At 68.4% G+C, this 111,495-nt stretch carries 107 protein-coding genes (2 of these 107 cut by a window edge); 36 read left to right on the top strand and 71 right to left on the bottom strand.

Annotated features, from left to right (window positions below; translation table 11 throughout):
- Together EVJ50_RS12070 and purE are read right to left on the bottom strand one after the other, a co-directional pair.
- Positions 1-94, bottom strand: partial view of an AI-2E family transporter gene (locus EVJ50_RS12070; RefSeq protein ID WP_150885014.1) — the start only. The gene continues 977 nt to the left of window position 1, outside the view; 94 of the gene's 1,071 nt are visible here — the first part of the coding sequence; the start codon lies at positions 92-94; the stop codon falls past the left edge of the window.
- 22 nt (positions 95-116) lie between these two features.
- Positions 117-704, bottom strand: coding sequence for a 5-(carboxyamino)imidazole ribonucleotide mutase (gene purE / locus EVJ50_RS12065; protein ID WP_150884278.1), 588 nt, complete (start codon positions 702-704; stop codon positions 117-119).
- Here purE and EVJ50_RS12060 point away from each other — a divergent pair.
- Together EVJ50_RS12060 and bchM are read left to right on the top strand one after the other, a co-directional pair.
- Complete coding sequence (locus EVJ50_RS12060) at positions 703-1,938, top strand: N-acetylglucosamine-6-phosphate deacetylase (RefSeq protein WP_225322928.1); 1,236 nt, start codon at positions 703-705, stop codon at positions 1,936-1,938. The two genes, purE and EVJ50_RS12060, sit on opposite strands and share 2 nt — an antisense overlap.
- 32 nt (positions 1,939-1,970) lie before the next feature.
- Positions 1,971-2,687: a magnesium protoporphyrin IX methyltransferase gene (gene bchM, locus EVJ50_RS12055; RefSeq protein WP_150884277.1), complete on the top strand. Its 717-nt coding sequence runs from the start codon at positions 1,971-1,973 to the stop codon at positions 2,685-2,687.
- Between the two features lie 15 nt (positions 2,688-2,702).
- Here the strand turns inward: bchM and EVJ50_RS12050 are convergent, their stop codons facing one another.
- The 5 genes from EVJ50_RS12050 to EVJ50_RS12030 form a co-directional block, all read right to left on the bottom strand.
- Entirely contained in the window at positions 2,703-2,963 is a 261-nt protein-coding gene (locus EVJ50_RS12050) for a hypothetical protein (RefSeq protein ID WP_150884276.1), read from the bottom strand.
- Between the two features lie 31 nt (positions 2,964-2,994).
- Positions 2,995-3,654 carry a hypothetical protein gene (locus tag EVJ50_RS12045; RefSeq protein ID WP_150884275.1) on the bottom strand — a complete coding sequence of 220 codons (660 nt, stop codon included), beginning with the start codon at positions 3,652-3,654 and terminating at the stop codon, positions 2,995-2,997.
- Positions 3,641-4,669: a pseudouridine synthase gene (locus EVJ50_RS12040; RefSeq protein WP_150884273.1), complete on the bottom strand. Its 1,029-nt coding sequence runs from the start codon at positions 4,667-4,669 to the stop codon at positions 3,641-3,643. Before EVJ50_RS12040 ends, EVJ50_RS12045 begins: the two co-directional genes overlap by 14 nt.
- A gap of 64 nt (positions 4,670-4,733) precedes the next feature.
- The gene (locus EVJ50_RS12035) at positions 4,734-5,477 is read right to left on the bottom strand and encodes a response regulator transcription factor (protein WP_150884271.1); all 744 of its coding nucleotides are present in this window, start codon (positions 5,475-5,477) and stop codon (positions 4,734-4,736) included.
- 44 nt (positions 5,478-5,521) lie between these two features.
- The gene (locus EVJ50_RS12030) at positions 5,522-6,064 is read right to left on the bottom strand and encodes a hypothetical protein (RefSeq protein ID WP_150884269.1); all 543 of its coding nucleotides are present in this window, start codon (positions 6,062-6,064) and stop codon (positions 5,522-5,524) included.
- 48 nt (positions 6,065-6,112) lie between these two features.
- Here EVJ50_RS12030 and EVJ50_RS12025 point away from each other — a divergent pair, with 48 nt between their 5' ends.
- Both EVJ50_RS12025 and EVJ50_RS12020 read left to right on the top strand, forming a co-directional pair.
- On the top strand, positions 6,113-7,267 hold the full coding sequence (locus EVJ50_RS12025; protein ID WP_370455496.1) for a cysteine desulfurase family protein: 1,155 nt from the start codon (positions 6,113-6,115) through the stop codon (positions 7,265-7,267).
- Between the two features lie 118 nt (positions 7,268-7,385).
- Positions 7,386-8,156 (top strand): hypothetical protein, encoded by a 771-nt coding sequence (locus EVJ50_RS12020; protein WP_150884267.1) that lies wholly within the window; start codon positions 7,386-7,388, stop codon positions 8,154-8,156.
- 30 nt (positions 8,157-8,186) lie between these two features.
- On the opposite strand, the gene EVJ50_RS12015 is transcribed toward EVJ50_RS12020, so the two are convergent.
- Both EVJ50_RS12015 and rsmH read right to left on the bottom strand, forming a co-directional pair.
- On the bottom strand, positions 8,187-8,750 hold the full coding sequence (locus EVJ50_RS12015) for a DUF456 family protein (RefSeq protein ID WP_150884265.1): 564 nt from the start codon (positions 8,748-8,750) through the stop codon (positions 8,187-8,189).
- 13 nt (positions 8,751-8,763) lie between these two features.
- Positions 8,764-9,708, bottom strand: coding sequence for a 16S rRNA (cytosine(1402)-N(4))-methyltransferase RsmH (gene rsmH / locus EVJ50_RS12010; RefSeq protein WP_150884263.1), 945 nt, complete (start codon positions 9,706-9,708; stop codon positions 8,764-8,766).
- Here rsmH and EVJ50_RS12005 point away from each other — a divergent pair.
- Positions 9,707-10,891, top strand: a complete 1,185-nt coding sequence (locus tag EVJ50_RS12005) for an NAD(P)H-quinone oxidoreductase subunit H (protein WP_150884261.1) — start codon at positions 9,707-9,709, stop codon at positions 10,889-10,891. The two genes, rsmH and EVJ50_RS12005, sit on opposite strands and share 2 nt — an antisense overlap.
- Positions 10,892-10,956: 65 nt before the next feature.
- Complete coding sequence (locus tag EVJ50_RS12000; protein WP_225322927.1) at positions 10,957-11,292, top strand: DUF2752 domain-containing protein; 336 nt, start codon at positions 10,957-10,959, stop codon at positions 11,290-11,292.
- A gap of 568 nt (positions 11,293-11,860) precedes the next feature.
- On the opposite strand, the gene EVJ50_RS11995 is transcribed toward EVJ50_RS12000, so the two are convergent.
- The 3 genes from EVJ50_RS11995 to EVJ50_RS11985 form a co-directional block, all read right to left on the bottom strand.
- A complete protein-coding gene (locus EVJ50_RS11995) occupies positions 11,861-14,281 on the bottom strand; it encodes a hypothetical protein (protein ID WP_191964772.1) in 2,421 nt (806 codons plus the stop codon).
- A 344-nt stretch (positions 14,282-14,625) separates the two neighbouring features.
- The gene (locus tag EVJ50_RS11990) at positions 14,626-15,105 is read right to left on the bottom strand and encodes a thermonuclease family protein (protein ID WP_150884255.1); all 480 of its coding nucleotides are present in this window, start codon (positions 15,103-15,105) and stop codon (positions 14,626-14,628) included.
- A gap of 222 nt (positions 15,106-15,327) precedes the next feature.
- Positions 15,328-16,023 (bottom strand): hypothetical protein, encoded by a 696-nt coding sequence (locus EVJ50_RS11985; RefSeq protein WP_150884253.1) that lies wholly within the window; start codon positions 16,021-16,023, stop codon positions 15,328-15,330.
- Positions 16,024-16,121: 98 nt separating this feature from the next.
- On the opposite strand from EVJ50_RS11985, the gene EVJ50_RS11980 reads away from it, so the two are divergent.
- The gene (locus EVJ50_RS11980; RefSeq protein WP_150884251.1) at positions 16,122-16,604 is read left to right on the top strand and encodes a thioesterase family protein; all 483 of its coding nucleotides are present in this window, start codon (positions 16,122-16,124) and stop codon (positions 16,602-16,604) included.
- A 13-nt stretch (positions 16,605-16,617) separates the two neighbouring features.
- Positions 16,618-17,334: an SDR family NAD(P)-dependent oxidoreductase gene (locus EVJ50_RS11975; RefSeq protein WP_150884249.1), complete on the top strand. Its 717-nt coding sequence runs from the start codon at positions 16,618-16,620 to the stop codon at positions 17,332-17,334.
- Here the strand turns inward: EVJ50_RS11975 and EVJ50_RS14715 are convergent, their stop codons facing one another.
- The 5 genes from EVJ50_RS14715 to menA all read right to left on the bottom strand — a co-directional run bounded on the left by EVJ50_RS14715 (position 17,335) and on the right by menA (position 21,191).
- Positions 17,335-17,508 (bottom strand): hypothetical protein, encoded by a 174-nt coding sequence (locus EVJ50_RS14715; protein WP_191964771.1) that lies wholly within the window; start codon positions 17,506-17,508, stop codon positions 17,335-17,337.
- A 3-nt stretch (positions 17,509-17,511) separates the two neighbouring features.
- The gene (locus EVJ50_RS11970) at positions 17,512-17,781 is read right to left on the bottom strand and encodes a TM2 domain-containing protein (protein ID WP_150884247.1); all 270 of its coding nucleotides are present in this window, start codon (positions 17,779-17,781) and stop codon (positions 17,512-17,514) included.
- A 130-nt stretch (positions 17,782-17,911) separates the two neighbouring features.
- Positions 17,912-19,198 carry an AMP-binding protein gene (locus EVJ50_RS11965; protein WP_150884246.1) on the bottom strand — a complete coding sequence of 429 codons (1,287 nt, stop codon included), beginning with the start codon at positions 19,196-19,198 and terminating at the stop codon, positions 17,912-17,914.
- Positions 19,195-20,169: an o-succinylbenzoate synthase gene (locus EVJ50_RS11960; RefSeq protein WP_150885011.1), complete on the bottom strand. Its 975-nt coding sequence runs from the start codon at positions 20,167-20,169 to the stop codon at positions 19,195-19,197. Before EVJ50_RS11960 ends, EVJ50_RS11965 begins: the two co-directional genes overlap by 4 nt.
- A 56-nt stretch (positions 20,170-20,225) precedes the next feature.
- Positions 20,226-21,191 carry a 2-carboxy-1,4-naphthoquinone phytyltransferase gene (menA, locus tag EVJ50_RS11955; protein ID WP_150884244.1) on the bottom strand — a complete coding sequence of 322 codons (966 nt, stop codon included), beginning with the start codon at positions 21,189-21,191 and terminating at the stop codon, positions 20,226-20,228.
- A 66-nt stretch (positions 21,192-21,257) separates the two neighbouring features.
- Between menA and EVJ50_RS11950 the strand changes: the two genes are divergently transcribed.
- On the top strand, positions 21,258-22,697 hold the full coding sequence (locus EVJ50_RS11950) for an isochorismate synthase MenF (protein ID WP_150884242.1): 1,440 nt from the start codon (positions 21,258-21,260) through the stop codon (positions 22,695-22,697).
- Here EVJ50_RS11950 and gshB read toward each other — a convergent pair.
- On the bottom strand, positions 22,655-23,626 hold the full coding sequence (gshB, locus tag EVJ50_RS11945) for a glutathione synthase (RefSeq protein ID WP_150884240.1): 972 nt from the start codon (positions 23,624-23,626) through the stop codon (positions 22,655-22,657). The genes EVJ50_RS11950 and gshB overlap by 43 nt on opposite strands.
- A gap of 48 nt (positions 23,627-23,674) precedes the next feature.
- Positions 23,675-23,938, bottom strand: coding sequence for a glutaredoxin 3 (gene grxC, locus EVJ50_RS11940; protein WP_150884239.1), 264 nt, complete (start codon positions 23,936-23,938; stop codon positions 23,675-23,677).
- Between the two features lie 104 nt (positions 23,939-24,042).
- Here grxC and prfB point away from each other — a divergent pair.
- From prfB to EVJ50_RS11910, 6 genes are all read left to right on the top strand, one after another.
- Positions 24,043-25,171, top strand: a protein-coding gene (gene prfB / locus EVJ50_RS11935; RefSeq protein WP_150885010.1) for a peptide chain release factor 2 whose coding sequence is annotated in 2 segments (ribosomal slippage) — positions 24,043-24,117 and positions 24,119-25,171 — 1,128 coding nt in all. Because the reading frame shifts where the segments join, the coding sequence is not laid out codon by codon here.
- Between the two features lie 10 nt (positions 25,172-25,181).
- A complete protein-coding gene (locus EVJ50_RS11930) occupies positions 25,182-25,379 on the top strand; it encodes a DUF3285 domain-containing protein (RefSeq protein WP_225322926.1) in 198 nt (65 codons plus the stop codon).
- A 9-nt stretch (positions 25,380-25,388) separates the two neighbouring features.
- Positions 25,389-25,919, top strand: coding sequence for an rRNA maturation RNase YbeY (gene ybeY / locus EVJ50_RS11925; RefSeq protein WP_150884235.1), 531 nt, complete (start codon positions 25,389-25,391; stop codon positions 25,917-25,919).
- 100 nt (positions 25,920-26,019) lie between these two features.
- Positions 26,020-26,457: a diacylglycerol kinase family protein gene (locus EVJ50_RS11920; protein WP_225323205.1), complete on the top strand. Its 438-nt coding sequence runs from the start codon at positions 26,020-26,022 to the stop codon at positions 26,455-26,457.
- 36 nt (positions 26,458-26,493) lie between these two features.
- The gene (locus EVJ50_RS11915; RefSeq protein WP_150884231.1) at positions 26,494-27,102 is read left to right on the top strand and encodes an aminodeoxychorismate/anthranilate synthase component II; all 609 of its coding nucleotides are present in this window, start codon (positions 26,494-26,496) and stop codon (positions 27,100-27,102) included.
- Between the two features lie 58 nt (positions 27,103-27,160).
- Positions 27,161-27,925 (top strand): MBL fold metallo-hydrolase, encoded by a 765-nt coding sequence (locus tag EVJ50_RS11910; protein WP_150884229.1) that lies wholly within the window; start codon positions 27,161-27,163, stop codon positions 27,923-27,925.
- A gap of 22 nt (positions 27,926-27,947) precedes the next feature.
- Here the strand turns inward: EVJ50_RS11910 and EVJ50_RS11905 are convergent, their stop codons facing one another.
- The 6 genes from EVJ50_RS11905 to mnmE form a co-directional block, all read right to left on the bottom strand.
- On the bottom strand, positions 27,948-29,069 hold the full coding sequence (locus EVJ50_RS11905; RefSeq protein ID WP_150884226.1) for a histidinol-phosphate transaminase: 1,122 nt from the start codon (positions 29,067-29,069) through the stop codon (positions 27,948-27,950).
- A complete protein-coding gene (locus EVJ50_RS11900) occupies positions 29,047-30,600 on the bottom strand; it encodes a glycosyltransferase family 39 protein (protein WP_150884224.1) in 1,554 nt (517 codons plus the stop codon). The genes EVJ50_RS11905 and EVJ50_RS11900 overlap by 23 nt, the downstream gene beginning before the upstream one ends.
- A 74-nt stretch (positions 30,601-30,674) precedes the next feature.
- Positions 30,675-32,474, bottom strand: a complete 1,800-nt coding sequence (argS, locus tag EVJ50_RS11895; RefSeq protein ID WP_150884222.1) for an arginine--tRNA ligase — start codon at positions 32,472-32,474, stop codon at positions 30,675-30,677.
- Between the two features lie 90 nt (positions 32,475-32,564).
- On the bottom strand, positions 32,565-32,786 hold the full coding sequence (locus EVJ50_RS11890; RefSeq protein ID WP_150884220.1) for a DUF1036 domain-containing protein: 222 nt from the start codon (positions 32,784-32,786) through the stop codon (positions 32,565-32,567).
- A gap of 49 nt (positions 32,787-32,835) precedes the next feature.
- The gene (gene nadC / locus EVJ50_RS11885) at positions 32,836-33,741 is read right to left on the bottom strand and encodes a carboxylating nicotinate-nucleotide diphosphorylase (protein ID WP_225322925.1); all 906 of its coding nucleotides are present in this window, start codon (positions 33,739-33,741) and stop codon (positions 32,836-32,838) included.
- A gap of 50 nt (positions 33,742-33,791) precedes the next feature.
- Entirely contained in the window at positions 33,792-35,180 is a 1,389-nt protein-coding gene (gene mnmE / locus EVJ50_RS11880; protein ID WP_150885009.1) for a tRNA uridine-5-carboxymethylaminomethyl(34) synthesis GTPase MnmE, read from the bottom strand.
- On the opposite strand from mnmE, the gene EVJ50_RS11875 reads away from it, so the two are divergent.
- Entirely contained in the window at positions 35,161-35,700 is a 540-nt protein-coding gene (locus EVJ50_RS11875; protein ID WP_150884216.1) for a DUF2062 domain-containing protein, read from the top strand. The two genes, mnmE and EVJ50_RS11875, sit on opposite strands and share 20 nt — an antisense overlap.
- Here EVJ50_RS11875 and EVJ50_RS14710 read toward each other — a convergent pair.
- From EVJ50_RS14710 to EVJ50_RS11865, 3 genes are all read right to left on the bottom strand, one after another.
- Positions 35,670-35,846 carry a hypothetical protein gene (locus EVJ50_RS14710; RefSeq protein WP_191964770.1) on the bottom strand — a complete coding sequence of 59 codons (177 nt, stop codon included), beginning with the start codon at positions 35,844-35,846 and terminating at the stop codon, positions 35,670-35,672. The two genes, EVJ50_RS11875 and EVJ50_RS14710, sit on opposite strands and share 31 nt — an antisense overlap.
- A gap of 239 nt (positions 35,847-36,085) precedes the next feature.
- Entirely contained in the window at positions 36,086-37,327 is a 1,242-nt protein-coding gene (locus EVJ50_RS11870) for a CHAT domain-containing protein (RefSeq protein ID WP_150884214.1), read from the bottom strand.
- Between the two features lie 2 nt (positions 37,328-37,329).
- Positions 37,330-39,675, bottom strand: a complete 2,346-nt coding sequence (locus EVJ50_RS11865) for a bifunctional (p)ppGpp synthetase/guanosine-3',5'-bis(diphosphate) 3'-pyrophosphohydrolase (RefSeq protein WP_150884212.1) — start codon at positions 39,673-39,675, stop codon at positions 37,330-37,332.
- Positions 39,676-39,717: 42 nt separating this feature from the next.
- On the opposite strand from EVJ50_RS11865, the gene nikE reads away from it, so the two are divergent.
- On the top strand, positions 39,718-41,391 hold the full coding sequence (gene nikE, locus EVJ50_RS11860) for an ABC transporter ATP-binding protein (RefSeq protein ID WP_150884210.1): 1,674 nt from the start codon (positions 39,718-39,720) through the stop codon (positions 41,389-41,391).
- Here the strand turns inward: nikE and EVJ50_RS11855 are convergent.
- The 3 genes from EVJ50_RS11855 to EVJ50_RS11845 are packed head-to-tail and all read right to left on the bottom strand — an operon-like array spanning position 41,357 to position 43,646.
- Positions 41,357-42,340 (bottom strand): RluA family pseudouridine synthase, encoded by a 984-nt coding sequence (locus EVJ50_RS11855; protein WP_150885008.1) that lies wholly within the window; start codon positions 42,338-42,340, stop codon positions 41,357-41,359. The two genes, nikE and EVJ50_RS11855, sit on opposite strands and share 35 nt — an antisense overlap.
- A 2-nt stretch (positions 42,341-42,342) precedes the next feature.
- Complete coding sequence (gene ylqF, locus EVJ50_RS11850; RefSeq protein WP_150884208.1) at positions 42,343-43,263, bottom strand: ribosome biogenesis GTPase YlqF; 921 nt, start codon at positions 43,261-43,263, stop codon at positions 42,343-42,345.
- Positions 43,263-43,646, bottom strand: a complete 384-nt coding sequence (locus EVJ50_RS11845; protein WP_150884207.1) for a universal stress protein — start codon at positions 43,644-43,646, stop codon at positions 43,263-43,265. The genes ylqF and EVJ50_RS11845 overlap by 1 nt, the downstream gene beginning before the upstream one ends.
- Before the next feature lie 132 nt (positions 43,647-43,778).
- Between EVJ50_RS11845 and pgk the strand changes: the two genes are divergently transcribed.
- Positions 43,779-44,984: a phosphoglycerate kinase gene (gene pgk, locus EVJ50_RS11840; protein WP_150884205.1), complete on the top strand. Its 1,206-nt coding sequence runs from the start codon at positions 43,779-43,781 to the stop codon at positions 44,982-44,984.
- Between the two features lie 17 nt (positions 44,985-45,001).
- Here pgk and EVJ50_RS11835 read toward each other — a convergent pair whose 3' ends face one another.
- Positions 45,002-45,427 (bottom strand): hypothetical protein, encoded by a 426-nt coding sequence (locus EVJ50_RS11835; RefSeq protein WP_150884203.1) that lies wholly within the window; start codon positions 45,425-45,427, stop codon positions 45,002-45,004.
- 79 nt (positions 45,428-45,506) lie between these two features.
- Between EVJ50_RS11835 and EVJ50_RS11830 the strand changes: the two genes are divergently transcribed.
- Positions 45,507-46,427, top strand: coding sequence for an NAD(P)-dependent oxidoreductase (locus EVJ50_RS11830; RefSeq protein WP_150884201.1), 921 nt, complete (start codon positions 45,507-45,509; stop codon positions 46,425-46,427).
- On the opposite strand, the gene EVJ50_RS11825 is transcribed toward EVJ50_RS11830, so the two are convergent.
- Entirely contained in the window at positions 46,403-47,167 is a 765-nt protein-coding gene (locus EVJ50_RS11825) for a hypothetical protein (protein ID WP_225322924.1), read from the bottom strand. The genes EVJ50_RS11830 and EVJ50_RS11825 overlap by 25 nt on opposite strands.
- 80 nt (positions 47,168-47,247) lie before the next feature.
- Here EVJ50_RS11825 and EVJ50_RS11820 point away from each other — a divergent pair, with 80 nt between their 5' ends.
- Positions 47,248-48,372, top strand: coding sequence for a glycosyltransferase (locus EVJ50_RS11820; protein ID WP_150884199.1), 1,125 nt, complete (start codon positions 47,248-47,250; stop codon positions 48,370-48,372).
- On the opposite strand, the gene EVJ50_RS11815 is transcribed toward EVJ50_RS11820, so the two are convergent.
- On the bottom strand, positions 48,324-49,445 hold the full coding sequence (locus EVJ50_RS11815; RefSeq protein ID WP_150884197.1) for a histidinol-phosphate transaminase: 1,122 nt from the start codon (positions 49,443-49,445) through the stop codon (positions 48,324-48,326). The two genes, EVJ50_RS11820 and EVJ50_RS11815, sit on opposite strands and share 49 nt — an antisense overlap.
- 55 nt (positions 49,446-49,500) lie before the next feature.
- Between EVJ50_RS11815 and EVJ50_RS11810 the strand changes: the two genes are divergently transcribed.
- From EVJ50_RS11810 to EVJ50_RS11790, 5 genes are all read left to right on the top strand, one after another.
- On the top strand, positions 49,501-50,409 hold the full coding sequence (locus tag EVJ50_RS11810) for a MoxR family ATPase (RefSeq protein ID WP_150884195.1): 909 nt from the start codon (positions 49,501-49,503) through the stop codon (positions 50,407-50,409).
- The gene (locus EVJ50_RS11805; RefSeq protein WP_150884193.1) at positions 50,409-51,383 is read left to right on the top strand and encodes a hypothetical protein; all 975 of its coding nucleotides are present in this window, start codon (positions 50,409-50,411) and stop codon (positions 51,381-51,383) included. Before EVJ50_RS11810 ends, EVJ50_RS11805 begins: the two co-directional genes overlap by 1 nt.
- Positions 51,380-53,281: a transglutaminaseTgpA domain-containing protein gene (locus EVJ50_RS11800; RefSeq protein WP_150884191.1), complete on the top strand. Its 1,902-nt coding sequence runs from the start codon at positions 51,380-51,382 to the stop codon at positions 53,279-53,281. Before EVJ50_RS11805 ends, EVJ50_RS11800 begins: the two co-directional genes overlap by 4 nt.
- Before the next feature lie 143 nt (positions 53,282-53,424).
- Positions 53,425-54,777 (top strand): calcium-binding protein, encoded by a 1,353-nt coding sequence (locus tag EVJ50_RS11795; RefSeq protein WP_150884189.1) that lies wholly within the window; start codon positions 53,425-53,427, stop codon positions 54,775-54,777.
- 160 nt (positions 54,778-54,937) lie between these two features.
- Positions 54,938-55,726 (top strand): pentapeptide repeat-containing protein, encoded by a 789-nt coding sequence (locus tag EVJ50_RS11790; RefSeq protein ID WP_225322923.1) that lies wholly within the window; start codon positions 54,938-54,940, stop codon positions 55,724-55,726.
- 19 nt (positions 55,727-55,745) lie between these two features.
- Here the strand turns inward: EVJ50_RS11790 and EVJ50_RS11785 are convergent, their stop codons facing one another.
- The 7 genes from EVJ50_RS11785 to EVJ50_RS11755 all read right to left on the bottom strand — a co-directional run bounded on the left by EVJ50_RS11785 (position 55,746) and on the right by EVJ50_RS11755 (position 63,061).
- On the bottom strand, positions 55,746-56,237 hold the full coding sequence (locus EVJ50_RS11785; RefSeq protein ID WP_255452558.1) for a type II secretion system protein GspD: 492 nt from the start codon (positions 56,235-56,237) through the stop codon (positions 55,746-55,748).
- Between the two features lie 109 nt (positions 56,238-56,346).
- A complete protein-coding gene (locus tag EVJ50_RS11780; RefSeq protein WP_191964768.1) occupies positions 56,347-58,440 on the bottom strand; it encodes a secretin N-terminal domain-containing protein in 2,094 nt (697 codons plus the stop codon).
- Between the two features lie 80 nt (positions 58,441-58,520).
- Positions 58,521-59,294, bottom strand: a complete 774-nt coding sequence (locus EVJ50_RS11775; RefSeq protein WP_150884183.1) for a hypothetical protein — start codon at positions 59,292-59,294, stop codon at positions 58,521-58,523.
- The gene (locus EVJ50_RS11770; protein ID WP_150884181.1) at positions 59,291-59,782 is read right to left on the bottom strand and encodes a hypothetical protein; all 492 of its coding nucleotides are present in this window, start codon (positions 59,780-59,782) and stop codon (positions 59,291-59,293) included. Before EVJ50_RS11770 ends, EVJ50_RS11775 begins: the two co-directional genes overlap by 4 nt.
- A 203-nt stretch (positions 59,783-59,985) precedes the next feature.
- A complete protein-coding gene (locus tag EVJ50_RS11765) occupies positions 59,986-61,050 on the bottom strand; it encodes a hypothetical protein (RefSeq protein ID WP_150884179.1) in 1,065 nt (354 codons plus the stop codon).
- Between the two features lie 39 nt (positions 61,051-61,089).
- Positions 61,090-62,283 carry a quinone-dependent dihydroorotate dehydrogenase gene (locus EVJ50_RS11760; protein ID WP_150884177.1) on the bottom strand — a complete coding sequence of 398 codons (1,194 nt, stop codon included), beginning with the start codon at positions 62,281-62,283 and terminating at the stop codon, positions 61,090-61,092.
- A 13-nt stretch (positions 62,284-62,296) separates the two neighbouring features.
- On the bottom strand, positions 62,297-63,061 hold the full coding sequence (locus EVJ50_RS11755; RefSeq protein ID WP_150884175.1) for a ribonuclease H: 765 nt from the start codon (positions 63,059-63,061) through the stop codon (positions 62,297-62,299).
- Positions 63,062-63,123: 62 nt separating this feature from the next.
- On the opposite strand from EVJ50_RS11755, the gene EVJ50_RS11750 reads away from it, so the two are divergent.
- Positions 63,124-63,861 carry a DUF3747 domain-containing protein gene (locus tag EVJ50_RS11750; RefSeq protein WP_150884173.1) on the top strand — a complete coding sequence of 246 codons (738 nt, stop codon included), beginning with the start codon at positions 63,124-63,126 and terminating at the stop codon, positions 63,859-63,861.
- Between the two features lie 231 nt (positions 63,862-64,092).
- Here the strand turns inward: EVJ50_RS11750 and rplL are convergent, their stop codons facing one another.
- The 8 genes from rplL to gloA form a co-directional block, all read right to left on the bottom strand.
- Positions 64,093-64,485: a 50S ribosomal protein L7/L12 gene (gene rplL, locus EVJ50_RS11745; RefSeq protein WP_150884171.1), complete on the bottom strand. Its 393-nt coding sequence runs from the start codon at positions 64,483-64,485 to the stop codon at positions 64,093-64,095.
- 78 nt (positions 64,486-64,563) lie between these two features.
- Positions 64,564-65,091 (bottom strand): 50S ribosomal protein L10, encoded by a 528-nt coding sequence (gene rplJ / locus EVJ50_RS11740; RefSeq protein WP_150884169.1) that lies wholly within the window; start codon positions 65,089-65,091, stop codon positions 64,564-64,566.
- A gap of 291 nt (positions 65,092-65,382) precedes the next feature.
- The gene (gene rplA / locus EVJ50_RS11735; RefSeq protein ID WP_150884167.1) at positions 65,383-66,090 is read right to left on the bottom strand and encodes a 50S ribosomal protein L1; all 708 of its coding nucleotides are present in this window, start codon (positions 66,088-66,090) and stop codon (positions 65,383-65,385) included.
- Between the two features lie 127 nt (positions 66,091-66,217).
- A complete protein-coding gene (gene rplK, locus EVJ50_RS11730) occupies positions 66,218-66,643 on the bottom strand; it encodes a 50S ribosomal protein L11 (protein ID WP_150884165.1) in 426 nt (141 codons plus the stop codon).
- A 60-nt stretch (positions 66,644-66,703) separates the two neighbouring features.
- The gene (gene nusG, locus EVJ50_RS11725) at positions 66,704-67,321 is read right to left on the bottom strand and encodes a transcription termination/antitermination protein NusG (protein ID WP_225323203.1); all 618 of its coding nucleotides are present in this window, start codon (positions 67,319-67,321) and stop codon (positions 66,704-66,706) included.
- Positions 67,322-67,438: 117 nt separating this feature from the next.
- Positions 67,439-67,711 (bottom strand): preprotein translocase subunit SecE, encoded by a 273-nt coding sequence (secE, locus tag EVJ50_RS15120; RefSeq protein ID WP_225322922.1) that lies wholly within the window; start codon positions 67,709-67,711, stop codon positions 67,439-67,441.
- 76 nt (positions 67,712-67,787) lie between these two features.
- On the bottom strand, positions 67,788-70,691 hold the full coding sequence (locus EVJ50_RS11715) for an ATP-dependent Clp protease ATP-binding subunit (protein ID WP_150884161.1): 2,904 nt from the start codon (positions 70,689-70,691) through the stop codon (positions 67,788-67,790).
- Positions 70,691-71,131: a lactoylglutathione lyase gene (gloA, locus tag EVJ50_RS11710; RefSeq protein ID WP_150884159.1), complete on the bottom strand. Its 441-nt coding sequence runs from the start codon at positions 71,129-71,131 to the stop codon at positions 70,691-70,693. The genes EVJ50_RS11715 and gloA overlap by 1 nt, the downstream gene beginning before the upstream one ends.
- Before the next feature lie 137 nt (positions 71,132-71,268).
- On the opposite strand from gloA, the gene eno reads away from it, so the two are divergent.
- Positions 71,269-72,564: a phosphopyruvate hydratase gene (gene eno / locus EVJ50_RS11705; protein ID WP_150884157.1), complete on the top strand. Its 1,296-nt coding sequence runs from the start codon at positions 71,269-71,271 to the stop codon at positions 72,562-72,564.
- 17 nt (positions 72,565-72,581) lie between these two features.
- Here eno and EVJ50_RS11700 read toward each other — a convergent pair whose 3' ends face one another.
- From EVJ50_RS11700 to argJ, 4 genes are all read right to left on the bottom strand, one after another.
- Positions 72,582-74,249 carry an AarF/ABC1/UbiB kinase family protein gene (locus EVJ50_RS11700; protein ID WP_191964767.1) on the bottom strand — a complete coding sequence of 556 codons (1,668 nt, stop codon included), beginning with the start codon at positions 74,247-74,249 and terminating at the stop codon, positions 72,582-72,584.
- Positions 74,249-74,611, bottom strand: a complete 363-nt coding sequence (locus tag EVJ50_RS11695) for a hypothetical protein (protein ID WP_150884155.1) — start codon at positions 74,609-74,611, stop codon at positions 74,249-74,251. Before EVJ50_RS11695 ends, EVJ50_RS11700 begins: the two co-directional genes overlap by 1 nt.
- Before the next feature lie 218 nt (positions 74,612-74,829).
- The gene (locus EVJ50_RS11685) at positions 74,830-75,435 is read right to left on the bottom strand and encodes a hypothetical protein (RefSeq protein ID WP_150884153.1); all 606 of its coding nucleotides are present in this window, start codon (positions 75,433-75,435) and stop codon (positions 74,830-74,832) included.
- Between the two features lie 52 nt (positions 75,436-75,487).
- Entirely contained in the window at positions 75,488-76,711 is a 1,224-nt protein-coding gene (gene argJ, locus EVJ50_RS11680) for a bifunctional glutamate N-acetyltransferase/amino-acid acetyltransferase ArgJ (protein ID WP_150884151.1), read from the bottom strand.
- A 96-nt stretch (positions 76,712-76,807) separates the two neighbouring features.
- On the opposite strand from argJ, the gene EVJ50_RS11675 reads away from it, so the two are divergent.
- From EVJ50_RS11675 to coaE, 3 genes are read left to right on the top strand one after another with little or no spacing between them, the layout of a single operon-like run.
- Positions 76,808-77,932: an SPFH domain-containing protein gene (locus EVJ50_RS11675; RefSeq protein WP_150884149.1), complete on the top strand. Its 1,125-nt coding sequence runs from the start codon at positions 76,808-76,810 to the stop codon at positions 77,930-77,932.
- Positions 77,929-78,630, top strand: coding sequence for a zf-TFIIB domain-containing protein (locus EVJ50_RS11670; protein WP_150884147.1), 702 nt, complete (start codon positions 77,929-77,931; stop codon positions 78,628-78,630). The genes EVJ50_RS11675 and EVJ50_RS11670 overlap by 4 nt, the downstream gene beginning before the upstream one ends.
- A 1-nt stretch (position 78,631) precedes the next feature.
- Positions 78,632-79,291 (top strand): dephospho-CoA kinase, encoded by a 660-nt coding sequence (gene coaE, locus EVJ50_RS11665; RefSeq protein ID WP_150884145.1) that lies wholly within the window; start codon positions 78,632-78,634, stop codon positions 79,289-79,291.
- Between the two features lie 23 nt (positions 79,292-79,314).
- On the opposite strand, the gene EVJ50_RS11660 is transcribed toward coaE, so the two are convergent.
- From EVJ50_RS11660 to gatB, 3 genes are all read right to left on the bottom strand, one after another.
- Entirely contained in the window at positions 79,315-79,920 is a 606-nt protein-coding gene (locus tag EVJ50_RS11660; RefSeq protein ID WP_225322921.1) for a Crp/Fnr family transcriptional regulator, read from the bottom strand.
- 67 nt (positions 79,921-79,987) lie between these two features.
- The gene (locus EVJ50_RS11655; RefSeq protein ID WP_150884141.1) at positions 79,988-80,863 is read right to left on the bottom strand and encodes a 2OG-Fe(II) oxygenase; all 876 of its coding nucleotides are present in this window, start codon (positions 80,861-80,863) and stop codon (positions 79,988-79,990) included.
- Positions 80,860-82,368, bottom strand: a complete 1,509-nt coding sequence (gene gatB / locus EVJ50_RS11650) for an Asp-tRNA(Asn)/Glu-tRNA(Gln) amidotransferase subunit GatB (protein WP_150884139.1) — start codon at positions 82,366-82,368, stop codon at positions 80,860-80,862. Before gatB ends, EVJ50_RS11655 begins: the two co-directional genes overlap by 4 nt.
- 62 nt (positions 82,369-82,430) lie before the next feature.
- On the opposite strand from gatB, the gene EVJ50_RS11645 reads away from it, so the two are divergent.
- Complete coding sequence (locus tag EVJ50_RS11645; protein ID WP_150884137.1) at positions 82,431-83,612, top strand: FAD-binding oxidoreductase; 1,182 nt, start codon at positions 82,431-82,433, stop codon at positions 83,610-83,612.
- Here the strand turns inward: EVJ50_RS11645 and EVJ50_RS11640 are convergent.
- From EVJ50_RS11640 to EVJ50_RS11620, 5 genes are all read right to left on the bottom strand, one after another.
- Entirely contained in the window at positions 83,588-85,567 is a 1,980-nt protein-coding gene (locus EVJ50_RS11640) for an adenylate/guanylate cyclase domain-containing protein (protein ID WP_150884134.1), read from the bottom strand. The two genes, EVJ50_RS11645 and EVJ50_RS11640, sit on opposite strands and share 25 nt — an antisense overlap.
- Before the next feature lie 40 nt (positions 85,568-85,607).
- Positions 85,608-86,420: a FecR domain-containing protein gene (locus EVJ50_RS11635; RefSeq protein WP_150884131.1), complete on the bottom strand. Its 813-nt coding sequence runs from the start codon at positions 86,418-86,420 to the stop codon at positions 85,608-85,610.
- 38 nt (positions 86,421-86,458) lie between these two features.
- Positions 86,459-86,917, bottom strand: a complete 459-nt coding sequence (ndk, locus tag EVJ50_RS11630) for a nucleoside-diphosphate kinase (protein WP_150884129.1) — start codon at positions 86,915-86,917, stop codon at positions 86,459-86,461.
- A gap of 61 nt (positions 86,918-86,978) precedes the next feature.
- Entirely contained in the window at positions 86,979-88,811 is a 1,833-nt protein-coding gene (locus tag EVJ50_RS11625) for an adenylate/guanylate cyclase domain-containing protein (RefSeq protein WP_150884127.1), read from the bottom strand.
- Positions 88,808-89,434, bottom strand: a complete 627-nt coding sequence (locus tag EVJ50_RS11620) for a FecR family protein (RefSeq protein WP_191964766.1) — start codon at positions 89,432-89,434, stop codon at positions 88,808-88,810. The genes EVJ50_RS11625 and EVJ50_RS11620 overlap by 4 nt, the downstream gene beginning before the upstream one ends.
- 164 nt (positions 89,435-89,598) lie before the next feature.
- Between EVJ50_RS11620 and speA the strand changes: the two genes are divergently transcribed.
- On the top strand, positions 89,599-91,560 hold the full coding sequence (gene speA, locus EVJ50_RS11615; RefSeq protein ID WP_150884122.1) for a biosynthetic arginine decarboxylase: 1,962 nt from the start codon (positions 89,599-89,601) through the stop codon (positions 91,558-91,560).
- 59 nt (positions 91,561-91,619) lie between these two features.
- Here speA and EVJ50_RS11610 read toward each other — a convergent pair whose 3' ends face one another.
- On the bottom strand, positions 91,620-93,455 hold the full coding sequence (locus tag EVJ50_RS11610; RefSeq protein ID WP_150884119.1) for an HD family phosphohydrolase: 1,836 nt from the start codon (positions 93,453-93,455) through the stop codon (positions 91,620-91,622).
- Between the two features lie 103 nt (positions 93,456-93,558).
- Between EVJ50_RS11610 and EVJ50_RS11605 the strand changes: the two genes are divergently transcribed.
- Positions 93,559-95,526 carry a CHASE2 domain-containing protein gene (locus tag EVJ50_RS11605; RefSeq protein ID WP_191964765.1) on the top strand — a complete coding sequence of 656 codons (1,968 nt, stop codon included), beginning with the start codon at positions 93,559-93,561 and terminating at the stop codon, positions 95,524-95,526.
- Here the strand turns inward: EVJ50_RS11605 and EVJ50_RS11600 are convergent.
- The 3 genes from EVJ50_RS11600 to EVJ50_RS11590 all read right to left on the bottom strand — a co-directional run bounded on the left by EVJ50_RS11600 (position 95,465) and on the right by EVJ50_RS11590 (position 97,526).
- Positions 95,465-95,827 carry a hypothetical protein gene (locus EVJ50_RS11600; RefSeq protein WP_191964764.1) on the bottom strand — a complete coding sequence of 121 codons (363 nt, stop codon included), beginning with the start codon at positions 95,825-95,827 and terminating at the stop codon, positions 95,465-95,467. The two genes, EVJ50_RS11605 and EVJ50_RS11600, sit on opposite strands and share 62 nt — an antisense overlap.
- 356 nt (positions 95,828-96,183) lie before the next feature.
- On the bottom strand, positions 96,184-96,834 hold the full coding sequence (locus EVJ50_RS11595) for a hypothetical protein (RefSeq protein ID WP_150884111.1): 651 nt from the start codon (positions 96,832-96,834) through the stop codon (positions 96,184-96,186).
- Between the two features lie 68 nt (positions 96,835-96,902).
- A complete protein-coding gene (locus EVJ50_RS11590; RefSeq protein WP_150884109.1) occupies positions 96,903-97,526 on the bottom strand; it encodes a hypothetical protein in 624 nt (207 codons plus the stop codon).
- A gap of 187 nt (positions 97,527-97,713) precedes the next feature.
- Here EVJ50_RS11590 and EVJ50_RS11585 point away from each other — a divergent pair, with 187 nt between their 5' ends.
- The gene (locus EVJ50_RS11585) at positions 97,714-99,216 is read left to right on the top strand and encodes a mechanosensitive ion channel family protein (RefSeq protein WP_150884107.1); all 1,503 of its coding nucleotides are present in this window, start codon (positions 97,714-97,716) and stop codon (positions 99,214-99,216) included.
- 9 nt (positions 99,217-99,225) lie between these two features.
- Here EVJ50_RS11585 and EVJ50_RS11580 read toward each other — a convergent pair whose 3' ends face one another.
- A complete protein-coding gene (locus EVJ50_RS11580; RefSeq protein WP_191964763.1) occupies positions 99,226-99,852 on the bottom strand; it encodes an SIMPL domain-containing protein in 627 nt (208 codons plus the stop codon).
- A 301-nt stretch (positions 99,853-100,153) separates the two neighbouring features.
- On the opposite strand from EVJ50_RS11580, the gene EVJ50_RS11575 reads away from it, so the two are divergent.
- Positions 100,154-101,806, top strand: a complete 1,653-nt coding sequence (locus tag EVJ50_RS11575) for a ShlB/FhaC/HecB family hemolysin secretion/activation protein (protein ID WP_191964762.1) — start codon at positions 100,154-100,156, stop codon at positions 101,804-101,806.
- A 4-nt stretch (positions 101,807-101,810) separates the two neighbouring features.
- Positions 101,811-102,566: a putative capsular polysaccharide synthesis family protein gene (locus EVJ50_RS11570; RefSeq protein WP_150884101.1), complete on the top strand. Its 756-nt coding sequence runs from the start codon at positions 101,811-101,813 to the stop codon at positions 102,564-102,566.
- 9 nt (positions 102,567-102,575) lie between these two features.
- On the opposite strand, the gene EVJ50_RS11565 is transcribed toward EVJ50_RS11570, so the two are convergent.
- The 5 genes from EVJ50_RS11565 to alaS form a co-directional block, all read right to left on the bottom strand.
- The gene (locus tag EVJ50_RS11565; RefSeq protein ID WP_150884100.1) at positions 102,576-108,479 is read right to left on the bottom strand and encodes an Ig-like domain-containing protein; all 5,904 of its coding nucleotides are present in this window, start codon (positions 108,477-108,479) and stop codon (positions 102,576-102,578) included.
- A 253-nt stretch (positions 108,480-108,732) separates the two neighbouring features.
- On the bottom strand, positions 108,733-109,905 hold the full coding sequence (locus EVJ50_RS11560; protein ID WP_191964761.1) for a CHAT domain-containing protein: 1,173 nt from the start codon (positions 109,903-109,905) through the stop codon (positions 108,733-108,735).
- Positions 109,906-110,112: 207 nt separating this feature from the next.
- On the bottom strand, positions 110,113-110,589 hold the full coding sequence (locus tag EVJ50_RS11555; RefSeq protein WP_150884097.1) for a cyclic nucleotide-binding domain-containing protein: 477 nt from the start codon (positions 110,587-110,589) through the stop codon (positions 110,113-110,115).
- Positions 110,590-110,640: 51 nt separating this feature from the next.
- Entirely contained in the window at positions 110,641-111,099 is a 459-nt protein-coding gene (locus tag EVJ50_RS11550; protein ID WP_225322920.1) for a hypothetical protein, read from the bottom strand.
- 45 nt (positions 111,100-111,144) lie between these two features.
- A protein-coding gene (gene alaS, locus EVJ50_RS11545) for an alanine--tRNA ligase (RefSeq protein WP_225322919.1) crosses the window boundary here: on the bottom strand, positions 111,145-111,495 show its end. Its footprint extends 2,325 nt past the window's final position; only the last 351 of its 2,676 coding nucleotides appear in the window; its start codon lies beyond the right edge, outside the window — the gene reads right to left on this strand; the stop codon is at positions 111,145-111,147.

The raw sequence follows: 111,495 nt of genomic DNA, 5'->3' as shown, positions 1-111,495 counted from the left end.
GGAACAGGGCCGGGAACGGGGCCAGGGGCAGCAACAGCAGCCGCAGCACCACCAGATTCAGCGCCAGCAGGGGCAGGCTGAGCCCCCAGCGCATCCAGCGGGGCAGCACCGGGGCCTCAGCCACCGCCGGAGGTCTCCATGGCGGCGAGATAGGCACTGGCACCGAGGTCCTGCAGCCGCTCGTCCTTGCCCCGCACCTGCTGATGCATCTCCCGCTGATGGCCCGCCAGGGCCTGGGCCAGGTCCGGATCGGACACGGCCAGGATCCGGATCGCCAGCAGGGCGGCGTTGATGGCGTTGCCGATGGCCACGGTGGCGACCGGGATGCCCGCCGGCATCTGCACGATCGAGTGCAGCGAATCCACCCCCGAGAGGGCGCGGCTGCGCACCGGCACGCCGATCACCGGCAGGGTGGTCAGCGAGGCGACCATGCCCGGCAGATGGGCGGCGCCACCGGCTCCGGCCACGATCACCTGCAGGCCGCGGCCGGCGGCGTCCGCGGCGAAGGCCACCATCTCCAGCGGCGTGCGATGGGCCGAGAGCACCCTGACCTCGGTGGCGACCCCGAAGCGCTCGAGCAGGCGCACGCCCGGCTCCAGGGTGGGCAGATCCGAGTCACTGCCCATCACCACCGCCACCCGGGCGGGACCGGACGGTGGAGCGGCAGGCGGATCGGCGGACGGTTCGGCGGCCGATGGCGGCATGACGGCTTCGCTCGGCAAGGATGGGGCCATCCTCTCCCGGAGGCGCCCCGTGCGCTGGCTGAGCAACGTGCGCCTGCCCGGCACCGACCGGTCGGCGGAGGCGATCGATCGCCGCTGGCGCGTCGGCGTTGACGACGACGACAGAATCGTTGCCGTGCAGCGGATCTCCCGCGGCAGCCGCGCCGCCGGCGAGGACTGGCAGGGCGACTGGCTCAGCCCGATGGGCGTCGATCTCCAGATCAACGGCGGTCTGGGTCTCGCCTTCCCGGAACTGAAGGAGTGCGATCGGGATCGCCTCGATGCCCTGCTGCAGCGACTCTGGGAGGACGGTGTGGAAGCGATCGCCCCCACGATCGTGACCTGCCCGCCGGAGGATCTGCGCCGGGCCCTGGCGGTGTTGCGCGAGGCGCGCCAACGGCATCGCCCGGGCCGCTGCCGCCTGCTGGGAGCCCACCTGGAGGGGCCGTTCCTGGCCCCCGTGCGCCGCGGCGCCCATCCCGGCGATCAGATCGTGCCGCCCTCGGCGGATGCCCTGCGCGCCCGCCTGGAGGGGTTCCTCTGCGGCCCCGATGCGGACATCGCCATGGTCACCCTGGCCCCCGAGCGGCCCGGCGGCGAGGCGCTGGTGCGCGACCTGGCGGGTCGGGGCGCCCTGGTCTGCCTGGGCCACAGCGAAGCCGACGAGGGGCAGGCCCGGGCGGCCTTCGCGGCTGGGGTGGCCATGCTGACCCACACCTTCAACGCCATGCCCGGCCTCGGCCACCGCGCCCCCGGCCCGGTGGCGGCCGCCCTGCTGCACGGCGGCATCGCCCTGGGGCTGATCGCCGACGGCGTGCACGTGAGTCCGTCGCTGGCCGTGCTTCTGCAGCGGCTGGCGCCCGCTCAGCTGACCCTGGTGAGCGATGCCCTGGCGCCCTACGGCCTCGGCGACGGGACCCACCGCTGGGACAGCCGGCCCCTGATCGTGCAGGACGGCACCTGCCGTCTGGAGGACGGAACCCTGGCGGGGGTGACCCTGCCACTGCTGGAAGGGGTCCGGCGGCTGGCCGCCTGGAGCGGCGAGCGCTCCGCCGCCATCGCCGCCGCGACGGTGACCCCATGGCGGGCACTCCGCCGTCGACCGCTACAGGCCATCGATCTTCTGCTGCACCGGCCGCTCAGCGCCTGCCTGCGCTGGAGCGAGCACGGCGGCGAGCTGAGCTGGCGCCGCAACGGAGAGGAGCAGCTCCCATAGGATCCGCGCCGTTCGTTGCAGCGCTCCTCCCCATGACCGCGGAACCGCAGGCCAGTGAGAAGGAGCAGGTTGAGGCCTATTTCAACGGCACGGGTTTCGATCGCTGGAACCGCATCTACAGCGACAGCGACGACGTCAACAAGGTCCAGCGCAACATCCGCATCGGCCACCAGAAGACGGTCGATGAGGTGCTGGGCTGGCTGAAGCAGGAGGGGGATCTGAGCGGGCGCAGCATCTGCGATGCCGGCTGCGGGGTGGGGAGCCTGGCTCTGCCGCTGGCCCTGGCCGGAGCCGGCCGGGTGGTGGCGAGCGACCTCTCCGGAGCCATGGTGCTGGAGACCCGGCGACGGGCCGAGCGCGCCGGGATCAGCCCGGAGCAGCTTCAGGTGAGCACCAGCGATCTGGAATCGATCAGCGGCACCTACGACACGGTGGTCTGCCTGGATGTGTTCATCCACTACCCGCAGGAGCAGGCGGAGCAGATGGTGCGGCATCTGGCCGGTCTGGCGCAACGGCAGCTGATCGTGAGCTTCGCCCCCTACAGCCCCTCCCTGGCGCTGCTCAAGCGCGTGGGCCAGCTGTTCCCGGGGCCCAGCAAGACCACCCGCGCCTACCAGTTGCGGGAGGCCGGCATCGTGGCCACTGCCGAGAGCATGGGATTCCAGGCCCGCCGCCGCAGCCTCAACACCGCGCCCTTCTACTTCTCACGCCTGATCGCCTTCGAACGCTTCAGCGGGGCTGCGCTCTGAGCGAGGACCGCGGGGTCAGGCCTCAGCCCCGGTCCGGCCGGTCGACTCCTCCAGAAACCGGTGCGGCAGTTCATCGGACACCGGCAGCATCCGGTCGCAGAAGGTCTGGCCAAAGCGTTGGCGCAGATAGTTGTTCTCGACCTCCAGCTGACCACGTAGCCCATCCAGCTCAGCGGCAGTGAGGAGAAAACGAGCTCCCGCACGGGGCGGCACCTGATACCAGGCGGGATTGATGGCCTCATCCACAATTCTGGGTTCCATGGCGTTCACCAGCATCTGAGCCCTGACCCAGTCGTTGGACGGGCCGTCATTGGCACGAACGATGGAGAATCGGCCGGGATCCAACCCCAGAAAAGACAGCAGGAATGCCACAGGCCCCCCCGCTGGCACAGCAGGCCTCCGCAAACGAAAACCAACGAATCGCCGACCCGAACACCTTCATCAGACGCTCGATTTTCCAGCGCTGCGACAGAAGCGGCCTGGCAGCGTCCATGCGCCTGCCGCCATGCACCACCATCGCGGCGAGAGCGGAGCAATGCAGAGCATAGGGTGAACGGACAAGCGCGAAAGGAATCAAGCGGCGGCAGCGGCCGGAGAGAAACAGCCTGAGATGACGCATGTCCTTTTGGCTGAGGTCGCAAACATCCTCAGCAGAGAGAAGAACGACTCGAGATCCATATAGAGCATCCTTCAGAATCTGCATATTGACGTCGTTGATCTGAGTGCAGTCTGCGATGCCACACTGGATATTGATGTGATGTTGTTCAGGCCTCTCAGCGAAGAGCGAGTGAAGCGGTAAGGAGTGATTCTCCAGGATGCGATCCGGACAGGAAGGATGCCTGAAAGGCGGGTAGCAGATTGCCTGCGTGCGCAGTAGATCGCTGTTCTGCGCACAGGTCGCCTGAAACGAAGAAGAGGCTGCCTTGTGCAGTCCCAGATGCAGGAAAACCGTTTCAGCCATCACCACCCCAGCTCTCGGGGAGCCACCCTGCCGCACAGGCGATCAGCGCCTGCGGCGCAGGGGCTTCCAGCTTCAGCACGCCAGAACCCGACTCCACCAGTGTGAGCCGGTGCGCGTGCAGGTGATAGCCCCCGTCACCGGGCGCATGGTCGGGATCAACGGCCCCACCGACCCGGTAGAGCGGATCCCCGAGCAGGGGAGCACCGAACCAGGCCAGGTGGATGCGGATCTGGTGAGGGCGGCCGGTGCGGATCAGCACCTCCGCCACATCCCCAGCCTCCGCCTTCCCGAGGCGCGTGATCCGGCTCCAGGCCGGCCGGCCACCCGGGGGATCGGCACACCAGATCCGACCGAGCAGAGGGTGGGGCCGCAACCCGATCGGGACCCGGATCACCCGGCTCTCGCCGCACTGCAGCGGCAGCGCGTTGTGAGGGACCAGGGCTCGGTACCTCTTCAGGAGGGGGCCCCACTCCGCAGCTCGCCCCACCTTCGCGGTGCCCTCGCGCGACCCGTCACCCGCCTGCTCACTACAGCCGCGGAACAGGCGGCTGAGCCGCGCCCTGGCCCGGGCGGAGCGAGCGCAGAGCATCACGCCTGACGTGTGGCGACCCAGGCGATGAACCGGAACCGGGACGCCGCGGGGGTCGTCGGCATGGCGGCGCTGCAGCAGCCTCAGCAGAGTGTGCTCCAGGAAGCCGCCACCGGGCATGACAGGCAGGCCGGAGGGTTTGTCCAGAGCCAGCAGATCACCGTCATCGCGCAGCACCTGCCACTGATCGGGAACCGCCGCCTCCAGCCAGGGCGGACGCCTCCACAGGAGCAGATCACCTCGATGCAGCGGCGTCTCCGGCCCGAGCGGGCGGCCGGCGCGCAGCACCTGACCCTGCAGCAGCCGCTGCTGCCAGCAGACGGCATCGGAATGGCGATGGCGAGAGCTGTAGAAGGCCAGCGCGGTCTTGCCCGCATCGGTGGGGCCCACACGGTCCCGGTAGGTCCAGCCCTGGTTGAGCGACGGCTGCATCGGGAAGCGGGGCCGGAAGAGAGCGGGCCCGACGAGGTTGATCCCGCACGGAGGACCGGCGTCCTCAGGTCACCAGACCGTGCTCGAGGGCGTAGCGGACGAGCTCGGTGCGGCTGGAGGTGGAAGTCTTGATGAAGAGGCGGCTCACGTACTTCTCCACATTGCGGATCGAGGTCTCCAGCTGACGGGCGATCTCCTTGTTCATCAGCCCCTCGGCCACCAGCTGGAGCACGCTGGCCTCCCGCGGGGTGAAATCGTGCTGCACGGCATCGGCGGGGCTGCGGCGACCGCCATCGGCCAGCAGGGTGCGGATCTCGGTGATCTGGCGGGCCATCTGGCCGATGTCGGCATCGGCGAAGCGGGCGGCTTCCGCCAGCAGCCGCTCCTGCCGGCGCAGCACGTTGCGCACGCGGGCCACCAGCTCGTCCGGATCGAACGGCTTGGGGATGTAGTCGTCCACCCCCGCCAGGAACCCCTGGGTACGATCGGCCGTCATGCCCTTGGCGGTGAGGAAGATCACCGGCGTGCCGCCCAGCCGCTCGTCGGCCCGGAGGCGCTGGAGCAGGCCATAGCCATCGCAGCGCGGCATCATCACGTCGCTGATGACCACATCGGGATGGAGGGTCTGGGCCCGCTCCCAGCCCTCCTCGCCATCCACGGCGGTGGTCACCTCGAAGCCCTCGTCCTCCAGGTAGGCCTGAACCGCCGCCCTCAGGCCCGGTTCATCGTCCACCAGAAGCAACCGGGGCGCCACCGGCTCGGCTGGCGTCTCGTTCGGGGCTTCAGGGGCAGAGGCCTGATCACTCATCGCAGTGCGGCTCCGGCACGGACTGTGCGGAATCTATCCAGGGTTCAGCGCCCGGCTCCCGGCAGGCGCTGCAGGGTTTCCACCACAAGGCCGGTGTAGCCAAGCTGCCGCGCGGTCTCGGCCAGTCCTGCGGGGTCCTCACCGGCGTGCTCCGGATGACACCCGGCCCACCAGATCAGGTGGTCATCCCGGTTGCTGGGAATGATGCGGCCGCCCGGGTTGAGCTGGCGCACGATCAGGTCCTGGCCGTCGCTGGTCACCCTCAGGGGCTGCTCGGGATCGCAGCGCACGCTTTCGTTGCGCACCAGCAGCTGCTCCGGTTTCTCATCCCACACCTTCAGGCGGCGCAGGGTCGGGTCGCTGCTGACGGGGGCCACATCGAACACACCGAGAGCCTGGACGCCGCCCCAGTACGGACGTTCCCAGAGCAGCACCAGCTCGGCCGGCCGGGCCTGGCTCGGGTCGCCCTTCAGGATCTGGGTCCTGCCGGCCGCCGCAAGCGACAGCAGCGCCGGCAGCAGCGCCAGGGCGATCGGAAGCCGGCGACGGCGGGCAGGAGACCTGGGTCGGAGGAGCGGTTCTGGCATGGGCGACCGCCATGACGGCGTTGCCAGCATGGCGATACCGGATCGCCAGTGCAGCCCCTGCCCGCCCCTCTGATCTACCTCGATCACCAGGCCACCACCCCCTGTGCGGCCGAGGTGGTGGCCGCCATGGAGCCCCACTGGAATGGCGGGTTCGGCAATCCCGCCAGCCGGGCCCACCGCATCGGGCTGGCTGCGGCCGCAGCGGTGGACATCGCGCGCGAGCGGATCGCCTCCCACCTCGATGTGCCGCCGGACTGGGTGGTGTTCACCAGTGGAGCCACCGAAGCCAACAACCTGGCTCTCAAGGGATTGGCGGAGACCGCCGCGGCGCCGGGCCATCTGGTGAGCGTGGTCAGCGAGCACCGGGCCGTGCTCGACCCTCTGGAGGACCTGCGGCGGCGCGGCTGGGAGCTGACCCTGCTGCCGGTGGATCCGGACGGGCGCCTGGACCCCGCACGGCTGGACGCCGCCATCACCCCGGACACCCGGCTGGTGAGCGTGATGGCGGCCAACAACGAGATCGGGGTGATCCAGCCGCTGGAGGCGATCGGGCGCCTCTGCCGCAGCCGCGGCGTGCCCTGGCACTGCGACGCCGCACAGGCCTTCGGCCACATGGCACTCGAGCCGCGCCGGCTGGGGATCGATCTGCTCAGCCTCAGCGGCCACAAGCTGTACGGGCCCAAGGGCATCGGGGCGCTGGTGGTGGCGCCGGAGATCCGACTGCATGCCCAGCTCCACGGGGGCGGCCAGGAGCGGGGACTGCGGGCGGGAACACTGCCCGTGCCCCTGATCGCGGGCCTGGCCGAAGCCTCGGCGCTCGCTCAGGCGGACCGGGTGGAACGGCAGCAGCGCTGCTCCGAACTGCGGCAGCGGTTGCTGACGCCGCTGCTGGAGCTCGGGGATGTGGTGGTGAACGGGTCGATGGAGCACCGCCTCGCCCACAACCTCAGCGTCACGGTGCGGGGGGTGAACGGAGCGGCGCTGCATCGCGAGCTCCGCCGCAGCATCGCCTGCAGCAGCGGCTCCGCCTGCAGCGCCGGCGAACCCTCGCATGTGCTGGCGGCCCTCGGCCGCAGCCGCCGGGAAGCGGAGGCATCGCTGCGGCTGAGCCTGGGGCGGCAGACCAGCGAGGGAGAGGTCGATGCGGCCGGCAGCCGGATCGCTGACGTGGTGCGTCAGCTGCGGCGCGATCGACCGGGCTGAGGCCAGGCAGCGTGGGACCCGCTGGACTCGGCCAGAAGTGCTGCCCGGACGGCCAGAAACCGTTCGCGTCGCTACGTTTCCGTCAGTGCGTCCCGGCGCCCGGCGCCCCCCCGGATCCATGGCCAGCAGCGGCATTTCCCCCAGTTCCGGCTCCGAGCTCAGGGTGATGGAGGCGCTGAAGGACGGCTGGGAGGGCTTCAAGCGCGCGCCCGGCCCGTTCGTGGTGTTCACGCTGATCTGGGGTGTGGTGAACCTGATCGGCTCCGGTCTGCAGCAGGCCAGCACCTTCACCGAAGACACCGGCATGGACCTGATCGGTCTGGTCGTGAGCCTGGTGGGCAGCCTGGTGACCGTTGTGGTGAGCCTCTGGGGCGCCACCGGCATGCTGCGGGGCACCTGGGAGGCCCTGGAAGGTGGACGGCCGGAGCTGGGCAGTTTTCTGCGCTGGGATGGGGGCGCCATGGTGCGGCTGTTCCTGCGCCAGCTCACCCTCGGCATCCTGATGCTGGTGATCCTGGTGCTGATCGGCCTCCTCGGGGCGGGCGCCTACCAGCTGGCCAAACCGCTCGTGATCATCCCCGCTCTGGTGGCCTTCGCCGTGCTCCTGTATCTGGGCATCAACCAGATGTTCCTGGTGCAGATCGCCCTCCTGGAGGGTCCCGGGCCGGTGGCCACGATCGAGCGCGGCCGGCGGACCGTGGACCCCCAGTGGGGTCGTTTCTTTCTGCTGGCGCTCCTGCTGGGGGTGCTGGTGATGGCGGGTGTGGCCCTCTGCGGTGTCGGCCTGCTCGTGGCCACCCCGCTCGTGTCCTGTGTCGCCACAGCCGCCTATCGCCAGGTGTTCGGTACCGAGGATCTGACCGGCCTGATGAGCAGCAGCGGCCTCTGAACCCCACGGGGCCCCTGGGCTGCTGACCCCTCAGCCCGCCCCGGCGGCGACCCCGGATTCGACCAGGGTGAGGGCGACGAAGCCCAGCATGCCCAGCAGCGCCAGCAGCAGCTGAGCCGCCTTGCTCACCAGCAGGCCGGCCACCACGGCCAGCCCCACCGTGGCGCCGCGCCGCAGGGCGGCAGGGCCGCCGAGCGACTGGGGCGGGCGCAGGGCCACCCAGAGCTCCACCAGCGCGGCGCCCAGCCAGGGGCCGACCAGGGCCGCCAGCAGGGGGCCACCCACCGGCAGAGCCGGCAGCAGGCCGAACACCCCCAGCACCAGTCCGATGCCGGCCCCGACGGGGGCCCAGCGGCTGGCCTGAAGCCGAGCGGAGGCGAGACCGAGGGCCAGCAGATCGGCGAGAAGGCCCGCGAGGGTCAGCAGACCCACCAGCAGCAGAGCCCACCATCCCTGCTCCCAGCCGGTGCGCCAGCACCAGAGCAGGGCCCCCAGTGGCAGCAGCACCAGACCCGGCAGCAGCGGGAGCAGGGTTCCGGCAACCGCCAGGGCCTGAATCAGCACCGCCAGCCACCAGACCGGATCGCTGGGCATGGACTCCCTGGGATCAGCCGGGAGCCATCTTCAGGCGACGGGCCGCCCGCAGGCGGGCCGAGCGGCTGCGGGGATTGCGCTCCTGCTCCTCGGGGGAGGCCTGGATCGCCCGCCGGGTCAGCCGCTCCAGGCGCGGGTCGGCCAGGAACGCCTGCTTGACCCGCCGGTCCTCGAGCGAATGGAAGCTGATCACGGCCAGCACGCCCGAGGGGGCCAGCCAGTCAGGGCCTCGTGCCAGCAGGGTCTCCAGAGCCGCGAGTTCATCGTTCACCGCGATCCGCAACGCCTGGAAGGTGCGCGTGGCGGGATGGATGCGGCCGCGCCGGGCCCGGGGGGGATAGCAACCGGCCACCGCATAGGCCAGATCAGCGGTGGTGCGTTCCGGTTCGCTCCAGGGGCGCTGCGCCACCAGACGCCGGGCGATGCGGCGGGAGAGACGCTCCTCGCCGTAGCGGTAGATGAGGTCGGCCAGGTCCTGCTCCGGCAGGGTGTCGAGCAGGTCGGCGGCGGAGGGGCTCCCGGTCGGGTCCATGCGCATGTCGATCGGCCCGGGCTGGCGGAAGCTGAAGCCCCGTTCCGGCACGTCCAGCTGGGGGCTGCTCACCCCCAGATCCGCCAGCACCCCGATCAGGGGCTGGTCGGGCACGTGCTCGGCGAAGCTGCCCGCCAGCACCTGAGCCCGCGCGCCGAAGCACTGCAGGCGCTCCCGAGCCGCGGCCCGGGCTGTGGGATCCCGGTCCAGGCCGATCAGCTGCCAGCCCGGATGGGCCTCGAGCAGGGCGGCGCTGTGGCCGGCCCCTCCGAGCGTCGCGTCCAGCAGCACGCCCCGGGCCGGAGCGTGGGCAAAGAGCTCGAGCACCGGCTCCAGCAGCACGGACGTGTGATCGAAGCGGTCCAGCGGCGGTCGGTCGATCGCGGCCTCCTTCCTAAGATCTGGGCTCCACCGACCCGGATCCATGACGCAGCTGGAAACGCGCACGGAGCCGATGGTGGTGAACTTCGGCCCCCACCACCCCTCGATGCACGGGGTGCTGCGGCTGGTGGTGACCCTCGACGGCGAGGACGTGGTGGACTGCGAGCCGGTGATCGGCTACCTGCACCGCGGCATGGAGAAGATCGCGGAGAACCGCACGAACGTGATGTTCGTGCCCTACGTGAGCCGCTGGGACTACGCGGCCGGAATGTTCAACGAGGCGATCACCGTCAATGCTCCCGAGCAGCTGGCCGATGTGCCGGTGCCGCGCCGCGCCAGCTACATCCGGGTGCTGATGCTCGAGCTGAACCGGATCGCCAATCACCTGCTCTGGCTTGGCCCCTTCCTGGCGGACGTGGGCGCGCAGACGCCCTTCTTCTACATCTTCCGTGAACGGGAGATGATCTACGACCTCTGGGAGGCGGCCACCGGTCAGCGGCTGATCAACAACAACTACTTCCGCATCGGTGGCGTCGCTGCCGATCTGCCCTGGGGCTGGCTGGAGAAGTGCCAGGACTTCTGCAACTGGTTCGGCCCCAAGATCGATGAATACGAAAAGCTGATCACCGACAACCCCATCTTTCGTCGCCGCATCGAGGGCCTCGGCGTGATCAGCCGCGAGCAGGCGATCAACTGGAGCCTGTCCGGCCCGATGCTGCGGGCCTCGGGGGTGCCCTGGGATCTGCGCAAGGTCGACCACTACGAGTGCTACGACGATTTCGACTGGGACGTGGCCTGCGCAACCGAAGGCGACTGCTACGCGCGCTACCGGGTTCGCATCCAGGAGATGCGCCAGTCCCTGCGCATCCTCCAGCAGGCCTGCACGATGATTCCCGGCGGACCGACGGAGAATCTGGAAGCGCGGCGGATGGCCGAAGGCAAGACCAGTGAATTCGCCGGGTTCGATTACCAGTACGTGGCCAAGAAGGTGGCTCCCACCTTCAAGATCCCCGATGGCGAGCTCTACTGCCGCGTCGAATCCGGCAAGGGTGAGCTGGGCGTGTTCATCATCGGCAGCAACGATGTGACGCCCTGGCGCTGGAAGATCCGGGCCGCCGACTTCAACAACCTCCAGATCCTTCCCCACATCCTGCAGGGAGCCAAGGTGGCGGACATCATGGCCATCCTCGGCTCGATCGATGTGATCATGGGCTCGGTGGATCGCTGAGGCACTTCCTGCAGCGGCTGCAGCATGCCGGCCATCTGCTGCCGGCCACCCTCACCACCTATCTGGTGATCAAGGCCTGGCACCCCGGCCTGCCGGGCTGGGAGTGCCCGCTGCGCAGCCTCACCGGAGTCCCCTGTCCCAGCTGCTTCCTCACCCGGGCCACCTCCGCCACCTTTCGGGGCGACCTTGAGAGCGCCGTGAGCCTGCATGCCTTCGGCCCCCTGGTGGCTGTGGGCCTGTTCGCCTGGTCGTTCTGGGCTCTGCGGCAGCGCCGCCTGCTGCCGCCGTCCCTGCAGGGGCGGCATCTGGTGCTGGCCGCAGTGGCACTGCTGGCCTACTGGCTGGCGCGGCTCACCCTGCAGTGGGGGTTCGGGATGCAGGTGTTTCCAGCGGCAGGCTGAACGAGGCGGTGAGACACGGCAGCGATAGGAGCACACGCCCGCCCTGTCATTCGCTTCGTGCGCGGCGTAGAGGCCAGGATTCAGGGCCTGGAGCTGGTGTTCAGTCGGGTTACTTCCGCCCGCTCCCTGTCGCAGCGCCGCTACGGCGTCAGCTGAACGCTGGCAGGCTCCGCAACCAGGCGAAGAAGACGGGCGCTGAGGGCGAGGCCGATCGCCTGGGCTCGGGTGGTCATGACGCTGCGCAGGGGTCCCAATGAATGGGCGAGAGTCCTGGTCAACCGATCGGTCGCCATCAGCAAGCCGGATCGTTCTGCTCGCGCCATGAGCCAAAGGAATGGACCTGCACCAATCCCCAATGCCCGGTACGTACGCCGGGTCACACGGCACCGGGTCGGGTCTCTGGTTGGGCGGCCCGGCCTTTCTTTGGCGCAGCACAGGAACGTGCTCCTGCTCATCTGGACAAGCGCGCGCGACGGAGGGAGTCGATTCGCCACCAGGCTCCGCCCATAAGAACCCCCCCAGACGCGGAGCCCGGGGGCATGTGTGGTCTGAGCCCGGTCGATGGTGGTCAGACGATCACGACCGACTGCTCCGCTACGAGCTGATCAGCAGACACTCCGGTGAAGGTGGTGGTGCCGAAGTCAGTGACCAGCTGAGCATCGGCGCCGGACTGGACGATGGAATAGCTGGTATCAGCCTGGATGTGGAACAGATCGCCGTGCTCGAAGCTGAAGCCTGAGACGACGTCGTTTCCAGCGGACCAGAGGAAGGTGTCAGCGGCACCCGTCCCCATCAGGATGTCGTCACCAGCGGTCCCGGTGATGGGATCGCCGGGCAGCGGATCGGTGCCAGGGAGTTCGGGCTCGGTGGGTGGATCGAGGGGGAGACCAAAGCTGAGGTCGGCATCGATGCTGTTGCGACCTGCGTCGATGACGCGGATGCCGGTGATGGGATCAAAGGAGCTGCCCTGCTGGTTGTTGAGGGTGGCCACCAGTTCTCCGCGGCTGGAGGTGATGGTGCGGTCACCGTTGCGATCGATCTCCGAGATCACAAAGGCGGGTCTATCGGCTCCGTCGATGGCAGGAATAGACGGAGCGTAGGCATCAGCAAGGATCTCGATGCTGTCCGCCCCAGTCGCATCCTCGATTGTGTTGCTGCCGCCGGTCAGCACAAAGGTGTCGGCTCCACCCCTGCCGGCGAGGATATCGTCGCCTGTACCGCTAATCAGGGTGTTGTCGTTGCCATCACCGCGAATGACATCATCAAGCCTGCTTCCTTGGATGTTCTCAACGCTATAAACGTAGTCGCGTTCACGGGATTCGGAAGTTACTTCGGGTGTATCGAACTCACGAATGCCGTTCTGGATATGCCCACGGACCAAATCAGCATCGATCCCCCGAGTGGAGAAGTTGGTCTGATAGTCGTAGGAGATCCAGTCGGATCCTTCACCGCCATAGATGTAGTTTTTTCCGCCACCGGTCATGAACATGTCATCGCCGCCGAAGCCCCAGACTTTCACGTCATCCATGTCGGGCTCGTCCGCGCTATCAGAGGCGAAGGCCACAAATGTATCGCCGAAGTCGCTGCCCAAGAACTTCTTCTCATCGTTGACCCTCATGATTGCCTGGCTGCCGTACGCGCCCATGAGCAATACGCCATTCTGGCCGAGTTGTCTCGTCATCGGGACGTCGTCGCCAGTAAACATTGGATGAATGTTCTCATCCCCGACGTGGTCCAGGCTAAATGACGCACTATTCCCCTCCAGAGCCACCATTGAGTTTTTCATCGTGGCGAAGGCATGATTTACGAAGAGCCGCTCTCCTTGGAGGCCATTCGTGAACGCTTCCATCCCTTGCTCTGAGAGGTATCTGTTCATGGAGTCGAGGTCATAGTCGACATTTGCCAAGATCGTGTAGATCCCGTTCGCCTCCTGCTCCACCATGAACCCGTAGCCAACATCCTTCTGGGTGATCTTCATCGACGTCGCGCCAGGGTCATAGTTGAGGATGAGTGAGTCCTCGAATGGATTAAAGTCCTCGATCACATCAGCATCAGGCCAGTGGAAGTTCAGGCTTGGAGGCGTGCTTGGGCTCGGATTGATGAGATTCACCAATTCGCTGGCTGCCCGCGTGAGATAGCCCAGCGGTCTAGTCACAGGCGTCGACATAAGGATATTGCTGCTAATGCTGAGGCCTTGGGAGACGTCGGAACCAAAGGCGTTTCCACTGCTTCCAGGATCCAGCTGCAACCAGCTATTTCCAGTCATTGGAGCCAGCACGAAGGTGTCGGAACCGGCACCTCCGTTCAGCACGTTCCGATCAGAATCGTTGTAGCGACCACTGACGATGAGCCAGTCATCACCTGATCCACCTCGAAGGGTGTCGTTGCCAAGCCCACTGACGAGGCGATCGTTATCGGCCCCGCCATCAAGCAGATCGTTGCCCGCCCGTCCGATCAACACATCATTGCCGCCATTCCCGAAGAGCTCGTTGTCATGGATATAGGGCATCTGGAACGCGCCATCGCTCAGTGGGACGTAGCCGGCTCCAATGATCACGTTGTCTGCGTCATTGCCCGCAACGCTTGAGTACACCCACCAGGTTGCTTGTCCAACCTGGAGGGCGCTGTTCTCCAGATGGGGGTCAATCCGCGTAAAGAAGTAGTCGTTCTTGAAATCTCCAACATTAGAGATCGAGCCTCTTTTCCGCACAGTCAGCTCCCAAGGACTACTTGGGTTACCCAGACGCTGACCGTCATACACATCAGCCCAGCCATCGAGGTTGACCTGACGGAGATCCTCTTCGGGGATTGTTTGCCAGAACAGGAACTTAGGATCGGCAAACGGGGCGCCGGTGGCTGCACTCTCCAGGCCTACGGGAGCCAGGCCGTGCTGCCCGTCAATCAGGTCAGATGACTCGGGGGCAGTGTCGGAATCCAACGCATGCTTGCTGCTGTAGCCAGTGATTCGGTCGACGTTGATTGGGGTCATGATCATCACCTGGTTTGCGGGTATCGGAGTAGTGATGACAGACCTGCTCAGATGAGATCTGGTGCAGGCCGCTTCCCTTGGCTCCTGATGTCATGGTCTGCCGGCCACCCGACCCGTTCATCCTTCATCTGAAGGATTCGGAGACAGAACCCTACAGATGGAGGGGAATGATGTTCGTTGCATGAGATCCGCCACCTTTAGCCCATGTCTCAAGCCGGGAATCTGTAGCTTCCGACTCCTCTGGGCTGGGGCGATTCATCACCGGGTTGCACTTCCGTGCCCTCAGTCACACATCAGTCGCAATCCTGCTCAACCCGGCACACGACTCTCCCCGCAACGGCGCCTCAACTGGACCAGGCGCACTGATCTCGGTAACGGGGGTGGATCCGCGCCAGCCCCTCCTCCACCAGCCTCTTGCCGACGTTCACCCCGGCCGGTGTCCAGACCTCGGCCACGGTCCGGCCGAAGCGGTCGGTGGTGAGCGGCTCCACCTGGACCCCTCCGGCCGTGAGATGGCGCAGGCGTCGTGTGGTCGCGGCCGCCCCGGGCTGACCTCGTTCCGGGGCATCCATGCAGGCCAGGCGGATCCGCGTCCCACCACGCAGCACCAGGGTGTCACCGTCGATCACCCGTTCCACCACGGCGGCATCACCGGGGGTGCCGCCCACCAGCAGGGTGGCGAGGAGCAGGAGGGGGGTGCGGGTCATTTGTCGCAGGCAGGGAACTTCCGCTCGGAGGCGGTGGAGGTCGGTGGAGACGAGACGGGCCGCGGCCAACACACAGCTGTTGAAGCCCTGATCGCTGATGAAGGGCGTGGCTCCCATCTGGCAGGGGGTTGGGCTGGCAGAGGGCGCCGTGATCATCGTGGTGGGGCCGATCCCGCCGGATCCACCTGAGACGCACCCTTTGACCCGACAACTCGGGACCAAGCTGCACACGATCTGCTCACCATTTCGGAGCGCTCAGATGAGACACCACTCCACCCCTGCGATCTGAGCTGCTGCTCCTTGGCCGGCTGAACAAAGGCACCGGCGGCAGGATGGCTTTCAGCGCAGCACCCCCTGGTGATACGCCGCGTTCTGGATGTAGAACGTCGCCACCGGAACGGCGATCAGGGCACCGACCCCGCAGCTGCAGAGCGTGAAGACGATCACCAGCAGGCCGACAAGCAGCTGAATGCCCACGAAGGTGAGGCCCTTCTCGCTGCTGTACACCGACTGGATGGAGGTGCGCAGGGCATCGACGATCCCCACATCGGTGGTGAAGATGCGGTTCACATAGACCGGCATCACCAGCGACACCGCAAGCCCTGGAAGGATGCAGAGCAGCAACCCCAGGGCCACGCTGAGGGAGAAGAGAACGCCGGCCAGCAAATAGCGCAGCGGCCGGCGCAACAGGGCACTGAACGCCTCAGCGGTGGTGATCGTCTCCCCCTGCTCGTAATAGAGCGCGGGCACGGCCACGAACAGCACCCCCACCAGATTGGAGAGCAGCGTGAACGGCAGCTGGCCCATCTGCGCCAGCACACCGGAAAGGGTGACAACGATCTCGCTGACATCGGTGTCGACATTGCCGCCACTGATGGCCAGGCCGATCAGGGCGATCGCCAGATACACCATCACCCCCAGGCCGCTGATCACCGCGGTGGCCAGCCAGATCAGAAGGATGGTGGGAATGTGGTCGACGAAGGCCCGCCAGGCCCTGTTCAGGCTGGGTTGTTCGGTGGCGAAGGGCGCAGCCAACGGAGCCGGGGAATGGAATGCCCGGAATGTAGGGGCCGCGGCCCGCGGCGCCCACGCACCCCCCAGCTGCTGGAATCAGCCCCTGCCAGGATGCGCCCATGGAGCCGCGGCCCTGGTTGAGCCTTCCGCGAACCGCCCGCTTCGGCGACACCGATGGGGCGGGGGTGATGCACTTCCACCAGCTGCTGCGCTGGTGCCACGAGGCCTATGAGGAGAGTCTCGAACGCTTCGGCATCCCGGCCGCCGCGATCTTTCCCACAGCGGGCCGCCCTCTGGCCGTGGCCCTGCCGATCAGCCACTGCCAGGCCGACTTCCTGGCCCCGGTGCACTGCGGCGAGCCGCTGCGGATCGTGCTCACACCGCGGCGCCTGGATCCCACCGCCTTCGAGGTGGGCTACACGCTGCATCGAGAGGGATCAGGGGGCGAGGCCGCCGAGACGGCGGGAGTGCCCCCTCTGGCCAGGGCCCTGAGCCGGCATGTGGCGATCGATGCGGCCTCGCGCCGGCGCTGCCCCCTGCCCGACCCCATCGCCCGCTGGCTGGAGGCCTCCGGCCTCGGCCGGGGCGTGCAAGCTCTCTGAACCCGACCCCGTTATGACCGCCACGCCTGCAGCACCCCGCACCGTGATGATCAGCGGGGCCACCGGCGGCATCGGCCGGGCCATCGCCGAGCACTTGCTGCAGGAGAAGCACCGCCTGAGCCTCGGCTGCCGGGAGCCGGAGGCGCTGGCGGGCACCCCCCTGGGCGAGGACCCACTGGTGCAGCGGGTCGCCTACGAGGCCACCGATCCGGATGCCGCCGAGCGCTGGGTGGCCCGGGCCGTGGATCGCTTCGGGGGAGTGGACACGGTGGTGAATGTGGCCGGCATCCTGAGCCGGGTGCCATTTCTGTTCGCTGAAGGCGACGAGGCGGAGATCCGTCGCTGCTTCGAGGTGAATGTGCTCGGCCCTTGGTGGCTGACCCGGGCCGCCTGGCCCCAGCTGCTGGCCCATGGTCAGGGCCGGGTGATCAACCTCTCCTCCATGTCGGGCAAGCGGGTGAAGGGCACCATGGCGGCCTACCCGGTGAGCAAGTTCGCGCTCCAGGCCCTCGGCCAGGCCATGCGCAACGAAGGATGGGAGGCCGGCATCCGGGTCACCTCGATCTGCCCGGCCTGGGTGAACACCAGCATGGCCAGCCGGGTGCCGGTCGATCCAACCAGCATGATCCAGCCCGCCCAGATCGCCGAGCTGGTGGCGGGTCTGCTGCGGCTGGGCAACGCGGCGATTCCCCAGGAGCTGGCGCTCAACAGCCAGCTGGAGATCGGCTGATCAGCGGCGCAACCGTCCCAGAGCCCAGATCACGGCCCCGAGCTGCAGCGGCAGCAGGCTGAGCTGGGTGGCCAGGGGGTGAAACCGGTCATGGGGCACCCCCGCCATCATCCCGGCCGTTCCGAGAGCGGCGAGGGCCAGAACGGCGGTGGGGATGCGGGGCAGGCTGGTCATGGTTCAGAACCAGGCCTTGCTGCCCTCGATGTACTGCTCGTTGAATTCGGCATCGCTCTTGGTCAGGTAGATCACCCCCTCGATCAGGCCGATCACACCCATCACGCCGCTGGCGATGCCGCAGGTCACGATACCGCCGGCGATGGTGACCGCCAGCATGATGATGCCGGCGTTCTTGTAGCCGAGAACGAATTTGTGGATGCCGAGCGAGCCGAGAAAGATGCCGAGCAGGCCCGCGGCGAGTTTCTTGTTGCTGATTTCTGAAGCGTCCATTGCGGGTGCTGGCGAGGCAGCGGCTGCCGTGGGGTTCTAGCCGTTCAGGCGCCGGCTGGCAGGGAACCGACAACCAGCTTCTCGATTGCCGCCCCGACACCGAGCAACCACCGAAACGCCCGATGGGCCTTCAGGGGGGCGGCCGATGGCGTTGCCACCACCCCTGCCAGCGGCTGCGCTCCCACTTGCCGCTCTCACTGGGCGCCAGCTCCGGGCACAGAGCCCAGTGCCGGGGTCGCTCCGCGGCCGGCAGGCGCTCACTCAAGTGTCTGAGTCCGTCGAGCAGAGCCTGTCGAGCAATGGAGTCGCCGCAACCATCGGCAGGTCGAACCAGCGCCACCAGCTGTGTCCCCCAGAGCGGATCGGGGGTCGGCAGCAGCAGCAGGTCCGCGAGAGGCAGGGCTACGCAGGCGGCCAGCTCGCGCAGGCGCTGGTCGACGCGACCCGGGAACACGGTCTCCCCACCACTGGTGATGGCGTCATCCAGCCGTCCGAGCACCTCAAGGCCCTCGGGGCCGAGACGGCCGGAATCGCCGCTGCGCCACCAGCCATCCCCGGCCGCCAGGCGATGGAAGCGACCCTGCTGCAGCCAGCCGGGGCTGAGGCGCGCGCAGGCCACCTCGATCGCCCCCGTGCCGGGAGCCAGCCGCAACGCCACGTCGGCGAGCGCCGCACCGCAGCCCGGAGCACCGGCCAGGAAGCGCTCGGGCGGCAGGGCGCAGACCATCGCCGCCGTTTCGGTGGCGCCGTAGCAGGGGGCCAACCGCATCCCATGGCGGCGGGCGGCCTCGGCCTGCCCGGGCAGCAGCGCCGCCCCGCCGACCCAGATCACCGCCATGCCCTGCAGCCAGCGCACCCCGGCCGGATCGGCCAGGAGCCACTGCAGCTGGGTGGGCACCAGCGAGATCAGCCGCGGCCGGTCATCGGCGGGGGGAAGGGCCGGGAGGCCTTCCGCCAGGGCGTCGGGCTGCCGCAGCAGGGCCGGCGGCACCCGCACGCAACGCGCTCCCCAGGAGCGGGCCCGCACCCAGGGCATCAGACCGCTCAGGTGGTGCAGCGGCAGTGGCGTGAGATGGCAGACATCACGTGGATTCAGGCCCTGCAGCCGCAGCCACGCGGCCGTGGCGCCTGCGGAGCCCTCCAGATGCCGCAGGGGCTGCAGGCACCAGCGGCGCGCACCGCGGCTGCCGCCGCTGCCCACCACCACTCCCGGTCCCGCGGGGACACCCGGCCCCTCGGGCAGGCGCTGCAGGGGGTCGAGCTGACCGGGCGGAGTGGCCGCCTGCCGCCACTCCGGCAGCAGGGCCCGGCTCACCAGCGCGGCCCAGTCGCCCCGATCCCAGATCGCGTGGAGCCGGTCGATCGGGAGTTCGGGCGAGCCGGGAGCGTCGCCGATCAGGGTTCTGAGGGCGCTCATGTCTTGGCCTCCCCCGCCGGCGCCTGGCCCGCGCCGGACGGGGGCCCGGCGGCGCGCCAGACGCCGGCGGGATCGACATCGAAGAGCCCTCCCCCATCCGGTGTCCAGCCGGGAGCCAGGCCGGGTGCCGCGGGCGTGGGGCCTTCGGCCTGCCTCCGGGCCAGATGGAGCAGCCAGCGGCGCCCGATGCCGGTCTCCAGATCCGTGCTCAGCATCAGCCGCGGTGCGCCACCTCGAAGCGCCTGCAGCAGGGGTCTGGGATCTCCCTCCCGAGCGGGGCGCCGCACCTGCCAGCCCCGCCAGCGGGAGCGCAACCCTGGGCTGGCCTGCAGGGATTCATCCAGGGCCACCGGCAGGACTCGGTCGAGTGCCTCGAGCCCGGCCAGGTCCCCGGCGGGCAGTGGCTGCTCCAGCCACTGGAGGCGGGGCTCCTCCATCAGGCGGTCCGCCCAGGCGTGGGCGGTGGACCGGTCCCAGCCACCGTTGGCATCCAGGCGGAGGCGCGCCTGCGCCGGCAGGCAGGCCAGCAGCCGCTCCAGCAACCGCCGTTCCTGGTTGTCGGAGCCGGCCGCCACCTTCCATTTCACGGTGGGAGGCCAGGGGAACACATCGACCGCGGGCAACGTCTCCAGCCACTCCTGCAGCGCCGGCAGCATGGCCTCACCGGCCGGCAGCAACGCGGCGGAAGCAGCGACCGGCCCCGCTCGCTCGGGCGCCGGGGCGCTCAGATCCTCACCATCCAGCTCCGCCAGGGCCGCGCCGAGGGCAAAGGCCAGCGGTCCCTCCCGACCGGCCAGCCAGCGGTCCAGCGCCTCGCGGGAGCAGCGTCCATCACCTGGCGGAGCGAGTGGCAGGGGAGCTCCGGCCTCGAGCAGCCAGCCCGCCTCCCCCCAGCCCAGGCGACCGTCGCCTGACGCCACGCGCAGCAACCAGCCGCGGCGCTGAGCCCACACACCACCGGCCGTGCGCATCGGTCGGGACAGAGGCCAGCGAAACGGTCGCCACTGCAGCTCCAGGGCGTCCTCGCTCAAGGCCGCAGCAGCTGGGGACTCCAGGGGGCCAGCGCCAGGCCCAGGCTCAGGGCCAGCCCGTTGAGGGTCTGGAAGCGGAGGGCCAGAAACTTGCTGTCGGTGATGCGCTCGGGCTGACGGTGATGCAGGCGCAGCAACCGGATCAGGCCGCTGCCGGCCGGCAGCGCCACAACGGTGGCCAGAGCGGTGAGGGGCCAGTGGCCCGCCAGCACCGGAGCCCACTCCAGGGCGAGGGTGAGGGCGATGAACCAGGGCACCAGGGCCGCGGCCCGGCCGGTTCCGAGACGCACCACCGGTGAGCGCTTGCCATGGGCGGCGTCGCTCGCCACCTGGTGAAAGTGGGAGCAGAACAGCACCAGGCTGGTGGCCAGGGCCGGGCCGCTGCCCAGCTCCAGCGCCGGCCGCCAGGGGATCGCAGTGCCGTGAGCCTGCGGATCCAGCACCATCAGGCCCGCCGCCGTGGCCAGCGGCCCGAAGGCGAGCCAGCAGAGCGGTTCTCCCAGGCCCCGATAGGCCAGCCGGAACGGGGGGCCCTGATAGAGGTAACCGAGGCCGCAGCAGCCCAGCACCAGCCAGAACACCTGCAGCGAACTGGTGAGGGCGAGCGTCAGCATCAGGGCCAGGCCCAGCAGGAGGCAGGCGTTCGACCAGAGGGCCACGGAGGCGGCAGCACCGGTGAGGGCCACCAGGGAATGGGGCTTGGCCTCCCCGTCGACGCCGGTGCGGGCATCGAACACGTCGTTGGCCAGGTTCTCCCAGGCCAGCAGCAGCACGGCCGCCAGGAGGAATCCGGCCAGATGCACCCTCGACACCGGCAGGCCGGCCCCGAAGCGCCAGCCGGCCGCCAGGAGCACCGGCATCACGGCCACGGCATACATCGGCCACTTGACCGCCGCCCACCAGAGATGGCGACGGGTTGGGGTGCTCTCGTGAAGGCTTGCGACGACCTGGGGGTCAGGCATGGGTCCGGGCCGCGCACGCTGGGATACGGCCCATACATTTGAGCAGCTTCACAGGCGTCGCCAGGGATGCAGGCCGGCCCCAGCTTCCAGGACCTGCTCCAACGTGCCCTCGCTGCCGAGCGTGCCTTGCTGGGCAGTCGTGCCGCCAGCGGCGATCGGGTGCTGAGCCTGGCGCTGCCGGTGCAGGGTCTCGACCCGCTGGCGGCGCTGCCCCGCCTGGCGCCGCAGGAGCCGTTCCGGGTGCTCTGGGATGGGGCTCCGGGACTCAGCCTGGCGGCCGCGGGCCGCGTGCAGCATCTGGAGCTGAGCGGGCCGCGGCGCTTCGAGCTGGCCCAGCGCTTCGCCGATCTGGCCCTGGGCCGGTTGTGCTGGGAGCGGGCCGATCTGCCGCCGCAGGCCCGGCCGCGGGTGCTGCTGGCCTTCGCCTTCTTCTCCGAGCCCGGGACCGGCGAGGGGGTGCCCGGCGTGCAGGCGGTGCTGCCGCGCTGGCAGCTGAGCCGTCAGGGTCGGGCCGGCTGGCTGCGGCTGCAGAGCCCTCTGGACGGGCGGCGTTCGGCCCGGCACCTGGCCGAGGAACTCTGGGAGATGGCGGCCCGGCTGGAGGCCGGCGGACCGGAGGTCGCCGGCAGCAGGGAGGAGAGGGCCTCGGTCATGGCCCCCCAGCGCCTGGGTGGCGCTGATGCGCTCTGGCAGCAGGAGTACCTGCAGGCGGTGAAGCGCGCTCTGGAGCTGGTGGAGGACGGCTCACTGCACAAGCTGGTGCTGGCGGTGCGGCGCAGCCTGACGATTCCCGGTGGCCTGCATCCGCTGGGCCTGCTGGAGCGACTGCGGCGCCAGCAGGCCGGCAGCTGCCGCTTCCTCTGGCAGCGCCACCGCGGCGATGCGTTCTTCGGCGCCTCACCGGAGCGCCTGCTCACGGTGCGCCAGGGTCTGCTGCGCAGCGACGCCCTGGCCGGCACCGCCCGGGCGGGTGACCCGGGCGAGGCCCTGCTGCGCTCGGAGAAGGACCGTCGCGAGCACGCCCTGGTGGTGGACACCATCACCGATCTGCTGCGGCAGCAGCAGTTGCAGCCCCGCTGCCCGCGCCGACCAAGGCTGGCGCGCCACGGATCGCTGGTGCACCTGCACACCCCGATCACCGCCGCCATCAGCGGCCGATCCCCCCTGAGTCTGGCGGAGGTGCTGCATCCCACCCCGGCAGTGGCGGGCCTGCCCCGGCGGGCCGCGATGGACTGGCTGCGCACGCTGGAACCGTTCGAGCGGGGGCATTACGCCGCACCGATCGGCTGGATCGATGGCGAAGGGGACGCCGAACTGCGGGTGGCGATCCGCAGCGGCCACCTCCGGGGGGACCAACTGGAGCTCTGCGCCGGGGCCGGTCTGGTGCGGGGGTCGGTGGTGGAGCGGGAGCTGCAGGAGGTGGCGATGAAGCTGGCCGTCCTGACCCGCGGCGATGAGGGGGCTCAGCCGGCTCCGAGATCCGTCAGCAGCCGAGCGATCACCTGATCGGCCAGGGGCTGGGCGGCCAGCCGTTCCACCTCACGGATGCCGGTGGGGCTGGTGACATTGATCTCACTGAGCCGGCCCCCGATCACGTCGATTCCGACGAAGAACAGCCCCTCGGCCTGAAACGCCGGAGCGAGCTCAGCGCACAGCTCCCGCTCCACCGGGGTGAGGTCGCAGGCCTCCGGCGAGCCGCCCAGGGCGAGATTGCTGCGGAATTCCCCCTGCATCGGCCGGCGGTTCACCGCGCCCAGCGGTTCACCGTTCACCAGCAGGATGCGCTTGTCGCCTTCGGCCACCTGCGGCAGGAAGGCCTGGATCAGCACAGGGAGCTGCTGCTGCTGTGTCACCAGTTCCAGCAGCGCCCGCAGCCCGGGGCTGCTGGCTGAGGTGCGCACCACCCCCTGGCCGGCCCGCCCACCGAGCGGCTTGAGCACCACCTCGCCATGCTCGTCCGCGAAGGCCTTGAGGGTGGGCACGTCGGCGGCGATCAGCGATGGCGCCATCCGCCCGTGAAAGCGCAGTGAGCCCACCTTCTCGTTCCAGGCCCGCAGGGCGGACGGGCGGTTGATCACGCGCACGCCGGCCCGTTCGGCCAGATCGAGCAGATGCGTGGCGTACAGGTAGGCCTCGTTGACAGGCGGATCCTTCCGCATCCAGACACTGCCGAAAGCGGTGAGATCCAGAGCCTCCGGTTCCCCCAGCCGGACCCACGGATCGGGCACCTGCCAGGCCCCCTCCACCAGGGGCATGGGCTGGAGATCCGCCGGACGGGCATGCACCGAGCAGCCGGCACCGCGGCTGAACAGATCTGAGGGTTGCGCCACCCAGACCTGCAGGCCGGCCCTCTGGCCGGCCTGCATCAGGGCCACGCTGGTGTCCTTGGCGGGGTTCAACCGCTCGAGCGGATCGAGCAGGAAAAGGTGGCGCATGACCACGCGGCAGAGCGCCGAATCATGGAGCATGCCCTCCGGCAGAGGTCAGGCTCCCGCGAGCAGGGGGTCCAGACGGCCGCTGCGCTCAAGGGCATGCAGATCGTCACAGCCGCCGATGCCCCGGTCGTCGATGAAGATCTGAGGCACGCTGCGGCGTCCGTCAGCGCGCTCGCTCATGGCCTGCCGGGCCGCCTCGTCTCCATCGATGGCGTACTCCTCGTAAGCCACCCCCTTCTGATCCAGCAGCCCCTTGGCGCGGATGCAGAACGGACAGCTGCGCCAGGTGTAGATCTCCACGCGAGCGGACATACGAGAGAAGCGATCAGGGCCGGAACAGGTCGGCACCCTACCGGCCATGGCCGGCCGGCCTGCGGCTGATACGGTCATTTCACTTGAACGGAATGGGCAGCAGGGTGCTCGATCTCACCGACTTCAAACGCGATCTCTCCGAGCTCACCGAGCGCCTGGGCCATGCCCAGGACTGTCTTTGACGTACCGGCTCTGACCGCACGCCAGCAGGATCTCGAACAGCTGGCCTCCCAGCCGGACTTCTGGAACGACCAGCAGGCGGCCCAGAGGCAGATGCGTCAGCTCGACGATGTGAAGGCGCAGCTCTCGCAGCTGAGTCAGTGGCGTGCCGTGGTGGAGGACGCCCGCGCCGGCCTGGAGCTGGCGGAGCTCGAGCCCGACGACGACCTGCTCGCCGAGGGACAGCAGGGTCTGGACCGGCTGAGGAATGAGCTCGATCGCTGGGAACTGGAACGTCTGCTCAGCGGCCCGCACGACAAGGAGGGTGCCGTGCTGACCATCAACGCCGGCGCCGGCGGCACCGACGCCCAGGACTGGGCCCAGATGCTGCTGCGCATGTACAGCCGCTGGGCCGAGGGGCGCGGCATGAAGGTGAGCGTGGATGAGCTCTCCGAGGGGGAGGAGGCCGGCATCAAGAGCGCCACGATCGAGATCGAGGGCCGCTACGCCTACGGCTACCTGCGCAATGAAAAGGGCACGCACCGCCTGGTGCGAATCTCGCCGTTCAACGCCAACGACAAGCGTCAGACCAGCTTCGCGGGTGTGGAGGTGATGCCGATGCTGGAGGAGGAGGTCGACATCGACATCCCCGACAAGGATCTGGAGGTGACCACCTCACGCTCCGGCGGCGCCGGCGGGCAGAACGTCAACAAGGTAGAGACGGCGGTCCGGATCCTGCACATCCCCACCGGTCTCGCGGTGCGCTGCACCCAGGAGCGGTCCCAGCTCCAGAACAAGGAGAAGGCGATGGCCCTGCTCAAGGCCAAGCTGCTGGTGATCGCCCAGGAGCAGCGGGCCGCCGAAATCGCCGACATCCGAGGCGACATGGTGGAGGCCGCCTGGGGCAACCAGATCCGCAACTACGTGTTTCACCCCTACCAGATGGTGAAGGATCTGCGCACCAGCGAGGAAACCACCGACGTGCAGGCGGTGATGAACGGTGAGCTGGATGCCTTCATCAACGCCCTGCTGCGGCAGGGGGTGGACCGGCCCGGCGAAGATGGCGGCAGCTGACGCTCGCCCTTTGCCGCCTCAGGAATCCGCCGGCACCCCTGTCGCCGAGACGGAGGTCGCCCCCCCGCCCAGCTTCACCAAGCTCGCCATGCGCAACATGGTGCGCAAGGGCCGCCAGAGCCTGCTGCACTTCGGCCTGACCGCCGCCGGCTTCATCGGCTTCATCCTGCTGGTGGCCTGGATCGGCCGGCCCTCCCTGCCGCAGTGAGCCGCTCCGATGCCGCCCATTGAGCTGGATCTGGCCTTCGTCGCCGGGCCCCTGGCCGAGGCGCCGGAGACGCCGGAGAACGGTCCGGCCGGCCCCGATCCGGCGCTGCGCTCGGAGCAGGCCTGGATGGAGCTGCTGAGCCACTGGCTCGAGGCCCTGCAGGGCCGCCTGCCCGCGCCGCTGCGCGCCGGGGGCTACAGCCTCGGCCTGCACCTGGTCGACGACGCGGGCATCGCCGAGCTGAACCACGCCTGGCGCCAGCGAGAAGGCCCCACCGATGTGCTCTCGTTTCCGGCCCAGGACAGCGGTCCGTCCGACTGGTCCGGTCCGGCCGGGTCTCCTCTGGAGCTGGGCGACATTGTGATCTCGGTGCCCACGGCCCAGCGCCAGGCCGGCGACGCCGGCCATGGCCTGGCGCACGAGCTGCGCTGGCTGGCCAGCCATGGTCTGCTGCATCTGCTGGGCTGGGATCACCCGGATGACGCCAGCCTGGAGGCCATGTTGGCGCTGCAGGATGAACTGCTGAGTGCTCCCCCCTGATGCCGCCTGGACACCAGGGGTATGGTGCGGATCGCCACTCCACAGCGGGCGTGTGCCGATGTCGATGAGCGCTCTCCGTCCGACCGATTCCGCCGACGCCATGCCGGCCCCCGCGCCGGTGAAGGAGCGGCCGAAGAGCCCGCGCCGCCGCCACCCCGGTGCCTGGCGGGTGGCCGGAGACCTGCCCTCCTCGTTTCGCTACGCCGCCCAGGGCCTGGTCTACGGCTTCGTGAGCCAGCGGAACTTCCGCATCCATGTGCTCACCGGTCTCCTCACCTTCAGCCTCGGGCTCTGGCTGCGGGTGAGCGCCGATCAGATGGCCGTGCTGGCACTCACCGTGGCCGCGGTGCTGGTGCTGGAGCTGCTCAACACGGCCGTGGAGGCGGTGGTGGATCTGGCCATCGGCCGCCGCTTCCATCCCCTGGCCCGCATCGCCAAGGACTGCGCCGCGGCCGCGGTGCTGGTGGCCGCCATCGCCTCCCTCCTGGTGGCTCTGCTGCTGCTGGTGCCGCCGCTGATGCTGCGTCTGGGAAGCTGAAAGCGGCGCCCTCCCAGCGGAGCCTCGCTGCACCCCATGCTTCTTGTTCTCGACAACTACGACAGCTTCACCTTCAACCTGGTGCAGTACCTCGGCGAGCTGGCCGAGCGCTTCCCGATCGCCCGGGAGCTGCGGGTGGAGCGCAACGATGCGCTCGAGCTGGAGCAGATCCGGGCGCTCGATCCGGCCGCGATCCTGATCTCGCCCGGCCCCGGCGATCCGGATCAGGCCGGCGTCTGCCTGGAGGTGATCCGGCAGCTCTCCCCCCGGGTGCCCACCTTCGGGGTGTGCCTCGGGCACCAGTGCCTGGCCCAGGCCTGCGGCGGCCGAATCGTGCGGGCGGCTGAGCTGATGCACGGCAAGACCTCGCCGGTGCACCACAACGGCCAGGGCGTGTTCGCCGGGTTGCCCGACCCCCTGATCGCCACCCGCTATCACAGCCTGATCGCCGAGCGGGAGAGCCTGCCGGACGCCCTCGAGGTGACCGCCTGGCTGGAGGACGGCACGATCATGGGGTTGCGCCACCGCGAGCACCCACACCTTCAGGGCGTGCAGTTCCACCCGGAAAGCGTGCTCACCGAGAGCGGCCACGCCCTGCTGGCCAACTTTCTGACGGAGGCGGAAGCCCTCGCCCAGCGCTGCTAGGTTCGCGCCCACACGCGGCCGGCGCAGCGTCCGCCGCGGCTCTGCACGAACCCTCCCCATGCCCAGTCCAGCGACCCGCCTCCGCCGGAGGGTTCCGGCCCTGGCGACCACGCTCGGAGTGGCGAGTGGCCTGGGTCTGGCCATGGGGCTGTCGGCGACTCCGGCTGCGCTGGCCGGCAGCGGTGTGACCATCACCAGCTACGGCCACAGCGCTCTGGCGATCCGGGGCGGCGGCGCGACGGTGCTGATCAATCCCTTCAAGGCGGTGGGTTGTGCCGCCGGCCTGGCCGAGCCGCGCATCAGCGCCGATGTGATCCTGGCCAGCAGCCGCCTGCTCGATGAGGGTGCACCGGTGGCAAGCGGCCGCATGCTGGTGGCCCCGGGTTCCTACCGGGTGGCCGGCCTGGAGATCGAGGGCACCGCGACGCCCCACGACCGGATCGGCGGCCGACGCTTCGGGCAGGCCACCATCTGGCGCTGGCGGCAGGGTGGCCTCACCTTCGCCCATCTGGGCGGGACCGCCGCGGCGCTGAAGCCCGAGGACCAGGTGCTGCTGGGCCGACCCGATGTGCTGATCATCGGCGTGGGCGGCGGCGCCAAGGTGTACAACGGCTCCGAAGCGGCCGAGGTGGTGCGCAGCCTCGAACCGAGGCGGGTGATCCCGGTGCAGTACGTGAGCGGCACCACGCCCGCGCAGTGCGATCAGGAGGGCGTCCAGCCCTTCCTCGATGCCATGGCCGGCACAACGATTCAGCGGCCGGGCCGCAGCCTGCGGCTGCCCGGAACCCTGCCCGAGGGAACCGTGATCGAGGTGATGCGCTGAGGGCGGCGCCGCTGGCCTCGGTTCAGCGATCGGCCTCCCGGTAGGCCTGCCAGAAGCGCGCCATCTGTTCGGGCGTGCCGATGCTCACCCGCAGGGAGCCATCGATCAGGGTCTTGCCGGCCATGGACCGCACCAGAACGCCCTGCTGCCGCAGCCGGGCCTCCACCCGGTCGGCCGGCTGCTGCGGCCAGAGCAGCAGGTAGTTGCCGCCAGCTGCATGGTGCCGCACACCGGCAGCCCCGAGCTGCTCCAGCAGCCAGGTGCGGGCCCGGTGCACCTGGTCCACATAGGCCTCGATGAACCCCGGATCGCGCAGCACCGCCAGGGCGGCCTGCACCGCGAAGGCGTTCACGTCGTAGGGGCCGGTGACTCTCTCCAGCCGATCAATCACCGAGGCATGCCCCAGGGCATGGCCCAGACGCAATCCGGCCAGTCCTGCCGTCTTGGAGAAGGAGCGCAGCACCACAAGATTCGGGCATGCGGAGAACCCTTCACGCCGGGAGAGCACCAGCGGCAACACGCTGTCCCCGGTGAACGCCTCGTAGAGCTCATCGACCACCAGAAGGGTGTGGGGTGATCGCTGGGCCAGCGCCCAGACCAGCTCAGGGGCCAGACGGGTACCCGTTGGATTGTTTGGATTGCAGAGCATCGCAATACGAGCCTCGGGCAGGGCCTCTTCAAAGGCCTGCCGGGGAAACACCAGCCCTGGCATCCGATGGGGGATCGCCACCACCGTCATCCCCTGCATGCGGGCGCACGGTGTGTAGTAACCGAAGCTCGGCGCCGTGATCAGCAAGCGATCGCCTGGTCCGCCATAGGCCTGACAGACCGCATGAATGGCGGCATCGGCACCGTTGAAGAGGCCGAGGTTGGAACGTTCGAGGCGACCCGGACCGAGATCCCCCTGCAGTGCCGGGAGGAGCGCGTCCATCAGAGCGTCGTATTCCGGATAGACCGCGTAGTGCTCGAGTGGGATGGCGCGGATGGCCTCCACCACCTTGGGGCTGGGCCCGACCGTGTTCTCGTTGAAATCGAGCCGCAACATCCCCCGTCGCCCCTCCAGTGGCGCGCTGTAGGCCTGGAGGTCCTCCACCTCGGCCCGTGCGGAAGGGGGGACAGGCTCAGGGGAGATCGGAGAGCGCATCAGCGGCGCAGGGGGGCAGGCGGGGCGGCGACAGCAGCTCAGGCTCCTGAGCTGCGAGGCCATCGGCGGTCTCGGTCGAGGACTCTGTCCACAATGGCTGATCCAGAAGCAGGCACTGGGCATAGGGAGATCCGGGCAACCAATCCTGCTCATGACGAACAGGAGTCCTGGGATCACTCACAAGGCGGAAGGCCTGAAGCTGGCTGAAGAAGAGATCCAGCCGCTCCTGTCGTTCCGCGGAGGGATGCAAGCGGGACTGCGACACCGCCACGGCCTGGACCAGCATCACGCCCAACACCGCCAGGACCATGGTCGGCGCCACAGCTCTGCCCAATCGGGGGACCAGCTGCACGGCGAGAAGCTCCAGACGTTCCCCAAGCCCCATGAGGATCACGCTCAGCAGGGGCAACAGCATCATGAGGGCGTAGTCATGAAAGACAACCAGGTTCTTCATCAACACCAGCCAGAGCAACGAGGCGAGGCCGACAACCGGGACGGCCAGGGCGCGGCGGGAGCGAGCCCCGCAGGCCAGGCGTGGTGCACGGCCCTCCAACAGGCTGCGCCAGGGAGCACGCCCTGAGAGCAGCTGAAGCAGAACCAGGAGCAGAAGCAGGAGAAGCACGACAGGAAGGACCGGGCTGATCCAGTCGCGCAGGTTCTCCAGCATTTCCGGAATCGCACCACCAGTCCAGGCGCTGCGCTGGAGATGCTCCTCCGAGAACCCCCGGCCCGTGAAGCCCAGCCGCCGCTGGGAGGACTCAACAATCGACGTGCGGATCCAGGAGGTGCCGTTGGCGCGAGCCTCCTGGATCACGTTGTACGAGGTGGCGATCGCCAGCAGGGACACAGCCAGGCCGACGCCGGACCATGCTGCGCGAGCCCCAGTGCCGCCACCGGCGTGCGGCTCACGCCGTGAGCGCCACGAGAGAACGACGGCCAGAGCCAGGGAGAAGCAGAGCAGGATCGCCGATCGGCCCACGAGCACACCGACACCCAATGCACCGAGGTAGGGCCAGGCCGGGCGACGCGGCGTTGTGAACACAGCGATGGCGGCCAGGATCACCAACACGTAGGCCAGAAGTGCCGGCTGATCGAAATGAAACATCGACTTGTAGTGCAGCGCCGCGGGGGCACAGGCACTGCCAAGCACGGCAACCACCGCCATGGTCCGGCTGCCACCGAGCTGACGCAGAAGGCTGTACAGCGCGGCCAGGGTGAAAAGAAACAGAGCGTTCATCCACTGCCTGGCGGCGTAGAGATAGGCCGCTGGATCCGTCTCCCAGGGAGAGAGCAGCCAGCGGCTCAACAGGGCAAAGCCGATGGGGTAGCGGTTGAAGTAGTCGAAGTGGGAACCGGATGGCCTGATCCATTCGCAGGAGTAGCCCACCCCACCGAAAGCGGGCAGGCTGTGACGGGCGATGGCCAGCGAGTGGACTGAAACCCAGTTGAAGTGCCCCTTTCGGTAGTGATCGACGATCCAGGGTTCGCTGGCGAGAACGGCAATCGCCACCGCTGTGAGAACCAGGGGCAACCAGGGCAGGCAGCGCCGAGCAGGAACGCCCTTTGCCAAGCGGCCATTGATTGGGCTCGGATCCCGGTGGCTGCTCACATCCGCTCCAGGGTGGCGATGCCCAGCAGGCCCAGGCCGAGTCGCAGCGTGTCGGCCGTCAACCGGCAGAGAGCCAGTCGCGAGGTCCGCGCCGGTTCATCCGCCTTGAGCACGGGCACCTGGTCGTAGAAGCGATTGAACACCTGGCACAGTTCGAACAGGAAGGCGCAGAGACGATTTGGAAGCAAGTCGTGCTCAACCTCCTCGATGACCGCGTCCATCTGCAGCAGCTGGCGCGTCAGAGCCCATTCCTGAGGCTCCGTGAACCGCAGCACAGCCGCGCCTGGGTCCGCCCCCAGATCACCGCCCCGGCGGGCGATGCCGGCGATCCGCACCACGGCATAGAGCAGATAGGGCGCCGTGTTGCCCTGCAGGGCCAGCATCCGATCGAAGGAGAACTGGTAGTTGGTGTTGCGGTTCTGGCTGAGGTCGGCGTATTTCACCGCCGCCAGGCCCACGGTGGTGGCCACGTGGCGGATGAAGGCCTCCTCCTCCTGCCGCTCCTCCTCCTGCAGGCGCCGGCGCAGGTCCGCCTCGGCCCGCTCCACCGCCTCATCGAGCAGGTCCCTGAGGCGCACCGTGTCGCCGGAGCGGGTCTTGAGCTTCTTGCCGTCCTCACCCTGCACCAGGCCGAAGGGCACGTGCTCCACGCTGGCCCCCTCGGGAATCCAGCCGGCGCGGCGGGCCACCTGGAACACGGCGGCGAAATGACTGGCCTGGCCGGCATCGGTCACATAGATGACGCGGCGGGCCCCATCCCCCTCAGGGGCCGCCGCGAAGCGATAGCGGATCGCTGCCAGATCGGTGGTGGCGTAGTTGTAACCGCCATCGCTCTTCTGCACGATCAGCGGCAGCGGCTGACCGTCCTTGCCGGTGATGCCCTCCAGGAACACGCACTGGGCCCCCTGGTCTTCCACCAGCAAGCCCGTGGACCGCAGGTCCTCCACCACCGCCTCCAGAAGGGGGTTGTAGAACGACTCGCCCCGTTCCTCCAGCCGGATGTCGAGCCGGTCGTAGAGGCGCTGGAACTCCCGCCGCGACTGCTCACACAGCAGGCCCCAGGCCTTCAGGCTCAGGGCGTCACCGCTCTGGAGCCGCACCACCTCCTCGCGGGAGGCCTCCTGAAAGGCCGGATCGCCATCGAAGCGCTGCTTGGCCTGGCGGTAAAAGACCACCAGATCGCCCAGATCCACGGCATCGGCGGTGGTGAGCGCGTCGGGCGCCACCTGCTTGAGGTGGGTGATGAGCATGCCGAACTGGGTGCCCCAGTCGCCCACGTGGTTGAGCCGCCGGACGGGATGGCCGCGGAATTCGAGCACCCGGGCGAGCGAGTCGCCGATGATCGTGGAGCGCAGATGGCCCACGTGCATCTCCTTGGCGATGTTGGGGCTGGAGAAGTCGAGGACCACCGGCGCTGCCCCTTCCGCCGGGGCCACACCCAGGCGTGGATCCGCCAGCCGGCGCGCCACCTCAGCCGCCAGGGTCGTGGAACGCAGCGTGAGGTTGATGAAGCCGGGTCCGGCGATCTCGGGCGGCTCGCACAAGGCCTGAAACGCCGGGTCCGCCTGCAGCTGCTCGACGATCGCCGTGGCGATCTGCCGCGGCGCCCGCTTGAGCGGCCGGGCCAGAGGCAGGGCACCGTTGGCCTGGAAATCTCCGAACTCGGGCTTGCTGGCGGGAGCCAGCTGAGGACTCAGGGGCGCTCCCGCCTGACGAGCCGCCTCGCACGCCTCAGGGAAAGCGCGCTCCATCGCCGCACGGAGCTGCTGGTCCAGAGCGTGGGCGATCGAGAGCATGCAGAGGGTCGGTGAATGGTGCGCACCCGATCATCCCCCGGCACCCGAAGCGGACCGGAGGAGCCCCAGCCCGCCGGTCCGGGCCAGCCCTCAATCCGTGAGGCGGAGCGTGAAACGGCTGGCCTCACCGGTGTCGATCTCCTTGAACCCCCCAGTGCGATAACCCCGGGATGAGCAATCTTCATCGCCCACGATCGTGCAGGGTTCGGATGCGACGCAGAAGTTGCGATAGCCACTCCAGCCGCCACCGACACCGAGATGCCTGACAAAGCCGTCGCACACCCACAGGCAGAAGCAGTTGGGGCGTTCCATCTCTGTTGTCGTCTTCAAGCCGGAGACCCGAGGCGGTGCCACCGGAGGCTCACCCCGAAGCCTGGGGCAGCGCCCGAACGGTGTAACGCATGCTCAGATCCAGCCAGCGACTCCGGGTGACGGGCGCGCTGCTCGACACCAGATCAATCCCCGTGGCCCCGTAGGCCTTCAGCTGTTCGGGCGACACACCTGACGCCTCCAGCACCACCGGTGCCCCACCCGGCCGTGAGCCAGCCCGCTGGCGCAGCTCCGGCACCAGCCCCTGAAGCGTCTCCGGGCTGAATTCATCCAGCAGCACCCCGTCGGCGCCTGCGGCCACAGCAGCCCGGGCTTCCTCAGCCGTTTCCGCTTCCACGATCACCCGAGCCGGCCAGGGTGCGGCCTGCCGCACGGCGGCGATCGCCTGGGCCACACCACCGGCCCAGGCCAGGTGGTTCTCCTTGAGCATGGCGGCATCGTCCAGACCGAGGCGGTGGTTGCAGCCGCCGCCGCAGCGCACGGCGTACTTCTCCAGCTCGCGCAACCCCGGGGTGGTCTTGCGCGTGTCCGCCAGGCGCACGCCCGTTCCCTCCAGCTCCGCCACCAGGGCCGCCGTGGCTGTGGCGATGCCGGAGAGGCGCATGGCCAGATTCAGGGCCGTGCGCTCCACCGCCACCAGTGCCTCCGCCGGGCCGCTCAGCTCCAGCAGCCGCTGGCCCGCGGCCACGGGCTCGCCCTCGGCCACCAACCGCTTCACGCTCCAGGCCCCATCGGCCTCCGGCAGCAGTTCCCGCAGCAGGGGGTCCAGCAGCACGCCGCCGCAGAACACTCCGGGCGCCTTGGCCACCCACTCGGCCTGCCCCTGCCGGCCACGCACCGCCGGCGCCGAGAGGTCGCCGCGGCCCAGATCCTCCTGCAGCCACTCGGCCAGCTGCAGCCGCAGCCGGGGAGTAATCGCCAGCTGAGGAGACACCACGGGCGACAGGCGAAAAACACTGGAGTCGCATTGTGATGGCGCCGCTTCCATCACTTCCCGATGCAGAAGCGGCTGAAGACCCGCTCCAGCACGGCCTCACTGAGATCGTCCCCCGTCAGCTCACTCAGCAGCGCCAGGGCGGCCCGCAGATCGATGGTCCAGAAATCCCAGGCCAGCTGCTGAGCCGCGGCCTCCAGCGCCCCATCCAGGGCCGCGGCCGCCCTGGAGGCCAGATCCGCCTGGCGGCGGTTCAGGGCCATCTGCAGCCCCGCGCCATCACCGGCACCGCAGCGCTGCAGCAGAGCGGCCACGAAGGCATCGCGCCCGGCACCGCTGAGGGCGCTGATCCGCACATCCGTCTGGACTGGGCCAATTTCGGCAGCTTCAGACAGTGCAGGCGACGTCCCAGTCGCAGCCAGCGCGTCGCACTTGTTGCCCACCACCAGGGGCACCACGCCCTCCGGCAGCTGCTGCAGCAGGGCCTGATCCTCGGGCGTCCAGCCCGCCAGCAGGTCGTAGAGCAGCACCACCACATCGGCCGAGGCCAGGGCGGCATGGCTGCGGGCGATGCCCAGGCGTTCCACCGGATCGCTGGTGGCACGGATGCCGGCGGTGTCGAGCAGGGTGAGGGGCACGCCCTCCAGCACCAGTTCGCTCTCCACCAGATCGCGTGTGGTGCCCGGCAGATCCGTCACGATCGCCCGCTCCTGGCGGGCCAGGGCATTGAGCAGGCTCGACTTGCCCACGTTGGGCCGGCCCACGATCGCCACCGTCAGCCCCTCCCGGTAGCGCTCGGCCCGGCCCGCCTCCTCGGCCATGGCGCGCAGCGCCTGCTGCACCTGCCGCAACGCCGCCACGCAGCCGGGCCCATCGAAGGGAGGCAGATCCTCCTCGAAATCCACCCGCGCCTCCAGCTCCGCCAGCTGATCCAGCAGGCGGGCGCGCTGGGCGTCGATCCGGCGCTGCAGCCCCCCCTCCAGACCCGCCATCGCCAGCTGGGCAGCGCGGCGGCTGCGGGCCGCCACCAGCTGCCCCACGGCTTCGGCGCGGGTGAGGTCCATGCGGCCGTGCAGCACCGCCCGCTGGCTGAACTCCCCCGGGCCCGCCGGCCGGGCGCCGGCCGCCAGCACCAGCTCCAGCACCCGCTGCACGCAGATCAGACCGCCGTGGCAGTGCAGCTCCACCACGTCCTCTCCCGTGAAGCTGCGGGGCGCCCGCATCAGCAGCAGCAGGGCTTCATCGATGCGCTCGCCGCTCTCGGGATGCTCCACATGGCCGTAGAGCACGCGATGGCTGTCCCAGGTCTGGCGCCCCGGGGCGCGGAACAGCCGCCGACCGATCGCCTCCGCCTCCGGTCCGGAGATCCTTACGATCGCCACACTCCCCTGGGCCGGGGCCACCGCCGTGGCGACGGCAGCAATGGTGTCCTCTCCGACCAACCGCAGCACCGGCTCACTCCGGCACCAGTTTCGGCCGCTCCGCCAGGTGCGCCGCTTCACCACCTGGCTGTGGCGGCAGGAGGGCACCCCGGGCCAGCGCGCCCGCGGCCTGGCAGTGGGCGTGTTCAGCGGCTGCTTCCCGTTCTTCGGGCTGCAGACCCTGATCGGCATCGCCCTGGCCAGCCTGGTGCGGGGCAACCACCTGCTGGCCGCGGCCGGCACCTGGATCAGCAATCCCTTCACCTACCTGCCGCTGTACTGGTTCAACTACCGGCTCGGCTGCTGGCTGCTGGGCCCGGGGGCCGGCGGCCTGGACCTGGCGACGCTGCGCAGCGGCGGCCTGGCGGAGGCGGATCTGTGGGAACAGGGCTGGAGCTTCAGCAGCCGTCTGCTGCTCGGATCAAGCCTGGTGGGTCTGGCGGCAGCAGCGGCGGCGGGCGCTCTCTGCTGGTGGCTGCTGGAGCGCCAGGCCGGCCAGGCCGCCGCGGATCAGCAGGGACAGAGCATCAGGTCGATGTGAGAACCGCGGGGGTGGGCCCACTCCCGGAACTCCTCCTCCAGGGCCGAACGGTCGTGGCTCTGGCGGCCCTGCTCCAGCAGGGCGCAGCGCTGTTCCACGTGCTCGAGGGTGTGATCGATCAACTGCGCGGCTTGCTCGGCGGTCATGGCGACATGGGCGAAGGCGGAAGTCCGGACATCCGTGAGATGCGCCGGAGGTGAAAGCAGGGCCTGTTGTCGCAGACGAATGGCCAATCAGCTGTCATGTCTGACACCTGATCCGGGACAAGTCGGGAGAAGCACACCAAAAGGCCGGCAACAGCAGCCCTTGCGATTGACAGCGTGCCAACCAGAAGCCGTCCGGGTTGTATCAAGCAGCGGAGAGGTTTCACCAGAGCCGCATCAGCTCACCAGGGACTGCTCAGCATCGTGAAACCCGCCCAGAAATACGGCAGGGCGGAGTCAGGGCCTGGCGCGTCGTCACCCTTCAGCAGGGAGAGTTGTGCGTCCCGCAGGGCGGCGGCGGTGGTGGGGGCGTCCGGAAGAGCCTGATAGAAGCGGGCCATCAGCCTGGCGGTGGCCACATCCTGCACGGGCCAGAGTGTGCCAATCGCGGCGGGCACCCCCGCCTTGAGAGCCAGGCCGGCGAAGCCGTTCTCCGCGGCTGCATCGCCGACGCTGGTCTGACAGGCCGAGAGAACGAGCAGTTCAGTGCCGGCGGCGTCCCAGGGCAGGGCATCGAACTGATCCAGGCTGAGCCGGGAATCCCAGAGCTGCAGATACGACTCCTGCGGACTGCCGGGCCGGAACTGAGCATGGGACGCGACATGAACGATGGGTCGGCCTCCGGCCACCAGGCGACGCTCGACGTTCGCCCGTGTGAAGGCCTCGTCTCTGAGGATGGTCATGGTCTGGTGTTCCCCGATCGCCTCCAGTTCCCTGGACACGGCCGGCAGCGGCGTGACGTCCGGTGCCTTGAACCGGGACGCCGCCGCCGCCAGGAGACGGGGCGATGCGCGATCGATCGCCCGGGCCTCGATCAGGTTGAACGCCGGAATGCGCGTGAGGGCGTAGCGCTCGATCAGATAGCCCTCGCCGTCGTGCAGGGCCGAGAGCGCCAGGCCCTTGAGGCCGTCGCCCAGGCAGAAGAGCAGCAGGTCGATGTCCATCGCCTCCAGCTCCCCGGCGAAGGGAGCGACGATCCACTCGTGCAGCTGGCGGCCGAGCGAGCGGCTGCTGGCCAGATCGAGCCTGAGAATCGAGGAGTGGAACCGGGCCGCCGTCGGGACGAGCCGTTCATCCGGCACCTCGTACAGGTCGCGCACGATCGGGGTGCCGCCCGGCGGGATCAGCACCAGGTGCAGGTGATCCCCCCGCGGAATGGCATAGAGCAGCGCCGAGCGTTGGCCGCTCTGGCGGCTCATCCGCTCCAGATCGGCGGCGATCCGGTCCGGCTCCTTCTCCACGCTGGCCAGATCCTCCCCGAAGAAGGCTTCGAACTCCTCCTCCCTGTCACGCTCCATCTGCAGGATCTTGGCGCTCAGTCCCGGCGGGGTCTGCGCCCGCACCAGCGGGGGAGCCGGGCCGATCAGGACGGTGCCACCGGCAACCAGCAGCAGGGGGAGCAGACGGTGGCGCACAGCCCGCATGATCAGCCGCCGATACCGGCCCGGCAGAGATCGAGCACATCGGCCATCGAGCGGATCTGGGCCATGGTGGTGCGCAGCTGATCGCCGCTCTCCAGTTCGATGCGGAGGTCGATCCGGGCCGGCTTGCCGGCGGTGGTGCGCACGCGCGCGTCGCTCACGTTGATGCGGCTGTCGGAGAGGCGGGTGAGGATGTCCTTGAGGATGCCGACCCGATCGAGCACATCGATGCGGAGCTGCACCGGGTAGCGATGGCCGGCGGTCGCGGCGCGGGCCGGGTTCCAGCGCACCGGCAGGCGCCGCTCGGCCGGAATCGCCCCGGCATTGCCGCAGTCCTGCCGGTGGATCGTGATGCCGTGGTTGCCCAGGGCCACCGTGCCCACGATCGCTTCCCCGGGCAGGGGCCCGCAGCAGCCGCCCATCCGGTACTCGAGGCCCTCGAGGCCGAGGATCGGGCTGTCGGCGGCGCTGACCGGAGCGGTGCGGGTGGTCTGGCCGGCCGGGGCAGCTCCCTGCTGCAGGCTGCGGGCCAGATCCTCGTTGCTGGGCTGCGGGCTGCTGCTCTCGCTGAGCAGGCGCAGCTCCTCCCGCAGCCGGTTGAGCACCTGATGCAGGGTGACTCCCCCGAAGCCGAGGGCCGCCAGCAGGTCGTCGCTGGCCTGAAGGTTGCAGCGGCGGGCCACGCGCGCCATCGCCTCGCCCTGAAGCAGGCTGTCGAGCCCGCCGCGACCCAGCTCGCGCTCGAGCATGACGCGGCCGCGCTGCATGTTCTCCTCCCGGTGGCTGCGCTTGTACCACTGGCGGATGCGGTTGCGAGCCGTGGGAGTGGCCACGAAATTGAGCCAGTCGAGGCTGGGATGGGCTGATTTGCTGGTGAGGATCTGCACGAAGTCGCCGTTCTCCAGGGCCGTGTCCAGCGGGCAGAGGCGGTCGTTGATGCGTGCGCCCTGGCAGTGGTTGCCCACCTCCGAGTGAATGCGATAGGCGAAGTCCACTGGTGTGGAGTCCTTGCGCAGGCCCACCACATCGCCCTTGGGCGTGAACACGAACACCTCCTCATCGAAGAGGTCCTCCTTGATCGAGGCCAGGTAGTCGCTGTGGTCGTCCTTAGCGCCGTCCTGCTGCCAGTCGAGCAGCTGCCGCAGCCAGTTGAAGCGCTCGGCCTCCGAACCGCCGTTGGCGGGTGAGCCCCCCTCCTTGTACTTCCAGTGGGCGGCAATGCCGAACTCGGCCACCCGGTGCATCTCGGCGGTGCGGATCTGCACCTCGATCGGCCGGTGACGGCCGATCACCGCCGTGTGCAGCGACTGGTAGCCGTTGGGCTTGGGCAGACCGATGTAGTCCTTGAACCGGCCGGGAATCGGGCGGAAGGTGTCGTGCACCACCGCCAGGGCCCGGTAGCAGTTGTCGAGCGAGGGGGTGATGATCCGCACCGCCGCCACGTCGTAGATCTCGTGGAAGGCCTTCTGCTGGCGCTGCATCTTGCTCCAGATGCCATAGAGGTGTTTGGGCCGGCCGCTCACCTCGCACGCATCGAGCCCCGCCGCGCAGAGCCGCTGCCGCAGCAGTTCCACCGTGACTCCCAGACGCTGCTCCCGGTCGCTGCGCTTGCTGGCCACCTCCTGCTGCACCTGGCGGTAGCCCTCGGACTCGAGCACCTTGAAGGCCAGATCCTCCAGTTCCCACTTGAGCCGGCCGATCCCGAGCCGGTTGGCCAGCGGGGCGTAGATCTCGCGGGTCTCCCGGGCGATGCGCTGCTGCTTCTCCGGTCGCAGCGGGCCGATGGTGCGCATGTTGTGGAGGCGGTCCGCCAGCTTCACCAGCACGACGCGGATGTCGCTGGCCATGGCCAGGAACATCTTGCGCAGGTTCTCAGCCTGGGCCTCGGTGCGGTTGGTGAAATGAATGCCGCCCAGCTTGGTGACGCCCTCCACCAGCCCCCGCACCTCGGCCCCGAAGTGGGCCTCGATCTCCTCGGGCGACACGTCGGTGTCCTCCACCACGTCGTGCAGGAAACCGGCGGCGATCACCGAGGGGCCGGCTCCGATCTCCCGCAGCAGATCGGCCACGGCCACCGGATGGGTGATGTAGGGCTCGCCGCTGGCGCGGAACTGGCCCTCGTGCAGCTGGAAGGCGAAATGGAAGGCGGCCGGGAGCAGGGCCTCCGGATCGGTGGGGCAGAACTGGCCCGCCCCCGGCGGCACCTGAATCAGACAGGCCCGCAGCCACTCAGGCAGGGGGATGCCGTAATCGTCCGGAGCGATCTTGCGGCAACCGGCGAGCGGAGCGGCAGGGCGGCCGTCGAGGCCCGCTCCCGCGGCTGTCCGCTCGCTGGCCGCCCCCTCAAGCATCGATCCCTACGGTGAGTTCCATCGTATGCAGCTGGCGCGATCATGCCCACGTCCGCAGGGGCCGCCGCGACGGTCGGCGCGGACACGCCGGTGCTGCAGCTCGAGAACCTGCGGCTCCATTACCCCGGCAGTGCTGACGCCACCCTGAACGGCCTCAGCCTGGAGCTGGGGGCGGGTGATCGCCTGGCCCTGGTGGGCCCGTCCGGCTGCGGCAAGAGCACCGTGGCCAGGGCCGTGATGCAGCTGCTGCCCGCCGGCAGCCGCTGCGAGGGCGGCCTGCTGCTCTGCGGCCGCGATCCGCGCCGGCTGCCCTCGGCCGGGCTTCGGCGGCTGCGGGGGGAAGCAGCCGGACTGGTGTTCCAGGACCCGATGACCCGGCTGAACCCGCTGCTGACGGTGGGCCGGCATCTCAGCGACACCCTCAGCGCCCACCGGCCCGACTGGACGCGCCAGCAGGTGGCCCGGCGCTGCCGCGACCTGCTGGAGCGGGTCGGCATCGGCGCCGCCCGCAGCCGGGCCTACCCGCATGAATTCAGCGGCGGCATGCGCCAGCGGCTGGCCATCGCCCTGGCGATCGCGCTCGAGCCGCCACTGGTGATCGCCGATGAGCCCACCACCAGCCTCGATGTGGCGGTGGCCGGCCAGGTGATGGCCGAGCTGAGCGGCCTGTGCCGGGAGCTGGGCAGTGCCCTGCTGCTGATCAGCCACGACCTGGCCATGGCCGCCCGCTGGTGCGACCGCATGGCGGTGCTCGATCAGGGGCGGGTGGTGGAGATCGGCCCCGCCGCGCGGGTGCTCACGGCCCCCCGGGCGGAGCTGACCCGGCGGCTGGTGGCGGCGGCGCGGCGACGGGAGGGCGAAGGCACCCCCGATCTGCCGGATCGGAGCGAGGCGCCGCGGCCGGTGCTGCAGGTGGAGGATCTGCGCTGCTGGCACAACCTGGCGCCCCTGCCCTGGCAGAGGCAGTGGCTGAAGGCGGTGGACGGGGTGGATCTGGTGGTGCGGGCCGGCGAGACCGTGGGGGTGGTGGGCGCCTCGGGCTGCGGCAAGAGCACCCTCTGCCGGGCCCTGATGGGCCTGGTGCCGATCCGGGGCGGGCGCGTGCGGCTCGATGGGGTGGATCTGGCGGGACTTCCCTCCGGTCGCCGGCGGCTGGCGCGCAGGGGGATGCAGATGGTCTTTCAGGACCCGCTCGCCTGCCTCAACCCCACCATGACGGTGCTGGACGCCGTGGCCGATCCCCTGCGGATCCATGGCCTCGCCGGCCGCAGCGCGGCGCGGGAGCGGGCGCGGCTGCTGCTGGAGCAGGTGGGCCTCAGCCCGGCCGAGCACTTCGGCGAACGGCGGCCGCGTCAGCTCTCCGGCGGCCAGCAGCAGCGGGTGGCGATCGCGCGCGCCCTGATCCTGGAGCCGCGGCTGCTGGTCTGCGACGAGAGCGTGAGCATGCTCGATGCAGAGGTGCAGGCGGAGGTGCTGGCCCTGCTGCGCGGCCTGCAGGAGCGGCTCGGCCTGGCGATGGTGTTCGTGACCCACGATCTGGCCGTGGCCGGCGGCTTCTGCCACCGGCTGATCGTGCTGGAACGGGGCCGGATCGTGGAGCAGGGGCCGGGCGACGCCCTGCTGCAGGCCCCGCAGGCCGCCATCACCCGCACCCTGGTGGAGGCCTGCCCCCGGCTGCCCGTCAGCCCGGCGACCGCCGGCGACGCAGGGCCGTGAGCAGGCGTTCGAAAGCCTCGGGCAGGGGCGCCTCGAAGATCAGCCGCTCCCGGGTCACCGGGTGGTTCAACCCCAGCTGCACGGCGTGCAGCGCCTGGCCCGGCAGGGCCACCGGCAGGCGGCGGCAGCGGCTGTAGGTGGCATCGCCCACCAGGGGATGGCCGATGTGGGCGCAGTGCACCCGGATCTGGTGGGTGCGGCCGGTGTCGAGCCGGAAACGCATCAGGGTGTGATCCCCGAAGCGCTCCAGCACCGTCCAGTGGGTGCGGGCATCGCGGCCCTGCCCCTCCGCCACCACGGCGTACTTCTTGCGGTCCACCGGATGGCGACCGATGGGGCCCTCGATCGTGCCCGCGTCGTCCCGGGGCGATCCGTGCACCACCGCCAGGTACTCCCTGGAGGCCACCCGCCGCTGGATCTGGCCCTGCAGGGCCACCAGGGCCTGCTGGCTCTTGGCCACCACCAGGCAGCCGGTGGTGTCCTTGTCGAGCCGGTGGACGATGCCGGGCCGCAGCTTGCCGCTGATGCCCGGGAGGTCCGGGCAGTGGTGCAGCAGGCCATTCACCAGCGTGCCGTCGCGGTTGCCCGGGGCCGGATGCACCGTGAGACCGGCCGGCTTGTTGAGCACGATGATCGAATCGTCCTCGAACAGCACATCCAGGGGGATCGGCTGAGGCTGCAGGTAGGGCAGCGGCTCCGGCGGCGGCATCCACAACTGCACCGCATCCCCCTCCCGCAGGGGCGTCTTGGCGCGGGCCGCCACCCCGTTGACGCGCACATACCCGGCATCGATGAACTTCTGGATGCGGGCCCGGCTCTGCTCGGGCCGCTGGCTCACCAGCCAGCGGTCGAGACGCATCGGCAGCGGCTTCGGGTAGTGGAGGGTGAGCAGTTCGCCCGGCCCCTCGCCGAAGCCGGTGGCCGGGGGGGTGCTGGCTGTGGGATCCATGCTCACGGCTCTGGATCCGGCGGCGGCCCGGGCTCCGGCTCCCGTTGCGCCGCCGGCTCGGGTGGCCATTCCAGCGCCATCGGCCCCAGCACCAGACGCCGGAAGTCATCGAGCAGGCGCTGGGCCATGCGGGCGGGATCGCCGCTGGTGTGCCGATCGGCGGCCCGTTGCAGCCACTCGGCCCGCTCCCGCGCCGCGGTCGGGCCCGGCAGGCCGTAGCGCTTCTCCAGGAGCGCGGCGGGATCCGGAGCGGCGACGGCGGCCTGCAGCCGATCGAGGCGCGCCAGGAAGGCCAGGGCCACCTGCTCCACGTCGTAGGAGGCCTGGCCGATGTCGTCGCAGAAGGCCAGGCTCAGAGCCGCGTTCTGGTCGTCCAGCCGCGGCGGCAGCACGCCGGGGGCATCGAGCAGGTCGAGGTCCTGCCCGAGGCGCACCCAGCGCAGGCTGCGGGTCACCCCCGCCCGGCGGGCGCTGGCCACCACCCGCTGCCCCACCAGCCGGTTGATCAGGGCCGATTTGCCCACGTTGGGGAAACCCAGCGTGAGCGCCCGCACCGGCCGCGGGCGCATGCCCCTCCTGCTCCGCCGTTCGTTCAGGGCCCGGCCACTGTCGATCGCGGCCTGTTGCAGGGCCTTCACCCCGCCGCCGGCGCGGGCATCACACCAGCAGGGCGGCAGGCCCTGGCCGCGGAACCAGCGGTCCCAGGCCTGCCGGGCGGCCATGGTCACCATGTCGCGCCGGTTGAGCACCAGCAGATGACGCCGGCCCTGCAGCCAGCGCCCGAGGCGGGGGTGGGAGGTGGCGAGCGGGATGCGGGCATCGCGCACCTCGATCACCAGGTCCACCCGGTCGATCTGATCGCGCAGCTGGCGTTCCGCCCTGGCGATGTGCCCCGGATACCACTGGATCGGGGATCCGCTCATCAGGGCACCACCAGCACCGGACACGGGGAGAGCTGGATCACACGGCTGGCGGTGCTGTGTTCGTCCTCCTCGATGCTGACGCCACGGGTGCTCATCACGATCAGATCAGCGTCGATCTCATCGGCCACATCGCAGATCACGAACGCCGGCTTGCCCTCCCGCTCCAGCACCTCGCAGGCAATCGAGGCCGCGGCGAAGGGCTGGCGGGCGCGCTCGAGCAGTTCGGCCACCCGGGCCGGGTCCTGCATCGCTTCGCGCTCGGCCTCCACCACCGCCAGCAGCACCACCCGGCTGCCGTGCTCGCGGGCGAGCTCAAGCGCCCGGGTGCTGGCCTCCGCCGCCTCGCGGCTGCGGTCGATGGGCAGCAGAACCGTGGCGAACATGGCGTTCAGTCACCGACACCTCTCCATTCTTCCTGCTGCTGCCCCGGGGGTCCCCCGGGGCAGGCGCGGGCTGGCGCGCCCGGGGCGGGGGGGTAATGTCGCCCCCGCCCTTAACACAGCACCGCCACCTCCATGACGAAACGATCCCTGGCCAGCCTCAGCGACGACCAACTGCGGGGCAAACGGGTGCTGGTGCGGGTCGATTTCAATGTGCCGCTCAATGAGGCCGGCGCCATCACCGATGACACCCGCATCCGTGCCGCCCTTCCCACCATCCGCGACCTCAGCGGCAAGGGGGCCCGGGTGATCCTGGCCGCCCACTTCGGCCGCCCCAAGGGCAAGGTGAACGAGAGCATGCGGCTGACGCCGGTGGCGGCCCGCCTGGCCGAGCTGCTCGGTCAGCCGGTGACCAAGACGGATGACTGCATCGGCGCCGAAGCGGAGGCTAAGGTGGGCGCCATGGCGGACGGCGATGTGCTGCTGCTGGAGAACGTGCGCTTCCACGCCGCCGAGGAGGCCAACGACGCGGCCTTCGCCGGCAGCCTCGCGGCCCTGGCCGATGTGTACGTCAACGACGCCTTCGGCGCGGCCCACCGTGCCCACGCCTCCACCGAGGGCGTGGCCCGCCTGCTGAGCCAGAGTGTGGCCGGCTATCTGATGGAGAAGGAGCTGCAGTACCTGCAGGGTGCTGTGGATGACCCGAAGCGTCCTCTGGCGGCGATCGTGGGCGGCTCGAAGGTGAGCAGCAAGATCGGCGTGCTCGAGGCCCTGATCGACAAGTGCGACAAGGTGCTGATCGGCGGCGGCATGATCTTCACCTTCTACAAGGCGCGCGGCCTGGCGGTGGGCAAGAGCCTCGTCGAGGAGGACAAGCTGGATCTGGCCCGCGAGCTGGAGGCCAAGGCCAAGGCCAAGGGTGTGGAGCTTCTGCTGCCCAGCGACGTGGTGCTGGCCGACAGCTTCTCGCCCGATGCGGCCAGCCAGGTGAGCGGCATCGACGCCATCCCCGACGGCTGGATGGGGCTGGACATCGGTCCCGACTCGGTGGCCCTGTTCCAGAAGGCCCTGGCCGACTGCAAGACGGTGATCTGGAACGGACCGATGGGTGTGTTCGAGTTCGACCGCTTCGCCAACGGCACCAACGCCATCGCCACCACCCTGGCGGAACTGAGCGGCAGCGGCTGCTGCACGATCATCGGCGGCGGCGACTCGGTGGCCGCTGTGGAGAAGGCGGGTCTGGCCGAGAAGATGAGCCACATCTCCACCGGCGGTGGGGCCAGCCTGGAGCTGCTGGAAGGCAAGGTGCTGCCCGGCGTCGCCGCGCTCGACGACGCCTGAGTCGCAGGCAGGGCCCCTCAGAGGCTCTCCGGACCGGGCCCGCCGCGGCGTCCCCGTCGGCCGGGCCCGGTTCGACCCTCACCCGATCGCTCCGGCAGCCCCAGGCGGCTGCGCACCGCGTTCATCCGTTCACGCCTGTCCAGGGCCAGGTCCCGCATCGCCTCGCCGGAGCTGCGGCGGCAGGCCTTCATGGCCTCGGGAGTCGCAGCATCCTGCACGCATCGCTGCGCGCTGTCGAGGATGCTGCGGCGCCGGTCATGGCTGTCGAGCACCCAGTCGCGGCGGGCCTCGAACAGGGCCTGCTTCTGCTCCTCCGTGAGGCTGGGGCGGCCGCCCCGCTCCTGCTGCGCCATCGCAGCGGGCGAGCAGGCCAGCGCCACCGCCATGGCGACGGGAGCGAGCCAGCTCCGTGGCTGAGGCGGCAAGTGGCGGATGTGGGGCATGGGACCAGCTGAAGGGTGCGTTCAGACCTCAGCTTGCGAGGCTGTTGCGCCTCCCCTCCAACTGAGCGCAGGCGCAGCCATGACCGGATCTGACCGCCTGCCGCTGGCGGGCTTCATCGGCCTCGGTGCCCTCGGAGCTCCAATGGCGCAGCGATGGCTGCAGGCCGGAGTGTCGCTGTGGGTGCACAACCGTTCCCGTGAGCGGGAGCGCCCCCTGGCGGTGGCCGGTGCCCGCCGCGCGGCAAATCCCGCCGAGCTGGCCGCCGGCTGCCGGCTGGTCGGCCTCTGCCTGAGCGACGACGCCGCGGTGGAGACCGTGTTGCAGCAGGCGCGGCCAGCTCTGCAGACCGGCAGCCTGGTGATCGACTTCTCCACCATCGCCCCTGCGACCAGCCGGCGGATGGCGGCGAGCCTGGAGCCACTCGGGGTGCACTACATCGATGCCCCCGTCACCGGCGGCACGGAGGGGGCCGCGGCGGGCACCCTGTCGGTGCTGGTCGGAGGCCGAGCCGAAGACCTGGAGCGGGCCCGACCGCTGCTGGAGATCGTGGGCGGGCGCATCAGCCACCTGGGACCGGTGGGGGCCGGCCAGGAGGCCAAGGCCGTGAACCAGGTGCTGGTGGCCGGCAGCTACGCCGCCGTGGCCGAAGCCATGGCCCTCGGCGAGCGGCTGGGTCTGCCGATGGAACAGGTGATCGCGGCCCTCTCCAGCGGCGCCGCCGGCTCCTGGGCCCTGGATCATCGGGCCAAGGGAATGCTGGCGCGCCGCTTTCCACTCGGCTTCCGGCTGACCCTCCACCACAAGGACCTTGGCATCGCCCTGGCGGCGGCCGGCGATCTGCCGCTGCCGGTGACCCGGCTGGTGGCCCGGCTGGAAGCGGAGCTCATCGCGGCCGGCCATGGCGACGAGGATGTCTCCGCGCTGATGCGGGGGATCGGGGGCGACGGCCCCGAGCGCGGCGGCGACGGTTCCGATCAGAGCTCGAGCCGATCGCGCTGATCCACCACGCGGACCCGCTTGCCCACGGTCACGATTCCCTCCGGGTGCACCAGCAGCGCCGCCCAGTTCTGATGGCCCTCCGTCAGGGGGGCACGCACGCTCTTGAACAATCCGCCTCCGCCCAGGGGACCGAGCTGAATCTCGGGCTGGTCCTGCTGCTGCCACTGGGCATCGGTGAGGGTCACCAGGCCACCGGCCACCAGGGCCCCGTCCAGCGGGGTCTCGAACACCACGTCGACGTCGTAGCGGGAGCCGGTGAGCACCGCATCCGGAATCCGCACGGACACCGGCGGCGGCGTGTCGCCGCTGCGCATCAGCGACTGCTCCTCGATCACCTCCTGCTCCAGCAGACGGCCGCCTTGGCTGCGGATGGCCAGCCGCTGGCTGGCCTGCATCCGGTAGCGGATCGGTCCGTCCTCACGCGTACCCCGCACCGACACCTTCAGGCTGTCGCGCCCGTCGGCCAGCGCCCCGCCAGGGGTGACCTGCCAGCGGGCCTCCGGGAAGCGCTTGAGGAACGCCCTCCGGCGCTCGAGCAGCGAGGCCTGACTGTCCGGGGAGGCGAGAAGGGCCTCCAGAGCGGTGTCGGAGGGGTCGTTCAGGGCCTGCTGGAGAGCCAGCGACAGGCGGGCGATCTCTGCCTGCGATTGCGTCGGGGCCGCCGCCAGGCCAGGCATCGACAGCGACGGCACACCGCCGAGGGCCACACCGAGCAGCAGAGCGGGCAGGAGGCGAGGCACAGGCAAGCCGCTGGGAACGAAAGGCGTAAGTTAGGCGCGCTCTGATTGCGTGCCGCAGCGTCGGCAACACCGGCAGGCTCATGGCCCGGCTTCTGATCGCCGCCAGCGGCACGGGCGGTCACCTGTTTCCCGCCCTCGCGGTCGCCGAGGCCCGCCCCGCCGACTGGGACTGCCAGTGGCTGGGGGTGCCGGACCGGTTGGAGACCAGCCTGGTGCCGGAGCGGTACCCGCTGCACACCATCTCCGTGGGGGGTCTGCAGGGCCGGGGCCTGCGCAAGCTGGTGCAGCTGCTGCGCCTGCTCGGCTCGGCGGTCACGGTGCGGCGGCTGATCCGCCGTCAGCGGATCGATGTGGTCTTCAGCACGGGCGGCTACATCGCCGCGCCCGCGATCCTGGCCGCCCGCTGGTGCGGCAAGCAGGTGGTGCTGCACGAATCCAATGCGATCCCCGGCCGGGTGACGCGGCTGCTGGGGCGCTTCTGTTCGCGCGTGGCGGTGGGCCTGCCCCAGGCCACCGAACGCCTGGAGACGGCCCGCCCGATCGTGACCGGCACACCGGTGCGGCGCGAGTTCCTGAGCGCCCATCCCCTGCCGGACTGGGTGCCGCCTGGTGAGGGTCCGCTGCTGCTGGTGATGGGCGGCAGCCAGGGAGCCGTGGGCCTGAACCGGATGGTGCGACCGCTGCTGCCGGGCCTGCTGGAGGCCGGCTGCCGGGTGGTGCATCTCACCGGCCCGGTGGACCCGGAGCGCGGCCGGCTCAGGCACCCCCTGCTGGCCGAGCGCGACTTCAGCGACGCCATACCGGCCCTGCTGCAGCACGCGGATCTGGCCGTGAGCCGGGCCGGCGCCGGCAGCCTGAGCGAGCTGGCCGTGTGCGGCACGCCCGCGATCCTGGTGCCCTTCCCGCAGGCGGCCGATCGCCATCAGGACGCCAACGCCGCCGCCGCCGCCGCCCTGGGAGCGGCCGTGATCGTCTGGCAGCACGCGGCCGAGGCTTCGGCTCTGGAGCAGGCCCTGCGCCATCTGCTGGCGAGCCGCCTCCCGGCATGGGCCGGTCGGGAGGGACACCGCGCCACAGCGGCCAGCGCGCAGTCAGACCAGGATCCCCTGGAGCGGATGCGGCAGGGCATGGCGGAGCTGGCCGTACGGGACGCCGATCAGCGCCTGGCCGACCTGCTGGCCGACCTGGTGGAAGCGGTCGCCTGACGCAGAGCCCGCAGCAGCCGGCGGTTGCCGGCCCGATCCTGCAGGCTCAGACGCAACCAGCTGGGCCCGAGCCCCGTGAAGGAGCGGCAGCTGCGCAGGAGCACCCGATGCTCCCGCTCGAGCCGGCCGCGCAGCGGCTCCAGCGACTGCGCCCCGCGGAGCAGCAGGAAATTGGCCGAGGTGGGGAGCGGCTCGAGGTCCGGCAACGCCGCCAGCTGCCGCTGCAGCCAGGGGCCTTCGCGGGCCACCCAGGCCTGCACCCGCCGGAGCCAGCGCCCGTCGGCCAGGGCCGGCTGGGCCACCGCCGCGGCCAGACCGTTCACGGGCCAGGGATCCCGCCAGCCCGCCCAGCGCTGCAACCGCGCGGGTGACGCCACCGCATAGCCCAGCCGCAGCCCCGGAACCGCCAGCAGCTTGGTGAGGCTGCGGATCACCACCAGATTCTCGTGCCCGGGCACCAGGGGCACCAGGGAGTGGGCCTCGCCGCCGGGCACCAGGGGCAGAAAGGCCTCGTCGCAGACCACCAGGGCATGGCGCTCGAGCAGTGGCAGCAGCGCTTCCCGCCGCCAGAGGGCGCCGGTGGGGTTGTGGGGGTTGCAGATCCACAGCACGGTGGCGGCCCCATCGGGCGGGGCGGCCCCATCACTGAGACGCTCCGGCGGCAGGGCCGCTCCGGGCATGGCGTTCCAGCGGCACGGGGCCGCACCCCAGCAGGCCAGAGCGCGGTCGTAATCCGCAAAGCCGGGCTGGGGCAGCAGGTTGAGCCCCGCCGCCGCCGCGTCTCGGGCGGCCCAGGTGAACAGCTCGGCGGCGCCGTTGCCGGGCAGCAGCATCTCGGGCGGCAGGCCGTGATGGGCCGCCAGCGCCGCTCGCAGAGCCGTGTGGCCACGGTCCGGGTAGGCCCGGAGGGCGGGCCCGCGCAGGGCGCGGTGCAGCGCGCGGCGCACGGAGGCCGGCGGCCCGAAGGGCACCAGGGAGGCGCTGGCATCGAGCAGCGCCTCCGGCCGGCAGCCCAGTGCCGCGGCCACCTGCCAGCGGTTGCCGCCGTGACGCAGGGGATCGGGGCTGTGCATGGCCGGGCCGGGCGTTGCCCCGTCAGGATGAGGATCAGAATGACCCGCACCGGGGATGGCTGAGCGGATCGCTCCCCTGCTGGAGCAGATCAACGGTGTGCTGCTGGGCAAGGAGCGGCCGGTGCGTCTGGCGGTGACCTGCCTGCTGGCGGGGGGCCATCTGTTGATCGAAGACCTGCCCGGCGTGGGCAAGACCACCCTCGCCGAGGCCCTGGCCCGCAGCTTCGGGCTCGCCTTCCAGCGGGTGCACTTCACCAGCGACCTGCTCCCCGCCGACCTCACCGGACTGCGCCTCTTCGATCAGGGCAAGGGGGCCTTCCGCTTCGAGCCGGGACCGGTGTTCAGCCAGGTGCTGCTGGCCGATGAGATCAACCGGGCCAGCCCCCGCACCCAGAGCGCCCTGCTGGAGGCCATGGCCAGCGGCCGCGTCAGCGTCGACGGCACCAGCCACGACCTGCCCCGGCCCTTCTTCGTGATCGCCACCCAGAACGGTCTGGACCAGGGCGGCACCTCGCCCCTGCCCGAATCCCAGCTCGATCGCTTCGAGATGCGCCTCAGCCTCGGCTTCCCGCCGCGCCGGGCCGAGCGGGAGCTGCTCAGCGGCCAGCAGCACGATCTGAACAGCCTCGGCGAACTGATTCCTGCCGGTGAACTGCGCAGCCTGCAGCAGCAGGTGGGCCGCCAGCACGCCTCGGAGACAGTGATCGACTACCTGCTGGATCTGGTGGCCGTGAGCCGCGAACGGGGCCGGGGCCATGCGCCGCTCTCCCCACGGGCCAGCCAGGCGCTGCTCCGCTGCGCCCGGGCCTGGTCGCTGCTGGAGGAACGGGCCTACGTGACCATCAACGACGTGCAGGAGGTGATGGAAGCGGTGTGCGAACACCGGCTCGATGGCGGTCGGCCCGAGGAGAACGGCGCCCACTGGAGCCCGAAGCTGCTGACCGCGGTGGATGGGCTCCGCTGATGGGGCTGATCGATCGCATCGAGCGGAGCTGGATTCGCCCCCGTCGCGGGCCGGCGTTGACGCTGGGCCGCCGCAATCTGTTCATTCTGCCGAGCCGCTTCGGCTGGCTCTGGCTGCTCACCTGCGTGGTGCTCTATCTGCTGGGGATCAATGGCGGCAGCAGCGGGCCCCTGCTGCTGGCCTACCTGGGGGTGGGGGTGTTCCTCCTGGTGATGCCCCTGACCCAGTTCACCCTTCAGGGTGTGCGCCTGGAAAGCGGCCGGCCGGAACCGGGCTTCGCGGATCAGACCCTGCTCTACCCGCTGGAGATCCACAGCCCCGAGAGCAGGGGGCCGGTGCGGATCCGCCTCACTCCCCCCCCGGGCCGGGCGCCGGCGGAACCGAGCGATACCCCGCTGGATCAGGACCTGATGCTGCCGGCAGGGCGCCTGGCTCTGGCGCTGCCGTGGAATCCGTCTCGCCGCGGCTGGCAGCGGCCGGGACGGCTCCGCATCGCCACCACGGCTCCCCTGGGCCTGTTCTATTGCTGGGGCGTCTGGGAGCCCGATGCCGCCCAGCTGGTGTATCCAGCCCGGCGGCATGGGCCAGTGCGGGAGCTCGGCCGGGAGGGAGCGACGCAGTCCGGCATGGCCGGCCGTGAGATGAGCAGCGGCAGCGAAGAGTTCACGGATCTGGCCCCCCACCGCCTGGAGGAAGGCCTGTCCCGCCTGGCCTGGAAGCAACTGGCCCGCAGCGGAGAGCGCTTCAGCAAACAGTTCGGCGATCCGTTGCCGCCGGCACCGCTTCTGGCCCCCGCATCGGAGCTGTCTCTGGAGAACGGACTCAAGGCGCTGAGCGACCGCATCTGGACGCTCAGTCACGGAGAAGGGGCCTATGGGCTGCAGCTGGGTGGGTCGCACCTGGCTCCATCCCGCGGCCGCGACCATCGCGACCGCTGTCTGCGGGCTCTGGCCCTCTGGGACGGTGGCCGATGAACCGGGCCCTGACCAACGCACCCGACGCCGCCAGCGGAGTGCGCCGCTGCCGCCGGCTGCAGCTGGTGACACTCGCAGCCCTCGCCCTGCAGCTGCTCGCCACGGCTCTCACCCCCCTCACCTGGGGGGGCTGGATGCTGCTTCTGCTGCTGGTGCTCAAGTGGCGTGAGAGCGGCAGGGCGCGCGACCTGCGCCATGGCGCTCTCGCCCAGATGGTGCTGGTGGGGGTGCTGGCGGTTCTGGAGCCGGGCCTGGCCACGAGCCTCCTGCAGGGAGCCACGGCCCTGCTGATCCTGCTGGGCCTGCTGGCGCTGGAAAGCGGCTCCGCACTGCGCTGGCGCCGGCTGCTGGCGCTCGCTCTGCGGCTCCTGGCCGGAACCCTGCCGTTGATGCTGCTGCTGTTCCTGTTCCTGCCGCGGATGGGGCCGCTCTGGTCGGTCCCGTTCGGGGGCATGGGCAGCACGGGCCTGTCGGCGCAGCTGGATCCCGGCTCGATCACCAATCTGGTGCAGGACCCCTCGCCAGCGCTGCGAATCGAACTGCTGCATGGTTCCGTGCCGCCGCCCAACCAGCGGTACTGGCGGGTGATGGCCCTTGATGGGTTCAACGGTCGCCGTTGGAGCCAGCGACGACCGTTGACCTCCTCCCAGCTGATGCAGATTCCCACCACCAACCGTGCCGGAGTGGTGGATCAGCTCTGGACCGTGGAGCCCTCACCCGTCCGCGAGCTCCCCTGGGGAGGCGTGGGGCGCCCGCTCACCCCTGGGGTGGCCGTGAACGGGAACGGTGAGCTGATCAGCCTGCGCCCGGGTCGCGAACGGCGTCGCTACGGCCTGAGCGGGACCTTCGATCCGGATGAACGTCCAGCCGGGAGCTGGTGGCGTGGCGTGCGACCGTCCGTGGCGGACCTGGCGGTGCCGCCCGGGAGCAATCCCCGTCTTGAGGCCCTTGGCAAGGAGTGGGGGCGGACCCTGCCACCAACCGAGCGGGTGGAGGCCGCCGCACGGCTGTTCCGCAGCGAACCCTTCCGCTACACGCTCAAACCACCACCACTTCCGGGGCAGGCTCCTCTTGACGCCTTCCTCTTCCGCACTCGTGCAGGGTTCTGCGAGCACTACGCCTCGGCGTTCACGGTGCTGATGCGCACGGCGGGCCTGCCGGCACGGGTTGTGGTTGGTTATCTGGGCGGGGAGTGGATCCCCGTCGCCGGTGGAACGACCGGCGTCATGGACGTGCGCCAGCGTGACGCCCATGCCTGGAGCGAGGTGTGGATCCCGCGGCAGGGCTGGACCCGAATCGACCCCACAGGCTTCGTGGCGCCCGAACGGGTGGAGCAGGGGCTGCAGGGTGCCCTGGCTGGCTCGAACGACCTGTCGCTGTTGCGCTTCACCCCCGGCTGGCTCCTGGGTGTGGAGCGGGGTTGGTGGAGGCTGGATGGCCTCTGGAGCCGCTGGGTCGTTCAGTTCGACGGCCAGAGCCAGGACGGCCTGCTGAACCGACTGCTGGGGGGATTCCGTTCCTGGCAGGGCGTGATCCTGGTGGCGGGCCTGGCCCTGAGCGCCACCCTGGCCGTGGCCTGGATCCGGGGCCTGGATCCGTCTGGAGGCAGCGATGGACCCCGACGGGATCTGGAGGGGCTGCTGGCACGCCTGCAACCGATCGGACTGCAGCCGGAACCGGGCGAAGGTCTGGAGCACTTCTGTCGCCGCAGCGCGAAGGAGCGGCCGGATCTGGCCCAGCCCCTGATGCTCCTGTCCAGGGATTACATGCGCCTGCGCTGCGCTCCGGGCGGCGTGAACCCGGCCAGCCGCAAACGCTGGCGGCGGAGCTGCCGGCAGATCGCCGCAGCCATGGATCATGCGCTGGCGAAGCGCGGCCATTCGTCGCCCACTGACTGATGAGAACGCGCCAAGGAGCGGGACCCGCTGTGCTCCGAATGAGACGACAGTCCTGCACGGGAGAGTGACATCTGCGCCAGTGGCGACGGCGACTGGCACGGGCCGAAAGCTCTTTCTACGGTTGGGGTCTACGGACGACATCCATGACGGAGACCATCGTGCTCGGCCTCGGCAATCAGGCGATTGAGCTACCCGGTTCCGCCGAGGGGGAACGACGGCGATACAACGTGGAAGGCGACCTCCCCACCCTGGAGCCGGGCGTTGGTGGCGGCAACGACACGATTGTCGGCGGCGCCGGCAACACCGATCGCCTGGTGGGTGACGCGAACATGCTCTATGCGCTGGGCGGCAATGATCGCCTCATCGCCAGGGGCCTGTACACCGAACTGATCGGCGATGCGCAATTTCTCAAACCCTTCGCTCGCGGCGGCAGCGATGTGATCGAGTCGGCCGCTGCAGCCGGAAGTCGCACCATGATCTTCGGTGATGCGGTGAATGCCTATGGCCGGGTGTTCGGCGGCAACGACACGATCGTGAGCGGTGCGAGCGACGATTTCATCTACGGCGACTTCCAATACCTCCTGGAGCCGGATCTGATCGGTGATCCCCTCACGTTCGAGATCTACCGGCAGCAGGTGCAGATCGACCCCACCGTGGCGCCGCAGGGCTTCACCTATGAGCCGGTGACCCTCGATCTGATCAACCAGACGAACGAACAGCTCGCCGGCGGGCCGCCACCTCAGCCGGGCCCGAACGATGTGTCGGTCACCATCGCCACGGAACGAGGCCTGATCGAGGCCTTCAATGCGGTGTATCAGGGCATTCCTGATGCGCTGAGTTATACCCCATTTGAAGGGGAAGATCCGACGATTGAGACGTTCACCAGTTTCGGACCTGTTTTTCTCCTCAACCCGGACGGAACACCCTCAGGTCGCATCGAAATCGACCCCACAACCGGCGCGCCGGTCCAGGCCAGCGCACCACAGTTCGATGCGGCTGGCAATTCCCTGTTTGATCCAGTCGTCACCACTCTGGAAACCAATCCTGGCAAGCCACCGGGGCCACCTCTCACCGAAGCGCTTCTGACTGAATTCGAATCATTGATTCAGTTCCCGGATTTCAACAACAGCACATCGCCCGCCAGCCTCACCTACGTGCTCCCCAACCCCAGCGCAGCGGATCCGCTCGCACCGGTGGGTGGCACCGATCTGTTCATCTACGACAGCTTTGATGAAGGGCGGGACGTGATCTTCGATTTCCGCCCCGATCAGGATGGCGATCGGGTGGTCTTCCAGAACGGGCTGCGCTTCGAGGAGCAGGGCAGCAGTTTCTTCGTCTACGGCAATGGGCGCGACACCCTGATCACCTTCGGCAACAGCTCGATCCTGCTCGCCGGTTTCACCGATCTGCGGGGCGAGCATCTGATCTTCCAGGATCCGCCTCCCCCTGGCGCCATCACCCCGGATGGAGGGTTCGAAGCGATCACCATCCTCTGAAGCCTCCTCCCATGGTGCAGGCAGGCCAGCACCATGTGGGGCCAGTGAACACTCCATCCCAGACACCTCTGGCAGTTGCAGTCAAGCTCCGTACACTGCGCCCAATTCAGGTGTGATCGCGGTGCGCCACCGTCTCTCAGGCTGGTCTGCTTCAAGTAGGGTGATAGCTCCCATCGCCCTCCCCGCCGCGTTGATTCTGGGGGGCGGTGCCGCCCATGCCGGGGGCAATGTCATGGACCTGGTGCAGCTGCTGGAAACTCGCTCCTGCCGGGGCTGCCGCCTGCAGGATGCCGATCTCACGCATGCCAATCTGCAGGACGCCCAGCTGGAGCAGGCTCGCCTGCAACGGGCCGATCTGGGCCGCGCCCAACTCGATGGGGCCAACCTCCAGGGCGCCGATCTGAGCTTCGCCACCTTGCGGCATGCCTCGCTGCGGGGAGCCGATCTGCGTGGTGCCACCCTCTCGGGAACGGATCTGATCGAAGCGGATCTCACCGGCGCGCTGCTCGATGAGAACGCCCTGAGCACGAGCCACTGGAAGGATGCCAAGGGCGTGCAGGCCGAAGCCAGCGATTACGCCTCGCTGCACAATGCCGGTGTGGAACACGCGCTCAAGGGCCGCTTTCCCGACGCCGAAGAGTATTTCAACAAGGCTCTGATCCGCAAACCCGATGCCGCCGTGACCTGGGTGGCCCGCGGCATCACCCGGGCCGAGCAGGCCAAACGGGAACTCGCCTCTCGTGATTTTGCCTATGCCGCTGAACTATTTGAACAGCAGGAGCAGCCTGAGCTGGCCAAGCAGATGCGGGAAGGAGCGGAACGAGTCAAGAAGGACCCGAAGAATCGGGGTGGCAACGGGTGGGGCAGCACAATGTTAAAGGGTGCTGGAGGTATGTTCCAGCAGATCCTGCCGTTGGCGGTGAAATACCTGGCACCTCTTGGGCTCTGAACAGCCGGGTTCAACCCATTCAGGGGCGCCGCTGAGACTGGTTATAGATCAGTTCGCGTGCGGGTGCTGTAGCAGGCCGGTACCCGTAGCCGTAGGTTCCACCGACATCATCGTTGATGACTCGTGGTGTCACCATAATGACCAATTCATTCCTCTGGCGATCGCCAGTGGACGCGCGAAAGAACTGGCCCACCAACGGGATATCACCAAGAACAGGCCATTTGCTCACAACCTGGCGGTCTGATTCAGAAATAACGCCAGTCAGAATGAGTGTTTGCCCATCACGCACTCGCACTGAGCCTGTGTCCAGGCGGCGGAAGTTTAGGATCTCAGTCTCGGGGCAGAAGGCGCCATTCTCAAATGTTTCCCCAGTTGTTGCCGAGATCTGAGGCGAAAGAGAAAAGGAAACGAATCCATTATCATCAATTTTCTGAACCCTGGCTCCAAGCACGAGACCTGCTGTGCTGTATTCAGCTTCACAGGAGATCGCTCCACCATCGGACTCGGACACGGTGACACTTGTAGGCACGTTATCGCCAACCCTCACGACAGCTTCGTTGGCAAATCTACGTCCAATCGGCTCATCAATGTTGAAAGCACTCAGCCCCTGGTCCCCATCCTCAGACACGGGTACCGGAACCGCGAATGATCTCGTTGGATTCAGAAAGAATGATGGTTGGGCTAGCAAGAACCTTAGTGTTCTCCGAAACAATCTGGGCTTGGAGGAAATCATAGAAGGCTTGATCGGGATAATTCAGGGCTGGGTTGCGGCGACGGCTGCTGACTCCCGTAGAGCTGGTGGAGTCGGTTCGAGAACCACTGGCGCTGCGTCGTGAAGTGGAGAGATCGCCACGAAGATCACTTCGGTTGCCAGAAGAGCTATTCCGAGCAAGACTCACCCTTTGGCCGGTACTACTGGAAAGAATTTCATTAATATTCTGAGCCAGAGATGAAGAGAAACCTTGAGAGCTGTTAGCCGTAGGAACAATGCGGTACTCTGTCAGCGTTTCAGTCAGCGTTGAGCCGTCCGGTTGGGTGATCGTGATATCACGGGTGACCTCCTGAAGAGAGGTTCCAGTATCACGCGAGAGGCTGTTATTGATGTCTTCAATCTGACTCTGAGATAGGGAGCGCCCGTTCTCGAAAGTGGCCGTAAGCGCGTCTGACACATCATTGGAGTTGAAGGATGTATCCGTATTCAGGCCCGAGAACTCACGAGATCCGCTGCTTTCGTCGAAACTTGATGTGGACGAGGACTCGGTCTCAAGCGGGGCGGAAGCAAAACTACCTTCATTAGCAGGCAGATTACGCCCGAAAGCAGCAAGAAGCCTCCCTTGATCGTTCACAATCAGGTTGTTGCCAAACCGCAAAGAGAAGCTGTTGTCAATATCATTCGTATTCTCCAAGCTGACATCAAGAATTTTCACAGACAGAGCCACCTGTCGCTCGCGCAAGTCGATCTGCTTCAGATAGCCCTCTGCTGCCTGAACAGTGGTGGGAGTCCCGACCAGGGTGATGGTTCCCAGTCGATCGTCAACGGTTCCCGTCATCCCCAGCAAGGGACCCTTGTTGCTGGAATAGGTGGTGATGGTGGTGCGCGTCGCCGTCTCTGTGGAGACATTGCCCACCGTGGTGCCTGCCGCACCACCACCACCACCACCACCGGCTGTGGTGGTTTCACCGGTGCTCTGGGTCTGAGTGATCTGCTCAGGTACAAAGATCTCAGCACCCAGGCTGGCCAGATACTGAGCCGCGCTCTGGGGGGTGGCCTGATTGAGCCGATACACCTTGGAGAGCTGGGGTCCGAAACCGGCCTGCGCAACCACCTGGGGGCCTGCGAAAATCGTGCTTCCTTGTACTTTCGCCTGAATTCGCGATGCCATCAGAACGGCATTCACAGCCGTGCTGTACGACTCATTGTTGAACAGCATCGTCACCGGCCGCGGATCCTCATTCAGCGTCTGAGTCCGGGTCACACCATCCGCCCCGCGGATGAGCTCCTCCTCATCCCGTAGGTTGTCGGCCCGGTCATCCACATACACGAAGCCGTAGCCCCCCACACGGGCCAGGGAGAGCATGGCCTCCTTCACCGGGGTGTTTCGGAAGTTCAGGGTCACCGGCGGACCCTGCAGGCTCACGTAGCCCTGGTTGCGCATCACCATGGTGCCCACGGCCATGTCGCCCAGGGGCGGTGCCACGGCCCTCGGCTGCAGTGGCGGCACATAACTGGCCTGGGGAACTCGCCCGGGCCGATTCAGATTCAGGCGTGTGGTCTGCGTGAGGCCAGTCGGGGAAGCCGGGAAGCTGAGCACCAGGTTCTGCCCATCGGCACTCAGCACCGGCGGACTGAGGGTGCGCCCCGCGACCGATTCCACCCGCAGCAGGTAATCGCGACCGGAGCCGGTGAGGCTGATCGATTTCAGGCCTTCCGAAGGCAGCCCCGTCTGCTGGGGACCGAGACGCAGGGCATTGGCCGCCTCCAGGGAGATGCGGGCTTCCCAGGAGTCACTGCTGGAGGTCTGTTGCAGGGCGGGAGCGGGGCCGGTGTTTTCCAGCACCACCTCCACCACATCCGGCTGACGGCGCACCTTCAGCTCCAGTGAACCGGAACTCTGGGCCTGGGCGGGAGCCAGGAGAGGGGAAAAGGGCGCTCCTGAGGCCGAGGAGACGAGGAGCCCGCCCACCAGAACAGAACGCAGCAGGCGGCAGCTCAACACCCTGCTCCCCGGAAACTGGGCGGATGGTATCGGGCGCAGGGCGGGTAGGCCAGGCGGCACGGACCAGTCGGCGCACCTCACCCATCCGACTCATCGGCCTCGTCCGCACTCGCGTCGGCCTCCTCCGAAGCAGCCACGCCGGGCTGAGTCTGACCTTCTGGCTCGGATGGAGCCCTGTCGTAGAAGCTCAGCAGAAGCTTGAGTTCGGTCATGCCGCTCAGCTCCGCACCGATGCGCTGGTTCGCCTCATCGACGGAGAGCGCCTCCAACATCAGATCGCTCTGCACCACCAGCAGGCTGAGCCGCTCCATGGCCCGCATGAATCGGAGCAGCGCCGGTGCGTCTGCCCACGCCCGCAGCAGCACGGTTCGTCGCTCGTAGCCCTGGGGAGCGAGGGGATCCTTCTCACGGGAAGGGGGCGGCGCGTCATCAGGGGCCTCACTGCGGCCCGGCTCCGGTTCCGGGGCCGGCTCCTCGCCGGCCAGAGGCTCGAAGAAGGCCAGGGTCACGCCCGTGCGGGCCGCTTCCGCGCTGAGCTGCGCCAGGAAGGTGCGGATGTCGCCGCTGCCAGCGATCACATCCAGCAGCAGCCCCTGTTGTTCCCTCGCTTGTTCGAGCTGTTCACGACTGAGCAGGACCTCGCGCTCCACATTCGGCAGATCCCTCTCCATCTGCTTCAGCTCACGCAACCGATCGCCCCGCCGAGCCATCTCAGCCCACTGGGGCAGCAGCTCCAGGGAGAGGACAGCACCGGCGAGCAGCAGACCCAGAACAATCGGCGCCGCCACTCCGAAGCGGCCGGGAGTGATGATCCGGGACAGCTGGGAAGGGGGTGACTGGAGGTTGGTCATGGCAGCAGGCCGATCTCACTGAGCACGGCCCGTCGCCTTGCCATTCCGTCTGCATCAAGCTCGCGCAACTCTTCGATCGAAGGGATGTAATCGAGCTTGAGAGGAGCCTTCAGGCTGAAGGTCACTTCATTGACAATCGGACTTCCCTCTGGGGGGTCGGGCAGGGGAACGCGCTCCACCTTCTCAATGGCGACCTGCTCTGCCCGAACATCAGGCAGATCGGCCAGCGCCAGCTCGAGCACATTGATGCGGCCGAAAGCATCGGGATCGTTGGCACGGCCCTCAAAGGTCAGAGCCTCATCAATCTCCTGAACAGTCAAGAACTGAACTCCTCTGGGCGCGACGCGGGTCAGTTGGGCCAGCAGCGCGGAACCCGACCGCACTTCCACCAGAGCCCGGGCCAGCCCCTCGCTGCTGGCTCGTAGGCCATCGGTTTGCTCTCGCGTGCGGTTCAGTTCGCCCCGGGCCCGCTTCAGCCGCGCCTCCACAGGGGCCAGATCTTCAACCTGCCAGAAGAGAAGAGCATTGCGGACTCGAAGGCCTCCGGCCGCCATCACCAGCGCCAGAAGACCGACCCCGGCAATCACGCTCCCCTTGATCAGGTTGACGACAAAGCTGCCTTGATCCCTGGGAGCATCAGGCAGGCCCAGTTCGCGTCTGGGCTCCTGGAGCAGGTCTGAAGAACGCCGGGTCATGGACGGGCCTCCTTGGCCATCAGGCCGGCCAGCCGAAGCAGCAGCGGGGCCTGCTCAGGATGTTTCCAGGCCGGATCCGGAATGGCCTCATGGCTCTCAACACGGTCCTCGTCCTCCTCAGGGTCGGCCATCCCCTCCGCGAGCAGACCCGGCCAGTCCCGCTCCGGGGTCCATGGCCACACACTCCAGTCGGGGTGGCGCTGTCTGAGTTCATCCTGCAGCGCCTCGTCTTCGGCCAGGGTGCCGACGAGGCACCAAGTCGTGTCCGGAGAGAGGCGGCGATAGCGCTGAAACCTCCGCACCCGCTCCTCCAGGTCATCCACAAAGGTGAGGCGCTCGCCGGCAGCATCGGCGTCATAGCCGGTGATGACCTGCTCAAACTCCGGCAGCCGACGCTGGAACAACGTGAGGCGATGATCACGACCTTCCGGCACCAGCAGGGCCAGGAGGGCTGAGGGGCGCACGTCGGCCGTCTCATCGAGAGCGGTGAACACGGCACGCCACTGGCACATCTGCGGAGACTCCACTCGTCTCAGCGGCAGATCCGCGAAGTTGGCCACCTCGACCCAGGCGGTCACGAGGTCGCGGGGAGCCGACACCATCAACGAGCAGGGAGCGGCTGAGGCGGAGGCCGGCTCCACATCCTCCGCGGCGATGTACACAGTCTCGATGGGATCGGGAAGAGGCAGGTCGGCCATGCGTTCCCGCAGATCATCGATGGGATCCTCCGGCACGCCCCCCTCCCCCCACTCCAGAAGCCGCCAGCGACAGCTGTTCTCCGCCAGGACCACCGAAAGGATCCCCCCCACCACGCTCTGATCCAGCAGCCAGTCGCTGAGAAGGTCTCCCAGTGCCTCCTTCTGCATTGGAACCCCCTCCTTGCAGGCACCCTTGGGGATCGGCAGCGACCAGAAGCGGGAGGCCGGGCCCTCGCTGCCCCGCTCCACTCTCATCAGCAGCAGGCATTCATCACTGATGGCCAGGTACACGATCTGGGGGATCAACCAGGCCCGCAGCCCTGCCAGACGTTCGGTGATCCCCGCAGTGAGGCCTGAGAACACCGAAACGCACCCGCGAAGCCGGCCAAGGGTACCGGTGTTTCACGCCCAGGGAACCCCGCTGCCGACCGCCTCCCTGAGGGTGGAGAAGCCGTGGCGATCCAGCTGCCGCTGCAGCCCCTCGAGGATGGCGGGCACGAGCGCCGGTCCCTCGTAGATCCAGCCCGTGTAGAGCTGCACCAGGGAGGCGCCGGCCGTGATGCGCTCCCAGGCGGCCTCGGCCGAATCGATGCCGCCCACACCGATCAGGGGCAGGGCCGGACCGGCGGCCGCCCGTAGCCGCCGCAGCACCTGCAGCGCCCGCGGGCGCAGGGGCGCACCGCTCAGCCCGCCGGCCTCCTCGGCCAGGGTGCGGCCGGTCTGGGGCAGGCGGCGCGACTCCAGGCCGAGTCGGTCCAGGCTCGTGTTCACCGCGATCACCCCCGCCAGGCCCTCCTCGAAGGCCAGCCGGGCGATCGTGTCGATGGCGTCGTCCTCCAGGTCGGGGGCGATCTTCACCAGCAGGGGCGGGCAGGCGGGCAACCGCCGCAGGCGCTCCACCAGCCGGCGCAACTGCCCCACCTGCTGCAGATCGCGCAGGCCTGGCGTGTTGGGCGAGCTGACGTTGATCACGGCGTAATCCGCCAGCGGAGACAGCAGCTCCAGCGAGGCGGCGTAATCCTCCGGAGCCCGGTCGAGGTCGGTGACGCGCGACTTGCCGAAGTTGAGGCCAAGCACAGCCGGCCGCTGCGACGGCGGCGGCAGGCGCTGCCGTTGGAGATTGCGCCGCACCCGTTCGGCGCCGCCATTGTTGAATCCCATCCGGTTCAGGGCCGCCCGTTCAGCCGCCAGCCGGAACAGGCGCGGCCTGGGATTGCCGGGCTGGGGATGCCAGGTCACCGTTCCCAGTTCGGCGAAGCCGAAGCCGAAGGCATGCCAGAGGCCGGCCGCCACGCCGTTCTTGTCGAATCCGGCCGCCAGGCCCACCGGATTGGCGAAGCGGCAGCCGAAGAGGGTCTGCTCCAGCCGCAGATCCCGCCGCTGCAGCTCGGCGCTCAGGCCACTCACCACGTCGGCCACCACGGGCCAGTCACGCCGCAGGCTGGCCTGTGCCAGCGCCATCAGGGTCAGCTGACTGAGCTGTTCGGCGTCGGCACCGACATCGCGGCTGAGCAGGGGACCCACCCAGCGGCGGTAGAGAGCCCGCGTTGAGAGGGGGCCATCGCTGGGAGCGGGAGCGTCGGAGGCATCCGTCATGGCAGGGGCGGCATCAAGCCCGTCCGTCCGATCCTGACGCGCAGCGCTCCAGGCGCCAGCCGCTTCCGTCCTGCGGGTGCACCTCCCAGTCGCGCCAGCGCCATGGCCCGCTGCGCTGCTCCAGCTGCCGCATCGGCTGCTCCACCAGCTGGGCCAGCTCCGCGGTGGTGAGGCTGTAGCCACCCCGGGCCAGACGATCGGCGAGTTCGAGCCGCCCCAGCAGGGCCACCAGCGCGGGCGGGGCGGGATCGGCCTGCGGCTGAACGGAGGGCTCCGGGGCGGCGGGCGCGGAGGGCCCGTTGGCCAGGCGCGGCGATCGGCCCTGGGAGAAGGCCACGGCGATCGCATCGACCCGGTCGTTGTCGGGATCGCCGCTGTGCCCCTTCACGTAGCGCAGCGGCACATCCGCCAGGCGTGCGGCATCCAGGGCCTCCCAGAGGTCGCGGTTGAGCACCGGCTTGCGGGCGGCAGTGACCCAGCCCTTGCGCTTCCAGTTGGGCAGCCAGCGCGTGAGGCCGTCGATCACGTATTTGCTGTCGGTCCGGATCGCCAGATCCGGGTGCCGCGGCAGGTCCGCCAGGGCTTCGTAGAGCCGCAGGGTCGCTTCCAGCTCCATCCGGTTGTTGGTGGTGCGCTCGGCGGCGCCTCCCAGCTCCCGCTCCGTTCCATCCTCGAAGCGCAGCAGAGCGCCCCAACCCCCGGGACCGGGATTGCCGCTGCAGGCGCCGTCGCTGGCGGCGGCCACCACCCGGGGTTGCTGCTGTGCCTGCTTCGCCATTGGCCGGAGCGCCCCGATCCGCTACAACACGGGTCCTGTCATAAGGCTGCGGAGGAACGGTCATGGCGCTGTCGATTCAGGCGGGCCGACGTCGGTGGCGATCCGCCCTCGCCGTCGGGGCTCTGGGCCTCGCCTCCGTGGCCACGATCCGGCATCAGGCCCGGGCGGCCGCGGTGTTCGATGGGCAGCCCGTTCAGTCGGACCGGTTCACCGTGCTGGCCCGCCCGCTCAGCCAGGGCCAGTGGACCCTGCTGGTGCTGGAGCAGCTCAAAGCCCGTCCCGCCTGCTGGAGCCAGCGGCCGGACGGCCTTGTGGACCCGAGCCTGAACCGGTTCGACTTCAAGGGCATCTGCAGCCGCTACCTCGACAGCAACGCCTACTCCCTGCGCCTGGGCGACGAGGACCTCGGCAGCCGCTACCGCCTCAAGCTGGTGGCCGGCCCTCGGGAGCTGGAGCTGCGGGCCATGAGCCCCAGCCAGAGCGAAACCATCCTGGTGGCCAGGGCTCCGCGCCCGGCCACCCCCGACAAGGACGCCTTCGTTCAGCTCGAGCTTGAGCCCGAGTGGGCCCTTGAGCGCCGCAGCTACCAGGGCAAGGCGCTGGGCCACCTCTACTTCGCCCACGATGAGGCCCTGCCGGTGCTTCTCTCCCGCGCGAGCGGTAGCCGGCCGGGCGGCGCCACCGGCCTCGCGGCCCCGGGCCCCGTTCAGCTGACCTCCGGCCTGCGGACGACGAGGCTCTCCGGTGCGGCACGGCGCAGCGGACCGATCGCGCTCGAGGTGATCCCCTACCGCCGCTGAACTGGCACGTGCCAGTCGCGGCAGTGCCCCGCCGACGGTGCACAGCCTGGTTGCAGTTCTTACTGTCTGTGCGTGTGAGGAGTGCGGAACGCCCTTCGGGGTCGAAACGAGGACAGACTCCCGCAATCGTTCCTCACCAAAGCCCTGCCCGTTGGCGGGGCTTTTTTCTTGCCCGCGAAGGCCATGAAAAAAGCGGCCCCGCAGGGCCGCAGCATCAGGAGAAACGACGGGTCACTTGACGGTGACCTTGCCGCCCACCTCTTCGATGGACTTCTTGAGGGCTTCGGCCTCGTCCTTGGCGATGCCCTCCTTGATGGCCTTGGGAGCAGCCTCCACAAGGGCCTTGGCATCTCCGAGACCCAGGCCGGTGGCTTCGCGCACCGCCTTGAGGACCTTGATCTTGGCGGAGGCATCGAAGCCCTCCAGGATCACGTCGAACTCGGTCTTCTCCTCTTCCGGTTCAGCGGCACCGCCGCCGGCACCGGGGGCAGCCATCACCACCGCACCGGCGGAGGCAGCGGCGGAGACCCCGAAGGCCTCCTCGATCTGCTTGACCAGCTCGGAGGCTTCAAGCAGGGACAGGGTTTTGAGAGATTCGAGAATCTCGTCGGTCTTGGTGGACATGATGAATGGAACTCAGCAACAGAGTCGGTGGGACAGAAAAACCGCGGCTTCCCGGTGTGGGGGTGAGCGCGGGTGATGTCATTCGGCGTCGCCTTCGGCGTGCTGGCGCAGCGCCCGGGCCAGACCGGAGGGAACTTCGTTGATGCCGACCGCCACCTTGGTGGCCACGGCATTGATCGCACCGGCGATCTGGGCCATGAGCACCTCCTTGGTGGGGAGGTCGCCGATGGCTTTGATCTCGTCCTGAGAGAGCAGCTTGCCTTCAAACAGGCCGCCCTTGGTCTCGGATTTCTTGGTGTCCTTCTGGAAGGCCTGAACGGCCTTCACAGCAGCACCCACATCGCCCTTGACCAGGACGAAGGCGTTTGTGCCGCTCAGAAGCGGATCGAGGTTCGCCCAGGCACTGTCACCGTCGATGGCACGGCGCATCAGGGTGTTCTTGGTCACCTTGCAGACGCCGTTGCTGGCCCGCAGACGATCCCGCAGGTCAGACATCTCCTTGACGGTCAGGCCCTGATAGTCCAGGACCAGTGCCAGTTCGGTCTCACCGAGGAGGCCTTTCAGCTCCTCGACAATCTGTTGCTTGCTCTCCAGCGTGCGGCCCATGGGTGTGGATCGATCAGGGGGGAACAAGCTGGACGCGACCCGAACGCTTCCCGGACCTCAGGGGTCAGGGAAGGAGGAGGTCGCCTCGCCAGCCTCCCCCGCGGGTCGCGGGAGGGCGGATCAAACGTCAACCTCGGCAGGGCTTACGGCGAGTGTCCGGTGAAGGACGCTTCGTCACCTGCTGTCTACGGTCGGGACCGTGCCCACTGGCTGAATGAAGCCAGTCCACGATCTTACAGATCGGTGGGCAGCGCCCCTGCCGTTGGGCAGCCCGACGCGGGCCGCCCCCGATCAGGCCTCCTGCTTGAGGTCCTGGAGCGCGGTCACATCCACGGCCACGGAGGGGCCCATGGTGGAGGTGACGTACAGGCTCTTCCAGTAGCGCCCCTTGGCACCGCTGGGCTTGTTACGGTCGATCGTCTCCTGCAGAGCCTTCAGGTTCTCCAGCAGGTCGTCGGCGCTGAAGCTGGCCTTGCCGAAGCGCACGTGCACGATGCCGGTGCGGTCCGCCCGGAATTCCAGCTTGCCGGCCTTGAACTCGGAGATCGCCCCAGCCAGGTCGGTGGTCACCGTGCCGGCCTTCGGGTTGGGCATCAGCCCCCGTGGGCCCAGCACCCGGCCCAGCCGGGCCACCTTGGGCATCATGTCGGGCGTGGCGATGAGCAGATCGAAGGCCATCTCGCCCTTGGCGATCGTCTCGATCAGCTCGTCATCGCCGGCGAGATCGGCACCGGCGCTCTTGGCCGCGGCCACGTTTTCGCCCCGCGCGATCACGGCGATGCGGATGCTCTGGCCGGTGCCCTTCGGCAGGGCCACCGTGGTGCGCAGTTGCTGGTCGGTGTATTTGGGATCGATGCCGAGGCGCGCATGGGCCTCGATCGTCTCGTCGAAGCGGGCCGTGGCGTTGGCCTTGACCAGTTCAAGGGCCTCGAGGGGGGCGTACTCACGGTCCTCCACCTTGCCGGTGAGGTCGCGCAGACGCTTGGAGAGTGTGGGCATGTCGGGAGCGGGGTGCGAATGACAGGGGCCGTCGGGCCGCTGTCTCCCCCGGAGGAAGGAATGGTTGGAATGGGTCGGCCCGGGGACCGATGCGGCCGAATCGCCTGAGGCGACGGGGCCGGAGGGATCAGTCGCTGACGGCGACGCCCATGTTGCGGGCGGTGCCCTCGATGATGCGCATGGCCGACTCGACGCTGCTGCAGTTGAGATCCGGAAGCTTGGTCTTGGCGATCTCCTCGAGCTGGGACCGGGTGATCGACCCGGCGGTGCCCTTGGCGGACTCGCCGGAGCCCTTCTCGATCCCTGCGGCCTTGGAGATCAGCACCGACGCGGGCGGGGTCTTGGTGATGAAGGTGAAGCTGCGGTCTTCGAAGACCGAGATCTCCACCGGGATCACGAATCCCGCCTTGTCCTGGGTGCGGGCGTTGTACTCCTTGCAGAACGCCATGATGTTGACGCCGTGCTGACCGAGGGCGGGGCCCACGGGCGGAGCGGGGTTGGCTTTGCCGGCCTGCAGGGCCAGCTTGATGACTGCGGTGACTTTCTTGGCCATTGACTGGTCAACGGGAACGGGTCGGCCACACCGCCGGATGGGCGGAGCGGCCGCTGGAGATCAGCCCTGTTTGCTGATCTGGGAGAACTCCAGTTCGACCGGTGTCTCCCGGCCGAAGATGGAGAGTAGGGCCTTGAGCTTGCTGCGCTCGCCCGAGACCTCGATCACCTCGCCGTGGAAGTCCTTGAAGGGACCGGCGGTGACGAGGATCTGATCGCCTTCTGTGAGATCGACCTTGACGACGGCCTTCTTCTCGGCGGCGCGGCGGAAGATCCGGTCCACCTCCTGGCGACTGAGGGGACGGGGCTTGATGTGACCCCGGGCGCGGCCGGTGGCGCGCCGGTCCTCCTGACCGACGAAATTGATGACGTTGGGCGTGCTGCGCACCGCCATCATCGTGTCCTCATCGAGCATCATCCGGACCAGCACATAGCCCGGGAAGACCTTCTCCTCGGTGGACTGGCGGCTGCCGTCCTTCTTGACCTTCACCGCCGGGGTCTGGGGAATCTCGATCTCCAGGATGCGATTGCTGACGCCGAGGGTGGCCGCCCGCTGCTCGAGGGTGGCCTTCACCTTCTTTTCGCAGCTGGAGGCCACCTGGACGGCATACCAGCGCGCCACGGCCGGACGCAGGGGGGCCGAAGGTTCAGCCACCTCGGTGGGCGGCGCCTCCGCCAGAGCCGCATCGGCGACGCTGCCGGCTTCGGTGCTCAGTTCGAGGTCGGACACGGATCGGGCAGGAGGATCAGGGACAGGGGGGGAGGTGGAGCAGCAGAGGGGCGAAGCGCGGGGGATTCAGCGGAACACCAGGCCGGCGCCCCAGCTGTAGAAGCGATCCACCGCCGCGATCGCCGCCGCGGAGAGGCTCACCATCAGGATCACCGCCACCGACTCGCTGAACAGCTGCTGGCGACTGGGCCAGACCACCATGCGCAGCTCGGCCATGGTCTTGGCCGCGAAGCTCTCGTCGGCGGCCGGGACCGGGGGTGCCCCCGGTGCGTCAGCGGCCGGAGCGGCGGACCGCGTCGGTTCGACCGTTGTGTCTTCGGGGGAAGCGGATGGGCTCACGGGACCTGGGGAATGCTCCGGCGGACCCGGAGAATCCCACTGGCGCGTCCGGGCAAACGCTGATCGTAACTGACGCCTAGGACGTCCCCGGGGCGGCCACTGGGAGGAAGCGGAGGGTCTCCAGCGACCGGGTGTCCTCACCGGGTTCCACCCGAACGGCCACCGCACCGTGGAAGGTGTCCTCCAGCAGGGCGGTGGCGAGGGGGTTCTCCAGGCGACGCCGCAGCAGGCGGCGCAACGGGCGGGCGCCGTACTCGGGCTCGTAGGCCTCCTCGGCCAGGGCTGTGACGACGGGATCCACCACCTCCAGCCTGAGGCCCTGCTCCTGCAGCAGGCGATCGAGATCGGCGAGCTGCAGCCGCACGATCCGCTCCAGATCCTGCGGCTGGAGGGGCCGGAAGCGGATCACCTCATCAATGCGGTTGAGGAATTCGGGGCGGAAGTGGGAGGCGAGGGCCTGATCCACCGCTGCCTCGAGAGCCGCGTCCTGCTCCGCTCCCCCCGGCTGCCGGGCCCGCTCGAGAATCGCGCGGCTGGCCAGGTTGCTGGTCATCACCACCACGGTGTTGCGGCAATCCACGGTGCGTCCCTGGGAGTCGGTGAGGCGACCGTCGTCGAGCAGCTGCAGCAGCACGTTGAACACATCCGGGTGGGCCTTCTCCACCTCATCGAGCAGCAGCACGGCGTAGGGCCGGCGACGCACTGCCTCGGTGAGCTGCCCCCCCTCCTCGTAGCCCACGTAGCCGGGGGGAGCCCCCAGCAGCCGGGCCACGGCGTTGCGCTCCATGAATTCGCTCATGTCGAGCCGCACCAGGGCCTCCTCCTCGTCGAAGAGGGCATCGGCCAGGGCCTTGGCCAGCTCGGTCTTGCCGACGCCGGTGGGGCCGAGGAAGAGAAAGGACCCCACCGGACGGCGGGGATCCTTCATGCCGGCCCTGGCGCGGCGGATGGCTGCCGCCACGGCCGCCACCGCCTCGGGCTGCCCGATGACACGCTCGCCCAGCCGCTCGTCCAGATGGAGCAGCTTCTGACGTTCTCCCGCCATCAGTCGCTGGACGGGGATTCCGGTCCAGCGGGCCACCACATCGGCGATGTCCCCCTCCTCCACCTGATCGCGCAGCAGGGCCTCGCCCCGCCTCTGGGCCTCGGCAAGGCGGGCCTCGAGATCGCGGCGACGGTCCTGCACGTCCTGCAGCCGGTCGATCTGGAGTCGGGCGGCCTCCTCGTGATCCCCGGCCCGGTCGGCCTCGGCGATGGCATGCCGCAGGTCCTCCTCCTCATGCTGCAGGGCCCGCAGGTCGGCGAGCTGATCGCGCTCCGCCTCCCAGCGATCGATGAGACGGTCGAGGGCCTCCTGGGCGGCCCGGTGCTGCTCCTGCTGCCGCAGGCGCTGGTCCTCGGGACCGTCCTCGGCCGCGATCCGATCGAGATCGGCCTGACGGAGCGCCGCCTCGGCCTCCTCCACCACTCTGGGCTTGGAGGTCACATCCATCTTGAGCTGGGCCGCCGCCTCATCGACCAGGTCGATCGCCTTGTCGGGCAGGCAGCGATCGCTGATGTACCGGTCGGCGAGACGGGTGGCGGCCGCCAGGGCCGCATCGGAGATGGTGAGGCCGTGGTGCAGCTCGTACCGCTCCCGGACACCGCGCAGGATCTCGTGGCTCACCGCAGGGGAGGGCTCACGGATCAGCACCTGCTGGAAGCGGCGGCTGAGGGCCGGATCCTTCTCCACCGTGCGGCCGTACTCCTCGCTGGTGGTGGCGGCGATGCAGCGCAGCTCGCCGCGGGCCAGGGCAGGCTTGAGCAGGCTGCCGGCATCGGCGCTGCTGCGGTCGCTGCGGACCACGGTGTGCAGCTCATCGATGAACAGCACCACTCCCGCATCGGGATCGCTCACCTCGGCCAGCACCGCCCGCAGGCGCTCCTCGAACTGCCCCCGGAACTTGGCCCCGGCGATGAGGGCACCGAGATCGAGCGCCACCAGGCGCAGCCCCTGCAGCGATTCCGGCACCTCACCGGCCACGATGCGCTGAGCCAGCAGCTCCGCCACGGCGGTCTTGCCGACACCGGGATCGCCGATCAGCACCGGGTTGTTCTTGCCGCGGCGGGAAAGCACCTGGATCAGACGCCGGATCTCGGCGTCCCGTCCGATCACGGGGTCGAGCTGTCCTTGCCGGGCCGCGTCGGTCAGGTCCCTGCCGAAGCGATCGAGGGCACTGGGTTCGGGCTGCAGCCGGTCGTCCTCCCCGGACGGCTCGGAGGGGTCCGCTGCTCCGGACGGCGGCGCCTCTCCCACCGACGCGCGGGCCGGCCGGCCACGCCCGTCGATCCAGTCGTCCGGCGGTGCCGCCGCCATGGGGGCTCCCGCCGCGTCCGGCCGGGATCGTGGACCCGCGGGACGGGTGGGGGGCCGCCGCACGCCGACCGGGGAGGGCTCGGACTGGGAGGGTTCAGGCGGGGACGGGACCTGCTCGGGGCGCTCAACCTCCCGCTGCACGGGAACCCGGGGACCGGTGCGACGCAGCTGGCGCAACAGGGCCTCCTCGCTGAGGCCGGCCTCCGTCAGCAGAGCGGCCCCGATCCTGGGCTCCTCCAGCAGCGCCAGCATCAGGTGGGGCACGTCGATCAGACGGGAGCCCCAGCCCGCCCGGCAGCGGTCCGCGTCCTCCAGCAGCAGCTCGAGCGCTTCACCGATGTACAGCGCCTCGCCGCGGCCCGATGGCTGATCGGCGCAGAAATCCTCCAGGCGATCGAGGAGGGGGTCGGCCTGCAGGGGCAGATCCAGCACCCAGCCCTCGTAGCGGGGGTCGGTGAACAGCGCCTGCAGCAGATGCTCCACATCCATCTGGCCATGCCGCCAGCGGCGGGCCACGTCCTGGCTGGCCAGCACCAGGTCCCAGGCCGCCTCGCTGAAGCGCTCCGGTTCCGCCGTGAGGCTGGTGCCCAGCCCGCTGTCGCGGGCGTCCTCAGCGAGCACCATCAGGACACCGCTCCCCCGGTCTGGAGGGCCTGCTCCTGCTGCGGGACCGGGGCCTTGGACGCCAGATCGATGAGCTCGATCCGGTAGCCATCGGGATCCTCAACAAAGGCGATGACCGTGCTGCCGTGCTTCATCGGGCCCGGTTCACGCACCACCCGGCCGCCCTTGCCGGCAATCGCACGGCAGGTGGCGTGGATGTCCGCCACGCCGAGGGCGATGTGGCCGTAGCCCGATCCAAGCTCATAGCTGTCGGTGTCCCAGTTGTGGGTGAGCTCGAGCACCGTGTGGCTCGCCTCATCCCCGTAGCCGACGAAGGCGAGGGTGAAGCGACCGCCCGGATAATCCTTGCGCCGCAGCAGGCGCATGCCCAGCACGTCGGTGTAGAAGGCGAGCGATCGGTCGAGATCGCCCACCCGCAGCATGGTGTGGAGCATGCGCATGGCGGTCGCCTCCGTTCGGTGCAGCGGTCAGGTCATTCTGAGAGTCGGCGGCCACCGCCTGTCAGGCGGCCACCACTGGCATGCCGATGCGCGTGAGGGGCGCCCATAGGATCTGCCGAACCGACGCAACAGCAGGCGTGATCGACTCCCTCGACCTCGTGATCGACACGGTGGTGGCCCGCGAGGTGCTCGACTCCCGGGGCACCCCCACCGTGGAGGCCGAGGTGCTGCTCGAGGGCGGCGCCATCGGTCGGGCGATCGTGCCCAGCGGCGCGAGCACGGGCGCCCACGAGGCCCACGAACTGCGCGATGGCGGCAGCCGCTACTTCGGCAAGGGCGTGGCCACGGCGGTCACCAACGTGGAGGAGAAGATCGCGCCGGCCCTCTGCGGGCTCAGCGCCCTCGATCAGGGAGCGGTGGATGCCGCCATGCTCGAGCTCGATGGAAGCGACAACAAATCGAGCCTGGGCGCCAACGCCATCCTCTCCGTGAGTCTGGCGACGGCGCGGGCCGCGGCTGCGGGGGTGGGGCTGCCGCTCTACCGCTACCTGGGCGGACCGATGGCGACTCTGCTGCCGGTGCCCCTGATGAACGTGATCAACGGTGGGGCCCATGCCGCCAACAATCTCGACTTCCAGGAGTTCATGCTGGTGCCGCAGGGTGCGGACAGCTTCCGCGAGGCCCTGCGCATGGGCGCGGAGGTGTTCCACTCCCTCAAGTCGCTGCTCAGCAAGCAGGGCCTGTCCACCGCTGTGGGGGATGAGGGCGGCTTCGCTCCGGATCTGGCCGGGAACGACGCGGCCGGAGAGCTGCTGATCCAGGCGATCGAGGCGGCCGGCTACCGGCCGGGCGAGCAGATCGCCCTGGCACTCGACGTGGCCAGCTCCGAGTTCTTCCGCGACGGGCGCTACGCCTTCGGCGGCGGCAGCTACGACAGCGCCGGCATGGTGGACCAGCTGGCGGCCCTGGTGGAGCGCTTCCCGATCGTCTCGATCGAGGATGGCCTGGCCGAGGACGACTGGGAGGGCTGGAAGCTGCTGAGCGAGCGGCTGGGCGACCGCATTCAGCTGGTGGGCGATGACCTGTTCGTCACCAACAGCCGACGCCTGCAGCAGGGCATCGACATGGGTGTGGCCAACTCGATCCTGATCAAGGTGAACCAGATCGGCTCCCTCAGCGAAACCCTGCAGGCGATCGATCTGGCCGGTCGGGCCGGCTACACCAGCGTGATCAGCCACCGCAGCGGCGAGACCGAGGACACCACCATCGCCGATCTGGCCGTCGCCACCCGGGCCGGTCAGATCAAGACGGGATCGCTGAGCCGCAGCGAGCGCGTGGCCAAATACAACCAGCTGCTTCGGATCGAGGATGAGCTCGGCAGCCAGGCGGTCTATGCCGGCGCGGCCGGCCGCGGACCGCGGGGTCGGGGCTGACCCCTCCGAGGGTCCGATCAGCCGCGGTTGCCGGGGAGCTGCTCCAGCCGGCCATCGCGGCGCAGCCGCCCCTGCAGCTTCAGCCAGCCGGTCCCCACCGGCACGGCGGCCAGCAGGGGCGCGATGGCGAACAGGGGACGGGGGCTGGCACCGAGCAGGGCCGCCGCCAGCACGAGGCAACCGAGCAGCACGGACTGGCCGATGGAGTGCTGGGCGGTCACCATCCGCCTCAGCTGGCGGTCCGTCTCGCCGGCGCGGATCTGGATCTGGAGATCGCCCTGCTCGATCCGGGCCAGGTTGTCGTCCAGGCGGCGGGGCAGGTTGAGGGCCTGGGTGCTCAGGGCTCCGGCCTGGCGCCCCAGGGCGGTGAGCAGGTCGTTGGGGCCGTTGCCGCTGGCGGTCATCAGGGGCAGCAGGTAGGGGCGGGCGATGGCGACGAGGCTAAAGGCCGGATCGAGGCTGCGCCCCACCCCTTCGAAGGTGGAGAGCGCCCGCATCACGAAGATCAGCTCCACCGGCAGCCGGAACGGCTGGCCGTAGACCAGCTCGTAGAGGTCACCGGAGAGCTTGTCGATCACATTGGCCGAGAAGGGCGGGGTGAGGGCCTCGGTGAGCATCACCCGCACCAGCCGCCGCACCGGCCCCGGGTCAACCCCCTGGGCGATGACGCCGGCCGCCTGCATCTCACTCACCAGTGCCGCCGCATCGCGGGAGGCGGCGGCCCGCACCATCGAGCCGAGACGCTGCCTGAGGCGCTCCGAGAGCTGGCCCATCATCCCGAAGTCGTAATAGATGAGGGCTCCATCCCCGGCCACTGCCAGGTTTCCGGGGTGGGGATCGGCATGGAAGAAGCCGAACCGCACCAGCTGCTTGAGGTAGCTGGCCGCACCAATCTCCGCCACCTCCGAGGGCGTCACCCCCGCCTGGAGCAGGGCCTCTCGGTCGGTGATCTTGATGCCGGGCACGAAGTCGAGGCAGAGGACCCTGCGGGTGCTCAGCTCCCAGACCACGGCCGGGACCCGGACCCTGGCGTCGTCAAGGAACTGCTGCCGGAACCGGGCGGCGTGCTCGGCCTCGAGCCGGAAGTCGAGCTCCCGCAGCAGCACCCTGCGGCACTCCTGGGCGATGGCCACCCAGTCGCGTCCCTCGCCCCAGCGGGGATGGCGCTGCAGCACCGCCGCCACCTGCTGCATCACCTCCAGATCGAGCCGGAACAGGCGTTGCAGACCCGGTCGCTGGATCTTGAGCACCACCTGACGGCCGCTGCGGAGGCTGGCCCGGTGCACCTGGGCCAGGCTGGCCGCCCCGAGGGGCTTCACGTCGAGGTCGATGATCTCGGCGCAGCGCTCCCCCAGCTCCTCCTCCAGCACCGACTGCGCCTGGGCGAAGGGGAAGGCGGGCACCTTGTCCTGCAGCTGGGACAGCTCGCCGACCCAGGCGGCGGGAAGCACATCCGGTCGGGCCGAGAGCAGCTGACCGAGCTTGATGAAGGCCGAGCCCAGGCTGAGCAGCTCATCGGTGAGCCAGCGGGCCCGGCGCTGCTGACGGCGCAGACGACGCTCCTCGGTGATGCCGCCGGGATAGGTCCAGGGGCGACCGTCCCACCAGAGCACAACGAAGAGGATCAGAACGGAGCGCCAGATCCGCAGAGAACGCCGCAGGCCTCCCAGACGCGAGAGCGGCATTAGGCCGGATCCTCCAGACGGGCGGACAGATCGGAGACGCGGGAGCGGAGGGCGTCGATGCGCTGCTGGGCGGAGCGCCCGTCCTCAGCCACCGGGTCGGCCTGAGCCGGAGCCGAGCCCCCGGAGCCGGCCGGATCCGAAGGGGTCTGATCGGCCGCCGGGGCTGGTGCTGTCGCCTCCGCCTCCAGCCGCTCGGCCTCCAGCTGCACCTCCTCGCGGAAGAGATCCCACTCCTGCCGCAGACGCTCGGGCGCGTCCTGAGCGATCACGGCCACGGCGGCGGCCGCATCGGCGACTCCGCTGCCCACACGGGCCAGAAGCCGGTTGAGGGTGGCCTGAACCAGGGTTTCCGGTGTGCTCATCGGGTCCCATCTGCAGCAGAACTGTGCCAGATCCGGCCCCCGAAGCGGCAGCCGAAGGCGTCAGGGAGTCCCCGCATCCACCGGGGCGGGGGCCGGCGGGGGAGGAGCGAGCGGCGGCGGCGCGGCGACAGGAGCGGGAGGGGGCGCGGGCGCCGGTGGCGGTGCAGGTGGGGGTGTCGGATCCGCCGGGAAGGGCTGGGCATCCGGCAGAGGCGGCGTCACCGGTGCCGGAGATGCCGGCGCGGGCTCCTCCTGAACACCGGACTCGGCGGGGGGAGCCGTGTCGGCCGGAGGCGCAGCGTCGGGAGCGGGCTCCGCATCGCCTGGCCGCCAGGGCTCGACCGGGTCGCCCGGAGCCCACTCATCCGCCGGCGGAGTCCAGGGTTCCGGTTCTCCATCCCAGTCGGGCAGGGGCTCCTCCGGAGGCAGCTCCTCGGCGGGCGGGAGCTCCACCGGCGCCGGTGCGGCCGGGGCTGGCGCGGGTTCGGGAGGGGGGCCTCCGCCACTTGTCGGCGGGCCTCCTCAGCCTCCTGCTGATCCTGCTCGGCCCGCTGTTTCTCCTCGTCCTGGAGTCGCTCCAGGCTCAGCGCACCGAGATCGGCCGCCAGCGGTGAATCGCCGGAGGCGTGCTGCATGCGCAGGGCATCGAGGGAGGTACCGGGGATCTCCCGTTCCGGAAAGGCCACCCCGAGCCGGGGTGAGGCGGTGGTGCGCTGCAGCACCCGCGCCACCAGCCCGTAGCCCATCGCCAGGGAGAAGCCCACGAGCAGGGGGAGCCAGAGCGATTCGCCCTGGCGTCGCGGGGGCGCCGTGGCGTCGCCCATGGGGAATCGCGCGGTGAGTGGGCGCCATCCTGCCAGCCGCCGGCGGGCCGCGTCAGGTCGTGTAGTCGGCGTTGATGCGCACGTACTCGGCCGAGAGATCGCAGCCCCAGGCCAGCGCCTCTCCGGGCCCGTCCCCCACGTCGAGGCCGATGCGCACCGTGTCGGAGAGCAGGTAGGTGCCGGTCTCGGCCTGCTCGCGCAGGTAGCCGGAGGCCGCCGCGCGATCGAAGGCCAGCGGCACCCCGCCGGCCATGAGCTGATGGGGCCCCAGCCACAGCGCGACGGCGCCCGGGTCGAAGGCCTCACCGGCGCGACCGGCCGCGGCCACGATCCGGCCCCAGTTGGGATCCCGGCCATGGATCGCGGTCTTCACCAGGGAGGAGCCGGCGATGGTGCGGGCGATCCGGGCCGCGGCAGGAGCGCCGGCGGCGCCCCGCACGAGCACCTCGATCAGGCAGGTGGCGCCCTCACCGTCGCGGGCGATGGCCCGGGCCAGGTGCTGACAGACCAGCGTCAGACCGGCCTCCAGGGCGCCCAGGTCCGCCTCGGGCAGGGGTTCGCCGGCGGCGAAGGCCAGCAGGGTGTCGTTGGTGCTGGTGTCGCCATCCACGGTGATGGCGTTGAACGAGCCGGCCACGGCGCGCGCCACCATCGCCTGCCAGAGGGCGGGCTCAACGCCGGCATCGCAGGTCACGAAGGCCAGCATGGTGGCCATGTCGGGGTGGATCATTCCCGAGCCCTTGGCCATGCCCCCCAGGCGGACTCTCCGACCGGAGAGGTTGGCCTCAAGAGCGATCTGCTTGTCCACCAGGTCGGTGGTGAGAATCGCCCGCGCCGCGGCGGCGCCGCCGCCGCTGTCCAGCTGCTGCACCAGATCCGGCACCGCCTTCAGAAGGGGATCCAGGGCGATCGGCTGCCCGATCACTCCTGTGGAGCAGATCAGCAGCTCCTCGGCCGGCACCCCCAGCCGGTCGGCCACGGCGGCGGTGATCGCCTCGCTGTCACGCCAGCCCCGATCGCCGGTGCAGGCGTTGGCCTGGCCGGCGTTGATCACCACGCCCCTGGGCCGCCCAGCGGCCAGCCGCTGCCGGCAGAGGTCCACGCAGGCCGCCCGCATCCGGTTGGTGGTGAAGGCCCCGGCCGCGCTGGCGGGGCCGCTGGCCCAGAGCAGGGCCAGATCGGGCTGACCCGAGGGCTTGAGACCGGCGGCCAGGCCCGCGGCCAGGAATCCCTCCGGGGCTGTCACCCCGCCGGGAACGGAGGTCCATTGCGTCACCGGCGCCGGCTTGCTCTGCGCTCATGCTGGTCGATCCGGGGCTGACGGACCACAGCCCCGCCCATAGCGTGGAGTCGTGGGTGCGACACGGCGGCCATGGGGCTCTGGCAGGGGATCAAGGCGGAGTTCGTCGATGTCATCGAGTGGAGCGATCCGGGCGAGGAGACCCTGGTCTGGCGGTTTCCCAGCCGCAGCCGCTCCCTGAAGCTCGGCAGCCAGCTGACCGTGCGCCCCGGGCAATGGGCGGTGTTCGTGAACGAGGGCCGCATCGCCGACAGCTTCGGGCCCGGTCGCTACCGGCTGGACACCCGCAACATGCCCCTGCTCACGACGTTGCTCTCGCTGCCCTACGGCTTCGAGACCCCGTTCCTGGCCGAGGTGCTGTTCGTGGCGACACGCCAGTTCACCAACCGCCGCTGGGGCACGCGCCACCCGCTGATCCTGCGCGATCCGGAGCTGGGTCCGGTGCGGCTGAGGGGCTTCGGCACCTACGTGCTGCAGGTGGTCGACCCGAAGCGGCTGATCGAGGTGATCACCGGCACGGACACCAGCTTCAGCGTGGAGGACATCGGTGACCAGCTGCGCAATCTGATCGCGACACGGCTGGCCGACCTGCTGGGGGAATGCGAGACGCCGGTGCTCGATCTGAGCCGCCGCTACGACGAACTGGCCGCCGCGCTCCAGTCGCGGCTGGAGGCCGAGGTGCGCGGCTACGGGTTGGAACTGGCTTCCCTCCTGATCGAGAACCTCACGCTGCCGCCGGACGTGGAGGCGGCGCTCGACAGGCGCAGCAGCGTGCGTCTCAGCGGTGACCTGGGGCAGTTTCAGGCCTATCAGCAGGGCATCGCACTGGAGAAGGCGGCGGCCAATCCCGGCGGCGCAGCCGGCTCGGGGCTCGGCCTGGCCATGGGGATGGCCATGGGGACGCAGCCGCAGCAGCCCCCGCCGGCGCCGGCGGCCTCGGAGCCTCTGTTCCATGTGCTGGTGGGCCAGGAGTCGGAGGGGCCCATGCCCCTGTCCGCTCTGCAGCAGCGCTGCCGCGACGGAGGCCTGACGACGGGCACCCTGGTCTGGCGGGCCGGCCTGACGGGCTGGACTCCGGCCTCCGCCGTGCCGGACCTCGCCGGCCTGTTTGCACCGCCACCGCCACCGCCACCGCCGCCCGGTCCGCCCCCCATCCCCCCGGCGCCCGGGGCTCCGCCCCCTGACGGCGACCCATGAACTGCCCCTGCTGCGCGGCACCGCTGGCCAGCGGCAGCGTCGTGTGCGCTTACTGCGGCCACCGCCAGGATCTCGATCTGCGGGGCCTGCGCACCACCCGGGTCGAGAGCGACGGGGCTGAGCTCCGCTGCCCGGACTGCGACGAGCCTCTGCAGCGTCTTCGCCTCGGAGACGACACCGATGCGCCGGCCGTGGACCGCTGTCCGAGCTGTCTGGGGCTGTTCCTGACCCGCTCCGCGCTGGACAGGGTGTTGCGGGATGCGGTGCTCAAGAGCTCGGAGGTGAACCACCGGCTGCTGGAGGCCCTGCTGCAGGAGCCCAGACAGGAGCGCACCCCGGTGATGCGCTACCGGCCCTGCCCCGTGTGCGGCACCCTGATGCACCGCCGTCTGCACGGCTCCCGCAGCGGCGTGATCACCGACACCTGCAGGGATCACGGTGTGTGGCTGGATGCCGGCGAACTCCGGCAGCTGATGGAATGGCAGCGCGCCGGCGGCGCCACGCTCGACGCCGAGCGACGGGAGCGCCGCGAGGAGCAACGGAAACAGCAGCAGCGGCAGGAGCGCCGTGAGGTGGCCGCTGCCGCCGCCGCGCTCCCGGAGCGAGAGCGCTGGCCGGCCCGCCCGGGCGGCTCGCCCCTGGAGGACGATCTGGGCGATCTGATCCTCCGGGGACTGGGGCGCTGGCTGGGGTCCTGAGGTGAGCGCTCCGCGGGAGAGAGCCGGCCCGCGATGGAGTGGCCGGCAGCGGCGCATCGGTCTCACCGGAGGGATCGCCACGGGCAAGAGCAGCGTGGCGATCCTTCTCGCCAGACGGCATGGCCTGACCGTGCTGGATGCCGATCTGGAAGCCAGGCATGTCCTGGCTGACGGAAGCTCTGCCTGCCGCGCGGTCCTCGCGCGCTACGGAGACCGTGTGCAGGCGACCAGGGAGGGATCCTCTGCCGTCGGGATCGATCGTGCTGCCCTCGGACGCATCGTGTTCGCCGAGCCGCACGAACGACGCTGGCTCGAGACGCTGGTCCATCCGCAGGTGCGCGCTCGGCTCGAGGCAGGCCTCAGGGATCATTCCTCCGAGAGCTCAGTGGTGTTGATGGTGCCGCTGTTGTTCGAAGCGGGACTCGAGACTCTCTGCAGTGAGGTGTGGCTCGTGCAGTGCAGCGCAGCCGTTCAGCTGGAGCGGCTGATCACACGAGATGGCCTGCCGGCTGAAGAAGCACGGCGCCGCGTGGAGGCCCAATGGCCCCTGGAGCGCAAGCGTTCAATGGCGGATGTGCTCCTGTGCAATGAGGGATCACCAGAGCAGCTGGAAGCGGCCGTGAGTCGGGCGCTGCTGCGAAGCCCGATGGACCGTCGTTGATGGATCGGTGGGTCCTCGGACCCTCAGAGAAGGGCTCGTCGTTCAAGAGGCTCCCTGGAGGTGAGGCGAAGTCCGCCGCTCTCCTCCATCACGCTGCCGCGGGAACGAAGCTTGCTCATGGTGCGGGATGAGGTTTCCCGCGACAGACCGGCCAGCGCAGCGATATCACGCTGGGGAACGGCAGGGATCAGCGCCAGGGGGTCCTGACCGTCCGATGCCTTCAGGGCGAGATAGAGCAGGGCATCGAGCACGCGGGTGGTGGCATCGCTGCGCTGAACCGAGAAGCGGCGGTTGAGATCTCTCAGCCGCTGAGACTGAAGCTGGGCCATGGCGAGCGCCAGGCGGGGGCTGACATCAAGAACAGCCCGGAAGTCCGGTCCCGGGATCTTCCAGAGGCTGAGTGCCGTGAGCGCCACCACGTCCGCTGAGCGGGGTTTGCCGTCGAGAAGGGCCATGTCACCGACCAGATCTCCCACTCCCAGCACGGACAGGATGATCTCCTCTCCCTCCAGAGACGTGCAGCTCACCTTGGCCAGCCCCGAGGAGAGCAGCATGACGCTCTCGCCCCAGTCCTCCTGCTGCACCACCAGATGACCGGGTCGGAAGGACGACTCATGCGCCCTGGCCATCAGACGACGGTGTTCATCCTCGGCGAGAGCGGGGAACAGAGTCAGCGGGGCAGGCTGTGGCCGTGCATCACCGGCGGGAGAGGGCATGACGAGGTCGCCGTTCTCGAAACCACTTGGTGATCACATACTTGCGCCCCTCCCGCACGGGCTCCGCTTCATGGAGCGTGTGATGGTTGGGCCTCCCCTCAGGATCCAGGTTGTTCCAGGCCAGGGCGAAGCCCGGCAGGGGCTGAAAGCGTCGGCCCAGCCGGGGAAAGGCAGTGGCCCCACCCTTGCAGCCGCCGTTGAGATACACCATCACGGTCCAGGTGCGCTGCCCACCCTGACGGGCGTGGTCGCGGTACTCGTCGGTGTTGGGGGCGAACCAGTCGGTATGAGGCCTGAAGTACTGGCCCGGCTCGTAACGCTGGCCCTGCATCGGCTCGGAGCGATCGGGTTCGACGCCGATCAGTGCGGCCAGACGCGCTTCCAAAGCGCCCAGCAGGGGGTCGCTGTGACAGGCCAGATCACAGGTGCTGCTGGTGCGGTAATCGGGAGGTCCCTGGGTGACGGTCGAGGGGCGCGCGGCCTGGTCGATGAGACCGATCAGGTGAAGACAGTCGTGCTCAGTCAACAGGTCCGGCAGTTCGTACAGCTGGGCCAGATCCGTGTCCAGACGCCAGGCGCGGGGCTTGTGGTCGCGGCGGGTGAGGGGAGCGGCCGCCATCGCACGCCAGAAGAAGGCTGAGGCGGCATCCGAGATGGGCGGCGAGGTGACATCCGGAGCGGGCCGCGAGGCGACGGCTTCAGGGGCCTGATCACCCACCAGAACCGCTCGGATGGCGTCAGCCGGGAAGCCCTCGGCGAGGGCGCGCTGAGTGAGTTCGGACAGGTCACAGCCGCGCTCGCGGTTGAGGGTCAACCAGCGGCGCCAGTTATCGGGGATGACCCCTCCGGCGCTCATCCCCCCTTGAGGGCCTTACCGAGGATCTGGTTGGCCAGCTTGGGGTCGGCCTTGCCGGAGGTCTTCTTCATCAGCTGCCCTACGAAGAAGCCCTGGAGCTTGGTCTTGCCGCCGCGGAAGGCCTCGACTTCCGCCGGATGGGCCGCCAGCAACTCATCCACGATGGCCTGCAGCGCCGCCGGGTCGCTGATCATCGCCAGACCGCGCTCCTCCACGATCGCCCTGGGCGAGCCGCCGTTCTCCAGAAGCTCGGGCAGGATCTCCTTGGCGATCTTGCCGCTGATGGTGCCGGCCTCGATCAGCTGCACCATCTCCGCCAGCTGCTCGGGCCGCAGCGGCAGGTCGTCGTAACTGAGGCGCCCAGCATTGACATGGGCGGCGATGTCCCCCATCAGCCAGTTGGCGCCGGCCTTGGCATCGGCACCGGCGGCCACCACCGCTTCGTAATACGCGGCCATGGGTCGCTCATCGGTGAGCACGCGCGCGTCATAGGCCGAGAGTCCCAGCTGCTCGGCGTAGCGGTGGCGCTTGGCCGCCGGCAGTTCGGGCAGCTCGGAGCGCCAGGTCTCCCGCTGGTCGGCGCTCACCTCGATGGGACCGAGATCGGGTTCCGGGAAATAGCGGTAATCGCTCGATCCCTCCTTCGAGCGCATGCTGCGGGTGACCTGCTTGCCCTCATCCCAGAGACGGGTCTCCTGATGGATGGGCTCCCCGGCCTCGAGGGCCTTGATCTGACGGGCGATCTCGTGCTCGCAGGCCTTCTGGATGGCGGAGAAGGAGTTCATGTTCTTGATCTCCACCTTCGTTCCGAAGGGCGCATCCGGTCCGCGGCGCACGGAGATGTTCACATCACAGCGCAGCGATCCCTCCTGCATGTTGCCGTCGCTCACGCCCAGATAGCGCATGATCCGGCGGATCTCCGCGGCGTACTCGGCCGCCTCCCGGCCGGTGCGCAGATCGGGCCGGCTCACGATCTCGGCGAGGGCGACACCGGCGCGGTTGTAATCAACCAGGGAGTGGGTGCTGCCGGCCAGCCGGTCACTGCCGGCGTGAACGAGCTTGCCGGCGTCCTCCTCCATGTGGAGGCGTTCGATGCCGATGCGCTTGCAGTACGTCTCCTTGCCCTTCTCGGCCACCTCCACCTCGATCCAGCCGTTCTCGGCGATGGGTTCGTCGTACTGGCTGATCTGATAGTTCTTCGGAAGATCGGGATAGAAGTACTGCTTGCGGTCGAACTTGCTGTGCTCGGCGATGTGCAGGTTCAGCGCCATCGCCGCTTTGACCGCATACTCGAGCACGCGCCGGTTCAGCACCGGCAGGGTGCCCGGCAGGCCGCAGACGACCGGATCGATGTGCGTGTTGGGGTCGTCCCCGAAGGTTGTGGAAGCCGAGGTGAAGATCTTGCTGGCGGTTCCGAGCTGCACGTGGGTCTCCAGACCGATCACGGCCTCCCATGCCTCCGCTGCGGAGGACGTCTGAGTCGCGTTCGCGGTCGCGCCCGCCATCACTGCTCCCAAGCCACTGCAAGCAGCGATCCTATGGAAACGTCCCGCAGCAACCGTTCCCGATGACCTCGCCCACCGCACCGGAACCCGTGCGCGCCGGCGCGGAGGCCGATCGCGTGCAGGTGCTGGGCGGAGGATTGATGGGCCTGGCCGTGGCCCACGCCCTGGCGCGACGCGCCATCCCGGTGACCGTGCTCAGCCGCCGCCGCAGCGAAGCGGCGGGCTTCGTGGCGGCCGGCATGCTGGCGCCCCATGCCGAGGGACTCAGCGGAGCGCTGCTGGCGCTGGGCCAGCGCAGCCTGGCACTGGTGCCCGAGTGGGTGGCCACGGTGGAAGCCGACAGCGGTCTGCCCTGCGGCCTGCGGCCCTGCGGCATCGTGGTGCCCTTCCGTGATGCCGCGGCCCGGGACGCCTACCCCACGGCGGCATGGGGCACCCCACTGGATCGCCGCGGGCTGGAGCAGGAGGTGCCCGGGATCGGTGCCGCCTGGCAGGCCGCCCTGCTGTTCGGCCAGGACGGGCAGATCGACAACCGACGCCAGCTGATGCGGGCTCTGGAGCGGGCCTGCGTCGAGCGGGCCGTGCGCTTCGAGGAGGGCACCGAGGTGGTGGAGCTGCTGCGGGAGACCGGCAGCGGTGCCCTCAGCGGCCTGCGGCTGCAGCGGGCCAACGGCCAGACCCTGACGATGGCAAGCCGGAGGGCCGTGCTCTGCGGCGGCGCCTGGAGCGCGCGGCTGCTGCCGGAGCTGCCGGTGTTTCCGGTCAAGGGGCAGATGCTCTCCCTGCAGGCCCCGCGCCAGGCACTGAGCCGGGTGATCTTCGGCCCCGGCACTTACCTGGTGCCCCGCGAGGACGGCCTGCTGGTGGTGGGAGCCACCAGCGAGGCCGGCGCCGGCTTTGCCGATGGGCTGACACCGGCCGGCCAGCGGCAGCTGGAGCTGGGCCTCACCGCCCTGCTGCCGGAGGCGGCGCGCTGGCCGCCGATGGAGCGCTGGTGGGGGTTCCGGCCCTGCACCCCCGATGAGGGTCCTCTGCTGGGCGAGAGCCCCGTCCCCGGGCTCTCCCTCGCCTGCGGCCACCACCGCAACGGGGTGCTGCTGGCGGCGGTCACCGCCCGGCTACTGGCCGATCGCCTCAGCGGAAACGGACTGGCGAAACCCAGCGATCCCGACCTGGACGCCTTCTCCTGGCGCCGCTTCTCCAGCGAGCGGATCGATCCTCAGGCTCCCTCCGCCGGCGCCTGAGGCGCACCGGAACCGGCCCCATCGGCGGCGGCCTTCCCCTCAAGCGTGAACACCTCAACCGGACCCATGCCCTTCACCTCCCTGGGCCCGAGGGAGCGGCAGGGCAGGCACGGCTGCACGAGCCGTGCGGTCTCCCCGTCAACCAGCACATCCACCTGCACCGAGCGAGTCAGCCCCTCGAGTCGGCTGGCCAGGTTGACCGTGTCGCCGATCACGGAGAGGCCGCCGAGCTGGGCCCCGCCGATGCCGCCCGCCACCACCGACCCGCTGGCGATGCCGATGCCGCTGCCCAGGGGCCGCAGGCCCTGCGTTGACCAGAGCCGATTGAGCGCCTCGAGCTCCTGCTGCATGTCAAGAGCGCAGCGCAGCGCCGCCTCCGCCTCGCGGGCCTCTCCACGGCCCCGGGGCACTCCGAACACCGCCATCACCGCATCCCCGATGAACTTGTCGAGGAAGCCGCCGTGGCGCCATACCACCGAGCGCATGCGATCGAGGTAAGAGTTGAGCTGCAGCAGGTGCTCCTGCACCTGGCCGTCGCGGGTGCGCTGCCGGGTCAGCTGGGTGAAGCCCTGCAGATCCGAGAACAGCACCGACACCGGCAGAAGCCGGCCGGCGAACAGCTGCTCCATGTCCTCGGGTTCCGAGAGCATCGGCCCCACCACGGCCGGATCCACACACCGCTCCAGCCAGCGGCGGGTCAGACGCCGCTTCAGGGCGGTGCGGCGGAACGCACCGGCGCCGTAGGCCAGGGAACTGACCACGAAGCTTGCGGGAGGGGTCAGCAGCGGCAGCCAGACATGGCGCCGGTCCATCAGCACGACCACCAGGGCGAACCAGACCAGGGCACAGGCCAGAGGAACCGTCAGACGCCAGCTCAAGCCGTCCCGGCTGAGGGCCAGGAGCAGACCGGCGAGCACCACGGCACCGGTCAGGGCTCCGCGCCCCGCGGGCTGCAGCGGCCAGCTGCGCAATCCATCGCCAAGGGCCGCATTGGCGGTGGCCGTGGCGAGCACCTCCACGCCGGACACCGGGCCAAAGGGCGAGGGCAGCGCGCCCAGCGCACTGCCCCCCTCGGCAATCACCGAGCCCACGATCACCAGCGCTCCGTCCAGACGCCGGCGGCAGGGATGCAGGGCCCACTGCTGGGGGTCGATCACGTTCTTGGCCGAGAGCCGCAGAAAGCCCTCGCCGCTGGGCGCGCAGTCCTCAGCGATGGGAGTGGGCTCGGGTTCCGGCCCGTAGAAGTTGATGCTCTGGCTGGCCAGATCGTCGGCAACACGACGGTCCGCCTGACGGAGGATGGCTTCCGGCAGGGACCGCAGCACCGGGGCTCCGGGCGGCGTTTCAGCCGCATCGACGTAGTGGGCGGGCTGCAGAAAGCGGCCGCCGCGAACCGGGGGGAACACGTTGCTCAGGCCGAGCCCGAGCCAGGGCAGACGGGGGTCGTCCGCCGCGTCGGGAAGCAGCAGGGCCAGGCCGCCGGCACCGAGCGCATCCTCGATCTCCACCATCTCGGCGGCGAGCACCAGCTGCTGCGGACGGCGGGCCAGTCCATCCCGGAAGAGGCGCTCGTCCTCGGGGCCCCGGCCGCTTGGGCCGGCGAACACCACGTTGAGCGCCACCACCTCGGCTCCGGCCTCCAGGAGGGGCGTCACCAGATCGATGTAGCGGGCCCGGGGCCAGGGCCAGAACTCCAGGCCCTCCGCCCAGGGCGGAACCGGGTCCTGGGCGGCCTGCCATTCCCCCTCGGCCAGGGTGGCGTCATCGATCACCACCTGAACGATCTCAGCGGGCGCCCGCCGTGGTCCCCGCCAGCGCTGGACCTGATCCTCCAGATTCCTCTCCACCGCTCTCCAGGGGCGGCAGACCCGGGCCGGACACGCTCCGAGAGCCGCCGCCGCCGCCGAGAGCACCACGGCCACCACAACCAGTGGTCCCGGCCGCCGCAGGCCCATCAGTGCCGCCTCTCAGTTCCAGCCCTGGAGACAGGACCCATCAGAACAGCCGGAAACCACCGGTCGGGATGCGCGGCGTGGGGATTGATCGCCCGGCACCGGGGATGGAGGGGAAGGTCAGGCTGGGGTATCTGGAACGCACGTACGACTCCAGGCTCAGACGGCCGGGCAGAGGCACGGCGTAGCCCCGGAAGAGCGGTCCTCCCAGGATCCGCCGGTAATCGCTCTCCAGCAGATCGGTCAGCTCCCGCAGCAACCCCTGCGGGGTCAGTGCGGCCTTCTCGCCCGCGGCGACCACCACGGGCTCCTCGTCCGGATCGACGGCTCCACCTTCCTCAATCGTGGGCTGCACCTCCACCTCACCCTCCAGAACCGAGAGCTCGGAACTGCCGTCCTCGGAGACCGAGAGCACGTAGTTGGTGCCCCGCACGCTCATCCGGGCCGAGCGCGTGCAGCCGTTCTGGCGCCCCGAGACCAGGATCTCACCGCTCTGAAGGCGGTAGCAGCCGGCGCCGAGCTGCAGCAGGGAGAAGCGGTTGAGCCGGCCGGCCGCGCCGCTGTCGAACAGCAACTGCCCCCTGCTGTTGCGAGTGCTCACCGACTGGGGCTGCCGGGCGACCTGGTTGAGCCGGGCCTGGCGCGCGTCCACATACATCTCCCGGCCATCCAGAATCTCCTGGATCTCCGCCGATTCCGACGCTGCGGCCGGCAGACCCGGCAGCAGCGCCAGAGGAACCGTGACGGCCGCGAGGACAAGCCTCAGGCCGGCTTCTGCCGGCCGGGAGGACAACCCGGACGAGACGGAGTGGTGCATGCCGGTGGTGTGGAACGCGGCCAGGATCGGGACACCCACGGGCTCAAGGCAAGAGCCCGCAAGGGATGTTGACGACCTCAGGGTTCCACGCGCCAGGTCTGATCAGACGGGCTCCACTCATTCAGCTCTTCCGGGCGGAACCAGAGTCCGATCTCGAAGGCGGCCGTCTCCGGGCCATCGGAGCCATGGACGATGTTTCGGCCGATGTCGACGGCGAAGTCACCACGGATCGTGCCGGGCTCGGCTTCATGGGGCTTGGTCGCGCCGATCATCTTGCGGCCGCAGGCGATCACATTGTTGCCCTCCCAGACCATGGCCACCACCGGACCGCTGGTCATGAAATCGACCAGCCCGGAGAAGAACGGCCGGCTGCTGTGCACTTCGTAGTGCTTCTCGGCGAGGTCGCGGCCGGGAGTCAGCTGCTTCAGGGCCACCAGCTTGAACCCCTTGCGCTCGAAGCGACCGAGGATCTCAGCCACCAGTCCGCGCTGAACGCCATCCGGTTTGATGGCGATGAAGGTGCGCTCGGTTGCCATGGATCGTTGCGATGTGAGCACCATCCTTTGCTCTCAACGGCCCCTCTGACAAGAACGGGGATCACCCCTGCTCGTTGAGGCCCTCCAGGCCGAACACCGCCACCGGCTCCGGCCAGCCCTTGACCGGATGGGCACCGAGCGGGGTCACCTGCACCGCCGCGCCCAGCAGCTCCCGCAGCTCGCCGCTGATCAGGATCGGATGCTCGGGGAAGCGGCGGGTCAGCCCCTCAAGACGGCTGGCCACGTTCACCGCAGCTCCGATCACCGTGAATTCGAGGCGCTGGGATGAGCCCAGGTTGCCGGCGATCACCTCCCCCACATGCAGCCCGATGCCCTGCCTGAGGGTCGGTTGCCCCTGCTCGTCAAGCTGCCGGTTGAGCGCCTCGAGGCTGCGCTGCATGGCCAGGGCCGCCCGCACGGCCGCCAGGGCCTCCTCACGGTCCCCGCGACTGCGCGGCACACCGAACTCGGCCATCAGGGCATCACCGATGAACTTGTCGAGCAGACCGTCCTCGGCCAGCACCGCCGCCGCCAGTCCCTCGAAATAGCGATTGAGCAGGACGAAGAGCTCATCAGCGGCCAGGCGTGCGCTCAGGGGCGTGAAGCCGACCAGATCGGTGAACAGCACGACGCAGCGGGTGCGCTGCCCTCCCAGCTGGGTTCCCAGTGGACCGGGATCCCGCAGGATCGTGCGCAGCAGGTTGGGGGAGATGCGGCGCGCCAGCACCTGATGCAGGTAGGCCCGTTCTCGGCTCTCCCGCCGCCAGGCCAGCGCCGCCTTGCAACCTCCGCCGGCCAGGGGCGCGACCAGAGCGGCAGCCAGCGGCGTCCAGCGCCTGAACCCGCTCCATGCCACCACGCCGAGCAGCACGGCCAGAGCCAGCAGCAGGCCGGTGCTTCGCACCACGGCGGCGGTGGAGCGGGACCGGTGCAACGCCGTGCCGCAGAGCAGCAACCAGCCCAGCAGCAGCACGGTGACCAACGGCTCCGGCGCGGGCCGGGAACCATCGCCGGCCATCACGGTGGCCAGGGCCGCCGCCTGCACCAGCGTGCCGCTCATGGGGCCGAAGGGCGTTTCCTGCTGATCGCCCAGCTCCGGCGCCGTGGCGCCGAAGACCACGGTGCGTCCCTGCCAGAGCGCGTCGGGCTGCTCGGGAACCTGCCAGGCCGGAATCTGCGGCCAGTCCCAGGCGGGGCCGGGGAAATTGATGCCGAGGGGAGTCCGGGATGACGCGCGCCGGGCCGCCACGAAGGCCAGCGCCTCGGGCCTGGGTGGGGAGAACGACCCGAGCTGCTCCTCCAGCCAGAGGTCACCGGGGATGGCCTCGGCCTGCCCGCGCGCGGTCTGCAGCAGGGTGCTCAGGCCGACCCTCGGCCAGGCCAGGAAAGGGCGCAACAGTCGGCCCTGCTCGACCCCAGCCTCCTCAATCCGGTCATAGGAGGCAGCCAGCACCACCCGATCCCTCCAGGGAGCCAGGCGGGCCTGAAAGGCCAGATCATCCTCGGGGCCGAAGCTGCTGGGGACGGCCAGAACGATGTTGAAGACCACCTGTTCGGCGCCACGTTCAAGGGCGTGAACGGCCAGATCAGCCTGCAGAGCCCGCGGCCAGGGCCAGGGTCCCATCCGGCTCCAGAGCGGAGAAGCCTCTCGATCGGCCTCCTCCATCAGAGCAGGGAGCGCCAGTGATTCACTGTCGATCGCGAGAATCAGCAGATCGTCGGGAATGGGCCGGGGCCCTCGCAGACGAAAAGCGAGGCTGCGCAGGTCCTGATCGAGGCTGCGCAGCAGCCGGCCGGGAGGCAGACCAGCCAGACGGGGCAGTCCCGCCAGCAGAGGCAACACCAGCAGCAGCCCCCAGAGCGCACCGGTCCGGGAGCCGCCGGCGCCTGTCACGGCGCCACAGCAGCCGGCGCCCGCTGCAACACAGCCTCCACCTCGGGCATGGTCTCCATCGGAGCAGTGAAGCCGTTGAGCAGAATGCTGTTGCTGCGCCGGCGACGAGCCTGCTCACGGTTGAGCAGGGTGGGGGCGGACCAGGTGTCGTTGCCGGCTCTGAAGGTGGTCAGCTGTCCGCCGGTCAGCTCAATCTCCTCCCCGGCATTGGTGGTGAGGCTCACCTCCCCTTCCCAGCTCAGGAAGATGACCTCATCACCGCGGTCATCGATGAACAGAGTGGTGCCCTGGATCGACGCGGTTCCCACCCGGGTCTTGACCCTGAGAGGTGCTCGCCGGGTCGCCCCCGGGTTGATCCACGCGATCAGCTGCCCTTTGCGCAGATCGAGGCTGTCGCCACTGATGCGCAGCACGGCATCGCCACCCATGCGGAAACTGCGGCCGTCCTGAAGCCGCACCTGCATGCGACCTGGCTTGGATGTGCGCAGACGGGTCCGGTCGGACAAGCCGGCTCCTGCGCGGGCCGCAGACTCCCTGGCCCCCGGAGGCTGCACGAAGGCCGGGCGCGTGGCCACCTCAACAACGCTGCCCTTCGGAGCCGCGAAGGCCGGCAGGGGATGCACTCCCCTGACCGCAGCGCCAAGCACAGCGGCAGTGAGAGCCGCGGCAAGGGCCGCCCGGGGACGGGATCGGCCTGAAGGGCACACTGTGGACATGGACGATCTCGCGGTGAACCGAAACTCCCGCTTCAGTGTGACTCTCTAAATTCGACCGGGCATCCCCAGGCATGGTCCGCTCCACACAACAGCCCGTGCAGTCAGACGTCACCACGTCGGCGTGGACCGTTGCCGACAGCGTGCGGCTGTACGACCTCGAGAGCTGGGGCGAGCCCTACTTCGGCGTCAACGCTCGAGGTCACGTGCTGGTGCAACCCCGCGGCGACCGTGGCGGATCGATCGATCTCGTGGAGCTGGTGAGAGGCCTGCAGGGCCGCAACCTGTCGCTGCCCATGCTGATCCGCTTCGACGACATCCTGGAGGATCGGCTCGAACGGCTCCACTCCGCCTTCGAGCGGGCGATCGCTCAATACGACTACCCAGGTCGGTACCAGGGCGTGTTCCCTGTGAAATGCAATCAGCAGCGGCATCTGGTGGAGCAGCTGATCGAGAGCGGCCGCCGATGGCACTTCGGCCTTGAGGCTGGCAGCAAGGCGGAACTGCTCATCGCCCTGTCGTTGCTCGACGACCCGGAGGCCCTCCTGATCTGCAACGGCTACAAGGACCGACGGTATGTGGAGACCGCCATCCTGGCCCGTCAGCTGGGGCGCCAGCCGGTGGTGGTCATCGAGCAGGCCGACGAGGTGGAGCGAATCATCGAGGCCAGCCGGGATCTCGGAAAGGCGCCGCTGATCGGACTCCGGGCCAAACTGGCCAGCCGGGGCAGCGGCCGGTGGGGCAGCTCGGTGGGAGATCGGGCCAAGTTCGGCCTGTCGGTGCCCGACCTGGTGCGAACGGTGACCTGCCTGGCTGAGGCCGGATTGCTGGATGCGCTGCGACTGCTCCATTTCCACATCGGTAGCCAGATCGCCGACATTGCCGTCCTCAAGGACGCTCTGCAGGAGGCGGGCCAGATCTATGTGGAGCTGATGCGGTTGGGCGCCCCGATGGGCTACCTCGATGTGGGTGGCGGTCTGGGCGTGGACTACGACGGCAGCCGCACCGCCACCGCGGCCTCCACCAATTACTCACTACAGAACTACGCCAACGACGTGGTGGCCACCGTGCGGGACTGCTGCACCCCACATGGCTTGCCCGTTCCCACGCTGGTCAGCGAAAGCGGTCGGGCCATCGCCAGCCACTGCTCTCTTCTGGTGTTCGATGTGCTGGGCTGCACGTCGGTGCCGGCCGCGGTTCCAGAGGTCGCGCCGCAGGAGGCCGTGATCCTGCGCAATCTTCGCGAGACCCTGGCCGGCCTGGAACTCGACCCGGCGGAAGCCAGCCCGGCCCACCTCCAGGAGGCATGGAACGACGCCATCAAGTTCCGGGATGACGCCCTTTCGGCCTTCCGACTCGGGTATCTCAGCCTCACTGAACGCGCCTGCGCTGAACAGCTGACCTGGGCCTGCGCTCAGCGGATCCGGGAGCACTCCGCGTCCCTGGGCGACGAATCACGACCCGAGGAGCTACGACAGCTGGATCAGGTGCTGGCCAGCACGTACTACGGCAACCTCTCGATCTTTCGTTCAGCACCCGACACCTGGGCGATCGACCAGCTGTTCCCGGTCATGCCGATCCACCGGCTTGATGAGCGGCCCACACGCCTCGGCCAATTCGCCGACCTGACCTGCGATTCCGATGGGAAGCTGGCCCGCTTTGTGAACAAAGGGGGCGCCAAGGACCTGCTGGAACTCCACGACATGCGCCCGGGAGAGCCGTACTGGATCGGCCTGTTTCTGGGAGGGGCCTACCAGGAGGTGATGGGCAACCTGCACAATCTCTTCGGGTGCACCAACAGCGTGCACATCCGCCTGGCCACAGGCGGTGCCTACCAGGTGGATCACGTGGTGAAGGGCGACAGCACCAGCGATGTGCTCGAAGCGGTGGAACACGATCCGGAGGCCCTGCTGGAGCGACTGCGCCTGGCCGGAGAAACCGCGATTGCCTCCGGCCAATTGCAGATCAGCGAAGCCAGACGGCTCATCGATCATGTGGAGAGCAGCCTGCGTCAGACCACCTACCTTCAATCCTGAGGGGCGCATACCTGAGCAGGCCGGCGCATGGGCAAGCCCGACCCGTGCGTCAGGCTCTGTCAGAGATACTGGTCGATATCGACCTCGTCGATCTGATCCGGGTGGAGAAAGCGATTGGCGTAGAGGCGATACACACCGGAACGAAGAAAGAGGGCAAACAGATCAGGATCAATATGGCTGCGGTCTCGGAAGCCGGCGAGAATTCGAATCGAGTCTGAGAGGGTCTTCGCAGGCTTGTAGGGGCGGTCCCCTGCGGTCAGCGCCTCGAAGATGTCTGCAATGGTCATGATGCGCGCCCGCACAGAGAGCTGGTCGCCTTTCAGCCGACGCGGATAACCGCGTCCATCGAGCGTCTCGTGGTGCGTGCCGGCGATGTCCACCACGCGGGACAGCCCCGGGGGGAAGGGCATGTTCTCGAGCATGATGATCGTCTGCACGATGTGCTCATTGATCTTGTAACGCTCCTCTGGCGTGAGGGTGCCTCGGGAGATGGAAAGGTTGTGAATCTCCCCCTGGTTGTAGAGCAACTCAGGGATGTCCATCCGAAAGCCATAGCGCTCATCCGGCACGGAATGAGCGTCGCGCGGGATGCGATGCCAGGACTTATCGCACAACAAACGCTCCTCGACCGGAAGCTCCACGTAAAGCGGATCACCACAGCCAGCGACCCGTCGCTCCCGCTCTGCCCAGGAGAGACCAAGGCCATCGTCAAAATGACGCAACCAGGTCTGCTGACCAATGACCTTCAGCCGCTCAATCTTGTCAGGCCCGAAAGATTCGGCGCCAATGTTAGCGTCACAGATAAAGATGTAATCCTCTTCCAGCTGCCGCTTGCGGGCAGCATAGACTTCATCCAGAATCTTTGGATCACGAGCCTCAAGATGCCCCCTGAGTCGATCAATCTCAGCATCTCTCAGTAGCACCTCGAAGCGAGTGCGTATTTCGTGAATGCGGTTGTAGATCGTTTCAAGCTTGGTGGCCTTGTCGACCACATATTCTGGCGTTGTGATCTTGCCGCAGTCGTGCAGGTAAGCACCAATACGGAATTCACGCCATTCATCCTCACCTCCCATGCTGAAGCCGGCCAGAGGACCTTCAGTTGCGCGGTCGGCCTCTGTGGCCAGCATCACAGCCAGCTCGGGAACTCTCTCGCAGTGGCCACCTGTGTAGGGGCTCTTGGCGTCAATGGCACCCGCCAGCAATGCCACCATCGAATCGATCAGCTTCTCCTGGGCATCCAGAAGCTGGGTCCGCTCCACGCACACCGCGGCCTGACTAGCCAGGGCTTCGATCAACTGACGATCAAAACCGTCGTAGGGACGGGTATTCGTCGTGACCGTCTCAGGCGTGATGACAGCGTCACCGTCGTGCTTGCGATTGATGAGCTGCACCACGCCAACAACCTTGCCCGTGGTGGACTTCATCGGCACCATCAGCATGGAGCGGGCCTTGTAATTGAGGTTGCGATCCATCGTGGGATCGAATTGATAGGGGAGATCCGGATCCAGGGCGTAGACATCCTCAATGTTGAGGATCTCACCAGCCAGAGCACTCCAGCCCACAAGTCGGTCGGGCGTCAGGGGAAAGCGAAGCTCCATCAACTCACCCTCCAGCCCGCTGATCTGGCCATCGCCTTCCGCACGGCGATCGAGCGTGTGGTTCTGAGAGGCCGCGAACCACAGGGTCTCGACCGCGTGGGGATCGCGGCGGAGATCCGGACGCTCGACAAGAAAGATGCTGCCGGCATCGCTGCACGTGAGCCGCCGACAGGTGCGCAGAATCAGCTGCAGAAGAGTGCGGAGGTCCTTGGCATCGCTGAGGGCCGTGGCGATCCCCAGCACTTCTACCAGCGCCTGCTGCGGCGGTCCCGGCAGGACAGCGGGTGGCGATGCCATCAGTTCACTCGCACGCGCCGCTCCACCCTAGGCAGGCTCCCCGCCTGCGCCCAGTGGGATGGCGGCCATGGCCCACGGGCGACAGTGTCCGTACACTTCCCCCATGACGGTGCAGCCGCTGAAGGCGAAGGATCGGGCAAAGCGCCTGTTCCGGCGGAGCATCCGTTTCAACCTTCTTGCGCCCTACGCCATTGCCGCGCTCCTCACGGGGGGTCTGTGGAGGAGCCAGGTGGCCGAATCGCTGGACCTGCTCATCTACGACGTGGTCACCGAAGCCCGGCCGGCCCGATCAGCCGACGACGTGCCGATCACAATCATCAACATCAGCGAGTCTGACATCAGCCGTCAGGGCTGGCCGATTGATGACCGGCTCTTCTGCGATGCCATGGATCGGCTCGTGGCGATGGGCGCAACCGCCATCGGACTGGACATCTACAGGAATGTGGGTGTGGGGCCGGACCAGGAGTGCTTGCGCCAACGCGCCCGTGAGCTCCCCCAGCTCGTGACCATCTTCAATGCCATCGGCGGAGTGGATCCGGTGCCGGGCACCCCGCCCGAACGCCAGGCCTACAACGACATGGTGGTGGATGCCGACGGGGTGATCCGACGGGACCTGGTGCATGTGGGCGGTCAGGACGAAGCGACGGTGGCGCTGCCACTGCGTCTGGCCTCCATTCACCTGGGGATGCCGGACCTGCCGATCCAGGTGGAGTCCGGCGCGCTGCCGATCCCATGGTTGAACATCGGCGCCGGCGGCTATCAGGAGCGAGAGGAGACCGGTGCGGGATATCAGAAGATGATGGCGTACCACCAGCCCGGCAGCTTCCGCAACCACAACATCAGCGATCTGCTGGACGGGAAGGTGCCCGAAGAGGACATCCGCGGCCGTGTGGTGTTCATCGGCAGCACCGCCCCCTCCCTCAGGGACAGCTTTGAAGTGCCACACAGCCGCTTTCGCACCGGCAGCGAGAACTTCCTGGGTGACAACAAGTTCCTGATGCCCGGGGTGGAACTGCACTCCCATCGGCTCGCCAGCATCCTCTCAACGGTGGCAGGCAATGGTGACCGGCACGTCTGGACATCCGCCAACTGGCTTGATCGCCTCTTGCTGGGACTGTCCGTGGCTGGCGGCCTGCTGCTGGGTGAATCGGTGCCCTCGCTGCGGCGAGGAGCCCTGCTCGGAGGCGTGGTCATCCCTCTGCTTCTGGCAGGGGGGGCCCTTCTGGTCTGGATGCGGGTCTGGGTGGGCCTGGTGTTGCCCACCGGAACCATGCTCATCTGGGCCGGCGCCGGCTGGGTGAGACGGGGAGCGGCGAGCCAGCAGCAGCGTCAGCAGATTCAGAAGCTGCTCGGCCAGACCACCTCCCCTGAGGTGGCCGCCCAGTTGTGGGCGCAGCGGGACGAACTCCTCAGCGGGGGGCGATTCGAGGGGCGACAGATTCCCGTCACGATTCTGTTCACCGACATCGCCGGTTTCACCACGGTGTCCGAAGGGATGAAGCCTCCTGAGCTGCTGGCCTGGCTGAATCGCGGCATGGAGCGCTTCGTCCCGGCCATCACAGAGCGCAGCGGCATGGTGAACAAGTTCACCGGCGATGGCCTGCTCGCGGTGTTCGGCGCCCCACTCAGCGGGGGTATCGCCCGTGACGCGCAGGCTGCCGTGGAAGCGGCCCAGGCCATTCGCGAGCACCTCAGGGAATTGAACATGGACCTGAGCCGACAGGGCCTGCCCACCATGCGCATGCGCATCGGCATCCACACCGGCGATGTGTTGGCCGGATCCATGGGCAGCCGGGAGCGGTTGGAGTACGCCGTGATCGGTGACACGGTGAACTGTGCCTCCCGCCTCGAGAGCATCGAGAAATCGCGCCAGGGTGGGGTCTGCCGAGTGCTCGCCTCGTCCACCACCTGCCGGCTGCTCAATGACCAGGAGCATCTGAACTGGCAGGCCTGGGGCAAGCTGCAGGTCAAGGGCCGCAGCGAACCGCTCGATATTTGGGAACTGGCCGTCAGCGAGCCGGCAGCGGCTCCGGGCACAGAACTGGCAGCTGGTCCGGCCAGTCCGGACTGATCAGAGCCTCAAGATCAAAGCGGTTGGCCACCTCCGTGACCGCGACGCTCTCGCCGCAGGCGGAGCCCAACCAGTCGAGATGGGCCGCCGTGGACTGATCCGACGGCTCAATCGCTTTCACCAGAAGCGTTTCCGCCGCCGGAGCCACCGCCCGGACGAACCCGAACAAACCACCACCGGGTTCCTCCTCAGGTTGACAGACATAGCTGGAGCGCCAGAGCAGCGGCGCGGTCACAGCCGGGGCCGGGAACAGCAGCAGGGAGGCCGGCGCTCGACCCAGATCCCGGCTCAGGCTGGTCAAGCCGGAGCCGGGATCTGGAGAAGGCGTCCCAGCGGCGTCATCGGGACGGAAGCTCACGAGCAGGGGGCGTGGTTCCCGGGCAGGGCCCTGGAGCACGGCCAGGTGCCCCCCGACGGGCGGGGCATAGGTGCTGTCCGGCGGCACCAGATTGACCAGAACACGGGCAGAGCAGTCGCCCCGGGTCCCGGGTTTGATCCTCTTCTCGGGAAACTGACGGCGCCGATCGCTCGCCTCGGCAGTCGCTGAGAAAAGCAAGACCACCAGGAGCAGGGTGCAGGGCCACCGTGCAGCCCGTGAAGCGGACGACCCATGGTGGGCGCGGGATCGCAGCAATCGGGGCATGGAGATGGTCGCCGTCAGAGGGCCGCGGTCTGATCCAGGCACCGCACAGGAAGCTGATCGGGCCAGTCCGCTGTGACCAGATCCTCGATGGCAAAGCGACGGGCCACCTCGGCAGCAGCCACGGTGCCGCCGCAGGAGCTGGCGACCCAGGCCAGATCCGCGGCGTTGGCCTGGTCGGCCATGGAGGGCCGGTTCAGAAGAAGGGTCTCCGCCGGGGGAGAGACGGCCTGCACGAAACCGAACATGCCTCCTCCCGCATCATCGTCTGTGCATTGATACGTGGATTCCCACACCATGGGAGTCTCGATGGATGGGGCTGGGATGAGGGTCAGGGACGCCGGCGCCGCATCGAGGGTCACGGTCTTTCCCGGAGCGCCTTCGCTCACCGCATCGGGGCCCCCATAGGGACGGAAGGTCACCACCAGAGGAAAGGGGTTGCCGCTCGGGCCCTGCAGCATGGCCAGGCGTCCATCGGACGGCGGCGCATAGGTGCTGTCGATCGGGACCAGATGAATCAGAGAACGAGAGAAACACTCTCCACGAGTGGAAGGCTTGACCCGCTTGCCGGGAAAGCTGTTGCGCAGATCCGCCCGGACGGGCAGCGCCGGCAGCAGGAGCAGCAGCGCCAGCAGAAGAGCGGAATGGCCGTGGGACGTCAGACGCATGGCTCGGGGGGGGAAACGGCTGAAAGGGTCAGGCAATGTGGACTGGGTCGAGGCTGGAGAGCGCCGGCTCAAGGGGCGGGTGAGACCGGGGTGCATCGCACGGGCAGATTCTGAGGCCATGTCTCATCCAGCACATCCTTCAGCCCAAAGCGACTGGCCACATCCGCTGCCCGGAGAGAGCTGCCGCAGGCGGAGGCCAGCCAGGCCACATCCGCTGCTGCTGAGCGATCGGTCGGCTCCGGGGAGTCGATGAGCAGCGTGAGCGCAGGGGGAGAGACGGCCTGCACATAACCGAGAGGACCGCCTCCGTCACCCTCTTCGCCAGCGCAGTCGTAGAACGACTCCCAGACCGTGGGCCCCTGTGTTGCCGGGACCGGCAGCAGGACAAGCGAGGCCGGTGAGGCGTCCACATCCACCTCGCTGGTCGCGGTGGTGGAGACCCAGCCGGCCTGGCTTCCACCAGGGGCCTGGTACGGGCTGAAGCGAACCACCACCGGCCTGGGCGTTCCGGTCGGGCCCTGAAGGAAGGCGAGATACCCCCCGGAGGCCGGCGGGGCATAGACGCTGCCATCCGGCACCAGATGCACCAGCATCCGGGCGGCACACTCTCCGCGGGTCCCCCCTCCGATCCGACGGCCGGGGAAGGTGTTGCGGAGGTTCTCAACCTCCTGAGCCAGCGAAAGCGCAGGCATGGTCAGTACGGCGCAGGCACACGCGAGCAGGGCATGACCCAGAGCACGGACAGCGAGCGGCGGTTGAGAGCGCGGGCCCATCGCATCCATCACGGCTAGTCTTTCCAGTCTGGTGACTGGGTCCCCGCAGTGACAACCAGCAACCAGGTCCAGTTCCGCTCCGGCAGCCACTTCCCCGCGAGCTGAGATGGGCATCGCTGAGCGTCTCCTGGTGAGCATCAGCCTTGGTTTGTTGCTCGGCCTGCTGCGGCGCCGGCAGCGCCTTGGCCACGGCCGGGCCCGTCAGCTGCCCCGGCCACCCCTCGGACGCATCCTCCTGTTCATGGGCGTGTGGGTGAGCGCCAGCCTGCCGCTCCCCTCCCAGCTGACGTTCCTGACCAGCTGGCGCGACATTGCCGGGCAACTGGCCCTGCTCTACGCCTGCCTCACCCTCGGAGGCTGGGCGATGGTTGAGGTACCGGGATCGCTGGGTTGGCAGCGCCGCCCGGCGAAGATCCTGCTCGACCTGAGCCTCCTCATCCTCGGCGCCGTGCTCACCCTCGTGCTCCTGCAGGAACGGGGGGTCAACCTGGTGGGGCTGGTGACCACCTCAGCGGTGCTGACCGCCGTGATCGGCTTCGCCGCCCAGGAGCCGCTGAAGGATGTGTTCGGCGGACTGACCCTGCAGATCGACCGTCCGTTCAAGGAGGGCGACTGGATCGAACTCGACGGAGTGCGGGGCAAGGTCGTCTCGCTGACCCTGATGAACACCTGGCTGCTCTCCAGCATCGATGGCAGCACGCTGGTGCTGCCGAATGACACCGTGGCCCAGGGTGTGATCCGGCGCGTGGAGCCGGGCGTGCCCTTCGGCAACGTGTTTCATGTGGGGCTCGATTACAGCTTTCCACCCACACGCGCGCTCGACCTGCTTCGCGGGGTGGTGGCTCATCACCCGGGCGTGCTCAACAGGCCGGCAGCCAAGGTCTGGGTAGATGGCTTCGACGACAGCTCCATCCGCTACGGCCTGCAGGTGTGGCACCTGGCGATCAGCGACATTGACCGGCTCACGATTCGAGGAGAACTTCAGGAGCAGATCTGGTACGCCCTGGAGCGTGTGGGCCAGAGCATTCCGTTTCCGATCCGTGAGGTGCTGCCTCGGCGGACCCGGATCGACCCGGAGGATCCCCTCCATGCGGACGACGGGACGCGGGCTGCGTGGCTGGCCCGCAACCCCCTGTTCGTTGAGCTCAGCTCAGATCAGCTGGAGGACCTGGCGCCGGCGACCCGCTGTGTGCGGTTCGCCCGCGGCGACACGGTGGTGGAGCAGGGAGAAGACGGCGACGCCCTCTTCCAAATCATCAGCGGGTCGGTGGAGGTGTGCAAGCGCGATGAGCGAGGCCGGGAACAACGCGTGGCCTGCCTGGGAATCGACAACATCTTCGGTGAGATGGCTCTCTGCACGGACGAGCCACGCAGTGCCAGCGTCCGCGCCCTGGAGGAGACCGTGTTGCTGGAAGTGGAACGCCGCGATCTGCAGCCGCTGATCGACCGCGATGCCAGCGTGGTCGACAACATGGCACGTCTGATGCACCGTCGACGCCAGCAGCTCCAGGCGATGCAGGACAGACAACGGCAGCATGACCTGCAGGCTGAGAACCAGTTGATTCGCTCGATGCGACGACTGTTCAACGTCGTGACCGGGAGTACCTGAGCGAATCGTTCAGCGGGCGCAGAAGGTCACCCTGACGTCGAGACGCTCACTGGGAGGCGGCAGCTCGCCGGGGTCGAAGGGGGGCGTGGCGGCCTGATCAGCGCGAGCCATGAGGGGCCTGGGCATCGCCCCGGAACCGATGTCCACCCGCAGCGGCGTGATGCTGGGGCGACCGATGGTGCCCGCCACGCTCCGAGCCTGGGTGGCGGCATCGCGGTAAGCCGCGTCCAGCAGGACCTGGCGGCCTGCCTCGATCCTTTCGGGATCCGTACGGGCCTGCACCGGCGCCAGAGACACGCCCGGCATGGCGCCCACCTCCCGGATCAGGGATTGCAGGCGGGCGGGCGCCAACACACCGCGAACCCGGAGCCGAGCGCTCACGGCCAGATCCGGGCGAGGCGGCTCCGGACGGCGGCTGGTCGAGGGCGAGGTCACTTCCAGATCGCGGACGCCAAGGTCCTGCAGAGCCCCTCGCACGACCGCAAGACGCTGCTGCAGTAGCGCCAAGGCGGCTTCGGCCGTTGATGCTTCCGCCGTGAGCCCCATGGAGACATCCAGGCGATCGGTGCGGCCCTCCCGGCGGGCCTGACCCTGCGCTTCGATCACGGTGCCATCGCATCGGACCTGCACCGTCACGCCAGCGCCTGCCACTGGGGAGGGGACAGAGGGCGCCAGGGCTGCGACGAGCGCCAGGACCGCACCCCATCCACGCGCCCCGGCAGGCGCTTGACGGGAGGAGAGCTCGGGGGACGCCGGCATTGCAGAACGCAGGTGCTGAAACCATCCAACCAGCAGCCGGAGCGTGCCGGAGGCACACCATCCCGTGACGCTCAGCCAGAGCGTCCCCACAGCCATGCCGGACGCTCGGATTCGCCTCAGAATCCAGTTTCTTCCGGTTGACGACGTGTTCCTGACGCTCCCGCTCCTGGCACAGCTGGTGGCGCCTCCTCTTCAGAACACGCCCGTGCGCTTGCCCGGGCCGGCAACCCAGGAGCAGCCCGCTCCCCCGGAGGCGGACAGCCCGGTGATCGAGGACTCCGATCTGGAGGATCCGGACCAGAGCGAAACCCCTGCCTCGCCCCCGGAGGCCATGCCCCTGTCCGAGCTGCCGGTCGTGACCGGGCTCGAGGGCATCAGTCCTGAGGAGCTGAGCCGGATCCTGGCGCCGTGTGCCCCCATCCAGGATCCCCAGGATCGCCTCGACCAGTGCGCCGCAGCCCTCACCGCCCACCTCATCAGCCAGGGTCTGGTCAACAGCCGCGTCTTTGTGTTGTCCACCAGCGGCAATGGAACCCTGGAGGTGGTGCAGGGAACGCTGGTGGAACTGTCGGTGAACGGCAGCGACGAGCGCCTCAATGCTCGTGTCAGCAGGCTGCTCGGCAACCTGGTCAACCGTCCGCTGCATCTACCCACGGTTGAGCGGGAGCTGCGGCTGCTCAGGCGGCTGCCGGAGGTCGAGAGCGTGCGGGGAAACCTGGCCAAGCTGGGCAGCGATCCCACACTCGCGGTGCTGCGGGTGAACGTTGAGCCTCGGGTTCAACCCTGGCGAGGGGAAGTCTCGCTGCGCAACGATGGGTCCAACGGTTCCGGCGAGGCACGGGGCACCGCCACGCTCGTGAAAGGCGACTTGATCGGTCACGGCGACACCCTGCTGCTTTACGGCGAGCTGAACGCCGATGACCAGCCGGAGCTGGGCACGGTGATCAGTTCGATCAGCTACAGCTATCCGCTCGCCGACACGCTGAGCCTGACGGGAGCCTTCGGCTACAGCCGCCGCAATCTGATCGAACTGCCGGATCCGGCGGACGGCTTCTCCACCAGCCAGTACCAGGGCCTGCTGCAGCTCGAGTGGGTGTTCCACGAGACCCTCTCCCAGCGCTGGGGGATGTTTCTCGGGGTGAGCCGCAACCGGAGCAACACCTACCTCGACGACGCGGTGCTGCCCTCTCTGATTCCGGACAGCATCCGCCAGCCCCAGTCCGCCTATCTGCGCTTCGGTGTGAGCGGCCTGGGCCAGACCGGCTCGGTGGGCTGGAGCGGCAATGCCTACTTCCTGCAGGGCATCGCAGCCGCCACACCCGAGAAGCAGCGCAAGGAACTGGCCCAGGCCGACATCGATGCCGGGCAGGCCGCCGCCCTCGGTGGTCTGATCAGTGCGAGCTGGGCCGTTGCCCCCCGGGTTCAGGTGAACGTGAGCGGCGGCGGCCAGGTGGCCCTCAATCCGCTGCTCTCCCCAATGCAGTTCAGCCTGGGGTCGGATGTGGGCATTCGCGGCCTGCCGGGCCAGCTGATCAGCGGCGACAGCGGCTGGCTCAGCACCGGTGAGGTGGTTGTCACCGCCTGGCAACAGGACCTCCAGGCCGTGCAGATCGTGCCCTTCATCGGCGCCGGCGGCGTCAGCACCGATCTGGCGGGAACCAACTTCAGCGATACCGTCGGCGCAGGCGGCATCCTAGCCCGATACATCAACCCGTCCTGGATCTTCGAGCTCGGCTGGGTGGAATCCTTCGAAACAGACGACAACCCCGGCGCCTGGGACGACTGGCTGCTCAGCGACGGCCTCTACGCCCGCGCCCAGTTCCGGTTCTGAGGCGATGGGTGCCACAGACGACGCAGCCGACGAGCTGGTCCTGGTGTACCAACTGGGAAAAGTGGGTTCCTCCACTGTTGCGGCCACGCTTCGAGCTCGCCTCACGAACAGCCTGGTGGTCCAGGCCCACTACCTCTCGGAGGCCTTCAAGCAGCGGGCCGCCGGCAAGGCCCCCTACACCTGGGCCCTCAGACAGATCGAACGCGTCGAGCGCTTCCGTTCGCGCCATCCCGATTCACCGGTTCGCATCATCACGCTCGTCCGTGAACCGATCAGCCGTGATCTGTCCAATCTCTTTCAGAACCCACAGATCTATCTGGGCGAGGGGCGGGAGCTGGCCGATGCGAGCGTGGACGAGCTGATCCAGCTCTGCCTGAAGCGGGAACGCCACGATTACACCCTGGGCTGGTTCGACAGCGAGTTCAAGCCCTACACGGGCATCGATGTGTATGAGCATCCCTTCGACACGCAGAGGGGCTACAGCAGCATCCACACAGCCGGCACCGATGTACTGATCATCCGGATGGAGACTCTGGACCAATGCTGCCGCCCAGCTCTTGCAGACTTTCTGGGGGTTGATGTCGGAGATCTGATCCAGACGAACATCACGGCAGAGAAGCCCCACGCCGAGCTGGCGCGACAGGTGCGCGAGCAAATCTCCTATCCCCGACCGATGCTTCGAAAACTCTACGCGTCGAAATATGCCAAACACTTCTATGGCGATCAGACCGAAGACCTGATCGCCAGGTGGAGCCACTGAACAGCGGGATTACAGCAGGAGAATGGGGTTGGCCGCGGTGAAGGCATCAGCCGACACACCGATCAGGGTGGTGGTGCCGAAACCATCCCGTGTGATCACTGCATTGAAGCCATCGGCTGCGATAGTGAAGGCCTGGTCGGAGCGGATCGCGATCCGGTCGCCTTCGATGAGGCGAAAATCCTCGATCACGTCATTGCCCTTGGACAGCCGGAACTGATCGGCTCCGGCACCCCCGATCAGGATGTCGTCGCCGCCGTTGCCGTTGATGATGTCATCGCCGGCACCACCGGAGACACTGTCGCGGCCGAGATCACCCAGCAACTGATCGCGACCGTTACCGCCAAACACGAAGTCATTCCCTTTACCGCCGCGGGCGTAGTCATCACCCCCGCCGGGAAGCAGCACGTCGTCTCCCTCGTTGCCGCGCAGGTCGTCGTTGCCGAGGTCGCCTTCAAGCCGGTCATTGCCGCCGCCTGCACGGATGAAATCCCCCTGGGAGGAGCCGGCCAGCGTCTCAGGTCGTTCACTGCCACCGATGAAATTCTGAAGGCCCCGAATCGGGGAGCTGGAGGGAATCTCTCCACTGGAACCTGAGGAGGATTCACCACCTCCACCACCCGATCCAGCACCACTACCACCACCACCGCCGCCGCCACCGGGCGCGGGGGACGGGGTTGGGGTTGGTGTGGGAGTCGGCGACGGTGCCGACGAGGGGGGAGGTGTGGGCGTTGGGGTGGGTGTCGGCGTGGGCGTTGGGGTTGGGGTCGGCGTCGGGGTGGGTGTCGGCGAAGGGGTTCCCGCTCCCGTGAAGCGAGCGTCCTGGAAAGGAGTGGCGAACAGAAGAGCGTCGGTGCTGCCATCGAGGGCAGCAGCCACGGAGCTGCTGTCGCCACCAAGGCTGCTGTCACCCCAGGTCACCACCGACCCGTCGGAGCGCAGTGCCGCGAAGGCCGAACCATTGGCCACCAGGCCCGTCACGGTCAGGTCATCAGCGGGACCGTTGAAATCGACACCGCTGCTGTCGCCACCGCGGGACGGGTCACCCCAGCTGACGACCGAGCCGTCGTCGCGAAGCGCCGCAAAGGCAGAGGTCGTACCAACGATGTCGGTGACCGTGCGGGGTCCGGTGCTCGTGGAGGGATCACCATCGCCGTCGAAGTCGATCGCACTGCTGTCTCCACCGCTGTTCACGGCGCCGGACTGACCCCAGGAGAGAACAGAGCCATCCGAAAGCAGACCGGCAAACGCAAAGTTGTTGCTGACCAGATCCACGAAGAAGCGATCTCCGGGATTGACCACCGAGGCGTCCCCACCGCGAAGCGGATCGCCCCAGGCGGTCACTGTCCCGTCTGTACGCAGGGCGGCAAACGCCGCCGTGGTGGACAGCAGTGTGCTCACCGGCCCGGCACCGGTGAGCGGGTCGAGCGCCACCGTGCTGCTGTCGCCTCCTGCGGCCTGATCACCCCAGGTGAGCACAGAGCCATCGGATCGCAGCGCCGCGAAAGCGGCATCGGTTGCCGCCACCGACACAACACTGAGGTTGTTCTCAGGGCCGTTGAAATCCAGCTCAGCCGGAATCGTGGCCGCTGCACCACTGCCCCAGGCCACAACGGTGCCATCTGAGCGCAACGCCGCGAAGGCCGTCCTGGACGGGTAGATCTCCAGGACATCCAGATCACCACTGGGACCGGAGAAGAAGGAGGGCTCCTGCAGCAGGCTCCCATCCCCAGCGCTGTCACTCCAGCTCAAGACCGATCCATCGGATCGCAGCGCCGCAAAGCTGTCGCTGTTGGAGAACAGCGATGTGACCGTGAGGTTGCCTGTCGTGAAGAACGGATCACCATCGCCGTCGAAATCGATGTTGCGGGTCTGGTTTTCAGCGTTGCGACTGCCCCACGTGGCAACGCTGCCATCCGATAGGAGGGCTCCGAAGACCGAGTCAGTGGTCGACACATCCACGACCGTCAGGCCACCGGAGCTGCCATTGAGATCAGCAAAGCGGCTATCGCCGCCGGCATTCGCATCACCCCATGCCACGAGGGAGCCTGTCGTGTCCAGAGCAGCGAAGGCGCGGCGACCAGAGAAGAGTTGCTGCGTGCCGGAGGCAATGGCGCCGGACACCGGGCTGCTGTCACCACCGGCGAGAGGGTCCCCCCAGCTCACCACGGAACCATCGGCTCGAATGACGGCGAAGGCGCCGTCACTGCGTTGCTCAAAGGGACTCCGGCCCGGTCCAGCCGGGGGAACCAGGGAAAAGGCCACATCCTCTGCCGTAATTGTGGATGTAGCGAACTGACCACCGACGGCAATGCTATAGGTCGGATCCGGCAGGATCTGAACGGTGATGTACTCACCCGGATCCACGATCGAATCGGAATTGATCGCAAACGAGAAGGAATCCGTCGCTGACGTTTCACCCAGGCCAATATCCGGAACAACACGCGAGAACTCCAGTGGCGCGTTCGAATCGGCCGGGGTGAACTGATAGTCGGCACCCGGCTGGGCGGTGCCTCCAAGCCTCAGGCGCACAGGCAGCACACCCTCCGGGTTGCCCGCCTCGCGAATCACAGTGAAGCGACTTGGCGATCCATCTTCCGATCCGTCAGCGTCGGCGATCACCCGGACGGTCGGGACTGCCGTGTTGCCCTCCGGGGGAGTGGAAGGGGGCTGAAACTCCGGCGCCGTTCCCACCGTGAAGGTGTAGTCATCCGGGGGCTCCAGACCGGGGAAACCATTCCCGGTGGCATTGCCCGCCTCTCGGAAGGCCGTCACCGGCACCTCCACGAAGTACTCGGTGTTGTCACTGAGGGAAGCACTGGGAGTCACCAGCACCACATTCGGGCTGGCTGGATCGATGCCCACCTGAGCACCATCGCTCACATCGACGCGCGCATCCACAGAGAACGCACTGAGATCCGCCGTCCAAGTGCCATCGGAAGTGATCGTGATGGCTGCCGGATCAACGGTGAAGGGGTTGGTGGGATCATCACTCCCTGTCAGCGTCAGGCTGGTGATTGCATTCGCATTGGCGATCGTGCCCCGCAGGCGCTCCTGCAAGGGATCCACCACCAGATCCACCGTCGCCGTCGGTGGCACTCCCGTTGCTCCGGCACCGAACACATCACTGTCCACAGCAGCACGTGCCGGGGTGGGTGGCGCCCCATCCGAGAGGGGAACCGCCTCGACGGTGTAGACCTCGCCAGCGTTGAACATCAGGTTGCTGATGTCCACAGACCAGGCCCCCGTGCTGGTGGAGAAACTCACCTGGTCGGACCCAAAGGCGGCAAGGGTGCTTCCGTCCTGGTTGAACAGCGTCACCGACGCAATTCCCACCGCCTCACTTGAACTGCCCGTCAGCGAACGGGCCAACGGATCCAACTGCAGCGCCACATTGGCGATCGCCACACCGTCACTGTCATCACTCAGGTCGTAGACCCCTGAAGTCCGCGATGGTGCTGAGCGCGTTGCCCCCTGGCTGACCGTTACCTCTGCGGTGTATGTCACACCATCGGCAAACAGCACGCGGCGACGCACCAGCAGATCACCGCTCACCGCCTCGACCGGCAGATTGAAGGTCAGTTCGATATCAGTGGTCACTGCATTGCCAGTCGACTCATCCGCCGGCGACTGGCTGATGAGCGCCGGCGCCGTCGGCTGGCTGCGATCGCGTCGCGTCGGATCCGAGAACGCCACCACGTTGACGGTTCCATCCAGATCCGAGGCCACCGCGCTGGTGTCACCTCCACGGCTGGTGTCACCCCAGCTCACGACCGAGCCATCACTTCTGAGGGCTGAGAAGGCCGCGCCACTGGACACGATGCTTGTGACAATCAGATCATCGTTGGGGCCATCGAAATCAACGCCGCTGCTGTCGCCACCCTTGCCGGGATCACCCCACGTCACCACACTGCCGTCATTCAGAAGGGCGGCAAAGGCAGCGACCGTGGCACTCACATCCGCCACATTCGCCAGGCCCCGGGTGGGAGAGGCCACCAGGCTGATGTCACCGCCGAAATCAGGATTGCCCCACGCCCGCACCGTTCCATCGCGATGGATTGAGGCAAAAGCACGATTGCTGGCCTCCAGGCGGACAACAGGGGACGTACCAGCCCCAAAGGCAGAGCCAATTTCGTCAAACGAGGAGAATGACGCAAAGTCAAAGATAGGTACCGAAACTAGATCGAAGAAGTCATCAGTAGTATCTCCAGGAGTGCCATTGTCATTTTCAACCTGGATATCAATCGACGTGAGCGGCAGGCCCTGTGCCAGCGACAGGCCATTGGCGTCGGTCTCGGTTGCTGACTGCAGCACACCGTCTCTTTTTGAACCCCAAGTGATGACCGACCCATCCGGACGAACGCCGGCAAACGCGTGGTTGGTGCTGTAAATCGCCTCAAACTGACCGAAGAGGCTGGTATCCGGCAGCTCGTCGGCGACATCCCAGAGATTCTTGACTAGTGGCGTGGTTGCAAACCGCTCCAACAACTCCGAGAGTGTTGGGTTCGCCTCTCTGGCATGGCCACTGAAATCGTCTGCGGAGAGGCTGATGATGGTCCCGGTACCACCCTTGCCGATATCGCCATAAGGGTAGGCGACACCCTGATCCGTGAGCGCTGTGAATGCCGACTGACTGCTAACAACATCAATGTATTTGCCTCCAGACAGGCGCAAAAGACCATCATCGACATTCTTACCCCAAAAAATGATCTCTCCAAGACTGTTGATGGCTGTAAAATCTTCATTGGATGCAATGACCGGAAGGTTGTTGGCATCATTGATCGCGCCATCGAATCCATCCAATGCGCTGGCCACTGCTGAGCTGTCGCCCCCAAAGCCCGCATTGCCCCAGGTGACGATCGAGCCATCCGAGCGCAAGGCGGCGAAGGCGGCAGCGGTGGAATAGATGTCCACCACCTGAATACCAGCGTCGTTCGGTCCTGGAAAGATCACCTCACCGCCGACATCAGGGCCCTCGAAATCGATCAGGCCAGTGCCATCGAAATCAATGCCATCGCTGCTCCCGCCAGCGTTGACGGTGGTGCTGCCCCAACTGAGCACAGAGCCATCACTCCTCAGCGCAGCAAAAGCGGCATAGGTAGAATAGATTCGCTCGACCGTAAGGTTGTTATCCGGCCCATTGAAGTCCAGCGCGGCACTATCGCCACCAAATTCGGCATTGCCCCACGTTTCCACAAACGTGTTGCCCTGCGGATCCTGAAGCAGCGCCGCGAAGGCGCCAACCGTGGAGAAGATCTCCACCGCCGTGCGGTCATCGTTGCTGCCATCGAAGTCAATGGCTGAGCTGTCACCGCCATACTCCGGGTCGCCCCAGGTGATCACGGAGCCATCCGCCAGAATCGTTGCGAACGCGCCTCCGTTGCGGTATTCGCTGCCGCTCGACACAGGCCGACTCTGCAGTGGCTCGATACCCAGTTCACTCACACCCTCGGCGCCGATCCGGCCTATGGCGGTTTTCCCTCCAATGGCAATGGAGTAGGCAGGATCGCTTGCGAGATCGAGAACAACCGACTCTCCGGGATCCTGAATGGCATCTTCCAGTGGCGTGAGGCTCACACGAGCTTCGGTCTGGCCCGCGGGGATGGTGACACGTCCCTGGGTTCGAGGGCTGACCGGATCGGCGTCCACCACAGGGCCATAGTCGACATTGGCCTGTGCCGTGCCGGACAAGCTGTAATGAACAACCAGATCGCTGCTGATCAGATCAGCCTGCGAGTCTCCACGGGCTCGTTCGGCATCCGACAAGGCACGGCCAACAACGAAATCAACTGATTGCGGCGATGCAACATCCGGCCCAGGCGCAACAGTTCCGCTCGGATCCTGTTGAAACGTCGTTGTGGAATCGGGCTCAAAGCCATTGCCGGCCTGGGCAAGAACAACAGAGACTTCTGGCATGGAAGGACAACCCCAAAGGCCGACTCCCTACTGTATCGGCATACCAGGAATCAGCAAGAGGAGCAAGCAGCCTTGCTTGTCGACATCCAGGCGCCGTAAGTAAAGAGGGCACCCAGGCGGGACGTCTCGGCTACAACGCACTCATCGATGCTCGAAAGCGCAGCTGATGAGAATAGGAAAGCAGGCTATATGAGCAACACATCAAGCCTCCCTGTCATGGAGTAAAGAATGGAGCAGCGACCAATCTGATTGATCACCAGGGCGTACCCAGCAACGCGATGCCGCCCCAGAAAAAGGGATGCTGAAAGCCGCGACCCACGCGGCGACGCTGCAGCGTGTTCAGATTGGTGAGCAGAGGAACGCCATCGATTCCAATCAACTGGTCCCCCTCCAGTCGGATGGTGCCGTCAGCCATCGCCAGCCGGGTGGCCTGCAGCGCTTCACCCTTGGGCAGACCGGAATCCAACAGCCGGTAGAACTGGATCATCAGCGCGGATGTGGCCACATCGTCGACATACCAGAGCGATCCCATGGCCGATCGCGCTCCGGCCTGCAGAGCAAGACCAGCGAAGCCCAGCTCCGAATCCTGATCGCCCAGAGCCGTACGACAGGCGCTGAGCACCACCAGATCGAGAAGGTCCGCCCCTTCGCGCTGGCGCAATGCGGCGAACTCACGCAGGCTCATGGGACCCTGACCAGTCATCAGACGGGCCTTATCAGGACCACCGGGCAGGAACTCGGCATGGGTGGCCAGATGAACCCGCTTGATCGAGGGGTCCACGGCCCTGGTCAACAGGGTGTCGGGAGTGAAGGCCTCTTCGGTGTGGCGCTCCACCGTGCTGAGGTCACCGGCCCTCTCCATTTCCTGGGGGACAAGAGGAAGGGGCGCCAGTCCGTCGAACTCCGACACGCCCAGGGACAGCTGGGTCCCACCCGGGTCCGCCTGCACCACGTCGAGAGGTGTCAGGGCGATGGAGGGGGTGATCGAGAACGCGTAGCGAGACCCGAAGAACCCTGTTCCGTCGTGCAGCGCAGCGAAGGGAACCGCTTGCAGCCCGGCATCCACAGAGATGAGCAGAGTGGAGATCCCCAACGCCTCAAGGTCCTGTTGCAGCGGCGCAATCAACAGAGCATGCAGCCGCCGTGCCGGGGATGCAGGGTTGGCGATGTTGAGCGACTCCTGGCGGGCCAGCTGCTGATAGAAGCGCCGTAGCAGGGAGGCGAACTCACCAACGCCGACGGACACACGCCTGCCCACCACCTCCCCCTCAGGCGGGATCAGGGTGAGATCCAGAAAGCTCTTGTCGGGTTCGTCGTCCTTCTTGGTGAAGGAGAAGCGGAGGATGGCCGGCGTGTAGGTGGCCAGGCTCTTCTGTGGGAGCAGACGCTCGGGGTCCTGAATCCGCACCGCGGCTCTGTTGTCCACGGCAGCCGAAGGGGGCTCGGAAGTCCCCTGCCCGAGAGCGGGCATGGCGAGAGCGCAGGCCAGGAACGAAGCACTCAGTGCAGCGATCGATCGACCTGCAGCCCTGTGCTGCTGCGGGCGAGAGGAGCGGTGGACGGCAGAGCTGCACACAGACACGACCAAGACACGCACGACGGAAGTGTATGGAGATCGACGGAGGACGGACCGTCAGGGGAGATCGGTGAGCACGTACTGGTGGCTGATCTGGGTGAGCTTCCCTCCCAGGTCGGTGAGGATGGCGGTGAGCAGGCCCACGATGAGCCGTGGGTTGTCTGCGAGTATCAGCTCGTAGGTGTTGCGATCAAGAACCCAGCACTCAGAGCCGTTCTCCACCGCGATCACATCCGCAGAGCGGGGCCTGTTGGTGATGAAGGTGAGCTCTCCGAAGCACTGGCCGGGCTCAATCGTGGCCAGGCGGGTGGCCTCCGGATCGGACCCACCCTCTGCGTCACGCATCGTCACAGCGAAGCGGCCGGAGCGCACCACATACAACGTGTTGCCCTCATCTCCCTGACGCAGGACACAGTCGCCCTGATCGAAGGCCGAGAGGGCCATCTTCTCGATCAGAGCCTCACGATGCGCAGGGATCAGCGCCGCGAGCAGACCAGCCTCGGCGGGCTCTGGGCTGGCGCTGACTGCTGGCATGGCTCACGTGAGGGATTGGTTTGACACTAGGCACGGTGAGAGGAGGCGTCCTCAAACCCCCTCATACCGAACGTTCAGATTGAGCCGGCCCGGGCCGATGGCCGTGGACTGCAGCACGAGCACCGCGGTCTTGCCGGCAGGTGCGCCATCAACGCTCACGCCCTCGGGCAGATCCATCACGAGATTGAAGCCCCAGGCACCCACAACCGTGTTGATGGTGCGCTCGCTGTAGCCCTGCTTGCTGAGCTCGGTCTTCACTTTGGCCAGCAGCTCCTCCGGTGTGCCGCCGAGCTGGGTGTTGAGGCTGGTCTGACCGATGGCGTTGGCCGCGAAGAGCGTGCCGGCCGGGGCGGGAAGCGGAAGCTTGAGGCCGCCCAGCAGGGTTCCGGCCGGAGTGGCGAGCACAGCCACAGCGGTGCTGAGGGCCGTGACCGTGGCGACGGCAGCGGGGAGAAGCCAGCTCCGCAGGGAGGCTCCAGCCCGGGCAGCGATGGAGGCGAGGGCGGTCATGCGCGTGCGTGCAGCAGCGGCACCGTACCGCCGCCGGCCGAACCATCAGCCGGCGCTGGCCTGCTCCAGCAACCGGGCCAGCTCGGCCGTCGCCGCCTCGAGGGCATCGGGCAGAGCCGCGGCATCGCGGCCGCCGGCCTGGGCCAGGTTGGGTCGCCCGCCGCCGCCACCGCCGCAGGCCCGCGCCACCTGGCCCACAAAGGCCCCAGCCTTGAGGCCGGCGCGCACCACTGCCGGGCCGAAGGCCGCCACCAGGCTCACCTTGCCCGGGGAGGGTTCGCCGCCCACCAGCACAGCCGCCCGCTCACCGAGGCGCTCCTGCAGCCGCTGGGCGGCGCTCTGCAGGGCGGCCGGCTCGAGACCGTCGAGACGCGCCACCAGCTGCTGATGGGGATC

This window comes from Synechococcus sp. RSCCF101 (genome assembly GCF_008807075.1).
Lineage (GTDB): Bacteria > Cyanobacteriota > Cyanobacteriia > PCC-6307 > Cyanobiaceae > RSCCF101.
Note: the sequence above shows the minus strand (reverse complement) of the source record. Positions and strands in the feature narration are given on the sequence as shown.

Excerpts from the sequence above, each read along its gene's own strand:
- EVJ50_RS11565 (WP_150884100.1), bottom strand. The coding sequence starts at position 108,479 with ATGCCAGAAGTCTCTGTTGTTCTTGCCCAGGCCGGCAATGGCTTTGAG.
- EVJ50_RS11570 (WP_150884101.1), top strand. The coding sequence starts at position 101,811 with ATGGGTGCCACAGACGACGCAGCCGACGAGCTGGTCCTGGTGTACCAA.
- EVJ50_RS11975 (WP_150884249.1), top strand. The coding sequence starts at position 16,618 with ATGACCGCCACGCCTGCAGCACCCCGCACCGTGATGATCAGCGGGGCC.
- EVJ50_RS11610 (WP_150884119.1), bottom strand. The coding sequence starts at position 93,455 with ATGGCATCGCCACCCGCTGTCCTGCCGGGACCGCCGCAGCAGGCGCTG.
- EVJ50_RS11915 (WP_150884231.1), top strand. The coding sequence starts at position 26,494 with ATGCTTCTTGTTCTCGACAACTACGACAGCTTCACCTTCAACCTGGTG.
- EVJ50_RS11700 (WP_191964767.1), bottom strand. The coding sequence starts at position 74,249 with ATGCCGCTCTCGCGTCTGGGAGGCCTGCGGCGTTCTCTGCGGATCTGG.
- EVJ50_RS11670 (WP_150884147.1), top strand. The coding sequence starts at position 77,929 with ATGAACTGCCCCTGCTGCGCGGCACCGCTGGCCAGCGGCAGCGTCGTG.
- gatB (WP_150884139.1), bottom strand. The coding sequence starts at position 82,368 with ATGGCGGGCGCGACCGCGAACGCGACTCAGACGTCCTCCGCAGCGGAG.
- rplJ (WP_150884169.1), bottom strand. The coding sequence starts at position 65,091 with ATGGGCCGCACGCTGGAGAGCAAGCAACAGATTGTCGAGGAGCTGAAA.
- ylqF (WP_150884208.1), bottom strand. The coding sequence starts at position 43,263 with ATGAGCGGATCCCCGATCCAGTGGTATCCGGGGCACATCGCCAGGGCG.
- EVJ50_RS11715 (WP_150884161.1), bottom strand. The coding sequence starts at position 70,691 with ATGGTGCTCGCTGAGGACGCCCGCGACAGCGGGCTGGGCACCAGCCTC.
- EVJ50_RS11845 (WP_150884207.1), bottom strand. The coding sequence starts at position 43,646 with ATGTTCGCCACGGTTCTGCTGCCCATCGACCGCAGCCGCGAGGCGGCG.
- ybeY (WP_150884235.1), top strand. The coding sequence starts at position 25,389 with ATGCCGCCCATTGAGCTGGATCTGGCCTTCGTCGCCGGGCCCCTGGCC.
- EVJ50_RS11995 (WP_191964772.1), bottom strand. The coding sequence starts at position 14,281 with ATGACCCCAATCAACGTCGACCGAATCACTGGCTACAGCAGCAAGCAT.
- ndk (WP_150884129.1), bottom strand. The coding sequence starts at position 86,917 with ATGGCAACCGAGCGCACCTTCATCGCCATCAAACCGGATGGCGTTCAG.
- EVJ50_RS11595 (WP_150884111.1), bottom strand. The coding sequence starts at position 96,834 with ATGCGTCTGACGTCCCACGGCCATTCCGCTCTTCTGCTGGCGCTGCTG.
- EVJ50_RS11695 (WP_150884155.1), bottom strand. The coding sequence starts at position 74,611 with ATGAGCACACCGGAAACCCTGGTTCAGGCCACCCTCAACCGGCTTCTG.
- EVJ50_RS12050 (WP_150884276.1), bottom strand. The coding sequence starts at position 2,963 with ATGCTGGTGAACGCCATGGAACCCAGAATTGTGGATGAGGCCATCAAT.
- EVJ50_RS11655 (WP_150884141.1), bottom strand. The coding sequence starts at position 80,863 with ATGAGCGCCGGAGGGGTCATCCCCGATAACTGGCGCCGCTGGTTGACC.
- EVJ50_RS11685 (WP_150884153.1), bottom strand. The coding sequence starts at position 75,435 with ATGGGCGACGCCACGGCGCCCCCGCGACGCCAGGGCGAATCGCTCTGG.
- EVJ50_RS11910 (WP_150884229.1), top strand. The coding sequence starts at position 27,161 with ATGCCCAGTCCAGCGACCCGCCTCCGCCGGAGGGTTCCGGCCCTGGCG.
- EVJ50_RS11605 (WP_191964765.1), top strand. The coding sequence starts at position 93,559 with ATGACGGTGCAGCCGCTGAAGGCGAAGGATCGGGCAAAGCGCCTGTTC.
- EVJ50_RS11555 (WP_150884097.1), bottom strand. The coding sequence starts at position 110,589 with ATGCCAGCAGTCAGCGCCAGCCCAGAGCCCGCCGAGGCTGGTCTGCTC.
- EVJ50_RS12005 (WP_150884261.1), top strand. The coding sequence starts at position 9,707 with ATGACGCAGCTGGAAACGCGCACGGAGCCGATGGTGGTGAACTTCGGC.
- EVJ50_RS11835 (WP_150884203.1), bottom strand. The coding sequence starts at position 45,427 with ATGCCCCACATCCGCCACTTGCCGCCTCAGCCACGGAGCTGGCTCGCT.
- rplL (WP_150884171.1), bottom strand. The coding sequence starts at position 64,485 with ATGTCCACCAAGACCGACGAGATTCTCGAATCTCTCAAAACCCTGTCC.
- EVJ50_RS11795 (WP_150884189.1), top strand. The coding sequence starts at position 53,425 with ATGACGGAGACCATCGTGCTCGGCCTCGGCAATCAGGCGATTGAGCTA.
- EVJ50_RS11965 (WP_150884246.1), bottom strand. The coding sequence starts at position 19,198 with ATGAGCGCCCTCAGAACCCTGATCGGCGACGCTCCCGGCTCGCCCGAA.
- EVJ50_RS11855 (WP_150885008.1), bottom strand. The coding sequence starts at position 42,340 with ATGGATCCCACAGCCAGCACCCCCCCGGCCACCGGCTTCGGCGAGGGG.
- gloA (WP_150884159.1), bottom strand. The coding sequence starts at position 71,131 with ATGCGCATGCTCCACACCATGCTGCGGGTGGGCGATCTCGACCGATCG.
- rplA (WP_150884167.1), bottom strand. The coding sequence starts at position 66,090 with ATGCCCACACTCTCCAAGCGTCTGCGCGACCTCACCGGCAAGGTGGAG.
- EVJ50_RS11870 (WP_150884214.1), bottom strand. The coding sequence starts at position 37,327 with ATGCGGGCTGTGCGCCACCGTCTGCTCCCCCTGCTGCTGGTTGCCGGT.
- EVJ50_RS11960 (WP_150885011.1), bottom strand. The coding sequence starts at position 20,169 with ATGCGCACGGCCGGTGGTGTGTGGGCTCAGCGCCGCGGCTGGTTGCTG.
- nikE (WP_150884210.1), top strand. The coding sequence starts at position 39,718 with ATGCCCACGTCCGCAGGGGCCGCCGCGACGGTCGGCGCGGACACGCCG.
- EVJ50_RS11950 (WP_150884242.1), top strand. The coding sequence starts at position 21,258 with ATGCAGGCCGGCCCCAGCTTCCAGGACCTGCTCCAACGTGCCCTCGCT.
- EVJ50_RS11980 (WP_150884251.1), top strand. The coding sequence starts at position 16,122 with ATGGAGCCGCGGCCCTGGTTGAGCCTTCCGCGAACCGCCCGCTTCGGC.
- EVJ50_RS11905 (WP_150884226.1), bottom strand. The coding sequence starts at position 29,069 with ATGCGCTCTCCGATCTCCCCTGAGCCTGTCCCCCCTTCCGCACGGGCC.
- EVJ50_RS11820 (WP_150884199.1), top strand. The coding sequence starts at position 47,248 with ATGGCCCGGCTTCTGATCGCCGCCAGCGGCACGGGCGGTCACCTGTTT.
- bchM (WP_150884277.1), top strand. The coding sequence starts at position 1,971 with ATGACCGCGGAACCGCAGGCCAGTGAGAAGGAGCAGGTTGAGGCCTAT.
- EVJ50_RS12035 (WP_150884271.1), bottom strand. The coding sequence starts at position 5,477 with ATGAGTGATCAGGCCTCTGCCCCTGAAGCCCCGAACGAGACGCCAGCC.
- EVJ50_RS11800 (WP_150884191.1), top strand. The coding sequence starts at position 51,380 with ATGAACCGGGCCCTGACCAACGCACCCGACGCCGCCAGCGGAGTGCGC.
- EVJ50_RS11660 (WP_225322921.1), bottom strand. The coding sequence starts at position 79,920 with ATGGCCAGGGCGCATGAGTCGTCCTTCCGACCCGGTCATCTGGTGGTG.
- EVJ50_RS12015 (WP_150884265.1), bottom strand. The coding sequence starts at position 8,750 with ATGCCCAGCGATCCGGTCTGGTGGCTGGCGGTGCTGATTCAGGCCCTG.
- EVJ50_RS11890 (WP_150884220.1), bottom strand. The coding sequence starts at position 32,786 with ATGGAACGCCCCAACTGCTTCTGCCTGTGGGTGTGCGACGGCTTTGTC.
- rplK (WP_150884165.1), bottom strand. The coding sequence starts at position 66,643 with ATGGCCAAGAAAGTCACCGCAGTCATCAAGCTGGCCCTGCAGGCCGGC.
- EVJ50_RS12040 (WP_150884273.1), bottom strand. The coding sequence starts at position 4,669 with ATGCAGCCGTCGCTCAACCAGGGCTGGACCTACCGGGACCGTGTGGGC.
- EVJ50_RS14715 (WP_191964771.1), bottom strand. The coding sequence starts at position 17,508 with ATGACCAGCCTGCCCCGCATCCCCACCGCCGTTCTGGCCCTCGCCGCT.
- EVJ50_RS11815 (WP_150884197.1), bottom strand. The coding sequence starts at position 49,445 with ATGCACAGCCCCGATCCCCTGCGTCACGGCGGCAACCGCTGGCAGGTG.
- EVJ50_RS11585 (WP_150884107.1), top strand. The coding sequence starts at position 97,714 with ATGGGCATCGCTGAGCGTCTCCTGGTGAGCATCAGCCTTGGTTTGTTG.
- EVJ50_RS11760 (WP_150884177.1), bottom strand. The coding sequence starts at position 62,283 with ATGACGGATGCCTCCGACGCTCCCGCTCCCAGCGATGGCCCCCTCTCA.
- EVJ50_RS11865 (WP_150884212.1), bottom strand. The coding sequence starts at position 39,675 with ATGCTTGAGGGGGCGGCCAGCGAGCGGACAGCCGCGGGAGCGGGCCTC.
- rsmH (WP_150884263.1), bottom strand. The coding sequence starts at position 9,708 with ATGGATCCGGGTCGGTGGAGCCCAGATCTTAGGAAGGAGGCCGCGATC.
- EVJ50_RS11550 (WP_225322920.1), bottom strand. The coding sequence starts at position 111,099 with ATGACCGCCCTCGCCTCCATCGCTGCCCGGGCTGGAGCCTCCCTGCGG.
- EVJ50_RS11675 (WP_150884149.1), top strand. The coding sequence starts at position 76,808 with ATGGGGCTCTGGCAGGGGATCAAGGCGGAGTTCGTCGATGTCATCGAG.
- EVJ50_RS11990 (WP_150884255.1), bottom strand. The coding sequence starts at position 15,105 with ATGGGAGCCACGCCCTTCATCAGCGATCAGGGCTTCAACAGCTGTGTG.
- purE (WP_150884278.1), bottom strand. The coding sequence starts at position 704 with ATGCCGCCATCGGCCGCCGAACCGTCCGCCGATCCGCCTGCCGCTCCA.
- speA (WP_150884122.1), top strand. The coding sequence starts at position 89,599 with ATGGTCCGCTCCACACAACAGCCCGTGCAGTCAGACGTCACCACGTCG.
- EVJ50_RS11830 (WP_150884201.1), top strand. The coding sequence starts at position 45,507 with ATGACCGGATCTGACCGCCTGCCGCTGGCGGGCTTCATCGGCCTCGGT.
- EVJ50_RS12020 (WP_150884267.1), top strand. The coding sequence starts at position 7,386 with ATGGCCAGCAGCGGCATTTCCCCCAGTTCCGGCTCCGAGCTCAGGGTG.
- EVJ50_RS11875 (WP_150884216.1), top strand. The coding sequence starts at position 35,161 with ATGGTGTCCTCTCCGACCAACCGCAGCACCGGCTCACTCCGGCACCAG.
- EVJ50_RS11970 (WP_150884247.1), bottom strand. The coding sequence starts at position 17,781 with ATGGACGCTTCAGAAATCAGCAACAAGAAACTCGCCGCGGGCCTGCTC.
- EVJ50_RS11775 (WP_150884183.1), bottom strand. The coding sequence starts at position 59,294 with ATGACCAACCTCCAGTCACCCCCTTCCCAGCTGTCCCGGATCATCACT.
- pgk (WP_150884205.1), top strand. The coding sequence starts at position 43,779 with ATGACGAAACGATCCCTGGCCAGCCTCAGCGACGACCAACTGCGGGGC.
- argS (WP_150884222.1), bottom strand. The coding sequence starts at position 32,474 with ATGCTCTCGATCGCCCACGCTCTGGACCAGCAGCTCCGTGCGGCGATG.
- EVJ50_RS11755 (WP_150884175.1), bottom strand. The coding sequence starts at position 63,061 with ATGGCGAAGCAGGCACAGCAGCAACCCCGGGTGGTGGCCGCCGCCAGC.
- EVJ50_RS11590 (WP_150884109.1), bottom strand. The coding sequence starts at position 97,526 with ATGCCTGCGCTTTCGCTGGCTCAGGAGGTTGAGAACCTCCGCAACACC.
- EVJ50_RS14710 (WP_191964770.1), bottom strand. The coding sequence starts at position 35,846 with ATGACCGCCGAGCAAGCCGCGCAGTTGATCGATCACACCCTCGAGCAC.
- EVJ50_RS11640 (WP_150884134.1), bottom strand. The coding sequence starts at position 85,567 with ATGGGCCTGCGGCGGCCGGGACCACTGGTTGTGGTGGCCGTGGTGCTC.
- menA (WP_150884244.1), bottom strand. The coding sequence starts at position 21,191 with ATGCCTGACCCCCAGGTCGTCGCAAGCCTTCACGAGAGCACCCCAACC.
- EVJ50_RS11645 (WP_150884137.1), top strand. The coding sequence starts at position 82,431 with ATGACCTCGCCCACCGCACCGGAACCCGTGCGCGCCGGCGCGGAGGCC.
- EVJ50_RS12030 (WP_150884269.1), bottom strand. The coding sequence starts at position 6,064 with ATGCCAGAACCGCTCCTCCGACCCAGGTCTCCTGCCCGCCGTCGCCGG.
- EVJ50_RS11920 (WP_225323205.1), top strand. The coding sequence starts at position 26,020 with ATGCCGGCCCCCGCGCCGGTGAAGGAGCGGCCGAAGAGCCCGCGCCGC.
- EVJ50_RS12060 (WP_225322928.1), top strand. The coding sequence starts at position 703 with ATGACGGCTTCGCTCGGCAAGGATGGGGCCATCCTCTCCCGGAGGCGC.
- gshB (WP_150884240.1), bottom strand. The coding sequence starts at position 23,626 with ATGCGCCACCTTTTCCTGCTCGATCCGCTCGAGCGGTTGAACCCCGCC.
- EVJ50_RS11810 (WP_150884195.1), top strand. The coding sequence starts at position 49,501 with ATGGCTGAGCGGATCGCTCCCCTGCTGGAGCAGATCAACGGTGTGCTG.
- EVJ50_RS11750 (WP_150884173.1), top strand. The coding sequence starts at position 63,124 with ATGGCGCTGTCGATTCAGGCGGGCCGACGTCGGTGGCGATCCGCCCTC.
- EVJ50_RS11805 (WP_150884193.1), top strand. The coding sequence starts at position 50,409 with ATGGGGCTGATCGATCGCATCGAGCGGAGCTGGATTCGCCCCCGTCGC.
- grxC (WP_150884239.1), bottom strand. The coding sequence starts at position 23,938 with ATGTCCGCTCGCGTGGAGATCTACACCTGGCGCAGCTGTCCGTTCTGC.